Raw genomic sequence first — 93,544 nt, 5'->3', positions numbered from 1 at the left:
GGGGGGAGTTTTGGGGGGGGGGGGTGGGTGGGGGGGGGGAGCCCCCCGCACCCTTTTGGGGGGTTTTTTGTGGTTTTGGCCGGAGAACGGCCCCCAAGTGGGGACCCTCCGCGGGGCCCCGCCGTCGTTGATCCGCGCCAGCACTTCGCCCGTCGTCCTGCTCCACGCCACCACGACCGCCTCGCCCGGCACCCGGGCCCAGCGGGTCAGCAGCAGCCAGCGCACGTGGTAGCGGCGGGCGACGGCGGTGCGTTCGGCGAGGGTCGAGTCCGGAGCCAGGTAGGCGCGGACCGCAGAGAGCCGCCGCTGCCGTTCCCGCTCGTCGAGGGCGGGGTCGGGCCAGGCGGGCGCCGCGAGGTTCGGGCCGTACCCGGCGATGGAGTGGACCGCGTGGTACCCGTCGGTGATGACGACCTCGCCCGGCCCGATGTGCCGCGCCGCCCACTCGTACGTGGGCCAGCGCGGCGGCTGGTCGAAGCCGACCGGGTCGAGCGAGCGCGGTACGACCGCCCCGGCCTGGACGGTGAGGAAGCCGACGCAGGCTCCGACGGCCGCCACCACTCCGAGCGCGCGCCGCCAGGCCGGCCACGGGCGCGGCGCGGCCAGCTCCACCGCCGTCGCGAACTGGAGCGGCACCAGCGTCAGCCCCAGGATCCTGCCGTACGTGTAGTGCCCGCTGACCCAGCCGTACGCCACCGCCAAGTACTCCAGCGTGAACATCAGCACCAGCGGGTCGCGCCACCAGGCGCCGTACCGGCGCGCTGCCCGCCGGGCCCGCACCCACAGTGCCGGCAACCCGATCAGCGCCAGCCAGAAGTGCCTGGGCATCCCCTCGTAGAGCCGCTGGTGCATGGCGTCCACGCTGGTGTCGCCGGTCAGTGCGAAGACGTCGAAGTACGGCCAGCAGACGGCCACCAGCAGGGCGCTCCCGCCCGCCAGCGCCCACCTGCCCACGACCGCCCCCCGCCATCCGCGCTGCCACCCCGCGACGACGGCCAGCGCGCCGAGCGCGGCCGCGATGGAGGTGATGGGATGAACGAGCAGGATCAGTCCGTACAGGGCGCCGAGGCCCGCGTATCCGGAGAAGCTCCGCAGACCGCTCGGGCCGACGTAGCGCACGGGGCCGCCGAGTCCGGCGGCCCGCGTCCCGGTCAGCGCCCAGGCCCAGAAGGTCAGACCGATGGCGAACGTCGACGGATAGCCGAGGTTCCCGGTCATCGACATCAGCCCGAGATAGCCGCTCCACCAGGCCCGTTCGGTGCCCCAGAGCAGCGCCATCGCGAGCAGGGCGAGTACGGGTGCCCAGGGGCGGCGGGGTGCCAGGACCCGCACGAAGCGACCGATCCCCGTCAGCAGCACCAGCAGGTTCAGCGGTGCGGAGAGCCGGACGACCTCCCAGCCCGGGAGACCGGTCAGCCGTGCGAAGGCGCCCTGGGTGACGGCGTACGGCGAGTAGTACGGACTGCCCGCGCCCGGCAGGTCCGCCATCGGGTGGAGCGGGTGGAGAAGATTCGCCTTGAGCCGCTCGACGACCGCCGCGTGCTGGCCGAAGTCGCAGCACATCGGGACGCGCCAGTACGCGAGCGACATCACCAGCCAGAAGAGACCGCCGAAGAGCTGATAGGGCGTCGGACGCCAGGCCGCGCCGCCGCGCAGCGCCGTCGCACCGCGCGCCGCCCGCCGGACGAGGAGGTCGGCGCTCACCGGACGCGGGCGGGGCAGGGCGGAAAGGACTGAGCGGTTCGGGGCATTTGCCGTATATTCCCGTCGGGGTCAACGGCCTAGCGGTTGTTCACCTCATCGGGGGACGGCTGTACGGCTGCCTCGGCAAGGGCGGCAGGGCCCTCAGCGCGTGATGGTGGCGTCCTTGCGCAGCGGGCCCGGGACCGTCGTCCCCGTGGCGTCGGTCCGGGGGCGTACGAACTGCTCCAGCAGCAGGGGCAGCCCCAGCACCGGCAGCAGCCACGCCAGCACGATCAGGCGGTCGCCGTAGATGTTGATGTCGGGGTGCCCGGCCTGGTTGAGGATGCCGGTGAACGCGGCCGCGAGCAGGAAGCAGCCGAAGCCCAGACGCTGCCGGAGCACGCCCCACGCACCCGCGGCCAGCGCGGTCACGAACAGCGGCTCCCACAGCTGACGGCGCAGCCACTCCACCCAGAAGTTGACCTCCAGGTGGAGGAACTCCGGCCACAGCCGGGTGCGGTCGGGCCGGCCGAAGTGGTCGGTGAGCAGATCCTGCAGGCTCTCGGACTCGGAGGGGTAGTGCAGCGCCTTCGCCAGCAGGACCGTGGCCACGGCGGCGCCGCCGGCGACCGCCGCGACCGCCCGCAGGGGGCGGTCGAGCCCCTCCCACGAACGCCTGACCAGCCGTGAGGCGGGTCCGAGCGCCCGCCAGGGACCCGTGGCCGCCTCCGTCGGCAGAACCGGTGCCCGGCGCCGTACCGCGATCAGCGCGCACGCACCCGCCAGGCACAGCCCGAGGAACAGCGCCTGCGAGTGCTTCACCGTGAAGAGCAGGAACAGGGAGCCGCCGACCAGCGCGGCACCGGCGCCCGCCCCGGCACGCTCGCGGTCCTCCAGTGCCAACGCGCATCCCCAGAGCGCCGCCAGCGTCAGCGTCATCAGCAGGCCCTCGGTCATGGGGCGCATGGCGGTCGCGCCGCACGGCAGGACGTAGAACAGGACCTGCCCGGTCAGGGCCACCACGGTGGGGGCACGCAGCGTGCGCAGGACGAGGAAGGCGAGTACACCTCCGGCGACCGTGATGACGACGCCCGACATCCACAGGCCCCACTTCACGCCGAGCACCGTGATGAACGGCACCAGCAGCGCCGGGTACCCGGGGCGCACCTCGAAGATCCGCATGAAGCGGGCGGGCATGAACGGCACGGTGCGGCCGGACGTCTGCCCGGCCCGCATCCGCCGGTCCACCTGCCACCACTGGTCGCGCCGGCACTGCTCGGTGACCCGCCGGGTGGGGCTCGGGGCGTGGAAGCGGACCACGTCGACGCTCTGGTTGCGGCGCGCGATGGACGCCTTGCCTGCGCACACGTAGTTGATGGTCGTCGCGGCCGCCGTCTGCTTGCTGTCACCGCGCAGGCTCAGCGCGTACGAGAGGTAGTTCTTGGTGTCGGGGGTGTCCCGGCCGGTGGTGTTGGCGAGCTGGAGCACCGCGAAGACGGCCGCGAGCAGGACCACCCAGGTCCGGGGCCGCATCCACAGCGCCGGCCGGCCACCGCCGGCCGCCCCGCCACACCACCACGCCCGCAGCGCGCCCCACCCGCCGTCCCGGGCCCGGAGCGCGGACCACTCGCCGTACCGCGCCCGGAGCGCGGACCAGCCTCCGGCAGTCGCCCGGCGCGCGGACCGCTCTTCGGGGACAGCCCCCTCGCGGGGCCTCACGACGACACGCGGACGTCGTGGCCCGCGGGCGCGGGCACCCGGACCGGGACCGGGGTGTCCCGCTCGCCCAGCATCAGCGTGCGGACCACCCGCTCCGCCGCCCGGCCGTCGTCGAACTCGCAGAACCGCGCCCGGAACCCGGCCCGCAGCTGCGCCGACTCCGTGTCCCGCCAGGCCCCGGACGCGAACAGCCACGCCAACTCCCGGTAGCAGGACGCCACATGGCCGGGGGCGTCGGCCGTGATGTCGAAGTAGGCGCCCCGGCTCGCCGCGTACGCACCCCAGTCGTCGGCGTGGATCACGATCGGCCGGTCGAGGTTGGCGTAGTCGAACATCAGGGCCGAGTAGTCGGTGACCAGCGCGTCGGAGGCGAGCATCAGCTCCTCGACGTGCGGCTCGTCCGTCGCGTCGACCAGGACCCCGCGCCGGTGCAGCTCGGCGAGGCCGAGACCGCGCGCCGGCCCGTCCGCGAGCGACGGATGCAGCCGTACGACGAGGGTGTGGCCCTCGCCCAGATCGTCGGCGAAACGGGCCAGATCGATGCGGTCGACATGGCCGCCCCTGATGTAGTCGCGGCGCGTCGGCGCGTACAGCACCACCGTGTGGCCGTCCGGGATGCCCAGCCGCGCGCGGACCGCGGCGCCGGCGTCGGGGGTCGCCCGCACGAGGACGTCATTGCGCGGGCTGCCGGTGCGCAGCGAGGTGAAGTGGCAGGGGTAGGCCCGGTCCCAGACCAGCTCCGAGTGGCGGTTGGCGACCAGGCTGTAGTCCCAGCGGTCGGCGCGGCGCAGCATCTGCGGCACGTCGAAGCCGTGCCGGGCGCCGGGTTTGTCGAGCAGGTCGGCCGCCATGTGCTTGAGCGGGGTGCCCTGGTGGGTGTGGACGTGGACGCTGCCGGGGCGCTTGACCAGGGTGCCGGGCCAGTTGACGTTGTTGACGAAGTACGTGGCCCGGGCGGTGATCTGCCGGTAGCGCAGCGAGTCGGGCGTGACGTGCTCGATGCCGGGCGGCAGCAGGGGCACCTGGTCCTCCCGCACCACCCACACCGCGCGGATGTGCGGGGCGAGTTCGCGGGCCGCCCGGTGCACGGCCGCCGGATCGCCGAGCACCCCGCGGTGCGAGAACGCCGAGTAGACCGCCAGGTCCGGGTCCAGCGGCCGGTGTTCCTGCACGGCGGACCAGCCGCCCCTGATCCGTTCGGTGGCCGCCGCGCGCACCCGCTGCCCGCGCTCGTCGAGCGCCCTGCCGATCCGGGCGGCGTGCTGCCGGACCACGTAGCGGGCGTAACCGCCCTGCAGGACCCGGAGTTCGGCGGGCACGGGCCCGCTGCCGTGCGTGCGGAACAGGGCGGCCGTACGCCGGAAGAACTCGCCCTTGTCCGACTCGGGCAGCCGGTCCGGCTTGGCGAGGATGTCCAGACAGTGCTCGCCCATCTTGCGGTGCAGATAGGGGCGCCAGTCCGACAGCTCCGGGTGGGCGTCGACGAACGCGAAGACCCGCTCGTACTGCTCGTGGACGTCGAAGTGCTTGCGGCTGGTCGTGGACAGGATGTTGCCCTGGCGGCGCTGCCGGTAGGCGAGGCAGATCCGGTCGAGGGTGGCGATCCGCCCGGCGCTGAGCAGCACCGGGAACGTCCAGGGCGTGTCCTCGTAGTAGCCGGGCGGGAACGCGAAGCCGTGCCGCTCGACGAAGTCACGGCGGTAGACCTTGTTCCACACCACCATCAACAGCTCAAGGATTTCCGGGTGTTGGGCAGCCGTGAAGGTGCCGTCACCCGCCTCGGCCAGCACATGCGCGAGGACGTTCCTGCGGGTGCCGCCCCACCAGTACGTGCGCGCGTAGTCGAAGACCAGCACGTCCGGGTCGGCGGTCTCGTCGAGCCGGTCGGCCATCGCGCGCAGGGCGCCGGGCGTGAGCGTGTCGTCGCTGTCGAGGAAGAGCAGGAAGTCCCCGGAGGCGTGCGGCATCCCGGCGTTCCGGGCCCGTCCGAGCCCCACGTTCTGCGGGAGGTGCAGCACCTTCACCCGCGGGTCACGGGCCGCGTACTCGTCGAGGATCGCCCCGCAGCCGTCCGGCGAGCAGTCGTCGACGGCGATCACCTCGAGATCCGGATACGACTGCTCCAGGACCGAGTCGAGGCACTCGCGCAGAAAGCCCTGCACCTTGAAGACGGGGACGATGACGCTGAAGCGGGGCACGTCAGCTCCTTACGACGAGGGTGGACGCGGCGGGGGCCGGAACGCGCTCGGCCAGGGGCAGCACCGGCGGAATCGCCTCCGGCGGCTCGCCCAACAGCACTCTGCGGACGACCCGTTCGGCGGCCCGCCCGTCGTCGAACTGGCAGAACCGCTCCCGGAACCGGGCCCGCAGCGCCGCCGAGTCGGGGCCCGCGTAGGAGCCGTCGCGGAAGACCCGCGCCAGCTCGTCGGGGGTGCGGGCCACCGGGCCCGGCGGGGCCTCCATCAGGTCGAAGTAGCTGCCGCGCGTCTCCTGGTAGACGTCCCAGTCGTCGGCGTACACGACGATCGGGCGGTCGAGGTTGGCGTAGTCGAACATGATCGACGAGTAGTCGGTGATCAGCGCGTCGGCGGCCAGGCAGACGTCCTCGGAGGAGCGGTGCCGCGTCACGTCGATGATCCGGCCGCCGCCGCTCCTGGCCGCGCCCTCGTCGTAGAAGTAGTGGGCCCGCAGCAGGACGACGAAGTCCTCGCCGGCGGCCTCGCAGAACGCCTCCAGATCGAGCCGCGCGTCGAAGCCGGTGCTGTAGTCGCGGTGCGTCGGCGCGTACAGCAGGGCCTTGACGCCGTCGGGGACGCCGAGGGAGCGCCGGACGCGGGCCACGTCGTCGGCGGTCGCCGTGTAGTAGACGTCGTTGCGCGGGTAGCCGTACTCGAGGGCCTCGTACGCGCCCGGGAAGGCCCGTTCCCACATCTGGGTGGAGTGCCGGTTGGCCGAGAGGTTGTAGTCCCAGCGGTCCACGCGGGTCAGCAGCTTGGCGAAGCTGCCGGTCGCCGCGGCCACCACCGGATACGTCGACTGGTCGACGCCCATCTTCTTCAGCGGGGTGCCGTGCTGCGTCTGCACATGCACGCTCCCGGGGCGCTTGACGACCGCGTCCGCGAAATTGGCGTTGTTGATCAGGTACTTGGCGCGGGCCAGCACCTCCCAGGAGCGGTGGCTGCCCAGCACCGCGTAGTCCAGGCCCGGCGGCAGCTCGGGCACCGCCTCCGGCTCGACCAGGAACACCGAGCGGATGTGCGGGGCGAGTTCGCCGGCCTTGGCGTGGATCGCGGCCGGGTTGCAGGCGTAGCCGCGCCCCCAGTAGGCGCAGTACACCGCGAGGTTCTCGTCCAGCGCGCGCCGCAGATTCGCCGCGTACAGCGCACGGGTGCGCAGCATTCGCGGCCGTGGCACCCGCACGGCCGCCTTCGCCGCGGCCCGGTTGGCGCCGCGCAGCGCCCGGAACGCGCTGTACGCGCCGGCCGCCAGCAGCCGGTGCTGCACGCCGAGACTGCCGGGCGGGGGCCGGTAGCCGGCCGGGCGGTGCCGGCGGTAGAGCGCGCCCGCCCGGCGGAAGAAGGTCCGCCGCCGCCGCGCGGGCAGCCGCTCGGGGTGCGCCGCCGTCTTCAGCACCACGGTGAACAGCTGGCCGAACAGCGGCCTGACCCGCTCGGCGGGCAGCCCCTGTTCAACGGCCCGGATGAGCACCAGCTCCACTTGGTCGAGGAGATCGAGCTGATGCTCACCCGGCGCGTTGAGCCGGCTGCCCTGCCGGCGCAGCAGGTGCCGTACGACGACCGTCCGCAGCACGGCCACCCGCCGGGCGGTGAGGGTGACCAGGCCGCCCCAGCCGACGTCCGTGAAGTGCCGCGGGGGGAAGGCGAGCCGGTGCTCGGCGAGGAAGTCACGGCGGTAGGCCGCGCTCCACGCGGGCAGCGCGACACCGGTGAGCCGGGGCGCCTGCTCGGGGGTGAAGACGCCCCCGGGCGTCCCGAGCAGCGGGGGCGTGCTCGTCTCCACGTCCCACCAGTGGACCCGCTCGTGCTCGAAGTACAGGACGTCCACGTCCTCCCCGAGCTCCTGGAGCCGGGCGTCCAGGGCTCCCAGCGCGCCCGGAGTCAGCACGTCGTCGCCGTCCAGGAAGAGCAGATACGCACCGGTGGCCGCCCCCGCCCCCGTGTTGCGCGCCTCGCCGAGACCGGCGGACGACGGGGACTGGACCGGGGCGACCCGGCTGTCCCGCTCGGCGTACGCGGCGGCGACGGTACCCGCCGGTGAGTCCGGCGCGTCGCAGACGGGGATCAGCTCGAAGTCGCCGAAGGACTGGCCGAGGACCGAATCCAGCGCCTGGGACAGGCGTCCGGCGACCGCATGGGTGGGGACGACGATGCTGAAGCGGGGCATTCTGCTCTTTCTCTCGGGAGACGTCGGGCCGGCGGTTCAGCGCCCGGGGCGCCCGGCCGGCCTCCAGGTGACGGGCCGGGTGGGCGTGGGCCGCGACGAACCGGCGGGCATGGGTCCTCCGGTTCAGAGGCTGTCGGGGGCCGGGACGGGGACCGCCGTGCCGGGCGGCGGCACGGACGCGAGGGGTGGCGCCGGGCGGCCGGCCGCGGCCGAGGGCACCGGGTGGCGTGCGGCGAGCGGTGTCACCGGCGGCAGCCCGGCGCTCTCGCCCAGGACGGCGTGGCGGACGACGCGCTCGGCGGCGCGGCCGTCGTCGTACGGGCAGAAGCGTTCGCGGAACGCGGCCCGCAGCTGTGCCGAGCGCGAGCCGCGCCAGTGGCCGGTCGCGAAGATGTCGATCAGCTCGTCCTCGCTGCGCGCGATCGCGCCCGGCGGGAACGAACGCAGGTCGAAGTAGGTGCCGCGCGCCGCCTCGTACGCCTCCCAGTCGTCCGCGTGGATCACGATCGGCCGGTCGAGGTTGGCGTAGTCGAACATCAGGGACGAGTAGTCGGTGACCAGCGCGTCCGAGGCCAGACAGAGGGACTCGACGCTCGGATGACCGGACACGTCGATCAGCCGGCCGCCCGAGGCCTGCGCGAGCGGGGCGCTGTACGAGGGGTGGGCGCGGGTCAACAGCACGAACCGCGGGCCGAGTTGGCGCAGCACGCGCTCCAGGTCGAGGGGGTGGCGCTGACTGTGCCGGTAGTCGCGGTACGTCGGCGCGTACAGGACGGCGACCGCCTGCTCGGGGATGCCGAGGGACGCGCGCAGCCGGGCCACGTCCGCCGAAGTCGCCTGCTGGAACACGTCGTTGCGCGGCTGGCCGTACTCCAGAGTCGTGTATCCGGAGGGGAAGACGCGCTCCCAGACGAGGGTGGAGTGGCGGTTGGCGGACAGGCAGTAGTCCCAGGTGTCGACCGAGCGCAGCAGCCGGACGAAGTCCGTGCCGCGAGCGGCCGCCGGTCGGTCCTGGAGATCGAGGCCCATGCGCTTGAGCGGAGTGCCGTGCTGGGTCTGGATCAGCGTCTGGCCGCGCCGCTTGACCAGGCGGTGCTCGAAGTCGGTGTTGCCGACCAGATATCTGGAGCGGGCCAGCGCGGTCCAGTACGCGGCCGACCCCGGCCGTACGCGCCGGGTCGCCGCCGGGACGGTGTGGTGGTGCTCGGGATGCGCGACCCAGGTGGTGCGCAGCTGCGGGGCCAGGGTGCGGAACGCGGACTCCAGGGCGCCCGGGTTGCAGCCGTAACCGCTGCCGCGGTGGCTGGAGAAGACGGCACGGTCGGCGAGCGGCAGCCGGAGCTGGACGCGGTAGTGCAGCCGGAGCGCCGCGCCCCGCGTCCGGTCCAGGGCGGCGGTCGCGAGCCGCGCGCCCCGTCGCCGCAGCCGGGACGCCAGGGAGAGCAGGCGGTACGTACGGTGACTGCCGAGCCGGACGAGCGCGTGCCGGAACCGCAGGCCGGCCCGGACCGGGGCACCCGGGGTGCGGTAACGGGCGTAGTGGGACCGGGCCTTGCGCAGGAACTCGGGGCGGGAACCGCGCGGCAGACGGCCGCGCCGGGTGAACACCGTGGCCAGGTGGTCGACCATGCGGCGGAACAGGACCGGCCGCCACCGCGCCAGCTCCGGGTGCGCGTCGAGATACCCGAAGACCCGGTCGTACTGCTCGAAGACGTCGAAGTGCTTACGGCTGGTCGTGCCGAGGATGCTGCCCCGGCGCCGCTGGCGGTAGTGGACGCAGACCCGGTCGAGGGTGGCGATCGTCTCGGCGGACATCAGCACCGGATACGTCCAGGGCGTGTCCTCGTAGTAGCCGGGCGGGAAGGTGAAGCCCGCGCGTTCGACGAACTCCCGGCGGTACGCCTTGTTCCAGACGACCATCAGCACGTTGAGCAGGCCGGGGCGGTCGTCGAGGCGGAAGGGCGCCGGGCCCTGCTCGGTCAGCCGGGCCGCCTGCTGGTTGCGGACGGCCTCGCCCGACCAGTACGTGCGGGCGTAGTCGTAGACCAGGACGTCCGGTTCGGCGGTCTCCTTCAGCCGGTCGGCGATCGACCGCAGCGCGTCCGGGGTGAGGCTGTCGTCACCGTCCAGGAAGATCAGATAGTCGCCGCTCGCGCACTCCAGGCCGGCGTTTCGGGCGCGTCCCAGGCCCACGTTCTCGGGCAGGTGCACCGCACGGACGCGGGTGTCGCGCGCCGCGAACTCGTCGATGACCGCGCCACATGCGTCGGGAGAGCAGTCGTCGACCGCGATCAGTTCGAGGTCCGGGCAGGACTGTTCCAGCACCGATTCCAGGCACTCGTGCAGGTACGCCTGAACCTTGTACGCGGGGACGATGACACTGAACCTGGGCAAGGGACATCCATGGGTCGGCGCGGGCATACTGCCCGGGAACGGCCGAAGGGGTGACCTGGTTACGCCAGATGCGGCATCCGGGGGACGCCGGGTGCACGAGGACCATCGGCCCCGTCACGACACCGAGGGGCGAGCCGGTGCCGGCCCGCCCCTCAAGTGCCCTCGCGTACGCGCTACTTCACCGCGCCCGCCATCACACCCGACACGAACTGCCGCTGGAACGCGAAGAACACGGCCATCGGGATCACCATCGAGATGAAGGCGCCAGGAGCCAGCACGTCGATGTTGTTGCCGAACTGGCGTACCTGGGTCTGCAGCGCGACCGTGATCGGCTGGCTGCCCGAATTGGAGAACACCAGCGCGACCAGCATGTCGTTCCACACCCACAGGAACTGGAAGATCCCCAGTGAGGCGATCGCCGGGCCGCCGAGCGGCATCACGACCCGTACGAACAGGCGCAGTTCACCCGCGCCGTCCAGCCGGGCCGCCTCCAGCAGCTCCCGCGGGATCTCCGCGAAGAAGTTCCGCAGCAGGAACACCGCGAAGGGCAGGCCGAAGCCCACGTGGAAGAGGATCACCCCGAAAATCGTCCCGAACAGGCCGAGCTTGCCGAAGAGCTCGGCGATCGGGATCAGCGCCACCTGCACGGGCACGACCAGCAGGCTGACCACGCCCAGGAACCACCAGTCGCGGCCGGGGAACTCCATCCAGGCGAAGGCGTAGCCCGCGAGCGAGCCGATCACCACCACCAGGACCGTCGCCGGCACCGTGATCAGCACCGTGTTCACCAGCGAGCCGGTGATGTCGCTGTTCTCCAGGAGCTTCTGGTAGCTGTCCACCGTCAGCTGTGACGGCTCGCTGAGGACGTTCCACCAGCCGTTCGCGCTCATGTCCTCGGGCTTGCGCAGCGATGACAGCAGCAGACCGAGGGTCGGCACCAGCCAGAACAGGCCGACCAGGACGAGGAAGAGGCGCAGAATGCCGCCGCCGACCCGGCCCGCCAGGCGGGAACCCAGCGACTGCTTCGGCTTCACCACCGTGAGGGGCGCCGCCTTCGTAAGGCGCCCGGCGTCTGTCGTCATCGCCGTACCTCCCGCCGCAGTCGACGCACGTTGCTGTGCCTTCCCGGGGGACGACCCCCGGACCCCCGGCCGAAAGTCGGGCGTTTCGTCATCGCCGTACCTCCCGCCGCAGTCGACGCACGTTGAACAGCATCACCGGGATGACCAGGAGCAGCAGGAACACGGCGATCGCGCTCGCGACGCCCGGCTGGTCCTCCGCGAAGCCCTTGCGGTACAGCTCCAGGGCCAGCACGTTCGCGTCGTCCTGGGACGAGCCCGGCGGGATGATGAAGACCAGGTCGAAGACCTTCAGCACGTTGATCATCAGCGTGACGGCGACGACCGCGAGGACCGGCGCCAGCAGCGGCACCGTGACCCTGCGGAACACCTGCCACTCGCTGGCGCCGTCCACCCGGGCCGCTTCCATGAGTTCACGCGGCACACTCGCGAGCCCCGCCGCGATGAGCACCATCGCGAAGCCCGCCCACATCCAGACGTACGAGCCGATCACGGCCGGGGTGACCAGGGACGGGCCCAGCCAGTTCACACCGTTGTACGGCTCGCGGAAGTTGCCCGCCGGCAGCCTGAGCCGGGCGCCGTCCGCCTTGTCGGACAGCGTGAAGGTGCCGTCGTCGCGGACCTTCGTGGAGTCCACGACCTTGCCGTCCTTGACGGCCTCGACCTTCATGCCCGCGTAGCCGACCTCCGAGCCGTCGACGCCGTTGAGCTTGCCGACGCCCTTGCCGCGGGTGAAGTCCTGCCAGGCCGTGCCGGTGACCTTGCCCGGCTCGGACGTGGCCGCCACGGCCTTCTTCGCATTGCCGGGCAGCTGGTCGGGGGCGACACCGACGAGCGGGAGCGTGACGGGTTCGCCCGCACGCACCGTCTGCTTGGTGAGGAAACCGCCGTTGTCGGCTTGCAGCGGCGACTCCCGCCCGGGGTGCGCCTTCGGGAACGCGGACGACTCGGCAAAGGTGTCGTGCACCCCCACCCAGACCGCGTTGGCGACCCCCTTCTCCGGGTCCTGGTCGTACACCAGCCGGAAGATGATGCCCGCCGCGAGCATCGAGATCGCCATCGGCATGAAGATGACCAGCTTGAACGCGGTGCCCCAGCGGATCCGTTCGGTGAGCACCGCGAAGACCAGACCCAGTGCCGTCGAGATCGTCGGCGCGAACACCACCCAGATCACGTTGTTCTTCAAGGCGGTGCGGATGCCGTCGTCCGTGAACAGGGCCTTGTAGTTGTCGACTCCGGCGAATCCGTCACCGGTCTGGTTGAAGAAGCTGCGGATCAGCGAGTACCCGATCGGGTAGACCACGAGCGCGCCGAGCAGCACCAGGGCGGGCAGCAGAAACAGCACTGCCACGGTCCTGCGGGTGCCGGTCACGCTCTTGCGAGTGCGCCCCGCGGGAGGAGTCGGGGTGACTCCTCCCGCCGTTGCCGACGTCATCGCCGGATCAGCCCTTGTACGCCTTGGCGGCGTCCGACTCCAGTTGCGCCTGCGTACCCGCGACGTCCTTCGGGTTCTTCAGGAAGTCCTGGAGCGCCTTCCACTCGCCCTTCCCCGGTGTCCCGCCGAAGGCCTGCGGGGCCTGGTCCGACATGTCGAAACGGAAGTCGTCGCCGGCGGAGATCAGCGCCTGCGCCATCTTGCGCTGCACCGCGTTCGGGTACGCCGCCGAGTCGACGTTCTTGTTCGGGGAGAGATAACCGCCCAGTTTGGCCTGGATGGTCGCCGCGTCGGGCGAGGCGAGGAACGTCGCCAGTGCCTGCGCCGCCTTCGAGTCCTTCAGGATGACGGCCGCGTCGCCGCCGCTGACGACGGGTGCCTGGTCGCCGACCGCCGGGAACGGGAACACCTTCGCGTCCGTGCCCACCTTGGCCTTCGTCTCCGTGATGTTGACCTGCGCGAAGTCGCCCTCGAAGACCATGCCCGCCTTCGGCTGGTCGCCGCCCGTGAACGTCTGCGTCACCGACGCCGGGAACTCCGTCTGCAGTGCGCCGTCCGCGCCGCCGGCGATGTAGTCCTTCTTGCCCCACAGCTGGGCCAGCGTGGTCAGCGCGTCCTTCACGGACGGGTCCGTCCACTTGATCTTGTGCTGGGCGAGCTGGTCGTACTTCTCCGGGCCCGCCTGGGAGAGGTAGATGTTCTCGAACCAGTCGGTGAGGGTCCAGCCGTCCGCGCCGCCGACGGAGACGGGCGTCACGCCCGAGTCGTAGATCGTCTGGGCGGTGCTGAGGAGGTCCTTCCAGGTCTTGGGCTCGCTCGCGCCCGCGTTCTCGAAGACCTTCGTGTTGTACCAGATCAGGGACTTGTTGGCGGCCTTGTAGTAGACGCCGTACTGCTTGCCGTCGATCTTGCCGAGGTCCTGCCAGCCCTGGGAGTAGTTCTTCGTCAGCTGCTCCTGGGCCGCCGTCCCGACGGGCTTGGCCCACTTCTTGTCGACAGCCTGCTTGATGGCGCCGACCTGGGGGAGCATCGCGATGTCCGGCGGCTCACCGCCCGCGATCTTCGATCCCAGGAAGTTGATGATCGGGTCCTGGGCCGGTACGAAGGTGACCTTGGCGCCGGTGCGCTTCTCGAACTCGGTGAGCACTTTCTTGAAGTTGGCCTGTTCGGGGCCGGTCCATACGGCGGCGACCTCCAGGCTCTCGCCGTTCAGCTTCGGGAGCGTGACGGTTGTGCCGCCGCTCTCCTTGTCCTTGCCGCCGTTGGTGTCCTTGCCGTCGCCGCCGCATGCGGTGAGGGCGAGCGCGAGGGTGCCGGCGGTGAGCGCCGCGGCTACGGCTCGTGCGGGTCCTGTCGACCTGCCTGTACGCAGGGTGCCGCTTGCACGGAGGGTGCCGCTTGCACGGAGGGTGCTGCCGGTGCGAGTTCTGCCGGTCCTGCGAGTGCTGCGAGTGCGCATCTGTGCCCCGTTCTTCGTTCCTCGTCGAACGTCCGAGCGGTGTCCCGTGCGGTCTGGTCTACGCCCGGGTGCTTGGGGGCGGCAAGAGCGCCTGCGGTGTCAAGTGAGCGATCGTGACCGCGTCGTGACGTGCGGGTGCCGGCGTGGGCGCCTTTCGCTGGCGGGGGCGCCTTGTTCGGGGTTCGCTTTGGGGCGGTGCGGGGTTCGCCTTGGGGCGGTGGGTGGTTCGCCGTCCGGTGGTGGGTGGGTCGGGGCCGTGCCGCTACATCCGCCCGTCGCCCTACCGGCTGTGCTGTTTTCTGGGGGTGCTCTGTCGTCCACCCTGACGCATGACGACGGGCATTTGATGTACCGGCACGGCCCCTTCGGTGCGTCGGCGACTGCGGGTGCGTGGGGGTTGCGGGCCCTTGGCGGGCCGCCGTCTTGCGTTGCGGCGACCGTGCCCGCTGCGGGGGCAGCGGCGCCTGCGAGCGGCGGCCAAGCGTCATCGCTGCGGGGCAGCGGGCGCCCCGCGGGCGGCGGAGCCGCGTTAGCTGCGGGCATGCGTGCCGCGCGGGTGATGGGGGTCCCTCGCTCGAGCGGAGCCGAGAGTGGGGGAGGGCGGGCGCAGCGGCAGCCCGTAGGCGCCGGGCTCGCCGACCCGCCCCTACGCCGGCACCGGCGGTGGGTGCCCGTGGAGGTGGGGGAGTGGGCTCCCTCGGGGGTCGGGGTTACAGGAGGGATGGGGTTTTCGTGGCGGAGACCGAGCGGGCCGCTCGGTCGAGGGCGCTGGCGAGAAGGGCCAGGTCGGTCGGGCCGTTGCCGAGCTCGCGGACGGGACGACGGGTCGGCGGATCCCCCATGCGCTGCCACTCAAGAGGAACGACGGTGGGCCGCTGCGTAGCGGTACGGGGGATGCGCCCCGTGACCCGGCCGCCCTGGAAGGGCGTGACACGGCCCTCGGAGTCGGTCAACCGCCCCCGCCCCGGCGCCGGTTCGTCCGGCCCCGGCGTCACCGCGTCCAATGTCACCCGCAGCGCAGCCGAGCGAGCCAGCTCCGTCTCCGCCGCGCGCCCGGCCACGGTGGCCGCCGCCACCAGGTGCACCCCGAGCCGCTCACCCTCCCGGGCCACGGCCTCCAAGGCCCGTACGACCGAACCCGCGGAAGGCCGCCCCGGCGACCCCAACGCGGGTGCCAGCAACGCGTCCAGGTCGTCGACCACCACCACGAGCCGGGCCAGCGGCGGCCCCGCCTCCGCACGCTCCCGGGTCGCCGCGGGGCGCAGCCGGAGCGTCGAGCTGGTGGGAGCGTCGAGATCCCCGGTGGGGGACGAGCCGGTTGCCGCGCGCGGGGCGACCATCCGGCCGGACACCTCACGGGTGGTGTGCCACTCGGCGAAGTCCAGCCGGCCGAGCAGCTCGGCCCGCCGCTTCAGCTCGGCGCTCAACGACTGGGCGAACTCCCGCATCCGTACCGGCTCGTTGGCGGTGAGGTATGTCGTGACGTGCGGCAGGTCCGTACAGGCACCGAGGCCGTCGGCCGGGCCGCCGCCCTTGTCTCCGGTGTGGTCCCGCCCGTCTATGAGGACGATCCCGAGCCGGTCGGGGCGCTCCGCCGCGGCGAGCGAGGCGGCGAGCGACCGCAGCAGCTCCGTACGACCGCTGCCCGACGGACCCTCGACCAGCAGATGCGGGCCCTCCGCGGCGAGGTCCACGCAGACCGGACCGCGCGGTCCCGCACCGAGCACCGCCCGGGCCCGCCCGCCCAGGGTCTCCGCGTCGTCGGCCGCGTCGGCCCAACGCGCCATCAGTGACGCCGGGGTGGCCCGGGCGAGCCCCAACTCGTCCAGCAGCCGGGCCGATTGGGGCAGCGGAGCGGACACGCGCGTGTGCCGGTCCCCGGTGCCGTCCGTGCGCAACGGTGCCAGCGCCCGCGCGAACCGTTCGGCCCACGCCGTCGACACCGCGTCCACCGCGGCGACCGTCCCGTGTCCCACGGGGCCGCCGGCCGGCCTCTGCGGGGATTCGCCCCGGTCGTCGGGGCCGTCGGGCACTGCGGTTCCCTGGGGAGAGGCGACCGTGCCGACCTCCGGGGATCCGCTGCGCGGGGCCGGCACTGTGCCGAAGGTGTCCGCCGGGCCGGCGGGCTCGGACGGGTCCCGGGCCACCCGCAGCAGCCGCAGGGCCGTGGCCACGTCACCGCTGAGCAGCGCGACCGCCCCGCACTCCCGGAAACCGGGCGCGACCTCGCACGCCGCCTCGTAGGTCTCCGTCACCGGTGACGCGGGTGAGGCCGCCGCCGTCTCGGCGAGGCTCACCACGTGGATCCCGGCCGCCGCGCCCTCGCGGGCCAGCCGCACCACCGCGTCGCGCACCCCGGCACCGCCGGGATCGCCGTCCACCACGAGGACGGTGTACGGCCCCGGAGAGTTCTCGTCGGCCGGGTCGTCGTCCCGCGCCCACGAGGGCCGCCGGGCGCCACCGCGGACGCTGTCGGCGGGGGACGCCGAACGGGCGGGTGATCCCGAGCGCGCCGCCTCCGTCAGGTGGTCCTCCAGACGGCGCAGGAGTTCGTCCGCGCGCGCCGTGGCCTGGTCGCGGTCGTAGGCGAGGAGGAGGCGGCAGTCCTGGCCGTGGGTGGGGCGGACATGGGGGAGCCAGCCGAGCCAGGACCACTCGGCCGTGCGCTCCTCCACCGAACGCGCGCGGTCCGTGCTGATCAGGACGATTTCCAGGGTGTCGGGGGAGTGCAGGGCGGCGAGCTGCGCGACGACCGCGCGGGCCAGTCCCGTCAGCCGGGACCGGGGGCCGGCCAGGCCCAGCGCGCCGACCTCCCGCAGTCCGGTCGTCACCGGCACCGCGGGCAGCAGGCCCGAACCGTCGGGCGCCGGCCGGTCGGCCGTCCCGAGCCGGACGGTGAGCGCCTCCGGGTGGCCCGGCCCGCGCTCCCACAGCCGCGGGCCCGGTCCGAGCGCCGTGAGGAGCAGCGTCGCGGCGTCCGGCCAGGTCTCCGGCTGCTGCGCCTGCGTGGTCGAAGGACGTGCCGCGGCGGACTCCCGCTGCTCGTACGCCTCCTGCCCGGTCCCCTCCGACTCGCCGCGGCTCCCGGCCAGCCGGCGCGCCCAGGCCGTGAACCCGCCGCGCCTGCGCACCCCCGGTGGCACATCGGTGCCGCGCGTGGGTGTGCCCTTACGGGTGCCCGTCCCCGGATCCGCACCGGGAACGCTCGGGGTGTCGGTTGCCAGTCCTTCGCCTTCCGGCGCGCGGCGGACGGCATCGGGCCCGCCCGGGGACGCACTGTGCTCGGGTACGGCCGGTCGGTCCGCCCCGGAGGTGTCGGTCCGCCTGCTCTCGATGCCGGGCGCGCGGCCCTGCTCCGGGACGACGGCCGGCGTCGCGGACGGGGCGCCGGGGGCGTGGTCCTGTGCGCCGGGCAGGCCCCCGGCGGCCCCCCAGCCCGCCGATCCGTAGCCGTGATGCGTGTCTCCGCCGGAGACGGGCGGAAAGCCCTGATCACCGGTGCTCGGCCCGGCGGGGGTCCCCATGGCCGGGATCTCGGCGGTGCCGCCCACGCGCGCGTGGGGCACGGCCGCCGTCCTGGCCCCCGGGGAGCCCGAGGGGGCCGGCGCTCCGCGAGGTGATGCCGTACTCCCCGACGACTCCGAGGCCCTGGGGGCGGCGGGGGTGTCCGCGGCGGCCGCCGGGCCGCCCTCGCCGGTCACTCGTACATGTCCTTCGCCGTCGGGCGCCGTCGGCACGGCCTGCACGCCCACGGGCGGGGCCAGCCGCAGGGCGGACTCACCCACTCGCAGCAGCGCCCCGGGAGCGAACCGGACCGGGCGGTCGCTCACGCGGGTGCCGTCCAGTGTCGTGCCGTTCGTCGAGCCGAGGTCGGCCACCGCGACGCGGCCGTCGGGCTCCACCGTCACCGCGCAGTGCAGCCGGGAGACGTCGGGGTCGTCCAGCGGGACGTCCGCGTCGGCGGAGCGGCCGATGTGGACCCGGCCGCCGTGCAGCAGATGGACACCGCCCGCGTCCGGGCCCGCGATCACCTGGAGCTGGGCGGTGACGTCCGCCTCGTCCGGGCCGGGCTCCGCGGGGGCGCCCAGGGACAGCACGGCGCCGTCCGTCAGGGGAGGCTCGCCCAGGGTGCAGCGCTGGGCGTCGAGCCGCTCGGAATCCGCGTACAGCACCACGGGTCCGTCGCCGCCGGCGACCGCCGAGGCCAGTCCGGACGCCACCGCGGCCAGCGCCGTACCGGCGGGCGCGGTGACCAGCACATCGCAGGCGGCGGCGCGCCCCCGCGGCTCCGAGAGCGGGCCCAGCGGGTCTACGACGGTCAGCCGGATCTGCATCGCCGTCAGGGGTCCCTTCCGCGCGGGCGCCCGGGACGTGGACGAGGCTGCGCTGCGGTCCCCACCGCAGACTCCCCCACCGCACACGGGCACGTCGGCCAGTACTGGGGGCATCCTCGCACCTGCCACTGACAACACGCCCGGCCCCTACCCTCAAGTGATCTTGATTGGTCGGCTCTGCCCCCAAAAGTGCCTGACCAGTGGCCGACCGGTGTCCGCTTGAGATCGGTCACGTCCACCGTTCGGCAACCAACGGTCGACAGCGAGCGTCTTTTCATCGAACACGTACGGCAGCGCGTACGTAGTGGCCCATGAGAAGCGGCGAGGCCAGCACGGGGAGCTCAGGAGGACGACAGCCGGTCCCGCGTTCCTCGGCACTACAGTGGGTCGGAAACACCCGTAGCGGTGGACAGTGGTCGACGGACCAGGCGAGCAATCAGCAGGGAGCGCATGACGTGCGGCCGGTAGGGAGCAAGTACCTCCTTGAGGAGCCGCTGGGACGCGGCGCCACAGGCACCGTCTGGCGCGCCCGCCAGCGGGAGACCGCGGGGGCGGAGGCCGCCGTGGCGGGCCAGCCCGGCGAGACCGTGGCGATCAAGGTCCTCAAGGAAGAGCTCGCGAGCGACGCGGACATCGTGATGCGGTTCCTGCGGGAGCGGTCCGTGCTGCTGCGCCTGACCCACCCGAACATCGTCCGGGTGCGCGACCTCGTCGTCGAGGGCGAACTGCTGGCGCTGGTCATGGACCTCGTCGACGGCCCGGACCTGCACCGCTACCTCCGGGAGAACGGGCCCTTCTCGCCCGTCGCCGCAGCCCTGCTCACCGCTCAGGTCGCCGACGCGCTCGCCGCCAGTCACGCCGACGGCGTCGTGCACCGCGACCTGAAGCCCGCGAACGTCCTGCTCAAGCAGGACGGCGGCCAGATGCACCCGATGCTGACGGACTTCGGCATCGCCCGGCTCGCCGATTCCCCGGGCCTCACGCGCACGCACGAGTTCGTCGGCACGCCCGCGTACGTCGCCCCCGAGTCCGCGGAGGGGCGCCCGCAGACGTCCGCCGTCGACATCTACGGCGCCGGAATCCTGCTGTACGAACTGATCACCGGGCGCCCGCCGTTCGCCGGCGGATCGGCCCTGGAGGTGCTGCACCAGCACCTGAGCGCCGAGCCGCGCCGTCCCTCGACGGTCCCGGACCCGCTGTGGACCGTCATCGAGCGCTGCCTGCGCAAGAACCCGGACGAACGGCCCAGCGCGGAGAACCTCGCGCGCGGGCTGCGTACGGTCGCCGCGGGCGTCGGCGTGCACGCGAACGCCGCGCAGATCGCCGCCGCCGAGGGTGTCGCCGCGCTGCTCGTGCCGGACCCGACCCCGGCGACGGTGCCGGGCATGGCCGGCGCGGCCGACCCCACGCAGGTGCTGCCGCACGGCGCGGGCGGGTACGACCCGAACGCCGCCACCAGTTATCTGCCGGGGATCTCGGGCGACGCCGACCCCACCTCCGTACTCCCGCACCGCGGCGCGGCCGATCCGACCGCCGTCATGCCGCCGGTGCCGAGCGGGCAGCCCGGCCAGGCGGAGGACCCGCACCCCTGGCAGAACCAGCTGCGTGCGGCCCGCGACCGCAACGAACAGACGCAGGTCCAGTCGTATGTCGACCCGAACGAGGACCCGCTGCGCCGCCGCCCGCAGCGGCAGGTCGCCCGGCCGCAGCAGCGCCCGCAGCAGCAGCGGCCGCAGGGGCAGCAGCCCGGTTACGGCTATCCGCAGCAGCAGCCCCAGCAGTACGCGCCGCAGCACCAGCAGCCGCAGCGGTACGCCCCCCAGCCCCAGCAGCAGCCCCAGCGCTACGCCCCCGCGCCGCAGCAGCCGCAGCAGCCCGCCCGGCAGGCGCGTGAGCCGCGGCAGCGCAGCGCCAACCCGATGAAGATCCCCGGGCTCGGATGCCTTAAGGGATGCCTGTTCACGATCGTCATCCTGTTCGTGGCGGCGTGGCTGGTCTGGGAGTTGAGTCCCCTTCAGGACTGGATCGGGTCCACCAAGAGTTTCTGGGGGCAGCTCAACAGCTGGTACCACACCGTGAGCGGGTGGATCGGGGACCTGAACGGGAAGTCCGGCCAGTAGTAGCCGCACGACTCTGGGGATTTGTCGACACCTGACGGGTGATTTCCGTCTCCGCGGTGAAGGTTGGCTCCTGTGGCGCGTAGTTTTAGCGACAACACGCGTCTGTAGGAGCAGTCTTGGCACGGAAGATCGGCAGCCGGTACACCGCGCACCAGATCCTGGGGCGGGGCAGCGCCGGCACGGTGTGGCTGGGCGAGGGGCCGGAAGGGCCCGTCGCCATCAAGCTGCTGCGCGAGGACCTCGCGTCCGACCAGGAGCTCGTGGGGCGCTTCGTCCAGGAGCGCACCGCGCTGCTCGGGCTCGACGACCCGCACGTGGTCTCGGTGCGCGATCTCGTCGTGGACGGCAACGACCTCGCGCTCGTCATGGACCTCGTCCGCGGTACCGACCTGCGGACCCGGCTCGACCGGGAGCGGCGGCTGGCACCCGAGGCCGCGGCCGCCATCGTCGCGGATGTCGCCGACGGACTCGCGGCCGCGCACGCCGCGGGCGTCGTCCACCGGGACGTGAAGCCGGAGAACGTGCTGCTGGACATGCAGGGCCCGCTCGGGCCGGGCGGCGCGCACCCCGCGCTGCTCACCGACTTCGGCGTGGCCAAGCTCATCGACTCACCGCGGCGGACCCGGGCCACGAAGATCATCGGCACGCCGGACTACCTCGCTCCCGAGATCATCGAGGGCCTCCCGCCGCGGGCCGCCGTCGACATCTACGCGCTGGCGACGGTCCTCTACGAGCTGCTGGCCGGGTTCACGCCGTTCGGCGGCGGCCACCCGGGCGCGGTGCTGCGCCGGCACGTCACCGAGACCGTGGTCCCCCTGCCCGGCATCCCGGACGAGCTGTGGCAGCTGCTCGTGCAGTGCCTGGCCAAGGCGCCCGCGTCCCGGCTGCGCGCGTCCGAGCTCGGCGCCCGGCTGCGGGAACAGCTGCCTCTGCTCGCCGGAATGCCCCCGCTGGACGTCGACGAGCCGGACTCGGAGGCCGCGGAGGACGCGTACGAGGAGACGGCGGAGCCGGTCGCCCCGCGGGAGCGGGTGCGGCGCGGCGCGGTGCCGCTGGTGCCGGGGGCGGCGCCCGACTCGAACCGGGACACCCACACGTCGATGCGGGTGCCCGGGCCGGACGAGCTGGCCGGGGGTGCGCGCGGGACGGCGCGGGCGCCGCGGGCCGCGGGGGCGCCGCGTCCCGGCTCCGCCCGGCACCGCGCCTCCGCTCGGCGGCGGCGTATCACTCTGGGTGTGGCGGGGACGATTCTCGCCGCCGCGGTGGGGGTCGGGACGTGGATCGCCACGTCGGGCGACGGCGCCGGGGCGACGCCCCAGGACCCGAAGCACTCCGCGCCCGCCTCCCCGTGACCGGGCCCCCGGGGGCCGGGAACCGGCCCCCGGGGCCTCCGAGGGCGAGCGCGCAGGCGCGATGAGCGGGCCCGGGGACGAGGGGCGAGTGCCGGTTGCCGTAGCCGTTACGCTGGAGGCGTGGCAGTCGTCGATGTATCCGAAGAGCTCAAGTCCCTCTCCTCGACCATGGAGTCGATCGAGGCCGTCCTCGACCTCGACAAGCTGAGGGCAGATGTCGCCGTGCTCGAGGAGCAGGCGGCCGCGCCGTCCCTGTGGGACGACCCGGACGAGGCGCAGAAGATCACCAGCAAGCTGAGCCACCTCCAGGCGGAGGTCAGGAAGGCCGAGGCGCTGCGCGGGCGGATCGACGACCTGAGCGTGCTCTTCGAGATGGCCGAGGAGGAGGACGACCCGGACACCCGCGCCGAGGCGGAGACCGAGCTCGTCGCCGTCAAGAAGGCGCTGGACGAGATGGAGGTCCGGACCCTGCTCTCCGGTGAGTACGACTCCCGCGAGGCCGTCGTCACCATCCGCGCCGAGGCCGGCGGCGTCGACGCCTCCGACTTCGCCGAGAAGCTGCAGCGCATGTATCTGCGCTGGGCGGAGCGGCACGGATACAAGACGGAGCTCTACGAGACCTCGTACGCGGAAGAGGCGGGCATCAAGTCCACCACCTTCGCCGTCCACGTCCCGTACGCGTACGGGACGCTCTCCGTCGAGCAGGGGACGCACCGGCTGGTGCGCATCTCGCCCTTCGACAACCAGGGTCGCCGCCAGACCTCCTTCGCCGGCGTCGAGATCCTGCCCGTCGTCGAGCAGACCGACCACATCGAGATCGACGAGTCCGAGCTCCGGGTGGACGTCTACCGCTCCTCCGGGCCCGGCGGTCAGGGCGTCAACACGACCGACTCCGCGGTCCGGCTGACCCACCTGGCGACCGGCATCGTCGTCTCCTGTCAGAACGAGCGGTCGCAGATCCAGAACAAGGCCTCGGCCATGAACGTTCTGCAGGCCAAGCTCCTGGAGCGGCGCCGCCGGGAGGAGCAGGCCAAGATGGACGCCCTCAAGGGCGACGGCGGCAACTCCTGGGGAAACCAGATGCGTTCGTACGTCCTGCACCCGTACCAGATGGTCAAGGACCTGCGGACCGAGTACGAAGTCGGTAACCCGGAGGCCGTGTTCGGCGGCGAGATCGACGGATTCCTCGAGGCCGGAATTCGCTGGCGCAAGCAGCAGGAGAAGTAAAAGGCGCGCACTGACAGCGTTTTGTCGACAAGGCAACTGCCGCTCTTCGGACGGCAGTTGCCTTTTGTGTGTGGGTTGTCTGGGTTTTACGTCACAGTCACATGTCCGCACGGCAGGCAAATGACATTGATCCGGACATCGCGTACGCAACGACCTTGACGTTGCTTTGAAAACTGGGGAGGGTGGCGCGTGGCATGCGTATATCCGGGGCGCATGTGAACCGGGGGACTTGAGCAAGTCTCCTGTGACGCCGTGGCCCCGGGCGCTGCTCCATTGACGATGAGCTACTGGGGGTAGCAGACAGATGACCAAGAAGACGCGGATCCGCGTGGCGCGGATAGCCGCCGGCGCAGTGATCGCAGCCGGTGCTTCGCTCACGGCCGCGGGTGCCGCTTCGGCTCTCGACGTCGGCGTGAACGTGGGCGGTCTGAGCGTCGGCGCGAGCGCCGACGATAACGGCGTGGACGTCGGTATCGGTGTGGACGGGCCGTCGGACGAGCCGACGCCGTCCGACACCGGTCTCCCGACGGACCTGCCCTCCGACCCGCCGACCTCGACCGAGCCGTCGGACCCGCCGGAGCCCACCGACGAGCCCACCGAGCCGACCGAGGACCCGACCACCCCCGAGCCGACCCACGGTTCCGGCAACGGTGGCGGCACGGGCGGCAACGACACCGACCCCGACGGCGGCTCCAAGCCCGTCGAGCAGGGTCAGGGTTCCTCCTCGCTGACCGACACCGGCTCGGACACCTCGTCCGACACCTCGGCCCAGGGCACCAGCGACGGCGAACTCGCCGAGACCGGTGCGGGCCAGACCACGTTCCTGCTGATCGGCGCCGCGACGATGATCGCCGGCGGTATCGGCTTCCGGATGCTGCCGCGCCTCATGGGCGGCCGTGGCGGTGCCGTCGCCTGACGGTTCCATCGATGACGTACGCGTGACATACGCACGAGAAGGGCCCGGAGCATCCGCTCCGGGCCCTTCTCGTATGCCTGCTCTTATTGCCTGGGAAACCGCTTCCGCATATCCCGGGGAAACCGCCCTCGATTGCCGGGGAAACCGCTCCGCCCCCTGGAGGCCCGTCCGGCGGCCCTGTGCGGCCGCCCAGTGGCGTCTCGTGTGCCGGCGGACCTCCTCGGAGGCCCCCGGCCGATCCGGCTGTCAGCGGGTCATCAGCGCCACTGCCGCGATCAGGACCGCGAGCAGTGCGATCAGCGCCATCGGGTTCATTCCCGAGAAGGGGCTCTCCTGCTGGAGCCGCTCCCGGTTCGCGCGGCAGACGCGGCAGCGGCCCTCGCTCACGGGGGCCGCGCAGTTCGCGCACACCAGTCGGTCGTACGTCATGCGCTCGCCCTCCTTGCGCCTTCTCTCCGCGTGTACAACGCCGCGGGGAACGCGACCGTTCCCCTTCCACTGTGCCAGGTTCCACGGATTTCGGCGCGGCTCGCCTTATCCTGCCCGGTCCTGACGCGATCGAGGCGTGAAGTTGCCCGTCAATGCCCCTTCAGATCCGTGACAAAACGTGCAAGCCTCGCGCAACCCCGTACGCCGACTGCGCCGGCACACCCGGTTCGCGTATGGTCACGCTCACCTACCCCCGGCGACCCGTGGTGCATCCGTGATCCGATTCGACAACGTCTCCAAGCTCTACCCCAAGCAGACCCGCCCCGCTCTCAGGGATGTCTCCCTGGAGGTCGAGCGCGGCGAGTTCGTGTTCCTGGTGGGGTCCTCGGGCTCCGGAAAGTCCACCTTCCTGCGGCTTGTGCTCCGCGAGGAGCGGGCCAGCCACGGTCAGGTGCACGTGCTGGGCAAGGACCTCGCCCGCCTCTCCAACTTCAAGGTGCCGCACATGCGCCGCCAGCTGGGGACCGTGTTCCAGGACTTCCGGCTCCTGCCGAACAAGACGGTCGGCGAGAACGTCGCCTTCGCCCAGGAGGTCATCGGCAAGTCCCGCGGTGAGATCCGCAAGTCCGTGCCCCAGGTGCTCGACCTCGTCGGGCTCGGCGGCAAGGAGGACCGGATGCCGGGCGAGCTGTCCGGTGGTGAGCAGCAGCGCGTGGCGATCGCGCGGGCCTTCGTCAACCGGCCCAAGCTGCTCATCGCGGACGAGCCGACCGGAAACCTCGACCCGCAGACCTCCGTCGGCATCATGAAGCTGCTCGACCGCATCAACCGGACGGGCACCACCGTGGTGATGGCGACGCACGACCAGAACATCGTGGACCAGATGCGCAAGCGCGTCATCGAGCTGGAGCAGGGCCGTCTCGTCCGCGACCAGGCGCGCGGCGTCTACGGCTACCAGCACTGAAGATCCACGGAAAGGCTTGAGCAGACGCCATGCGCGCCCAGTTCGTTCTGTCGGAGATCGGTGTCGGTCTCCGTCGCAATCTGACGATGACCTTCGCGGTCGTCGTCTCTGTCGCCCTCTCGCTCGCCCTGTTCGGCGGTTCGCTCCTGATGAGCGACCAGGTGAGCACGATGAAGGGCTACTGGTACGACAAGGTCAACGTCTCGATCTTCCTCTGCAACAAGAGCGACGCCGAGTCCGACCCCAACTGCGCCAAGGGGGCCGTGACCGCCGAGCAGAAGGACCAGATCAAGAGCGACCTCGGCAAGATGTCCGTCGTCGACAAGATCGCGTACGAGTCGGCCGACCAGGCGTACAAGCACTACAAGGAGCAGTTCGGCGACTCCCCGCTGGCCAGCTCGCTGACGCCGGACCAGATGCAGGAGTCGTACCGCATCAAGCTGAAGGACCCGGAGAAGTACCAGGTCATCGCGACCGCCTTCGACGGCCGGGACGGTGTGCAGTCCGTGCAGGACCAGAAGGGCATCCTGGACAACCTCTTCGGGCTGCTCAACGGCATGAACTGGGCGGCGCGCGCGGTGATGGCGATGATGCTGGTCGTCGCCCTGATGCTGATCGTCAACACGGTGCGCGTCTCGGCCTTCAGCCGGCGCCGTGAGACCGGGATCATGCGGCTCGTGGGCGCCTCCGGCTTCTACATCCAGGCGCCGTTCATCATGGAGGCCGCGGTCGCCGGGCTCATCGGCGGCGGTGTGGCGTGCGGCTTCCTGGTGGTCGCCCGCTACTTCATCATCGACCACGGTCTGGCGCTGTCCGAGAAGCTGAATCTCATCAACTTCATCGGCTGGGACGCCGTTCTCACCAAGCTGCCGCTCATCCTCGCGACGAGTCTGCTGATGCCCGCGTTGGCCGCGTTCTTCGCGTTGCGCAAGTACCTGAAGGTGTGACACACGCCAATGGGGCCGTACTGCCAACCGGCGGTACGGCCCCCTGCGTTGTCCTAGACTCACCGGCATGTCAGGCCGTGACCTGTTCTGTCAGCCCCGCCGCATCGGCCGCGGGGCCGCCCTGACATTGGTCTTCGCCGGCGTCCTCGCCGCCGGTGCCGCGGCCGGCACCCTCCCCGAGCCCGGCCGGAAAGGCCCGCCCACCTCGTCGCGGTCGACCCCGGTGGGCCACCACTCGGAGGTCACCGAGGCGGCCGCCGAGGCCATGGCCGACGGCAAGTCCCCCATGGAGGCCGCCGAGCGCGCCGTCAGCCGCAGCGGCGACCGCTGGGGCGCGGTGTACTCCCAGGGCGAGTACGAGGAGTTCGAAGAGGCCCTCGACGGCCAGTACACCGGCGTGGGGCTGTGGGCCCGGCGCGAGCGCGACGGCAGCATCGAGGTCAGCCGGGTCCAGGCGGGGTCCCCCGCGGCCGCCGCCGGGATCCGCAAGGGTGACCGGCTGCGCAGCGTGGACGGCCGGAGCGTCGACGGCAGGCCGGTCACCGAGGTCGTCGCGCTGCTGCGGGGCGACGCGGAGGACGCGGTCGCCGGTACGGAGGTCTCGCTCGGTCTGGAGCGGTCCACGCGCGCGTGGACCGAGAAACTGCGCCGGGCCCGGCTCTCCACGGACCCCGTGACCGTGCACAAGCTCGCGGGCCGCGTCACCGTGATCAAGGTCGCCTCCTTCACCAAGGGGTCCGGCGACCGCGTACGCCAGGCGGTCGCCGAGGCGCCCCGGGGCGCCGGCATCGTCCTCGATCTGCGCGGCAACTCCGGGGGACTGGTCGCCGAGGCCGTCACCGCCGCCTCCGCCTTCCTGGACGGCGGTCTCGTCGCCACGTACGACGTGAACGGGGTGCAGAAGGCCCTGCACGCCGATTCCGGCGGCGACACCGTGAGGCCGCTGGTCGCGCTTGTCGACGGCGGCACAATGAGCGCGGCCGAGCTGCTCACGGGCGCGCTCCAGGACCGCGGCCGCGCCGTCGTCGTGGGCTCCAGGACCTTCGGCAAGGGCTCGGTCCAGATGCCGAGCCGCCTGCCCGGCGGGTCCGTCGCCGAGCTGACCGTCGGGCACTACCGCACCCCCTCGGGCCGCAGCGTCGACGGGCGGGGCATCACTCCCGACCTGGAGGCGGACGACGAGGCCGTGCAGCGGGCGGAGACCGTACTGAGCGGGCTCGGCGACCCTTCGTAGCCGCCGGGGCCGCGGCCCCCGAAATCGGGTTCCCCTGCGACCCCCCTGTAGTGCGAAAATGGCCAGCACTATGGCCAAGGGAATGTACGTACCGAAAGAGTCCCAGCAGAAGCAGGGCAGTCAGGGAGCCTCCTCCGGCAAGAAGGACGGCAAGCGCAAGATCGTCGCGCAGAACAAGAAGGCGCGGCACGACTACGCGATCATCGACACCTACGAGGCCGGGCTCGTGCTCACCGGCACCGAGGTGAAGTCGCTGCGCCAGGGGCGCGCCTCGCTGACGGACGGCTTCGTCCAGATCGACGGGAACGAGGCGTGGCTGCACAACGCCCACATCCCCGAGTACAGCCAGGGCACCTGGACCAACCACACGGTGCGCCGCAAGCGCAAGCTGCTGCTGCACCGCGAGGAGATCGACAAGCTGGAGTCGAAGTCCCAGGAGACGGGTCACACGATCGTGCCCCTCGCCCTGTACTTCAAGGACGGCCGCGCGAAGGCCGAGATCGCGCTGGCGCGAGGCAAGAAGGAGTACGACAAGCGGCAGACGCTGCGGGAGAAGCAGGACCGGCGCGAGTCGGACCGGGCGATCGCGGCGGTCAAGCGCAAGGAGCGCGGCGCGTAGCGGGGCCGCCGCCGGGAATACGCTGGCACCGTCGTACGTTGGTCACGTACGATGGCAACTGCACCCCACAGCGGGTGTGTGGATCGAGAGATCCGGCCGGGTCGTGAGATCCGGATTTGAAAAAACAACATGGGGATGATCGGTTTCGACAGCGGCTGTCGAAGCAGGGGAAGCGAGCCGAGGAAGCGGCAATGATCTCGTTAACCATATGTCGCAACCAATAATCGCCAATTCCAAGAGCGATTCCCAGTCCTTCGCCCTCGCTGCCTAATAACAGCGACTGAAGGACCCTAAAAGGGTGTCAGCCCGGGGGTGTTCCCGACCCGGATCCTGGCATAATCTAGGGAACTAAACCGCCGAGCCCGGTCACGGGGTTCGGTGGGAAATCAAACAGTGACTGGGCCCGTCGGAGACTTGTTCGCGAGATCACCGGGGCCGAGAAAATCACAGCGAACTGCGCTCGGAGAAGCCCTGATTCTGCACCGTTGGACGCGGGTTCGATTCCCGCCATCTCCACAATTCCCATGTGAGACGAAGGCCCGGTGGTCATGACGACCACCGGGCCTTCGTCGTGCTCGGGGCTGTCGTCGCGCTCAGAGCCTTCGTCGTACTCAGCGCCTTCACCGGACGACGTCTGCCGCCGGCACACACGAGGGGTGCGCGTTGTGGTGTCCCACTCCATATCGGGAGGGCGTACGCGCTTCTACGGTCCCTCCCCATGACCGAGACCAGAGCCGCAGTACGCCTTCTTCTACCGGTGGCCCTTCTGGCCGCCCTTCTCTCCGTCTTTCTGCCGCCGGGAAAGGCCTCAGCGGCCTCCCTCCAGGAAGTCACCGGCTTCGGGAGCAATCCCGGAGCGCTGAAGATGTTCCGCTATCTGCCCGCCGGGCTCCCCGCCGGACGGCCCGTCGTCGTGGCATTGCACGGGTGCACGCAGAACGCGGCCGGGTACGGAACCGGCAGTGGCTGGACAGAGCTCGCCGACCGCTGGGGCTTCTCCGTCGTGCTGCCGCAGCAGCAGACGGCCAACAACGCCTCGTCCTGCTTCGACTGGTTCCAGAGCGGTGACATCGAGCGGGGCGGGGGCGAGGCGGCCTCGGTCGCGCAGATGGTGGACCGGCAGCTCGCCGACGTCTCCGGAGACGCCTCACGCGTGTACGTCACCGGGCTCTCCGCCGGGGGCGGCATGACGGCCGTGCTGATGGCGGCGTACCCCGAGAAGTTCGCGGCCGGCGGGGTCGTCGCGGGGCTGCCGTACGGGTGTGCGCAGGCCGCCGGGTCGCCGTACGTCTGCATGTACGTGGGCGCCACCCAGACCCCGCGGCAGTGGGGCGACCGGGTGCGCGCCGCGCGTCCCGGGTACACCGGGCCCTGGCCGACGCTGACCGTGTTCCAGGGCTCGGCCGACACCACGGTGAAGCCCGTCAACATGACCGACCTGATGAAGCAGTGGACCGACGTCCACGGCGCCGACCAGACGGTGGACGCCGCTGACACCGGCGCCGGCTATCCGCACCAGGTCTTCCGGGACGGCGGCGGCCGGGCGGTCGTCGAGACGTACGGCATCACGGGGATGGGGCACGGGCAGCCCGTCGATCCGGGGAGCGGGACCGGGCAGTGCGGCACGGCGGGGGCGTACATCCTGGATGTGAACCTGTGCGCCGCCTACCGGCTCGGGCATGCGTGGGGGCTCGGCTGAGGCGGTGAACGGCGGTGGCGGGGAGAGGCACCCTGTCGGGGAGCCGGGTCTTCGGGGATGCTGCTGTGGCATGAAGAGACCCGTGAGCACATCCGCGAAACGTGTCAATTCCCGTCGCCGTGCCTGGAGTTGGGTGGCCGCGCTGGTCCTGGCGGCGGCCACTCTCAGCTGGAGCGCACCGGCCGGCGCGGAGTCGGACCGCAGCGGGCTGCCGGAGGCCATCGACACCGTGCTGGGGGACAGCCGCATGGCCGGCGGGACCGCGAGCGTGGTCGTCGCCGACGCCCGGAGCGGCGAAGTGCTGTACGCGCACGAGCCCACCACCCGTCTGATGCCCGCCTCCAACACCAAACTGGCGACCTCGGCCGCCGCGATGGAACTCCTCGGCCCCGACCACCGGTTCACCACGGACGTCCTCGCGACCGGTCGCCGCCATGGATCCGTACTGGACGGAGACCTCTATCTGCGGGGGACCGGCGACCCCACCCTGCTCGCCGCCGACTACGACCGACTCGCCGCCGCACTCGCGGAGTCGGGCGTCCGGCGGGTCGGCGGGCGGCTGGTCGCCGACGACACCCGGTTCGACAGCCGGCGGCTCGGACGGTCGTGGGCCGCCGACGACGAGTCCTCGTACTACGAGGCGCAGATCAGCGCGCTCAGCGTGGCGCCGGACACGGACTACGACACCGGGACCGTGATCGTGCAGGTGGCGCCGGGTGCGAAGGCGGGGGACGAGCCGGTCGCGACCGTCACACCGCGGACGGACTATGTCGACGTCGACGTACGCGCCACCACTGTGGCCGCGGGCGGCGCGAACGATCTCACCGTCGAGCGGGAGCACGGCACCAACACCGTCGTCGTGAGCGGGACGGTGCCCGTGGGCGGGACCGCCGCCAAGGAATGGGTGACCGTCTGGGAGCCCACCGGGTACGCCGCCGCCGTCTTCCGGGACGCCCTGGCCGCGCACGGGGTGAAAGTCGTCGGCTCGACCCGGCTCGGGCGGGCGACTCCGCAGGGGGCGCGGCGGCTCGCCACCCATGAGTCCATGCGGCTGAGTGACCTCCTCGTCCCGTTCATGAAGCTGTCCAACAACATGCACGCCGAGATCCTGACCAAGGCCATGGGCTACCAGGCCGTGGGCAAGGGCACTTGGAGCGCCGGGCTCGACGCCGTCAGCGGCTATCTGAAGAGTGTGGGCGTCGACCCGGGGACGATACGGCAGGTCGACGGGTCCGGGCTGTCCCGGATGGACAACTTCCCGGCCGGGCAGCTCGCCGAGCTGCTGCTCGCGGTACGGGCCGAGCCCTGGTACGCGGACTGGTACCGGTCCCTGCCCGTGGCGTGCGACCCCGACCGGTTCGTGGGCGGGACACTGCGCTCCCGGATGTGCGGGACGCCCGCGGCCCTCAACGCGCGGGGCAAGACCGGGTCGTTGACGGGGGCCTCGGCGCTCTCCGGGTACGTCACCGACGCCGGGGGGCGCGAGCTGGTCTACAGCGTCGTCCTCAACAACTTCCTCGTCTCCTCCGTGAAGCCGCTGGAGGACGCCATCGTGGTGACGCTCGCCGGCTCGACCGCGAAGGCGGCGGTGGCCGTGACACCGAAGTCTCCGCGCGGATCCGAGACGAACGGCGACCTGGAGTGCGCGTGGCGCAAACCGGCGCAGTGCTGAGGGGTGCGGGACGCGGGCCGCGTAGGGGTCGGTGGCCGCGTGGGGCTCTGGGACCCGGGGGACTGCGCCCCGGGCCCCTTCAGCCGCTCGGGGAGCCGGGTTTCTGCACCGGCTCCGGGGCTCGCGCCCCTTCAGCCGCTTGAGGCCGGGGGAGCCCGCCTCGGGTCCCTTCACCCGCAACGGCGCCGTCCTGCCCGTACTGCGCCCGCCGCCGAGGCCAGTAGCGCGAGCGCCGCCGCGGAGACCGGTACGAGGTAGCCCGCCGGCGCCGACAGGTGCTCCACCACCCAGCCGCCGCCGGCCGAACCGCAGGCGATCCCGCCGAGGAGGCCGGTGACCGACAGGGTCATCCCCTCGTTCAACCTCCCCTCGGGGGTGCGCTGTTGGACGAGGGTCATGCCGGTGACCATCGTCGGGGCGGTGGCCATGCCGGCGACGAGCAGGGCGCCCGCGAGGATCAGGAGGGAACCCGTCAGGGTGGCCGCCAGGAGGGGCAGCGTCAGCAGGGCCGTCAGGGCGGCGACGCACCACGGGAACCGCCGTTCCGCGGGGCCGGCCGGCTTCAGGGCCCCGTACAGCAGCCCCGCCGCGCAGGAGCCGGCCGCCTGCAGGGCGAGGACCGACCCCGCCGCGGACCGGTGCCCCAGCGCGTCCGCGAACGCGATGGTGACGACCTCCATCGCGCCGAACACCGCGCCGACGGCGAGGAACACCACGAGCAGCGGGGCCATGCCGGGTGCGCGGAGCGGCGACACGGTCCGCGCCCCCGCACGCGTCCGCACGGGCGGTTCGGTCGAGCGCTGGGCGGCGAAGACCAGGACGCCGGTCAGCAGCAGGACGACTCCGGTCAGCGTGCCCGCCTCGGGGAAGAACGCCGAGCACAGGAAGGCCGCCAGCACCGGGCCGAGCATGAAGCACAGCTCGTCCGCGGCCTGTTCGAAGGAGTTCGCGGTGTGCAGGGCCTTGGCGTCGCCCTTGAGGAGGTGGGCCCAGCGGGCGCGTGACATGCCGCCGGTGTTGGGCGTCGTGGCGGTGGCGGCGTACGCGGCGAAGAGGGTCCAGTCGGGGGCGCCGAGCCGTACGCAGAGCAGCAGCGCGAGCGAGCCGAGCGCGGCGATCAGCGTGGCCGGTACGGCGATGCGTGCCTGGCCGTAGCGGTCGACGAGCCGGGCGGTCCACGGGCCGACCACGGCGGTCGCCGCGAGACCGGCCGCCGTGACTCCACCGGCGAGCGCGTACGAACCCCGCGACCCCGCGATCATGATCACTGCGCTGACGCTGAACATGCCCATGGGCAGCCGTGCGACGAGATTCCCCGCGGTGAAGGCGCGGGCGCCGGGGATGGTGAAGAGGTGCCGGTACGGATTCCCCGTGGTGAGGGCGCCGGGGACGGTGAAGAGGCGCCGGTACGGATTGCGTTCGGCGCCTTTCCGAGCCGGGTCCGGGACGTGTGCCCGCCGCATGCGGGCCTGCCCGGCGGACCGGACCCTGCGGCGAGGTCCGAAGTCGGCGGCCACCAGGCTGTCCCCGGTGACGGTGAAGCGGACCGAGGGGGCTTCCTCGGAGGACGGTTGCGGCATGGATCAACCGTCTCCCGCCCGGGGAGCAGGGGTCCAACACCGAACGCGATGGCGATTGACGCACCTCGGTTGTAAGTTCGCCGGATGCTCGCCGACCCCCGACTGCTGCGCGCCTTCCTCGCCGTCGCCGAAGAACTGCACTTCACCCGCGCCGCGGCCCGGCTGTACGTCGCCCAGCAGGCGCTCAGCCGGGACATCCGCAGGCTGGAACGCGAACTGGGTGCGGAGCTGTTCACGCGGACGACCCGGCAGGTCGCGCTGACGGCCGACGGCGCCCGCCTGCTGCCGTACGCGCGCCGGGTTCTGGAGGCGCAGGACGCGCTGCTGGCCGCCTTCGGTCGGGGTGATCGCGGGGCACCGGCGCGGACCCGGCCGGAACGACCCCTGCTCGTCGACGTCAACTCCCCCGGGGCTCGTCTCCGGCCGCATCCTCGACCACGCGCGCCGACTCGCCCCCGACAGCGAGCTGATGGCCCGCTTCGAGAGCGGACTGACGGGCGCCGCACAGGAGATGATCGCCGGTCGCCTGGACGTGTCGTTCGGCCGGTTCGGTGGACTCGACCCGGCGCTGCGGGCACGGCTGGAGCAACAGCCCGTGCGCTACGAGCCGATGGCCGTCGTGCTGCCGCAGGACCACCGCCTCGCCGCGCTGGACGAGGTGCCGCTGGCCGCGCTCGCCGGCGAGACCGTGTACGCCGGCGCCGGCAACCCCCGCACCCTGGAGTGGACCGACCTCGCCCAGCGCCTGTTCGAAGGGCGGGGGATCGAACTCGCGCCCCCCGCGCCGGTGGCCATCGGACCGGAGGAGTTCCGGCGGGTGATGGCGAAGGAGGCCACGCCCGTCCTCGCCGTGGTGGACTTTCCGGCCATGCCGGACACCGTGCTACGCCCTCTGGTCGACCCCGTCCCGCTCTCTCCGGTGTCGCTGGTGTGGCGGAAAGGGCTGACGCACGCCGGGCTCGACGCGCTGCGCGAGGCCGCGGCCCGGCTCGCGTCGACGGAAGAGTGGCTGCAACGGCCCGCGGACGGATGGATTCCCGCCACCGATGCACTCATCATGATGAGTCTTTTCTGACTTATCGCAACGGCGTCGGTGCGCTGCGCTACATTGCGTGACCCGGGTGCAGTGTGACAAGGGGGGCGCCGGATCGGGTGGGGGCCCGGTCCGACCGACAAGTACCGACAAGTACGAGTGCCCGGGGTCGTGACGCGCACCTCGAATCTGTCCCTGGGGGATATGCGTGCGCGTGAAGAACTGGCGAAAAGAAGCCCAACCCGATCACCGTGGTGCCGATCCGGAAGCCGGCCACGCGGTCGGCCTGTCGAGTCGGGCCGAAACGGTGGAACCCGCCTCCGCGGCGGCACGGATATCGATGCCCGAGCCGGTCAACTGGCCGGAAGCCGCCTGGACTTCCTCGTGGCCCGAGGCCCGCGAGGCCCCCGGCCCCGACCGGGAGACCGGCAGCGACACGGGCGTTGGGCGCCCGGTCGACACCGGCGGCGACACCGGCACCGGCCGTCGAATCGGCATCGGCACCGGTACCGGTCGTCGAATCGGCATCGGCACCCACCGGCCCGCCTGGGAGCAGCCCGGTGAACCGGGCCATACGCACGACCCGAACGAGGTCACGGTGCAACTCGACGGCGCCGGGCGTGAGGTGAGCAGGCCCGCCGGCGCCGCCCCGGCCGGCCCGGAGCGCTCCGACGGACCCGTGTTCGTCGACGAGTCGGGCCGCCGCAGCCGCAGATACCGCCGCCTCGGCGTGATCGTCGGCATCGCCTGCGCGGTGTACGCGGTGGTCATCGTCGCCACGCTTCTGTCGGGCAACTCCAGCGCGCCCTGGCTGCCGGTGCCCGGTCAGCAGAAGGATCGCCCGGCCGGCAAGGTCGAGACGTCGCCGCTGCCCGCCGATCCGGCCCGCCCGCCGGCCCTCGGCAGCTTGCCGGGGTGGGTGAGTCCCGCCCCGCGCGGCACCACGCCCAGGCCACCGGGCGCCGATGAGGCGCCCCATCCCTCGGGCAGCGCCAAGGCCCCGGACACGTCCGCGGACCCCAAGCCCCCGGCCGGCACCGGCAGGCCGAAGCCGAGCACCGGCACCAAGGACCCGGGCCCGGACCCCGAGCCGTCCGTCCCCGCCTCCGAACCGCCGGGCCCGGGCCCCTCGGCCGGTGGCGGCGGCCCCTCGGCCGAGCCGTCGTCGCAGCCCCCGCCCGCCGAAGCCCCCGGCTCCGGCCCCGGCACCACCACGGTGGCCGCCCCCGACTCCGGCCCCACCGCGACGGCCGGCCCCAGCTCCTCGTACTCGGAGAACACCCTCTGATGGCAACCCGCACCAGCCGTCACGGCGGCGCCCCGCGCGCCCGCCGTCGCCGGCTGTCCATGCGTTTCCTGCTGCCGTCGCTCGTCCTCGCCGCCCTGATGGCGATGCTGATGCTGCGCGGCTTCGTGCACAGCGAGATCCTCGCCGACCACCGGGTCCGGCCGGAGGCGGCCACCGACAAGGTGCCGGAGAAGATCCTTTCGGGCGGCCCGATCATCGACACCCGCGGTGGCCGGGAGACCAGCCTCGACCTCCCGGACCACCGGCTCGTCCTCACCTTCGACGACGGCCCGGACCCCAAGTGGACGCCGAAGGTGCTCGACGTCCTCAAGAGGCACCACGCGCACGCCGTCTTCTTCGTCACCGGCACCATGGCCTCGCGCTACCCGGAGCTCGTCCGCCGCATGGTCCGTGAGGGCCACGAGATCGGCCTGCACACCTTCAACCACCCCGATCTGTCCTACCAGTCCAAGCGGCGCATCGACTGGGAGCTCTCGCAGAACCAGCTGGCGCTCGAGGGCGCAGCCGGCATCCGTACGTCGCTGTTCCGGCCCCCGTACTCGTCCTTCGCGGACGCCATGGACGACAGGTCCTGGCCGGTGACCCAGTACATCGGCAGCCGGGGCTACCTCACGGTCGTCAACAACCGGGACAGCGAGGACTGGCAGAAGCCGGGCGTCGACGAGATCATCCGGCGGGCGACCCCGCGGGGCGGCAGGGGTGCCGTCGTCCTGATGCACGACTCCGGCGGCGACCGGCACCAGACCGTCCAGGCGCTGGACCGCTATCTGCCCCTTCTCCAGCACCGCGGCTACGACTTCGAGAACCTCACCGAGGCCCTCGACGCGCCCAGCGCGCACACCCGGGTGACCGGCCTCGACCGGTGGAAGGGCCGGGCCTGGGTCTTCGCGGTGCGGGCCTCCGAGGAGACCACGGGCGTGCTGGTGGTGTGCCTGGCGGTGATCGGGGTGCTCGTCCTCGTCCGCTTCGGGCTGATGTTCGTCCTCTCCTGGGCGCACGCGCGCCGGGTGCGCCGCCGCGACTTCCGCTGGGGGCCGACGCCGGTCACCGAGCCGGCGACGGTGCTGGTCCCCGCGTACAACGAGGCCAAGTGCATCGAGAGCACCGTCCGTTCACTGATGGCGAGTGAGCACCCCATCGAGATCATCGTCATCGACGACGGTTCGAGCGACGGCACGGCCCTCATCGTGGAGGGCCTGCGACTGCCCGGCGTACGGGTCGTGCGCCAGCACAACGCGGGCAAGCCGGCCGCCCTCAACCGCGGTCTGGCAAACGCCCGGCACGACCTCGTCGTGATGATGGACGGCGACACGGTCTTCGAGCCGGCCACCGTCCGCGAACTGGTCCAGCCCTTCGCCGACCCCGGCGTCGGCGCGGTCGCGGGCAACGCCAAGGTCGGCAACCGCGACTCGATGATCGGCGCCTGGCAGCACATCGAGTACGTGATGGGCTTCAACCTCGACCGTCGGATGTACGACATCCTGCGCTGCATGCCCACCATCCCGGGCGCGGTGGGTGCCTTCCGCCGCTCGGCGCTGGAACGCGTCGGCGGCATGAGCGACGACACGCTCGCCGAGGACACCGACATCACGATGGCCCTGCACCGCGACGGCTGGCGTGTGGTGTACGCGGAGAAGGCGCGCGCCTGGACCGAGGCCCCGGAGACGGTCCAGCAGTTGTGGTCGCAGCGCTACCGCTGGTCGTACGGCACGATGCAGGCGATCTGGAAGCACCGCCGTGCGCTCGTCGAACGGGGACCGTCGGGCCGCTTCGGGCGGGTGGGCCTGCCGCTGGTGTCGCTCTTCATGGTGGTGGCGCCGCTGCTGGCCCCGCTGATCGACGTCTTCCTGCTCTACGGCGTCGTCTTCGGCCCGACCGGGAGGACGGTGCTCGCCTGGCTGGGTGTCCTCGCCGTCCAGGCCGTGTGCGCCGCGTACGCCTTCCGGCTGGACCGCGAGCGCATGACGCACCTCGTCTCGCTGCCCCTCCAGCAGATTCTCTACCGGCAGTTGATGTACGTGGTCCTGCTCCAGTCCTGGATCACCGCGCTCACCGGCGGCCGGCTGCGCTGGCAGAAATTGCGGCGCACCGGCGTGGTGGAGGCGCCGGTCCCGATGCCGCGCCAGCGCATCGGAAGCGGAAATGATCGGAGGCCGGTCGGATGACCCAGCACTTCACGTCGGGTGCCACGCCCCCTGCGGGCGTACCCGCCGCATCGCCCGGGGCCGCACCCGGCACACCCCCGGTGGGCGCGCCCGCCGTCGTCCCGCCGCAGGCCTCCGCCGCGGCCGGGAAGGCCCCCGGCCGCGACCGCTATCTGGATCTGCTGCGCTCCGTCGCGCTGGTGCGCGTGGTCGTCTACCACCTCTTCGGCTGGGCCTGGCTGACGGTCCTGTTCCCGTCGATGGGCGTGATGTTCGCGCTGGCGGGCTCCCTGATGGCGCGGTCGCTGAACCGTCCCGCCCTGAGCGTGATCCGGGGCCGCGTCCGGCGGCTCCTGCCACCGCTGTGGGTGTTCAGCGCGGTGGTCCTCACGCTGCTGTTCGCCGGCGGCTGGAATCCGGCGAAGGACCCCGACCAGGGCGGTACCTGGGGCATCGTCGAGCTGGTCAACTACGTCATCCCGATCGGCGCCCCGCCCTACCCCTGGCACATCGGGGACGCGGCGGGCCTCCTGGAGGACACCTGGGCGGACCAGGCGGTGGGCCCGCTCTGGTACCTGCGGGCGTACCTCTGGTTCGTGCTGGCGTCGCCGCTGCTGCTGTGGGCGTTCCGCCGTATGCCGTGGGCGACGCTGCTGGCCCCGCTCGCCCTGACGGCGGTGGTCGGCACGGGCCTGGTCACCATCCCCGGCGAAACGGGCAACGCCGTCATGGACTTCGCGGTCTTCGGCAGCTGCTGGGTCCTCGGCTTCGCCCATCACGAGGGCGTGCTCCAGAAGATCCCGCGCTACGCGGCCGTCTCCGGCGGCGCCCTGCTGATGGCCTTCGGGCTGTGGTGGGCCTCGGGCCATCTGGGCCCCGACGGCTGGGATCTGAACGACATCCCGCCGGCCCAGGCGACGTGGTCGCTCGGGTTCGTCGTGATCCTGCTCCAGTACGCCCCGTCCTGGCAGCGGTTGCCCGGCCGGCTGGCCCGCTGGGACAAACTCGTCACGCTCTCCAACAACCGCGCCGTCACGATCTACCTCTGGCACAACCTGCTGATCATGGCCACGGTCCCGATCATCGATCTGGCGTACAACCTTCCGTTCCTCCAGAGCGAGGGGGCCACGGCGGCGCTGGACTCGACGTACACGCTCTGGATGTTCGTGCTCGTGTGGCCGCTCATCGCGGTCGCGCTCGTCGCCTTCGGCTGGGTCGAGGACGTCGCGGCGAAGCGGCGCCCGCGGCTGTGGCCGACCGGCGCGAAACCCGGGAAGTCCCGGCACCGGACCTGACCCGGGGCGGGCGGCGGCGCGAACTCACCGCCGCCGTCCGCGCCACGTGAGAGCAACGTTCCCTTCCGGTCACCCACAGGCACAGGCCGGAAACGCACCCTCCCTACCTTCGGGTTCAACGTCAGTAGGACACCTGAGCACCGGAGAACCGTGGAGGCGTCATGACAGCCCCGAGTACAGCCCCCGCCGTGAGCGGGGGAGGCCGCTGGATCGACGAGTGGGACCCCGAGGACGAGACCTTCTGGAAGACGACGGGCGAGAAGATCGCCCGGCGGAATCTGCTCTTCTCCGTGCTGTCCGAGCACATCGGGTTCTCGATCTGGACCCTGTGGTCGGTGATGGTGCTCTTCATGGGTCCCGAGTACGGGCTGACCCCGGCCGACAAGTTCCTGCTCACCTCCGTGGTGACGCTCGTCGGCGCGGTCGTCCGGGTGCCGTACACCTTCGCGGTGGCGGTCTTCGGCGGCCGGAACTGGACGATCGTCTCGGCGAGCCTGCTGCTCGTCCCGACGATCGCCGCGTTCGTCGTGATGGAGCCGGGGACCTCGTTCTCGACGTTCCTGCTCGTCGGTCTGCTCGCCGGCATCGGCGGCGGCAACTTCGCCTCCAGCATGACCAACATCAACGCGTTCTTCCCGCTGCGGCAGAAGGGATGGGCGCTCGGGCTCAACGCCGGGGGCGGCAACATCGGGGTGCCCGTCATCCAGCTGGTGGCGCTCGCGGTCATCGGGGCGAGCGGGGGGCCGCGGGTGCTGCTCGGCATCTACATCCCGCTCATCGTCGTCGCCGCCGTCCTGGCCGCCGTCTTCATGGACAACATCTCGTCCGTGAAGAACGACACCGGCGCCGCCAAGGACGCCGCGAGGGACGGGCACACCTGGATCATGTCGTTCCTCTACGTCGGGACGTTCGGGTCGTTCATCGGATACAGCTTCGCGTTCGGCCAGGTGCTGCAGAACCAGTTCGGGCGCACCCCGCTGGAGGCGGCGTACGTCACCTTCATCGGTCCGCTGCTCGGCTCGCTGATCCGGCCCGTGGGCGGCCGGCTCGCCGACCGGTACGGCGGGGCGCGGATCACGCTGTGGAACTTCGTCGCCATGGCGGCGGCGACCGGCGTCATCGTCCTCGCCTCGACGCAGAAGTCGCTGCCGCTGTTCACCGTCGCCTTCATCGCGCTGTTCGTGCTCAGCGGGCTCGGCAACGGGTCGACGTACAAGATGATTCCCGGCATCTTCCAGACCAAGGCGGTGGCCAAGGGGCTGAGCGGTGAGGCGGCCGCCGCGTACGGGCGGCGGTTGTCCGGGGCGTCCATGGGGCTCATCGGGGCCGTGGGAGCGCTCGGCGGCGTCGGCATCAACCTCGCCTTCCGGCAGTCCTTCCTCTCCTACGGCTCCGGCACCGGCGCCTTCGTCTCCTTCCTCGCCTTCTACGCCCTCTGCTTCCTGGTCACCTGGGCCGTATACCTTCGTCGCCCGGCCGGGTCCGAGGAGCCGGCCACCGCCGCCTCGGCGGCGAAGCCGCAGCTCAGCTACGCCGAGGTGTGACGTAACACGGGTGACACGTGACTGATCCGGGCCTGTCACGGGGCGTTGACAGGCTCGGTTCGGCCGTGACCGCACGACGACTCGAGCGCAGACGAGAGCCGGGACGAAAGCCATGTACGACGGAGAACAGCGACCAGACCACGGCCCCCTCGCGGGCTTCACCGTGGGCGTGACGGCCGCACGTCGGGCCGACGAGCTCGGGGTCCTGCTCCAGCGGCGCGGCGCCTGCGTGGTGCATGCGCCCGCCCTGCGCATCGTGCCGCTCGCCGACGACAGCGAACTGCTCAGCGCCACCAAGGAACTGATCGACCAGGCGCCGGACGTGGTGGTGGCCACGACCGCCATCGGCTTCCGCGGCTGGATCGAGGCGGCCGACGGCTGGGGCCTCGGCGAGGACCTGCTCGCCCGGCTGCGCGGGGTGGAACTGCTCGCGCGCGGCCCCAAGGTCAAGGGCGCCGTCCGGGCCCAGGGGCTGACCGAGGAGTGGTCGCCGTCCTCCGAGTCCATGGCCGAGGTGCTCGACCGGCTGCTGGAGGAGGGCGTCGAGGGGCGCCGGATCGCCATCCAGCTGCACGGTGAGCCGCTGCCCGGGTTCGTGGAGTCGCTGCGGGCCGCGGGGGGCGAGGTCGTGCCCGTGCCGGTGTACCGGTGGATGCCGCCGGAGGACATCGGGCCCGTCGACCGGCTGCTCGACGCGACCGTCACCCGCGGCCTGGACGCGCTCACCTTCACCAGCGCGCCCGCCGCCGCGTCCCTGCTCTCCCGGGCCGAGGAACGGGGGCTGCTCCCCGAACTCCTGGCCGCCCTGCACCACGACGTGCTGCCCGCCTGCGTCGGCCCGGTCACCGCGCTGCCGTTGCAGGCCCAGGGCATCGACACGGTCCAGCCCGAGCGTTTCCGGCTCGGCCCGCTCGTCCAGCTGCTGTGCCAGGAACTGCCCGGCCGGGCCCGCGTCCTGCCCATCGCGGGCCACCGGGTGGAGATCCGCGGTCATGCCGTACTGGTCGACGACGCGCTGCGGCCGGTGCCGCCGGCCGGGATGTCGCTGCTGCGGGCCCTGTCGCGGCGGCCCGGCTGGGTGGTGGCCCGGGCCGAACTGCTGCGGGCGCTGCCCGGCGCGGGCCGTGACGAACACGCGGTGGAGACGGCGATGGCCCGGCTGCGTACGGCACTGGGCGCACCCAAGCTCATCCAGACCGTGGTCAAACGCGGTTACCGGCTCGCGCTCGACCCGGCGGCCGACGCCAAGTACGCGGACGCCTGACGCCGGTTGAGCCGCCCGTACAGGACGAGAGCCCTGGCCAGACAGCCGAGCGCGATCGTGCACAGCAGCGCCCGTACGACGTTCCAGGTGACCCACGGGTCCTCGAACCGGTCCCGTACGGCGGCCGGATCGGCGATCCTCGCCGGGGCGCCGGCGTCGGCGAGCTCGTTGTTGAGCGGGATGTTCACGGCGACGGTGAAGACGAAGGCGAGTACGTAGGCGAGCAGCGCCGCCCACACCCACCGGCGCAGTCCGCCCGAGCCGCGCAACTGCCAGGCGGAGACCGCCGTGAGGACGAGGGCGCCCATGAAGCTCAGGAAGAACACCGGGTTCTGGATCACGTCGTTGATGTTCTGCATGACCTCGATGAAGACGCGGTCGTCGCTGCGGGCCAGCGACGGCATGACGGCGCAGGCGAATATGTAGAAGACCCCGGCAATCAGGCCCATGGCGACCGTGGCCGCACCCAGTACACCTCCGGCGGTGGTCCGCCGCCCTGTGCTGTTGTCTGTCATGCGGATCAGTCAACCGGCCGGGCGCGGCGCGGGACATGGTCCAGGCGCGCGGCCGCATAAGCGGACGTCCAGCGACGTCCGGCGCGGGGGTTCCCGCCAGGGGCGGGGAGAGGCACTGTAGGGGTTACAGACCCCGCACCGACCCCTCACGGCTCAACCCAAGGCGTAACCAAGGCGGTGACAGGCGCATGGCATCGGGCACGGCCACGGCCTCGTACGAGATGCGGTTCGACTCCGGGCGGATCTGCCTGGACCTCGCGGCGACCACCCATCCCGAGGAACGGCTCTGCTCGGCCGAGCGGCTACGGGCCTGGGTCGCCGGATCGGGCCTGGTGCCCGTCGGGACACCCCTGGCGGGGGTCGACGGAACCTGGCTGCTCGCCTTCCACGAACTGCGCGGTCACATCGCGCGGTTGGTGGCCGGGGAGCTGGACGGGCGGCCCGCCGACGCGGCGCTCGCCCGGGTGAACGCCCTCGCGGTGCACGCGCCGCCCGCGCCGCGCGCCGTACGCACGGACGACGGGATGTTGCTGTGCCGGCTGCACGGGCCGTTGCTCTGTGCCGATCTGCTCGCCGCGGTCGCCCGGGACACCGTGGAACTCCTCACGGACCCCGTTGTCCGGGCCGGCTTGCGGCGTTGTGAAGGGGACAACTGTGCGATCGTTTACCTGGACACGTCACGGGGGCGGCGCCGAAGGTGGTGCTCCAGTGAGGTGTGCGGCAATCGGGAGCGGGTGGCCCGGCACCGCCGCCGCGCAGCGCTCGCCCGAGCGTGAACTTCACCCACGTCACATACGGACCAAGAAATATGTGCGACCGCTTTGAACACACCCACGCCGAAAGCCGTATCCCGTGGTGAGCGACCGACTGGGGGACCCCGGTCGAATCGGGGACACCGGAGGTAGGCGTGCGCAAGGATTCCGCCGTGGCTGATGAACGCCCGCCAAGGGCACGACATCGCGCGTCACAGCCCTCGGAACCTGACGAGGAGCTGATGCGTGCGCTGTATCGCGAACACGCCGGACCTCTGCTCGCCTACGTGCTGCGACTGGTCGCGGGTGATCGGCAGCGGGCCGAGGACGTCGTGCAGGAAACACTCATCCGTGCCTGGAAGAACGCCGGTCAGCTCAATCGTGCGACCGGTTCGGTACGCCCCTGGCTGGTGACGGTCGCCCGGCGCATCGTCATCGACGGCCACCGCAGCCGGCAGGCCCGGCCGCAGGAGGTCGACCCGTCGCCGCTGGAGGTCATCCCCGCGGAGGACGAGATCGACAAGGCGTTGTGGCTGATGACACTGTCGGACGCGCTGGACGACCTGACCCCTGCTCACAGGGAGGTCCTGGTCGAAACGTACTTCAAAGGGCGTACGGTCAATGAGGCCGCTGAAACGCTCGGCATCCCCAGCGGCACGGTGCGCTCAAGGGTGTTCTACGCACTGAGGTCGATGAAGCTTGCGCTGGAGGAGCGGGGGGTGACGGCATGAGTATTTACGGGGGTTTCGGAACGGGTAGTCCTGGTTCCATGCAGGGATCACAGGGCCCTAACGAACACGAGACCGTCGGCGCCTACGCCCTCGGCATTCTCGACAACGCCGAGGCGACCGCCTTCGAGGCCCACCTCGCCACGTGCGAATGGTGCGCCCAGCAGCTCGACGAACTCGCCGGGATGGAACCGATGCTGGCCGCGCTCGCGGACCTGCCCGGTTCCCAGGGCAGTCCGGCCATCGGCGAGTCCCTGGCCGCCAAGCCGAGCCCACGGCTCGCGGACCGGCTGGTCGACGAGGTCTCCGAGCGGCGGGCCGTGAAGCGCCGGCGCGGGATGTACCTGGTGGCGGCCGCGGCCGCGCTGATCATCGGCGGCCCGTTGACGGTGCTGGCGGTCAGTGGTGGCAGCGACGGGGGCAAGGATGCCGTGGCGCACCCGACCAGCCCCGCCAAGGCCGCCTTCGAGGACATGCACGACCGGGTCCAGGCGACGGACCCGACCACCAAGGTCAACGCCGTGGTCGCCGTCGAGAAGAAGGACTGGGGCACCCACGCGGTCCTCCAGCTCAAGAACGTCACGGGTCCGCTGAAGTGCTCGCTGATCGCCGTCGGCAAGAACGGCGAACGGGAGACGGTGACGTCCTGGGCGGTCCCGAAGTGGGGTTACGGCGTCGCCAACGCCAAGACCGAAGAGGCGAAGAACCCGCTCTATGTGCACGGCGGCGCGGCCTTCACCCCGAACGAGATCGACCACTTCGAGGTCATGACCTTCGACGGCAAGCGGCTCGTAGAAGTGGACGCGTGAGCGAACCGATAGCGCGCGCGTAGCTTAAGGGCCCCCCTTCGCGTACGGTTGACGGCTGCCCAGCACGTCAGAAGGGGGCCCGGTGGCCGCTCAGGCTCAGCAGCAAACCGCGCTTGGCTCGGTCCATGAATCCGTACGGCACGACGCCGCCAAGGACGACTCCGTACGGGACCGGGAAATCAGCGTCGAACAGGAGCACCTGGACCGGGTGTACCACCGTCTCGAGGAGAAGATCCACGAGGCGGAATTCCTGATGAACGACGCCGCCAAGCGCGGTCAGGTCGGGACACCGGGGGCGCTCGCGGAGCGCGACGCCCAGGTGTTCCGGGCGGGAATTCACCTCAACCGCCTCAACAACGAGTTCGAGGACTTCCTCTTCGGCCGTATCGACCTGCTTCTCGGGAAGGACGGCGAGAAGGGTCCGGACGGCGCGTACACAGCGGTGGAGGCGGCCGAGGGGGCCGTCCGCGAGGACAACACGGCCGACATCGCGGAAACACTTCACATCGGCCGTATCGGCGTCCTGGACGCCGACTACGCGCCGCTGGTCATCGACTGGAGGGCGCCCGCGGCGGCACCGTTCTACCGTTCGACCCCGGTCGACCCGGGCCGGGTGGTCCGCCGCCGGGTCATCCGCTCCAAGGGCCGCAAGGTGCTCGGCGTCGAGGACGACCTGATGCGCCCGGAGCTCCGGGCGACGCTGAACGGCGGCGAGCTCCCGGTGATCGGCGACGGCGCCCTCATGGCGGCCCTCGGTCAGGCCCGCAGCCACACCATGCGCGACATCGTGGCGTCGATCCAGGCGGAGCAGGACCTGGTGATCCGGGCCCCCGCCGCCTCGGTGACGTACGTCGAGGGCGGCCCCGGCACCGGCAAGACGGCGGTCGCCCTGCACCGGGCCGCCTATCTGCTCTACCAGGACCGCCGCCGCTACTCGGGCGGCATCCTCATCGTCTCGCCGACCCCGCTGCTGGTGGCCTACACCGAAGGCGTCCTGCCGTCCCTCGGCGAGGAGGGCCAGGTCGCGATCCGCGCCATCGGCTCCCTGGTCGACGGGGCGGAGGCGACGCTGTACGACTCCCCTGCGGTCGCCCGCGCCAAGGGCTCGTACCGGATGCTCAAGGTGCTGCGGAAGGCGGCACACGGGGCTCTGGAGGCACCAACAGGCTCCGCCAGCTCCGCCAGGGAGGGTTACGGCCGGGAGGGTTCCAACCGGTCCTCCGACGGGGCGGAGCAGCTCGCCTTCGGGGAGGAGACCGACCGGCCGCAGCCGCCGGCCGGTCCGCCCACCCGGCTGCGGGTCGTCGCCTTCGGGCGCCGGATCGAGCTGGAGGGCGGCGAGCTGGACCGGATCCGGCACAACGCGCTCAGCGGGACCGCGCCCGTCAACCTGCTCCGGCCCCGGGCGCGCAAGCTGCTCCTGGACGCCCTGTGGGCCCGCTCGGGGGCGGGGGCGCGGCACACGGACCCCGGGCTCTCCGCCGAGCTGCGGTCGTCGTTCGACGAGGACGTCACGTCGGAGGACAGCTTCATCGAGTTCCTGGACGCCTGGTGGCCGGAGCTGACCCCGCGGGCCGTGCTGGCCGCCATGGCCGACGAGAGGCGGCTCGGCCGGTGGGCGCGCCGGATCCTGAACCCGGGTGAGGTCCGCCGGGTGGCTCGCTCGCTCAAGCGGGACGGGCTCTCCGTGCACGACGTGGCGATGCTCGACGAGCTGACCGCCCTCCTCGGCAGCCCCGCCCGGCCCCGCCGCAAGCGCGACCTCGACCCGCTCGACCAGCTCACCGGCCTCGAAGAGCTCATGCCGGGGCGCGAGGAGACCCAGCGCGAGCGGGCCGAGCGCCTCGCCCAGGAGCGCACCGAGTACGCGCACGTCATCGTCGACGAGGCGCAGGACCTCACGCCGATGCAGTGGCGCATGGTGGGCCGCCGGGGCAGGCACGCCACCTGGACGGTGGTCGGCGATCCGGCCCAGTCCTCGTGGTCCGAGCCCGACGAGGCCGCGGAGGCCCGGGACGAGGCCCTGGGGTCCCGTCCCCGGCGCCGTTTCACCCTGACGGTGAACTACCGCAACCCGGCCGAGATCGCCGAGCTGGCCGCCAAGGTCCTCGCCCTCGCCATGCCGGGGTCCCAGTCCCCGTCCGCCGTCCGCTCCACGGGCGTCGAGCCGCGCTTCGCGGCCGTACGGGACTCGCTCGCCCGGACCGTCCGGGAAGAGGCCGCCCGGCTGCTCGACCGGGTGGACGGCACGGTGGGTGTCGTCGTCGCCATGAACCGGCGGGACGAGGCGGCCCGCTGGCTGGCCGGTCTCGGCGACCGCGTGGTGGCGCTCGGCAGCCTGGAGGCCAAGGGCCTGGAGTACGACGCCACGGTCGTCGTGTCGCCGGCGGAGATCGCCGACGAGTCGCCCGCGGGCCTGCGTGTCCTGTACGTCGCCCTGACCCGCGCGACCCAGCAGCTCACGGTCGTCTCGGCGGACCGGGACGAGCCGGACGGGAACGGGGTGCCGGACCTGCTGCGGGACTGAGACGGCCCGCAGGGGGCGGCGGAACGCCCCGGAGCAGCAGAGAGGCCCACGCCATCAGGCGTGGGCCTCTCTCACGTTCACGACACCGACCCGCCATGCTCGCCTCGCGGCAAGTGGTCGCTCGTAGCGACGAAGGTTGGGCCCGGGGGCTTGGATCGGGCCGGTGTCACGTCCAAGGTAACAAAGGATCCCCGCAAGGCAATTCCCGTCCCGAAAGTTCATTTCCGCGGCGCGGCCCCACCCGGGGCCGGGGCTTCCACCGACCGGCCACTTCTCGTATGGTGGAAGTTGTTTTCCGAAAGTCTCCCGGTCGCTGTGACCAATACGTTCGCAACCCGGGGCGACTACCACGTACTCCGCGGTAGGTGCGACGATCGGATGACGCCGCCGGGGCGATTCCGCTCCCGCGGCGTACGCAGCGAACACGGTGAAAGCAGAGGAAGTCGGCCATGGCAACGGCGCCCAGCGTCTCCTACTCGATTACGGTCCGGCTGGAGGTGCCCGCGAGCGGGACCGCGGTCTCCCAGATCACCACGGCCGTGGAATCCCTCGGCGGCTCGGTGACCGGCCTCGACGTGACCGCGTCCGGACACGAGAAGCTCCGGATCGACGTCACCATCGCGGCCAGCTCGACCGGCCACGCCGACGAGATCGTCGAGAAGCTCCGCGGCATCGAGGGCGTCACGCTCGGCAAGGTCTCCGACCGTACGTTCCTGATGCACCTCGGCGGCAAGATCGAGATGCAGTCCAAGCACCCGATCCGCAACCGCGACGACCTCTCGATGATCTACACCCCGGGCGTGGCCCGGGTGTGCATGGCGATCGCCGAGAACCCCGAGGACGCCCGCCGCCTCACCATCAAGCGCAACTCCGTTGCGGTCGTGACGGACGGCTCGGCCGTGCTGGGCCTCGGCAACATCGGCCCGAAGGCCGCCCTGCCGGTCATGGAGGGCAAGGCCGCCCTCTTCAAGCGCTTCGCCGGCATCGACGCCTGGCCGCTGTGCCTGGACACCCAGGACACCGACGCCATCGTCGAGATCGTCAAGGCCATCGCCCCCGGCTTCGCGGGCATCAACCTGGAGGACATCTCCGCGCCGCGCTGCTTCGAGATCGAGGCCCGGCTGCGCGAGGCCCTCGACATCCCGGTCTTCCACGACGACCAGCACGGCACCGCGATCGTCGTGCTCGCCGCCCTGACCAACGCGCTGCGCGTGACGAACAAGGCCATCGGCGACATCCGGGTGGTCATGTCCGGCGCCGGCGCGGCCGGTACGGCCATCCTCAAGCTGCTGCTGGCCGCGGGCGTCAAGAACGCCGTCGTCGCCGACATCCACGGCGTCGTGCAGGGGGACCGCAAGGACCTGGTGGACACCGACGCCGACTCGCCGCTGCGCTGGATCGCCGAGAACACCAACCCCGAGAACCTCACGGGCACCCTCAAGGAGGCCGTGCGCGGCGCCGACGTCTTCATCGGCGTCTCGGCCCCGAACGTGCTGGACGGCGCGGACGTGGCCGCCATGGCCGACGGCGCCATCGTGTTCGCGCTCGCGAACCCGGACCCCGAGGTCGACCCGGCAATCGCCCGCCAGACCGCGGCAGTTGTCGCCACGGGCCGCTCCGACTTCCCCAACCAGATCAACAACGTGCTGGTCTTCCCGGGCGTCTTCCGCGGCCTCCTGGACGCCCAGTCGCGCACCGTCAACACGGAGATGATGCTGGCCGCCGCGACCGCCCTGGCGGACGTGGTGACGCAGGACGAGCTCAACCCGAACTACATCATCCCGAGCGTCTTCAACGACAAGGTCGCGGGCGCCGTCGCCGGCGCCGTACGGGACGCCGCGAAGGCCGCCGGGGTGACCGAGAGCAACACGACCGCGTGAGAATGGCCCTGACGGGTACTGGGACGGTCTGAACAGCCGGCCGCGACGGACGCGAAACTGCCGGAGCGGTCGGCTGTGACGGTTGCCACGACCGTCTGGGCACCGGCGCGTCGCGTGCCGCGGCGCCCATGGCCGCCCTCTATGGTGGCGGCCAGGCTCAGGCCTTCCCAGGCCCTGCGATCCGCTGCCGGGAGCGGACGGAGCGTCACCACACCGAGGCAGTGGCGCTTTTCGTGTGACTCCCAAGGGTGTTCGTGTGACTCCCAGGGGTGCCGGATTGGCTTTCCCGCCGCAGGTGGGGGCAGGATGCGTCTTCGGGCGCGAGGGTCTGGCTTCGGACCCGGGTCCGGGGACCGACCGAGGACCCTGGCAGCATCGGCTTCGCCGCATCCAACGTGCGGCTTCGCCGCGTGGCACGCCTCAACGGCAAGAAGAACACGGGAGTAACAACATGAACCGCAGTGAGCTGGTGGCCGCGCTGGCCGACCGCGCCGAGGTGACCCGCAAGGACGCCGACGCCGTTCTGGCCGCGTTCGCCGAGACCGTCGGCGAGATCGTCGCCAAGGGCGACGAGAAGGTCACCATCCCCGGCTTCCTGACCTTCGAGCGCACCCACCGTGCCGCTCGCACCGCGCGCAACCCGCAGACCGGCGACCCCATCCAGATCCCCGCCGGTTACAGCGTGAAGGTGTCCGCGGGCAGCAAGCTCAAGGAAGCCGCCAAGGGCAAGTAAGGCCTACGCCGCCCGCGTCTCGGGAGGCGCACGGCAGAGCAGTACGCCAATGGGGCGGCCCCCTTCACCAGGGGCCGCCCCATCGTCGTACGCGCGGTACGGAGCCCGGGTGGTCCCGGAGTCCCGTACGTGAGCCGTCTAGCCGAGTGCCTTGCCCGGCAGCTCGACCTTCGCGCCGAGCTCCACGAGCTTCTCCATGAAGTTCTCGTAGCCGCGGTTGATCAGGTCGATGCCGTGGACGCGGGAGGTCCCCTGGGCCGCGAGGGCGGCGATCAGGTACGAGAAGCCGCCGCGCAGGTCGGGGATGACCAGGTCGGCACCCTGGAGCCTGGTGGGGCCCGAAACGACGGCCGAGTGCAGGAAGTTGCGCTGGCCGAAGCGGCAGACCGAACCGCCGAGGCACTCGCGGTAGAGCTGGATGTGCGCACCCATCTGGTTGAGCGCGGAGGTGAAGCCGAGGCGGGACTCGTACACCGTCTCATGGATGATCGACAGGCCCGTGGCCTGCGTCAGCGCCACGACCAGCGGCTGCTGCCAGTCGGTCTGGAAACCGGGGTGGACGTCCGTCTCCAGCGCGATCGACTTCAGCTGGCTGCCCGGGTGCCAGAAACGGATGCCCTCGTCGTCGATCTCGAAGGCGCCGCCGACCTTGCGGTAGGTGTTCAGGAACGTCATCATCGAGCGCTGCTGGGCGCCGCGGACGTAGATGTTGCCCTCGGTCGCCAGCGCCGCGGACGCCCACGAGGCGGCCTCCAGACGGTCCGGCAGGGCCGCGTGGGTGTAACCGCCGAGCGAGTCGACACCGGTGATCCGGATCGTCCGGTCGGTGTCCATGGCGATGATCGCGCCCATCTTCTGCAGTACGCAGATGAGGTCCTCGATCTCGGGCTCCACGGCGGCGTTGGCGAGTTCGGTGACACCCTCCGCCAGCACGGCGGTCAGCAGCACCTGCTCGGTCGCGCCCACGGACGGGTACGGCAGCTGGATCTTCGTGCCGCGCAGCCGCTGCGGGGCCTCCAGGTACTGCCCGTCCGCGCGCTTCTCGATCTTCGCGCCGAACTGCCGCAGCACCTCGAAGTGGAAGTCGATCGGCCGGCCACCGATGTCGCAGCCACCGAGACCGGGGATGAACGCGTGCCCCAGCCGGTGCAGCAGCGGGCCGCAGAAGAGGATCGGGATGCGCGACGAACCCGCGTGGGCATCGATGTCAGCGACGTTCGCGCTCTCGACGTGCGACGGGTCCATCACCAGCTCGCCCGGTTCCTCGCCCGGACGGACCGTCACGCCGTGCAGCTGGAGCAGTCCGCGCACGACCCGCACGTCACGGATGTCCGGGACGTTGCGCAGCCGGCTCGGAGCGCTGCCCAGCAGCGCCGCGACCATTGCCTTCGGTACGAGGTTCTTCGCACCGCGGACACGGATCTCGCCCTCGAGCGGGGTTCCGCCGTGGACAAGCAGTACGTCATCAGAGCCGTTGACGGTCATGAATCTCGCGTTCCGGTGAGGGGGGCAGGGCCGAAGACGTAAGCGTAATGGCCGTCCACCCCCCTTAAGTAAGCCCAAGGACCTCCCAGGTACGTCATAGCTTTGCCACAACACGAACCGTTCCTAATCGGGCACACGGGGTCACCGGTCCCGCCATGCGCCGGGCCCGCTTCTCTGCGCCCTGAGCTGCATTCACTCGCGTACCGGCATTGGCTCCCCAGACGAAGGGAAGATGCGGGATCATGTCTGGCATGACCGAGGTGTCCTCGCTCACAGGGCGACTGCTCGTGGCCACGCCCGCCCTGGCGGACCCCAACTTCGACCGTGCGGTGGTGCTGCTCCTCGACCACGACGAGGAGGGCTCCCTGGGTGTCGTCCTCAACCGGCCCACACCGGTGGACGTCAGCGACATCCTCGAAGCCTGGGCGGACTTGGCCGGCGAGCCGGGTGTCGTCTTCCAGGGCGGTCCGGTCTCGCTCGACTCGGCGCTGGGCGTCGCGGTCATCCCCGGGGACGCGGCGGGGGAGCAAGCGCCGCTGGGCTGGCGCCGGGTGCACGGCGCCATCGGACTCGTCGATCTGGAGGCCCCGCCCGAACTGCTCGCGGCCGCCCTCGGCTCCCTGCGGATCTTCGCCGGATACGCGGGCTGGGGCCCGGGCCAGCTGGAGGACGAACTCGTCGAGGGCGCCTGGTACGTCGTGGAGTCCGAGCCCGGCGACGTCTCGTCCCCGTCGCCGGAACGCCTGTGGCGCGAGGTCCTGCGCCGCCAGCGCAACGAGCTGGCGATGGTGGCGACGTATCCCGACGACCCTTCGCTCAACTGATGGGCGTGCGCTTCAGTACCCTTGGCGTCATGAGCACTCTTGAGCCTGAGACCCAGCCCCAGCGAGGTACTGGGACGGGGACCCTCGTAGAGCCGGCACCGCAGACGTCGCACGGCGACGGTGACCACGAGCGCTTCGCCCACTACGTCCAGAAGGACAAGATCATGGCGAGCGCCCTCGACGGCACGCCCGTCGTGGCCCTCTGCGGCAAGGTGTGGGTCCCGGGACGCGACCCGAAGAAGTACCCCGTGTGCCCCATGTGCAAGGAGATCTACGAGTCCATGGGCGCCGGCGGCGACAAGGACAACGGCAAGGGCGGCGGCGACAAGAAGTAACGCCTCGCGTCCGGGGGCCGGACGCGGCATGCCGCACGGACGAGCACGACCGCGGTGCCCGATGGAGGGCGCCGCGGTCTTTGTCGTACCCGGGAGCGGCGTCGGGCCGCTCCGCCGTTGCACGGAGTGCGTTCCCGGGTCACGGAGTGGTTGAGACCTCTTGTGGGCATGTTCATGTACTCCATAGCCTCCGGTGTGTTGTGCAGGGCAAAACCGCCGTTGCGCATGTTGCAACGCACCCCCACCGGAGGATGCTCGATGAAGCTCTCTGTCCGAATGGCCGCGTCCCTGGCCGCCCTTGTGGCCGCCGGTCTGACCGCCACCGCCTGCGCCCCCCAGACGTCCGACAACTCCTCCTCGGGCAAGGACGACAAGAGCGGCACCCTGCGCGTCTGGCTCTTCCAGGAGGTCAACAACGCGCCGAAGAAGAAGGTCGTCGACGCGGCCGTGGCCGACTTCGAGAAGGCTCACAACGGCGCCCAGGTGAAGGTCGAGTACATACCCGTCGAGACCCGGGCCCAGCGCATCAAGGCCGCCTTCAACGACCCCAAGAGCGCGCCCGACGTCATCGAGTACGGCAACACCGACACGGCCGGATACGTGAAGGACGGCGGACTCGCCGACGTCACCAAGGAGTTCACCGCCTGGACGGAGGCCAAGGACACCGACCCGACCGCCAGACAGTCCGTGACGGTCGACGGAAAGATCTACGGCGCCCCCTTCTTCGTCGGCGTGCGCGCCCTGTACTACCGCACGGACGTCTTCAAGGAGCTCAACCTCGAAGTGCCCAGAACGCAGGGTGAGCTGATCGACACCGCGCACGCCATCCGGGCGGCCAAGCCCGACCTGTACGGGCTCGCGGTCGGCGGCGCGTACACGTACGGCGCGATGCCCTTCATCTGGGCGAACGGCGGTGAACTCGCCCAGGGCAAGGGCGGCTCGTACGCCTCCGCCATCGACAGCGCCGACGCCCAGAAGGGCATCAAGACCTACACCTCGCTCTTCGGCGACACCAACTGTCCCGCCGCCAAGTGCGCGGGCATGGGCGGCAACGACACGGTCACCGCGTTCGCCTCGGGCAAGGCGGGCATGGCCATCGGCGGCGACTTCAGCCACGCGGCGATCGAGGCGGGCAAGGTCAAGGGCAAGTACGCCGTCGTACCGCTGCCGGGTCTGAAGGCGGGCGAGATCGCCCCGGCCTTCGCGGGCGGCAACAATGTCGGCGTGCTGAAGAGCACCTCGCACCACACGCTCGCTGTCGACCTGATGAAGCAGGTGGCGTCGAAGGAGACCCAGGGCGAACTCTTCGACGCCATGGGTTTCCTGCCGACATACACCGATGTGCGGGGCGACGTGGCCAAGAAGGAGCCGTTCGTCGAGCCCTTCGTGAAGACGCTCGCCGCGGGCGCCAAGTTCGTCCCCGCCTCGCCCGCCTGGGCGCAGATCGACGCGTCGCTCGTCCTGCCGACGATGTTCCAGGAGGTCGTCAGCGGCAAGAAGGACGTGCCGGCGGCCTCGAAGGACGCGGCGAAGAAGATGAACGACGCGTTCAGCTCCGTGGGCTGAGCGGATGGCAGCGCACGACACGCTCACCGAACGGGCCGGGGCGGCCGGGGACACGGTCGCCAAGGCCACGGCGGGTGCACGCCCGTCCCGGCGCGGACGCGGCGGCTGGACCCCCTGGCTCTATCTCGCCCCCGCCCTGGTCGTCCTCGGCGGCCTGCTCGTCTACCCCATCTACCAGCTCGGCCTGATCTCGTTCCTGGAGTACACCCAGGCGCAGGTCAGCGGCGGCGAGCCGACCACCTTCGAGGGCTTCGGCAACTACGCGGCGCTCTTCGGCGACGACCAGTTCTGGCAGGTGCTCCTCGCCACCGTGGTGTTCGCGGCCGCGTGCGTCGTGTCGACACTCGCGGTCGGCTGCGCGCTGGCCGTCCTGCTCACCCGTGTCCGCGCGCTGCCGCGACTGGCGCTGATGCTGGCGGGGCTCGGCGCCTGGGCGACGCCGGCCGTCACCGGCTCCACGGTCTGGCTGCTCCTCTTCGACCCCGACTTCGGCCCGGTCAACCGGGTCCTCGGGCTCGGCGACCACTCCTGGACGTACGGGCGCGTCAGCGCCTTCGCCCTCGTCCTCCTCGAAGTGGTCTGGTGCTCCTTCCCGTTCGTGATGGTGACGGTGTACGCGGGCATCAGGGCCGTACCGGGTGAGGTGCTCGAAGCGGCGTCCCTGGACGGCGCCTCGCAGTGGCGGATCTGGCGCTCGGTGCTGGCGCCGATGCTCCGGCCGATCCTGGTGGTCGTCACCATCCAGTCGGTCATCTGGGACTTCAAGGTCTTCACGCAGATCTACGTGATGACCAACGGAGGCGGAATCGCCGGGCAGAACCTCGTACTGAACGTGTACGCGTACCAGAAGGCGTTCGCGTCGTCGCAGTACAGCCTCGGCTCGGCGATCGGCGTGGTGATGCTGCTCATGCTGATGGCGGTCACGCTCGTGTACTTGCGTCTGCTGCGGCGGCAGGGGGAGGAACTGTGACACTCGTGCCCGCATTCGTACGGCGTCCGCGGCGGCCGTGGCGGCTGGCCGCGGAGGCCTCCGCGCTGCTGATCGCCGTGGTCGTGGCCTTTCCCCTGTACTGGATGGTGCTGAGCGCCTTCAAGCCGGCGGGGGAGATCGAGTCCAGCGAGCCGCGGCCCTGGACGCTCTCGCCGTCGCTGGATTCCTTCCGGCGCGTGTTCGGACAGCAGGAATTCGGCCGCTACTTCGTCAACAGCCTGGTGGTGGCCTGCTCGGTGGTCGTCGTCTCGGCGCTTGTCGCGTTTCTCGCGGCGACGGCGGTGACACGATTCCGCTTCCGTTTCCGGACCACCCTGCTGATCATGTTCCTCATCGCGCAGATGGTGCCGGTGGAAGCGCTGACGATCCCCCTCTTCTTCCTGATGCGGGACTTCGGCCAGCTCAACACGCTGGGCTCGCTGATCCTGCCGCACATCGCCTTCTCGCTGCCGTTCGCGATCTGGATGCTGCGGGGTTTCGTGAAGGCCGTCCCGGACGCGCTGGAAGAGGCCGCGTACATCGACGGGGCGAGCCGGGCGCGATTCCTCTGGCAGATTCTTTTCCCGCTCGTCTTCCCGGGGCTGGTGGCGACGAGCGTCTTTTCGTTCATCTCCGCCTGGAACGACTTCCTGTTCGCCAAGTCCTTCATCATCAGCGACACCTCGCAGTCCACCCTGCCGATGGCACTGCTCGTCTTCTACAAGCCCGACGAGCCGGACTGGGGCGGTGTGATGGCGGCCTCTACGGTGATGACGATTCCGGTGCTGATCTTTTTCGTACTCGTACAGCGACGACTGGTCTCCGGACTGGGCGGCGCGGTCAAGGACTGACGTGACTGATGTGATTCCGGCGCCGCGTGCCGTCGAGGGCCCGCTGCGCCGCGGTGTGTCCCTGGACGCGGACACCACGCTGTGGGCCGCGCCCGGCACGGGCACCGTGGAACGCTGGCTGCGCTCCACCCTCGGCGCCGCGCTCGGCCTGTCGCTGCCGCCCGGGCCGCAGGAGGGCGCCAACTCCGTACGGCTGCGGCTGGACGACTCGCTGGAACGGGAGGCGTACCGGCTCGACGTGGTCACCGGCGGGGGCATCGAGATCACCGGCGGCAGCGCGGCCGGCGTGTTCTGGGGCGCCCAGACCCTGCGTCAGCTCCTCGGCCCCGATGCCTTCCGGCGCGCCCCGCTCCGGCCGGGCAGCACGTACGGCATCGCGCAGCAGACCATCGAGGACGCGCCCCGCTTCCCCTGGCGCGGTCTGATGCTCGACGTCTCCCGGCACTTCATGCCCAAGGACGGCGTCCTGCGCTATCTCGACCTCCTGGCCGCGCACAAACTCAACGTCTTCCACTTCCATCTCACCGACGACCAGGGATGGCGCGTCGAGATCGAGCGGTATCCGAAACTGACGGAGGCCGGATCCTGGCGGGCGCGGACAAAATCCGGCCATCGCGCCTCGCCGCTGTGGGAGGAGAAGCCGCACGGGGGCTTCTACACGCAGGACGACATCCGCGAGATCGTCGCGTACGCGGCCGAGCGGCATATCTCGGTCGTCCCCGAAATCGACATCCCGGGCCACTCGCAGGCCGCCATCGCCGCGTATCCGGAACTGGGCAACACCGACGTCATCGACACGACCTCCCTGTCCGTCTGGGACAACTGGGGCGTATCCAAGAACGTACTCGCCCCCACTGACAACACCCTGCGGTTCTACGAGGGGGTGTTCGAGGAACTCCTCGGTCTGTTCCCGGCGGACGCGGCGCCGTTCTCGGAGTTCTTCCACATCGGTGGCGACGAGTGCGCCAAGGACCAGTGGCGGCAGTCGCCCACCGCGCAGGCCCGCATCAAGGAACTGGGGCTCGCGGACGAGGACGAGTTGCAGTCCTGGTTCATCCGGCACTTCGACAACTGGCTCTCCGCGCGCGGACGTCGGCTGATCGGCTGGGACGAGATCCTGGAGGGCGGCCTCGCGGAAGGGGCGGCCGTGTCCTCGTGGCGCGGCTACCAGGGCGGTATCACGGCCGCCCGCGCGGGCCACGACGTCGTCATGTGCCCCGAGCAGCAGGTGTACCTGGACCACCGTCAGGACGGCGGCGCGGACGAGCCGGTGCCCATCGGCTACGTACGCACCCTGGAGGATGTCTACCGCTTCGAGCCCGTACCGCCGGAGTTGTCGCCCGAGGAGGCGCGGCATGTGCTGGGCACCCAGGCCAACGTGTGGACCGAGGTGATGGAGGACCACGCGCGCGTCGACTATCAGACGTTCCCCCGGCTTGCCGCCTTCGCCGAGGTCGCCTGGAGTGCCCTGCCCGCCCCGGCCGAGCGGGACTTCGCGGACTTCGAGCGCCGGATGACCGCCCACTACAGGCGACTTGACGCCCTGGGGGTGGCCTACCGCCCGCCCACGGGCCCGCATCCGTGGCAGCGGCGGCCCGGGGTGCTCGGACGCCCGATCGAGGGGGCGCCCCCGAACGTGTGAGGGGAGTGGTGAGCGGCGTGTCCCGGGGGCCCCACCCTGGGACGGTGGTCCCACAAGACGAAAAGCGGCGCAAGGGTCACCGAAGAGTGCCAATCGGCGCGGACCGGTGATGCCGTGCGAAAACGGACCATCTCCCTGGTGAGAGGGGCGAATGCCTCCTAGCGGACCCCCGCGTCGGGGGCCGGGGAAGATGTGCCAGAGTTGCCACGTCCGCCCTGTCAGCACGTACCGTACGCGCAACACAGGTGGGACCAGGTGGGGCAGCGGGAAGGGGCAGCCGGTTTGACCACGCACACACCGCAGGCGGCGCAGGCCGTCACGCTGCCCGGCTCGCTGGACGAGGCGGTCGCGGCGCTCGCCGCCACGCCTGCCGCCGTTCCGGTCGCGGGCGGCACCGATCTCATGGCCGCGGTCAACTCCGGGCAGCTCAGGCCCGCCGCACTCGTCGGCCTCGGCCGGATCAGCGAGATCCGCGGCTGGCAGTACCAGGACGGCCACGCCCTGCTCGGCGCCGGCCTCACCCACGCGCGCATGGGGCGCCCCGACTTCGCGGCCCTCATCCCGGCGCTCGCCGCCGCCGCCCGTGCCGCGGGCCCGCCGCAGATCCGCAACGCGGGCACCCTGGGCGGCAACATCGCCTCGGCCGCCCCCACCGGGGACGCGCTGCCCGTGCTCGCCGCCCTGGAGGCCACGTTGATCATCGCGGGGCCGGGCGGAGCCCGCCGCGAGATCCCCGTGTCCCACCTGCTCGCGGGCGTGGAGATGCTCCGCGGCGGCGAACTCATCGGCTACGTGCGCGTGCCGCTGCTGCACGCCCCTCAGGTCTTCGTGAAGGCGACGGGACGCACCGGGCCGGGGCGCGCGATCGCGTCCGTGGCGCTCGTCCTCGACCCCGCCCGGCGCGGAGTGCGGTGCGCCGTCGGTGCCATAGCGCCGATGCCGCTGCGGCCTCTGGACGCCGAGCAGTGGGTCGCCTCGCTGATCGACTGGGACAACAACCGCGCCCTGGTGCCCGAGGCGCTGGGCGCCTTCGGGGACTACGTCGCCGCGGCCTGCATCCCCGACCCCCTGCCGGCCGAGGACGGTTCCGTACAACAGCTTCCGCCGGCCGTACTGCACCTGCGGCGCACCGTCGCCGCGCTGGCCCGACGAGCACTGGGGAGGGCACTGTCGTGACCGACGACCAGCACGGAGAGGGCGCCCCCCGCGGCGGCACCCACGGAGCCTGGGAGCGGCTGCCGCAAGGGGACTACGACGACGGCGCCACGGCTTTCGTCAAGCTCCCCGAAGGGGGCATCGACGCCCTCCTGGCGGACCGGGACAGCCCGCTCGCGGCGCCCGGCCACGGCTATGTGCCCCCGCAGATAACGGTCGCGCCCGCCTCCTCCGCGGGCACCGACCCGGCGGCCACCGGCAGCTGGGCCGTGCCGGCCGAGGGCGTCCAGTGGCCGGACCCGAACGGGGCGGCCGGGGAAGCGGCCCCCGACGGTTTCGGGTACCAGCAGGGAGCCACCGGGCAGTGGACCTTCGCGGACGCGGACGGATCGCACGCCTCCGGGGGGTCGCACGCGCCCGGCGGCGCCTACGGGCAGGGTGCCTCCGGTCATGACGTCACCGGACAGTGGTCGATTCCGGTGGCCAACGGTGATCTTCCGGACGAATCGGGCGAGTTCACCACTTCGGCACTGGTCGAGCAGTGGGGCGGCACCCCTCCGGCCACCCTCCCCGGAGGCGCGGCCGCGCCCTGGGCGACGGAGACCATCGGGCAGCCCTGGTCAGCCGGGCCGGAGCGGCACCCCGACGCGCCTTCGGACGGGCACGCCGGTGCGCCCGCGGGGCTGCCCGGCCGGCTGCCCAACGGCGCGGGCGGCGGACGGGCCACAGGGCCGTCTGACGGCGCGTACGCGGACGCGACGGCGCAAGCGGCCCAGGAGGCCTCCGAGCGCGTCCACGGGGCCGCTGAGGCCGCTGAGGCGGCCGGCGCGGAGCCCGACGGGTACGGCCCCGGAGCGGACGATCACGACGGATACGACTCCGGAACGGACGAGCCCGACGCGTACGACGCAACGGACGAGGCCGACGGATACGACTCCGGAACGGACGAGCCTGCCGACGACGGTGACGAAGCCGGTCAGGCCGCCGAACCCGACGCGGCCGCGGCCGAGTTCCCCGAGGACACCCCGGAGGACGAGAACGCCGCGCACCCGGCCGCCGCGCACAACGAACACCCCATGGCGTCGTACGTCCTGCGGGTGAACGGCGCCGACCGCCCGGTCACCGACGCCTGGATCGGCGAATCGCTGCTCTACGTCCTGCGCGAGCGACTCGGTCTCGCCGGCGCCAAGGACGGCTGCTCGCAGGGCGAGTGCGGCGCGTGCAACGTGCAGGTCGACGGGCGGCTCGTGGCGTCCTGCCTGGTGCCCGCCGTCACCGCCGCCGGCAGCGAGGTGCGCACCGTCGAGGGCCTGGCCACCGAGGGACAGCCCTCGGACGTGCAGCGGGCGCTCGCCAAGTGCGGCGCGGTCCAGTGCGGTTTCTGCGTACCGGGCATGGCCATGACCGTGCACGACCTGCTGGAGGGCAACCCCGCGCCGACCGAGCTGGAGACCCGCCAGGCACTGTGCGGCAACCTCTGCCGCTGCTCGGGCTACCGCGGCGTCCTGAACGCCGTACGCGAGGTCGTCGCCGAACGCGAGGCGCACCACGCGGCCGCAGACCCGGCGGCCGACGGCGACGAGGCACGTATTCCCCACCAGGCGGGCCCGGGCGCCGGTGGCGTCAACCCCTCCGCGTTCGATTCCCCAGGTCCGCACGACCAGCCGTACGGCCAGGACGGAGGCCAGGCGTGAACAACGAAGCCGCCACCGCGACCACCCAGGTGGCCGCACCCGCCCCCGAACCGCTCCCGCACGGCCTGGGCGTGTCCCTGCCGTCCGCGGAGGCCCGCGCCAAGACGGAGGGCACCTTCCCCTACGCCGCGGACCTGTGGGCCGAGGGCCTGCTGTGGGCCGCCGTGCTCAGGTCGCCCCACCCGCACGCGCGCATCGTGTCCATCGACACCACCCACGCGCGCGAGATGCCCGGCGTCCACGCCGTCGTCACCCACGAGGACGTGCCGGGCGCCGCGCTGCACGGCCGCGGCAAGCCCGACCGCCCGGTGTTCGCCTCCGAGGTCGTACGCCACCACGGGGAGCCCATCGCGGCCGTCGCCGCCGATCACCCGGACACCGCGCGCATGGCCGCCGCCGCCGTCATCGTCGAGTACGACGTCCTCGAACCGGTGACCGACCCGGAGCAGGCCTTCGAGGCCGAGCCGCTCCACCCCGACGGCAACCTGATCCGCCACATCCCGCTGCGCCACGGCGACCCCGACGCGGCCGCCGAGGTCGTCGTCGAGGGCCTGTACCGCATCGGCCGCCAGGATCCGGCCCCCATCGGCGCCGAGGCCGGCCTCGCCGTGCCCCGCCCCGACGGCGGAGTCGAGCTCTACGTGGCGTCCACCGACCCGCACACCGACCGCGACACGGCCGCCGCCTGCTACGGACTTGAGCCCGAGCGCGTGAAGGTCGTCGTCACCGGTGTCCCCGGCGCCACCGCGGACCGCGAGGACCAGGGCATCCAACTCCCGCTCGGACTGCTGGCGCTGAAGACCGGCTGCCCGGTGAAACTCACCGCCACGCGCGAGGAGTCCTTCCTGGGCCATGCCCACCGGCACCCCACGCTGCTGCGCTACCGCCACCACGCGGACACCGACGGCAGGCTGGTGAAGGTCGAGGCGCAGATCCTGCTGGACGCGGGAGCCTACGCCGACACGTCCTCCGAAGCGCTCGCCGCCGCCGTCTCCTTCGCCTGCGGCCCGTACGTGGTCCCCAACGCCTTCATCGAGGGCTGGGCCGTACGCACCAACAACCCGCCCTCCGGCCATGTGCGCGGCGAGGGTGCCATGCAGGTGTGCGCCGCCTACGAGGCGCAGATGGACAAGCTCGCCAAGAAGCTCGGCGTCGACCCGGCGGAGCTGCGGCTGCGCAACGTGATGTCCACCGGCGACATCCTGCCGACCGGACAGACGGTGACGTGCCCGGCTCCGGTCGCCGAACTCCTCCAGGCGGTACGGGACTTCCCGCTGCCCGCCCTCCCCAAGGACACCCCCGAGGACGAGTGGCTGCTCCCGGGCGGCCCCGAGGGCGCGGGCGAGCCCGGCGCCGTGCGCCGTGGTGTCGGCTACGGCCTCGGCATGGTCCACATGCTCGGCGCCGAGGGCGCGGACGAGGTCTCGACGGCCACGGTCAAGGTCCACGACGGCGTCGCCACCGTGCTGTGCGCGGCCGTGGAGACCGGCCAGGGCTTTGCCACGCTGGCCCGGCAGATCGTCCAGGAGACGCTCGGCATCGACGAGGTGCTCGTGGCGCCGGTCGACACGGACCAGCCCCCGGCGGGCGCGAGCTGCCGCGGCCGGCACACATGGGTGTCCGGCGGCGCGGTCGAACGGGCCGCCAAGATGGTGCGTACGCAGCTGTTGCAGCCCCTGGCGCACAAGTTCGGCATGTCCACGGAGCTGCTCCAGATCACCGACGGCAAGATCACCTCGTACGACGGTGTGCTCTCGACGACCGTCACCGAGGCGATGGACGGCAAGGAACTGTGGGCCACCGCCCAGTGCCGCCCGCACCCGACCGAGCCGCTGGACGCCGCGGGCCAGGGCGACGCCTTCGTGGGCCTCGCGTTCTGCGCGATCCGCGCGGTGGTGGACGTCGACATCGAGCTGGGCTCGGTCAGAGTCGTGGAACTCGCACTGGCCCAGGACGTGGGCCGGGTGCTCAACCCCGCCCAGCTGGCGGCCCGGATCGAGGCGGGCGTCACCCAGGGCGTCGGCGCGGCGCTCACCGAGAACCTGCGCACCGCGCGGGGCCTGGTCCGCCACCCCGACCTCACCGGCTACGCCCTGCCGACCGCCCTCGACACACCCGACATCCGCATCGTCAAGCTCGTCGAGGAGCGCGACGTCGTCGCTCCCTTCGGCGCGAAGGCGGTCAGCGCGGTGCCGGTCGTGACGTCCCCGGCGGCCATCGCCTCGGCCGTCCGCGCGGCGACCGGCCGCCCGGTCAACCGACTGCCGATCCGCCCGCAGGCGGCGGTGGTGACGGCCCCGTGAGCACGGACGCCACGCGCGAGCCGGCCGAACCCGACTCCGCCGCGCGGGAGTCCGCTGTGCGGGAGTCCGCTCCGGAGGAGCCCCGTTACGAGCCCGCGCCGAGCGTCGGCAGGCTGATGCTGGTCCTGCTGGTGTTCGTCGTGGCCGCGGTGGTGGTCGTGGCGGGCGGCGTGTACTTCACCTGAGCCGGCGGTGCGCTTCTCATGGACGGTGTGGTCCTCATCACCGGTGTCATGGCCGCCGGGAAATCGACGGTCGCTCAGGCGCTCGCGGAGCGGCTGCCCAGGGCCGCGCACGTACGCGGTGACGTGTTCCGGCGGATGATCGTGTCCGGACGGGCCGACTACGCGCCCGGGAGCGGCGCAGGGGACGCCGGTTCCGGAGCCGAGGACCGACTCCGGCTGCGGTACGGCCTGTCGGCGGCCACCGCGGACGCGTACGCACAAGCCGGCTACACGGCCGTCGTGCAGGACGTGGTGCTCGGCGAGAACCTGAGGACGTACGTCGGACTGGTGCGCACGCGGCCCCTGTACGTCGTTGTCCTGGCCCCGCGTGCCGACGCCGTCGCGGCGCGCGAGGCGGCGCGGGCGAAGACCGGTTACGGGGCGTGGACGGTCGAGGAGCTCGACCACGAACTGCGCTCGGCGACCCCGCGTATCGGGCTGTGGCTGGACAGTTCCGAACTGGACGTGGCCCGGACGGTGGACGCGATTCTGGCGGGCCGCGAGCAGGCCCGGGTGGCGTGAGATCCGGTGTTCCCGCGGTGTGCGGGGGCCGTACCTGTGCGTTTCCGGTGTTGTCAGTGGTGCGGCGTATGGTTCTGCTCAATGGGGAACCGCCGCTGGGCAGTGGGGTGTTCCTCCTTCCGGGGGGAAGCACGAATGCGTTCATATGCGCGGGGGAGCCATGAGCACGACTGACACCGATGTCGGTGGCACGATCACACTGACCGACGACGAACTGGACCCGTACGTCACGCACGCGGAGACGCGACACCGCCTGACCGGACCCGGACTGCCGTGCGGGGGCTCGCTGTTGGGGTTCGGCGTGCTGCGGGATGCCGCGCCGCGCCGGGTGGCGGACCTGGTGGACGCCATCGACAAGCTCGCCGAGGAGCTCCGGGACCAGCTGGTCATAGGGACCCTCCGGACGTACGACAGGGACCTGGAGTCGATCGTCCTGGACGGGACGACGGGCGAGATCCGCACCACGCGCCTGGACCGCGTCCCCGGCCTCACGGGCCTCGCTCCGCTGGCTCCCTCGCTGGAGGCGCTGCTGCGGTTCGCGGCGGCCACGGAGGAACTGGCGGCGGCGCGCGGGGAGTTCGCCTCGCTCGGCGGGCGCTTCGGGCCGAAGGCCGTCACGGAGGCGTCCGAGAGGCTCTCCGCCGTCTTCGAGAAGGGCACCGAAGGCGCCGTCCCGCCGTACTGGCGGATGGCCGCGGTGATCCGCCCGCTCGCCCGGATCGCGGGCCCCGGGACGGGCCTGCTCCTCGACCTGCCGCCGCGTCTGCTGGAGGAGGAGTTCGGCTCCGGCGAGATCATGCGCTTCGAGGAGGTCGACTTCCCGGCGTCGCTGACGCACGAGCCGAGTCGCCGCTTCCTCCGTGAAACGGGACTCCCGGAGGACGGTTTCATGTTCCAGCTCGACACCGAGGTGCCACTGCCGACCCTCGCCGAGTACTACGCCGACGAGCGCCCCGGTGACTTCACCGACGACGACCTCCCGGACGACGCGCGCCGGCTGATACGCCTCGGACACCTCATGGAGGACACCAGCCTGGTGGTCGACGGCGGCACGGGCACGGTCCTCGCCTGGAGCGAGCCCGACTTCACCCTGCGCCCGCTCAACGCCGACCTCTCCACCCTGGCGTTCACCGTCTGGCTCCTCCACCGCGAGAAGTCGCTCGACGCCACCCATGACCTCACGGCCGCCTACGGTCAACTGGCCGCCACCATGACCCAGACCCTCGCCACGGTCGACCCCCTCGCCTGCGACCCGGCCCCGGCCTTCCCCACCGACGACGGCCGCCGCCACTGGCCGGAGACCTTCGCGGATCAGGCGGGCGGGGTGCTGTACGCGTAGCGGGGGCTGCAGCCCACCAGGAGAGGTACTCGTCGGAGGTGTGTCATGCAGTACGCCGGAGCGGCCGTCTCGCTGGTGGCCCTTACGCTCAGCGTTTTCTCACTGCTGGAACGCAGGAGACTCGACAAACGAGACCTCCTGCTGAAGCTGCATGAAATCTTGATCTCACCCGAACTCCAAGCGGGTAGGCGTCTGCTCTTCAATCTCGACCGACCGGTGTCCGAGCTCAGCGAAGCCGAGTACGCGAGCGCGAACAGGGCGCTCGCCACCCTGGATGTCGCCGGTTATTACTGCGCCAAAAAATACGTCAGGGAAAATGACTTTCTCGAATTGTGGGATACGGCCTTGAGCAAGCTGCAAGTGAAGGCTGCGCCGTTCCTCGACCACCGCGACGCCGAGAGGGCAGACGGCACCCAGGTGTGGTCCCACTATCGGCAGCTCGCCGCACGGGCTACGTCTCGCGTCAACGCCAACTGAAGCGGACGGCTTGCGGACTCGGAGAGGCACGGGCAAGAGCGGCAAAAGGTACATCATTGAGGTGCCGAGTGCTGTTGAGGTTCAGGCCTTGCTCTCCATCTGGTGGGGCCAACTGAGGCGGACTGAGTCAACTGAGGCGGGAACTGAGACGGACGGGCAAAGGGCGGCACCCCTGAAGGGGTGCCGCCCTTTGTTTTGCCTGGTCAGGCGTTGGAGGCCGTGGCGGGAATCGAACCCACGTAACTCGCTTTGCAGGCGAGTCCCTAAACCACTCGGGCACACGGCCGGGCCGGGAGCGATGTGCTGTTCCGGACTCGGTGTACCGACCGTAGGCGGACGGGGCGCGGGGCTCAAGAGGGGCGCGGGTCGTGCAACGGGACTGCCATACGGTGTTCATGAAGGGCGTCGTACGAAGGGCGTTGTACGGCCCGGGACGCGTCGTGTGACCCAGGAATGCGTCGGCCGACCAGAACGCGTCCCTATGGGCCGGCGGCGGGGGCGTACGACCAAGGTCGCAGGTGATCACGGACTTCTGACAGGGGTCAAACAGGGCTACGCCTCTTACTCTGGCGTGCATGAGCACCCTGGACCCGAGTGACGACGGCGTCACCGTCACCCCGACCGTGCATCCGGAGGCCGCTGAATCGACCGTCCCGCCGGAGGCCGCCGAGGCGACCGGGAAGGACGGGACCGGCGGCGGAGTGCTGAGCCGTGATCACCGGGCCCTGAGCATCGGCATCGTCTCCGTCGTGCTGCTGATCGCCTTCGAGGCGACGGCGGTCAGCACGGCCATGCCGGTCGCGGCCCGCGAGCTCCACGGTGTCGCCCTCTACGCCTTCGCCTTCTCGGGGTACTTCACGACGAGCCTCTTCGGGATGGTGCTCGCCGGCCAGTGGTCCGACCGGGCCGGCCCGCTGGGCCCGCTGGCCACCGGGATCGGTGCCTTCGCGGCGGGCCTGCTGCTGGCCGGTACGGCCGGAGCCATGTGGATGTTCGTCCTCGGCCGTGCGGTGCAGGGGCTCGGCGGCGGTCTGGTGATCGTCGCGCTCTACGTGGTCGTGGGCCGCGCCTACCCGCAGCGGTTGCGGCCGGCCATCATGGCGGCGTTCGCGGCGGGCTGGGTGGTCCCGTCCGTGGTCGGACCGCTCGCCGCGGGCGCGGTGACCGAACACCTCGGCTGGCGCTGGGTGTTCATCGGGATACCCGTCCTGGTCGTCTTCCCGCTGGCGCTCGCCCTGCCGCAGATACGGCGCCGGGCGGCCGGCCCGGCCGACGGCACCGTCCCCGCTCCCTTCGACCGTCGACGTATCCGGCTGGCGCTCGCCATTTCGCTCGGCGCGGGGCTCCTCCAGTACGCAGCCCAGGACCTGCGTCCGCTCGCGCTTCTCCCGGGCGCCGTGGGAGCCGCCCTGCTGGTGCCGGCCGTCCTCGGCCTCCTGCCGCCGGGCACCCACCGGGCGGCCCGCGGGCTGCCGTCCGTCGTGTTGTTGCGCGGCGTCGCCGCGGGCTCGTTCATTGCCGCCGAATCCTTCGTACCGCTGATGCTCGTCACCCAGCGGGGGCTGTCGCCGACGCTCGCCGGGTTCTCGCTGGCGGCCGGCGGCGGGACCTGGGCGCTGGGCTCCCTCGTGCAGTCCCGGCCGCGCGTGGAGCCGTACCGGGAACGGCTGATGTTCCTAGGGATGCTGCTCGTGGCGGCCGCCATCGCCACCGCTCCCAGCGTGCTGATCTCCTCCGTGCCGGTGTGGACCGTCGCCGTCGCCTGGGGGTTCGGCTGCTTCGGAATGGGGCTGGTGACCGCCTCCACCAGCGTGCTGCTGCTCCAGCTCTCCGCGCCCAAGGACGCCGGCGCCAACTCCGCCGCTCTCCAGATCTCCGACGGTCTCTCGAACGTCCTCCTCCTTGCCGCGGGCGGCGCCGCCTTCGCCGCGCTGGGCGGCGGGGCGGTCTCCCACACCGCCACCGACTCCACGGGCTCCCACCCGGCGGCCTTCGCGGCCGTCTTCCTGCCGATGGCCGGGGTGGCGCTGGTGGGTGCCTGGGTGACCACGCGGGTTCGGGAGCGGTGATCCGAAAAGAGAGCGGTGCTCACGGTCGAGAACGGCGCTCCCGACAGACATCCGCGCCCCGACGGTGAGCGCGGGCTGTGACCTGAGTCCCATCCACGGGTGACCCCGCGTCGTCCGCCCGTTGACACGTCCGGGGCGCCGGTAGGGTGGCCCGGTTGTCATACGTAGCCGAGCCGCCCGCCCGTCTCCCATCGCCGCCCACCCGAGGCGTTGCGTGCGGCCCTTGATTCGACCACCCACGGAGACCGTGACTACCACCGCCGCCAGTGCCTCCTCCTCGCACCACCTCTCACCCGCCTTCCCCGGCCGGGCCCCCTGGGGTACCGCCAACAAGCTGCGCGCCTGGCAGCAGAGGGCGATGGAGAGGTACCTCCAGGAGCAGCCGCGCGATTTCCTGGCCGTCGCCACACCCGGCGCCGGCAAGACGACCTTCGCGCTGACGCTCGCGTCCTGGCTGTTGCACCACCACGTCGTGCAACAGGTGACCGTGGTCGCGCCGACCGAGCATCTGAAGAAGCAGTGGGCGGAGGCGGCCGCGCGGATAGGGATCAAGCTCGACCCCGAGTACAGCGCGGGCCCGCTCGGCAAGGACTACCAGGGCATCGCCGTGACGTATGCCGGTGTCGGCGTGCGGCCCATGCTGCACCGCAACCGCGTGGAGCAGCGCAAGACCCTGGTCATCCTCGACGAGATCCATCACGCCGGTGACTCCAAGTCCTGGGGCGAGGCCTGCCTGGAGGCGTTCGAGCCCGCCACCCGCCGGCTCGCGCTCACCGGTACGCCGTTCCGTTCCGACACCAACCCCATCCCCTTCGTGGCGTACGAAGAGGGGAACGACGGGATCCGGCGGTCCGCGGCCGACTACACGTACGGCTACGGCAGCGCGCTGGGCGACGGGGTCGTGCGGCCCGTCATCTTCCTCTCCTACAGCGGCAACATGCGGTGGCGTACGAAGGCGGGCGACGAGATCGCCGCGCGGCTCGGCGAGCCGATGACCAAGGACGCCATCTCGCAGGCCTGGCGCACCGCACTCGACGCGCGCGGTGAGTGGATGCCGAGCGTGCTGCGCGCCGCCGACCAGCGGCTGACCGAGGTCCGCAAGGCGATCCCGGACGCGGGCGCCCTGGTCATCGCCTCCGACCAGGACTCGGCGCGCGCGTACGCCAAACTCATCCGCGAGATCACCGGTACGAAGGCGACGCTGGTGCTGTCCGACGACACGGGCGCGTCCAACCGGATCGACGAGTTCAGCGAGAGCAACGACCGGTGGATGGTCGCCGTCCGCATGGTGTCCGAGGGCGTCGACGTGCCCCGGCTCGCCGTCGGGGTGTACGCGACCACCATCTCCACGCCCCTCTTCTTCGCGCAGGCCGTGGGCCGTTTCGTACGGTCCCGGCGCCGCGGCGAGACCGCCTCCGTCTTTCTGCCGACCGTCCCCGACCTCCTCACCTTCGCCAACGAGATGGAGGTCGAGCGCGATCACGTCCTCGACAAGCCCAAGAAGGACGGCGAGGAGGACCCGTACGCCGAGGAGGACAAGCTTCTCGAGGAGGCCGAGAAGCAGCAGGACGAGGACACCGGCGACGACATGCTGCCCTTCGAGGCGCTGGAGTCCGACGCCGTCTTCGACCGGGTGCTCTACGACGGCGCCGAGTTCGGGATGCAGGCCCATCCGGGCAGCGAGGAGGAGCAGGACTACCTCGGCATCCCCGGACTCCTCGAACCCGATCAGGTCCAGCTCCTGCTGCAGAAGCGGCAGGCCCGGCAGATCGCGCACAGCCGCAAGAAGCCGGACGACGAGGCCGACCTCCTCGAACTCCCCGCCGAGCGGCGGCCGGTCGTCTCCCACAAGGAGATGCTCGAACTGCGCAAGCAGCTCAACACCATGGTCGGCGCGTACGTCCACCAGACCGGCAAGCCGCACGGCGTGATCCACACCGAGCTGCGGCGCGTGTGCGGCGGCCCGCCGAGTGCGGAGGCCACGGCGGGGCAGTTGCGGCAGCGGATCGCCAAGGTGCAGGAGTGGGCCACGCGGATGAAGTGACTCCGCGGGCTCCGGTGGCTCCACGGACCCGGCGCCCCCGGACCCCGGTGACTCCGCGCCCCCGTGGCTCCACGGACTCGGGGTGACCCCGATGACCCCGGTGAGACCGGTGACCCCGGTGGCCCCGGGGCGTGCGCCGCGCTCCCGGGGGCGTGCAGTTCAGTGATGCGCCTGGGGCACGCGCTGTGTGCAGGAGTGGTGCACACCGAGTGATGCGCCCCCCACGTACTGGGGCAAACAGAGCCACCGCGCCCCGGCACGTGACCGGATTCTGGACGGAGCCTTCCGCTGAGCGGACCGGCTCGCTACTGTCCCGCTACGCACACGCCCCGTGGCAGCGCCGCCGCGGAGCGCAGCCGTGAAGCGACTCCGCCCGGGACAACCCGGGTCGCTTGCCGACCGGCGGCCTCTGTAGCGCGTCGCCGACGGGACCGGTGACGCAACCGCCGCGCAGGGACCGCCGACCCTCACCACGAAGGAGTGGGCGTCGTGACCGCGGAGACTTCCCAGACGCTCGACCGGGGACTGCGCGTCCTCAAGTTGCTCGCCGACACGGATCACGGGCTGACCGTCACCGAGCTCTCGAACAAGCTCGGGGTGAACCGGACCGTTGTGTACCGGTTGCTGGCCACGCTGGAGCAGCACGCACTCGTACGCCGTGATCTGGGCGGCCGTGCCAGGGTCGGGCTGGGAGTACTGCGCCTGGGCCGCCAGGTGCACCCGCTCGTGCGCGAAGCCGCGTTGCCCGCGTTGCGCTCGCTCGCCGAGGACATAGGGGCGACCGCTCACCTCACGCTCGTCGACGGGACCGAGGCGCTCGCCGTGGCCGTCGTCGAGCCGACCTGGACCGACTATCACGTGGCGTACCGCGCCGGGTTCCGTCACCCGCTGGACCGCGGTGCCGCGGGCCGTGCGATCCTCGCCGCCCGCCAGGCCGTGGTCGAACCCGGGTACACGCTCACGCACGGGGAGCTGGAGGCGGGGGCGAGTGGAGCCGCGGCCCCGCTCATCGGCGTGACCGGGGTCGAGGGCAGCGTCGGTGTCGTCATGCTCACGGACTCCGTACCGGAGAGAGTGGGACCGCGGGTGGTGGACGCGGCCCGAGAGGTCGCCGAAGCCCTGCGCTGACCCACCCCGAGTCGCCACGCACACCCCGGCTCCCGTATGCGCGCCCCTGCCCCGAGCCTCCACCCATGGGCCCGGCTCCCGTACGCGCGCCCCCCGCCCCGAGCGCCCACCCACGCCCCAGCTCCCGCATGCGCCCCCACCCCGAGCCCCCACTCACGCCCCCGCGCCCCGAGCCCCAGCCGGTACGTGTCGTCACGTTAGATTGATCCCGTGCTCTCTCGCCTCACGCGTTCCCAAGCCGTCGTCGTCTGTGCCGTACCTTTCGTGGCACTGCTCGCCACGGCGGTGTTCGCGCCGCTGCCGTTCTCCCTGGCGCAGCCCGGCCTGACGGCGAACGTCCTCGGCGAGAACAAGGGCGACCCGGTGATCACGATCACGGGTGCGGCCACGCGCGCGACGGACGGCCAGCTCCGTATGACGACGATCGAGGCCACGGGTCCGGACGCGCACGTCGGTCTCGGCGAGGTCGTGGACAGCTGGTTCCGTACGGACCGGGCGGTGATGCCGCGCGACTCCGTCTACCCGAGCGGCGACAGCGTCAAGGAGATCGAGGAGCACAACGCCGAGCAGATGAAGGAGTCCCAGGACACCGCCGCCCAGGCCGCGCTGTCCTACCTCCACAAGAAGGACGTGAAGGTCACGCTCAAGCTGGCCGACGTCGGCGGACCGAGCGCCGGGCTCCTCTTCTCGCTCGGCATCGTCGACAAACTGGACGGCGACGGCAGCGGCGGCGACCTCACGGGCGGTCGCACCATCGCGGGTACGGGGACGATCGACCCCGACGGCAAGGTGGGCGCGGTCGGTGGAGTGGCCCTCAAGACCCAGGCCGCCCGGCGGGACGGCGCCACCGTCTTCCTCGTCCCGAAGGCGGAGTGCTCGGACGCCAAGTCGGAGCTTCCCAAGGGGTTGCGCCTGATCCCGGTGACCACCCTGAAGGGCGCGGTCGACGCGCTGGTGGCCCTGGAGAAGGACAAGGGCTCCGTCCCGAGCTGCTGAGCCGGGCGCCCCGACCGCCCGGCACGGTCACGCCGAACCCGGGCGCCCCGGCCGACCGGCACGGTCACGCCGAACCCGGGCACCCCGGCCGACCGGCACGGCCACGCTCAACCCCCCGTCACGAATCCCTCCTGCTTCATCCAGTCCAGCGCCACCTGGTGGGGATCCTCGCCGTCCACATCGACCTTGGCGTTCAGGGTCTGGGCCACGGAGTTGTTCAGCTTCTTGGTGATCGGGTCGAGGACCGTGGCGATCGCCGGATGCTTGCGCAGGGCCTTGCTGTTGATCTCGGGGGCGACGTTGTAGTTGGGGAAGAACTTCCTGTCGTCCGCCATCACCGCCAGGTGCATCGACCTGATGCGCCCGTCGGTGGTGAACACCTCGCCGTAGGTGCAACTGCCCTTGGCCACCTGGGTGTAGATGATCCCGGTGTCCATCTGCGTGACGTTCCCGGCGGGGACGCGCATGCCGTACGCCTTCTCCATGCCCGGCAGTCCGTCGGCGCGGTTGGCGAACTCGCTCTCCACACACAGCGTGACGGCCTTGGGGTCCGACTTGGCGAGCGCGGCGACGTCGGAGAGCGTCCTCGTGCGGTACTTCTTGAAGTTGGCGTCGTTCATGGCGAGCGCGTACGTGTTGTTGAGGGCGGACGGCGCCAGCCAGGTCAGGCCGTTCTTCGCGTCCGCGTCGCGTACCGCCTGCCACTGCTGCTGCGGGTTGGCGATGGGAGTGCCGTTGCCGAGATACGTGATCCAGGCGGTGCCCGTGTACTCGTACATGGCGTCCGCGTCCCCGCTCTTGACGGCCTCGCGGGCGCCGATGGAGCCCTGGATGCCGGTCCGGTCGAGGACGTCCGCGCCGGCCGCCTCGAAGGCGATGCCCATGATCGCGCCGAGGACCAGCTGCTCGGTGAACTCCTTCGAGGTGACGGTGAGATGGGCTCCCTTGAGCGGCTCGCCCCGGCCGATCGAACCCGGTCCGACGTCGTCGACCATGGGGGAACCGCTGGTCAGCCCGCAGCCGGATGCCAGCACCAGCGCCCCGGCCAGTACCCCGGCCCGCTTCGAACGCCGTACCCCGCTCGCTGCCACCGCTCCGCCCCGCCTCATGACCCCACCTCCAGCCCCCGTGGCCGCAGCAGCAGTTCGGCCAGCGAGGCGAGCCAGTCCACGAGCAGGGCGAGCGCGACCGTGAGGATCGAGCCGAGGACCAGGACCGGCATGCGCTGGGTGGTGATCCCGGTGGTGATCAGGACGCCGAGCCCGCCTCCACCGCCGAAGGTGGCGAGCGTCGCCGTACCGACGTTCAGCACGAGGGCCGTCCGCACGCCCGCGAGGATCAGCGGTACGGCCAGCGGGAGTTCGATGCGGGACAGGACGCCCAGGGAGGACATGCCGATGCCGCGGGCGGCCTCCAGCAGGGTGGGGTCGTTGGCCTTCAGGCCCGCGATCGTGTTGGAGAGGACCGGCAGGACCGCGTAGATGATGATGCCGATGAGGGCCGCCTTCTGGCCGGTGCCGAGCCAGATCACGAGCAGCGCCAGCAGGCCGATCGCCGGGGTGGCCTGCCCCATGTTGGCGAAGGTCATCGCCACCGGGGTCGCCCTGCGGAAGGCCTTGCGGGTCAGCAGGATGCCCAGCGGAATGGCGATGATCAGCACGAAGAACGTGGAGATGACGGTCAGTTGGACGTGCTGGCGCAGCGCCTTCCCCACCTGGCCGTTCGACAGCGCGTTCTCGGAGATCGAGTCGAGGTCGGCCTGCCGGAACCAGAGCCAGGTGGCGAGCAGTACGAGCACCAGGACCGTGGGCAGAAAGGTCAGCTTCTGCCAGGTGATCCGCCGCCGGGTGGCGGCCGGTGCCGGCGGCCCCCCGCCCTCGCCCGCCCCGGGATCTTCGCGTTCGCGATCGCCGTTGCCGTCACCGTCGTCGTGGAAGGCGAGTCCCTTGACCTCGTGCTCGCCCTCGGGGCGGTGCCTCGCCGGGGGAGTGGTCATGCCTGCGCCTCCCCGTCCTCGGCGCCCTCCTGCGCGAGGTGGGTCTGCTGGGCGCGTGCCTCCTCCAGTTCGTGCTGGTGTTCCATCGCGTCGAGCCGGTCGGCTTCGAGGAGTTCCTGCACGGAGTTCATCAGCGTCTCCATGTCGACGACTCCGATGTACTCGCCGCGCCGTCCGGTGACCGCGACCCGCCCCGTGTTGTCCGTGAGGACGGCTTCGAGGGCGTCCCGCAGAGTGGCGTCCCGGGTCACGGTGTCGTGCACCAGCGTGCCGGCCCGCGCCAGGGAGCCCCGCGCCCGCATCAGGTCGCCACGGCGCAGCCATTTGTAGGGGCGGCCCCGCTTGTCGAGCAGCAGGATCTCGTTCGTGCCGCTCGCCCGGAGCCGGTTGAAGATGTCCTGGAGCGGGTCGTCGACGGTGACCGTCGGATAGTCGGTGATCGCGACGTCCCGTACGCGCGAGAGGTTGAGCCGCTTCAGGGCGGCGCCCGCGCCGACGAAGCCGGAGACGAAGTCGTCGGCCGGGTTGGTGAGGATCGCCTCCGGGGTGTCGAACTGGGCGATGTGCGAGCGCTCCCGCAGGACGGCGATCCGGTCGCCCAGCTTGATGGCCTCGTCGAAGTCGTGCGTGACGAAGACGATTGTCTTGTGCAGCTCGTGCTGGAGGCGGATCAGCTCGTCCTGGAGATGGTCGCGGGTGATCGGGTCGACCGCGCCGAACGGCTCGTCCATCAGCAGGACGGGTGGATCGGCCGCCAACGCCCTTGCCACGCCCACACGTTGCTGCTGGCCGCCGGAGAGCTGACGCGGATACCGGCCGTGGAACTCGCCCGGGTCGAGGCCGACCAGGTCCAGCATCTCCTCGACCCGCGCCCTGATCCGCGTCCGCGGCCAGCCGACCATCTTCGGGACCAGGGCGATGTTCTGGGCGACCGTCATGTGCGGGAAGAGCCCGGAGGACTGGATCGCGTATCCGATCTTGCGGCGCAGTTTCACCGGGTCCATGTCGGTGACGTCCTCGCCGCCGATGCGGATGCGGCCGCCGGTCGGCTCGATCAGCCGGTTGATCATTTTCAGCGTCGTGGACTTCCCGCACCCCGAAGGGCCGACGAGGACGACGAGCTCGCCCGCCTTGATCTCCATGTTGACGGCGTCCACCGCGGGTTCCCGGCTGCCCGGGTAGCGCTTGCTGAGGTTCTCCAGCTCGATGGTGGCGCCGGTGGTGGACGCCTCGGCCGGTGGGGGAGCGGCGTCGGTGGCGGGCGCGGCGGGCTCAGGCACGGATCCCCCTCGGGATGGTCAGCCGTCCGACGACGACGTACGCGGCATCGAAGAGCAGCGCCAGGATGATGATCCCGAGCGTGCCGGCGAGCACCTGGTTGAGTGCGTTCTTGCTGCCCAGGGAGCTGATGCCACGAAAGATCTCGTTGCCGAGGCCCGGTCCCGAGGCGTATGCCGCGACGGCCGCGATGCCCATCAGCATCTGCGTGGAGACCCGGATGCCGGTGAGGATCGGCGGCCAGGCGATGGGCAGTTCCACCTTGAGCAGCCGGGTCAGGCGCGACATGCCGATGCCCTTCGCCGCGTCCACCAGCGACGGGTCGACCCCGCGCAGTCCCACGATCGAGTTGCGCACGATGGGCAGCAGCCCGTAGAGGGTCAGGGCGGTCACCGTGGGCGGGACACCGAGGCCCACGATCGGGATCAGCAGACCGATCATGGCGAGCGACGGAATGGTCAGGATGGTGGAGGTGGCGGTGGTGGCGAGGTTGCCCGCCCAGTCGCTGCGGTAGGCGACGACGCCGATCACCACGCCGATCAGGGTCGCCACGACCATGCACTGGAAGACCGCGCTGGCGTGTTGATACGCGTCCGTGAGCAGTTGCTGGTGGCGGCTGTTCAGGTACTCCCAGAAGTTCACGGACCCTCACCTCACGACGGTGTGCGCCCGGACTCGGCCCCGCGTCGACGGGCCGTCCGCGCAGAGCCGCGTCAGGAATCTCCCGACGCCTGCTCCACCAGCGGGATGATCCGCAGCGGAACGGGGTTCTCCATGACGATCGCCGTGGAGGCCCGGACGATGCCATCAAAACCGACAACCCGGTCGATCACCCGCTGGAGATCGGCGTTCGAGCGGGCAACGAGCCGGCACAGCATGTCCCCGGTGCCGGTCGTGGTGTGCAGCTCCAGTACCTCGGGGACGGTCGCCAAATGCGCCCGTACGTCGGCGCCTTGTCCCTGCCGGATCTGCAGGGTCGCGAACGCCGTCACCGGGTAGCCCAGCGCGGCGGGGTCGACCTGCGGGCCGAATCCCCGGATGACTCCATTCGACTGAAGCCGGTCGAGCCGGGCCTGCACCGTGCCGCGGGCCACTCCCAGCCGCCGCGACATCTCCAGGACCCCGATCCGCGGCTCCCGCGCCAGCAGCACGATGAGCCCGCCGTCCAGATGATCGATCGCCATGCGAGCCTCCGGGACCTCTCCGAGGTGGTCATCCTGTACAGAACGCCCGGTCGTCCGGGCCTCCCATTGGGCATATTGCCCTGTGATTACGCCAACTATTGCGCACCTTGCGGAACACGGCGACGCTTTCGACATGACTCAGACCACCCACCACACCCCCAGCACCGCGCGCGAGGCCGACCCCTTCCCGGTCAAGGGCATGGACGCGGTCGTCTTCGCCGTCGGCAACGCCAAGCAGGCCGCGCACTACTACTCCACCGCCTTCGGCATGCAGCTCGTCGCGTACTCCGGTCCGGAGAACGGCAGCCGCGAGACAGCGTCGTACGTCCTGACCAACGGTTCGGCACGCTTCGTCTTCACCTCCGTCATCAAGGCCGCCACCACCTGGGGCCACTTCCTCGCCGAGCACGTCGCCGAGCACGGTGACGGCGTGGTCGACCTCGCCATCGAGGTCCCGGACGCCCGAGCCGCCCACGCGTACGCCGTCGAGCACGGCGCCACCTCGGTCGCCGAGCCGTACGAGGTCAAGGACGAGCACGGCACGGTCGTCCTCGCCGCGATCGCCACCTACGGCAAGACCCGCCACACGCTGGTCGACCGCTCCGGATACGACGGCCCCTACCTGCCGGGCTACGCGGCCGCCGCCCCGATGGTCGCGCCGCCAGCCCGCCGCACGTTCCAGGCCGTCGACCACTGCGTCGGCAACGTCGAACTCGGCCGGATGAACGAGTGGGTCGGGTTCTACAACAAGGTCATGGGCTTCACGAACATGAAGGAGTTCGTGGGCGACGACATCGCGACCGAGTACTCGGCGCTGATGTCGAAGGTCGTCGCCGACGGGACGCTGAAGGTCAAGTTCCCGATCAACGAGCCCGCCATCGCCAAGAAGAAGTCCCAGATCGACGAGTACCTGGAGTTCTACGGGGGCGCCGGCGTCCAGCACATCGCGCTGAACACGAACGACATCGTCGAGACGGTACGCACCATGCGCGCCGGGGGAGTCCAGTTCCTGGACACGCCCGACTCGTACTACGACACCCTCGGCGAGTGGGCCGGCGACACCCGCGTCCCGGTCGACACCCTGCGCGAGCTGAAGATCCTCGTCGACCGCGACGAGGACGGCTACCTGCTGCAGATCTTCACCAAGCCGGTCCAGGACCGTCCGACCGTCTTCTTCGAGATGATCGAACGCCATGGCTCGATGGGCTTCGGCAAGGGCAACTTCAAGGCCCTCTTCGAGGCGATCGAGCGGGAGCAGGAGAAGCGCGGCAACCTCTAGGACGTCGCCCGGGCGCCCAGGACGTCAGCGAGTCACCCAGGGCGCCGGAACGTAAGAGTGTCAGCGAGTCACCCAGGGCGCCGGAACGGCCGGAACGTAAGAGCGTCAGCGCGTCGACGAGCGCCGCGGAGCGGGCGCCGACGGGGAACGGGGCGGCCGGGGCGCGGCCGGCGCCGCCGTCGGCTCCGGCGCGGACCCCGCGGACCCCGCCGACTCCTGCGGCGCCTCCTCGGGCAGTCCCTCCGCGGGGGGCTCGCCCAGGCCCGCCAGGGCCTCCTTGGCCGCCGGGACGAGGAGCGGGGAGAAGAACGGGTTGATACGGAGCGCCTCCGCGAGATGGCGGCGAGCCGGCCCGAACCACTCCAGATCGCGTTCGATCTCTCCGCGGTGGTAGGCGTACAACGCGCTGCGCACCCCGCCCCCGTGCTCCTTGTCCATGGCCCTCGTCGCGAACTTCACCGCTTCCTGGTTCTCCCCGGCCCGGTGCAGCGCCCAGCCCAGCGCGTCCGCGACGGCGATGCCGGGCCGCCGCTTCCACTCCTCGCGCAGCCGTCGTACGGCCGACTCCGCGTCCCCGTGGTCGGCCTCGAAGAGCCCGAGCACCAGCTCGTCGTGCACACCGTCCGCCTCCTCCTGCTGCACCCGCGTCCGCAGCAGGTCGTACTGGACCTGGGCGGCCCCGGCGAGCCCCAGCGACTCGTACAACTCGCCCAGCTCCAGGGCGTACTGCGGCGACGGCTGCTTGGTGAGCGCGGTCTGGTACGCCCGCAGCGCCTCCGAGGTACGGCCCAGCGCGGCCAGCGCCCGGCCCTGCCCGGCGAGGGCGGAGTGCTCGTCGGGGTCGGTGACCAGCGCGGCCGCGTACTGGCGCAGCGCGTCCTCCGGCTCGCCGCGCTCCCAGGCGAAATCGCCCGCCCGGGACAGCCAGGCGGCCTGCTCGGCGGGTGTCGTGGCGCCCGCGGCCGCGTCGGCGAGAGCCGCCGTCGCGTCCTCGCGCCAGCCGCGGTCCCAGTACACCTGGGCGGCCCGCGCCATGACCGTCGGCCCGGACCGCAGTTCGACGAGCTTGTCGAGCGTCCTGCGGGTGGCCTTGTAGTCGCCCAGCGCGTCGTACGCCTCGATCAGCTGCGGATACGCCGTCCACCGCTTCGGCGCCCGGGCCACCGCCGTCTCGCCCCACTTCTTCGCCGCCGGGAAGTCACCGCGCGCGTTGGCCAGCGCGGCCAGGCCGTTCAGTGCGTCCACGTTGTTCTTCGGGCCGGCCTCCAGCGAGGTGCGCAGCGCCTTCTCGGCCCTCGGGTAGTACGCGGGCGTGGCCGTCCGCCGCCCCTGTTCGACGTACGCGGCACCGAGCACCGCCCACGCCTGCCCGTCGCCCGGATGGGCCCGCAGATGCGCCTCGTGATCACCGATGAGCGCCGCCAGATCGGGCAGCGCCACGGGCACCCCGGCACCGACCGCCGTCACCGCACGGGCCACCGGACCCGGTGCGGGCGGCGCCGTCCGGTGCCGGTCAGGAGGCAGCAGCACCAGCACCCCGCCGAGCACCACACAGCCACCGACCGCGCCGATCAGCGCGCGCTTGAGGACGGGGGAGCGGCGCGGGCCGGCCAGAGACAGCTGTCGCGGTTGGATCTCCATGCCGCTCACTGTGCGTCAATACGAAGACCACATCCCGGCACGCGAAGGGTGCGGTAGACGGGGTTCACACCGATGGCCCCGGGTGCGAGGCTGTGATCATGAGCCGTATCGAAGCCCCGCGCGACGACGTCACGGGGAACCTCGTCGACCTTCTGCTGGCGGGCCTGCCGGGCGAGGCCGTCCTCACCGACCCGGACGTCACGGCCTCCTACGCGAACGACAGGGCGAGCTTCTGCGAGGCCGGCACACCGGCCGTCGTCGTCCTGCCGCGCACCGTCGAACAGGTCCAGCACGTCATGCGCACCGCGACCGCGCTGCGCCTCCCGGTCGTCCCCCAGGGCGCCCGCACCGGTCTGTCGGGCGCCGCCAACGCCTCCGACGGCTGCATCGTGCTGTCCCTGGTGAAGATGGACCGGATCATCGAGATCAACCCGGTCGACCGCATCGCCGTCGTCGAGCCCGGCGTCATCAACGCCACGCTCTCCCGCGCGGTCAACGAGCACGGCCTCTCCTATCCGCCGGACCCCTCCAGCTGGGAGATGTGCACCATCGGCGGCAACATCGGCACGGCCTCCGGCGGCCTGTGCTGTGTGAAGTACGGGGTGACGGCCGAGTACGTCCTCGGCCTGGACGTCGTCCTCGCCGACGGACGCCTGATGAGCACCGGCCGCCGCACGGCGAAGGGCGTCGCCGGGTACGACCTCACCCGCCTCTTCGTGGGCTCCGAGGGCTCCCTCGGCATCGTCGTACGCGCGGTGCTGGCCCTGAAGCCGCAGCCGCCCCAGCAGCTCGTGCTGGCCGCCGAGTTCGCCTCGGCGAGCGCCGCCTGCGACGCCGTGTGCCGGATCATGGAGGGCGGGCACGTCCCGTCCCTGCTGGAGCTGATGGACCGTACGACGGTGAAGGCGGTCAACTCCCTTGCCCGGATGGGCCTCCCGGAGACCACCGAGGCGCTGCTGCTGGCCGCCTTCGACACCCACGACCCGGCGGCCGACCTCGCCGCGGTGGGCGCCCTGTGCGAGGCCGCGGGCGCCACCCAGGTGGTGCCGGCCGAGGACGCGGCGGAGTCCGAACTCCTGCTCCAGGCACGGCGGTTGTCGCTCACGGCGCTCGAAGCCGTCAAGGGCACGACGATGATCGACGACGTCTGCGTGCCGCGCTCCCGGCTCGGCGACATGCTGGCGGGCATCGAGAACATCGCCGAGAAGTACGCCCTCACCATCGGCGTCTGCGCGCACGCCGGCGACGGCAACACCCATCCCACCGTCTGCTTCGACGCGGACGACCCGGACGAGTCCCGGCGTGCCCGCGAGTCCTTCGACGAGATCATGGCCCTCGGGCTGGAGCTCGGCGGCACCATCACCGGCGAGCACGGCGTGGGCGTCCTGAAGAAGGAGTGGCTGGCGCGCGAGATCGGCGCGGTGGGGGTGGAGATCCAGCGCGGCATCAAGGCCGCGTTCGACCCGCTGGGCATCCTGAACCCGGGGAAGGTCCTGTAGGGACCACGGACGGCGGGAGCGGCGGATCACTCCCCGTCCTTCGACTCGTCCGACGGCCACGGGTCGCACAGCCACAGCTCGTCGTGACAGCCCGGTGTCGGCGCGAGCAGCTCGGCGAGGCCGTCGTCGATACCGAGCTGCTCGGCCTCAGAGCCCGGGGGCACCGCCCGCAGGGTGCGCTCCAGCCAGGCGGACACCTGCGCGGCGGGCGCTTCGAGCAGCGCGTCGCCGTCGGGTGAACTCAGCGCCATCAGAACGACGCTGCGGCCCGCGACCTTCGTCGGCCACACCCGCACATCGCCGTGCCCGCACGCCCGGAACACCCCCTCGACCAGCAGCTCGCGGGCGAAGGTCCAGTTGACGGGATGGTCGGAGCCGATGTGGAAGGTGATGTGGACGGCGTACGGATCATCGGTGCGGTAACTCAGCAGGGCCGGCACCGGGATGCTCCGCTCCGGCGACAGGACGAGTTTGAGCTCCAGCTCGCGTTCCACCACGGTATGCATGTCGGGCACTTCCTCTCCAGGCACGGGGCCCTGAGGGCGGGCCCGTACGAGTGGAGAGCGCGAAAGGCCGGAATCATTACGCGGGTCCGGAGAGGTTTTTTCCGCTCGGCCTCCGCTCGGCCTCCGCTCGGCCTCCGCTCGGCTTCTGCTCGGCCTCCGCTCGGCCTCCGCCGGCCGCATCGAGGCAATCCGCCTGCGCCGCCCGGCTCCGCCCGTTGTGCACACCGGCCGGCCCGGGGGCGCGCGAGGTGGCGGATCCTTGCCCGAAAGGGGTGGGTACAGCGGGAGCGCCAGTGACGCGCGCGCCGGTCTGATAGATGTGGAGCCCCCAAAAAACCCCCGAGCAGATACGGGACGACGGACATGAGCGCCCCAACCCCGGCCCCCGGTGACGACAGGCCCCGCGAAGGGTATTACCCGGATCCCTCCATTCCTGGATATGTCCGGTACTGGAACGGCGCCGCCTGGGTGCCGGGCACGAGCCGCCCGGCGCCGAGCGACGGTGTGCCCCTCGCGCCGCCGCCCGGTGGGCGCCCGGCGTCCGTGCCCGCGCCGAGCCCGGCTCCGGCGGAGGAGACGGGCCCGCACTTCTTCGACGAGGACCCCGGGCTCGCCGCGGAGCCGCAGCGGGTGAGCCCGGCCGACGCCCAGCACGGCAGCCGGCCCGAGCCGGCGTCCGCCTGGGGCGCCGACCGCTCCCGGCAGACGGGCTTCGGCGGCGAACAGGACCGCCGGGTCTCCTGGGGCGCGGCCCAGGGCGCCGACCCGCGCGTCCCGCACGCGGCGGAACCGGGCGACGCGGTCGTCCAGCCCGACGGCAGGTCCGCCCGTACGGACGGCACGGCGACGATTCCCCCGGCCGAATCCGACCGGCGGTCCCCGCAGCCTCCGGCCTCGGGCGGCACGGTGGTCTTCCGCCGCCCCACGGCCGGTTCGGGGAACGCGCGCACGCCGTCCGCCGCCGGTGCCACGGCCGAGAACACTCCCGGCCTCCCCGGCACCCGCGAACCCCTCGCCGCCGAGGGCAACACGGCCTTCCGTGCGCCGTCCCCGCGCACGGAGCAGCAGGGCGGGGCGCAGAGCGGGGGCACGGGAGCGGCCGCCGCGACCCCGGCGCCGGCCGGTCCTCGGGCGACACCCGCCCCCGTTCCCCAGCAGACCCCTGCCCCGGTCCCGCAGACGCCGCCGACGGCCGCCCAGCAGGCCGGCGGGCCGATGAGTCCCGGTGCCGGCGGCGGTCAGCCGTCCTGGGCGCAGCAGGTGCACCGCCTCGCGGGGGCCGGCGACGAGGGGCAGCCCGTCGCGCCCTGGAAGCCGCCCGTCGACGACGTGTTCCAGGCGGCCGCGCGGGCCCAGGCGGCGGTCAGGCCGGCGGCGCTCGGCAAGCGGCTGGCCGCGCGGCTGGTGGACACCGTCGTCCTGGCCGGTGCCACCGCCGTGGCCGCGGTGCCGCTGGGCACCAGGGCGATCGACCACATCAACGAGAAGATCGACGCGGCGAAGCTGTCCGGCGAGACCGTCACCGTCTGGCTGCTGGACGGCACGACCACCGCGTACGCGGGCGTCATCCTGGCCGTCCTGCTCGTCTTCGGCGTCCTCTACGAGGCGCTGCCCACCGCCAAGTGGGGCCGCACACTGGGCAAGAGGCTCTGCGGTATCCAGGTGCGCGACATCGAGGGCGCCGAGCCGCCGACCTTCGGCCGGGCGCTGCGCCGCTGGCTCGTCTACAGCATCCCGGGCGTCCTCGCCATCGGCGTGATCGGCGTCCTGTGGTGCCTGTTCGACCGGCCGTGGCGCCAGTGCTGGCACGACAAGGCGGCCCACACCTTCGTGGCCGCCTGAGAAGGGATCGCGCCGGTCCGGCGGGTAGCCCGGACGGACCCGTGCCGGATGCGGAGCCGGGGTGTTCGCGGTCGACTCGGCCCATGAGCACCGAACCGCCGCCCCCCGGCTCCGGTCAGTCCCCGGACGACGACCCGTTCAAGAAGCAGCCCCCGCCCGCCGAGGGCGGCGGCTCTCCGTACGACGCCCCGCCGCCGTTCGGCGACCAGCCCGGCGGCCGGCCTCCCGGCGGTGACCCGTACGGGAGCGGTGGTGGCCCGTACGGAGGCGGCGGTGACCCCTACGGCGGGGGAGGCGACCCGTACGGCGGTGGTGGTCCCGGTGGCGGTCCCTACGGCGGCAACGACCCTCTCGCCGGCATGGCCCCGCTCGCCGACAGCGGCAAGCGGGTGCTCGCGCGAATCATCGACATGATCATCGTCGGAGTCGTCGTCTGGCTGCTGACCTGGGGTTTCGGGTTCGGCCAGTACACCGTGGACTCGGACAAGCTGGAGTTCGGCAAGTCCTTCGGACAGGAACTCCTCGCCGCGGTCCTCTACATCGCGTACGACACCTTCATGACCAGCAGGACGGGCCAGACGCTGGGCAAGAAGCTGTTCCATCTGCGCGTGGCCAACCTCGACAACGGCGCGACGCCCTCCGTGCAGACCTCGCTGGTGCGGGCGTGTGTGCTGTGGATCCCGTTCGCCTTCTGCTGCGCCTGCATCTGGACCGCGATCGCGGGCGGCTGGAGCTTCTTCGACAAGCCCTACAAGCAGGGCCTTCACGACAAGCCGGCCAAAACAGTGGTCGTCAGCACCGGTTGAGCACGGCGACGGTCAGCGCCCCTTGAGCCGGCGCTGACCAGCACCCCTTGAGGCAGCGCTGACCAGCACTCCTTGAGGCAGGACGTCCGCACCGGCCCTACGGCGAGCCGGTGCGACACAGGCCGGCGGATCCGTGCTTCACGGGCCCGCCGGTTGGCGTACGTGCTCGGCGGAACCGACGGAGGCCGTCGCCCGCTGCACCGGCACCCGCTCCGTCACCACGGGCTCCGTCAACACGGGCTCCGCCACGGCGGGCGGCGCGGTCTTCGGCAGTGGAACGGTCATGGCCACGAGCAGCCCGAGGACGAGCGCGCAGAGCGCGATCACCGCGATGGCCAGGCCCGAACTCGTCTGTGACAGCAGCAGCATGGCGAGTGTGGAGAAGATCACGGTGCAGGAGCCGTAGACGAGCTGTGCGGCGGTCGGACGAGGCGTTGCGGTCATCAGACGTGGCCTGGCAGTCGGACGAGGCATGGCAATCGTGTCCTCGGGTGGGTCTCCCCCCGGGTGCCTCTCGCGACGGGGGAGGTGCGGATGAAGAAAGGGGGGTGAGACAACGGTGTCGACTTGGCATTCCGTCGACATTCCGACGCTCCGCCAATCGACTCTATTCCGCTGCATGCCCGACCGGAACGAGTAGTAAGCGTGACCTTACCCACGGTGCCGGTGCACAGGGGGCGCACGGAGTCATGCAGTCCACCAACTGGACAGGGTGGCGCGCCCGTTGCGGACCGTTGGACCGTCCGTATAGCGAACGATCGCTTCGCATAGTGCACTTGGCCTGTTCAAGTCAAGATCTGTCTTTTCTTTCATAACTCCGGTCGAATGTCGTCACTTGAATCGCGTATACGGCGCGCGGACCCCCGAATACCAGGACTCCCTCCTCTTCCGCGTGCACGGGCGCGGGGGAGGAACATCAAGTGACCAGCAGACCCTGGACGTTCAGAGCAGCCGCGGTGGGCGTCGCCCTCGCGGCGGCAACCGCCACGTTCTCGACGTTCGCCGTGGCCCAGGCCGATGACGCATCGTCGTCGGCGAGCGTGGACCGCCACGATCCGCAGCCGGCCAGGAGCAGCGTCGAACACGACCTCGACGGCCCGCTGAGCAAGACGCAGGACGCACAGCGCCAGGAGGCCCTGAACCGGGTCATATCCGGCGACGCCAAGGTCAAGGACCGCAACGGCTCCCAGGTCGTACAGCTCAACAAGAGCAAGTACGTGGAGCTCGGCCGCGAGAAGACCGACCAGATCTTCACGATCCTGGTCGAGTTCGGTGACCAGGTCGACAGCAAGTACGGCGGCGCCGCCGGCCCGCAGCACAACAAGATCGCGGCGCCGGACCGCAAGAAGGACAACAGCACGGCCTGGCAGGCGGACTACAACCAGAAGCACTTCCAGGACCTCTACTTCGGCACCGGCAAGAAGACCGAGTCGCTGAAGAAGTACTACGAGAAGCAGTCCTCGGGCCGCTACTCGGTGGACGGCGAGGTCACGGACTGGGTCAAGGTCCCCTACAACGAGGCCCGCTACGGCTCCAACGCCTGCGGTCAGACCAACTGCTCCAGCGTCTGGAGCGTGGTGAGCGACGGCGTCACCGCCTGGGCCGCCCAGCAGAAGGCGGCCGGCAAGTCCGACGCCGGCATCAAGGCGGACCTCGCCCAGTACGACCAGTGGGACCGCTACGACTTCGACGGCGACGGCAACTTCAACGAGCCCGACGGCTACATCGACCACTTCCAGATCGTGCACGCCGGTGAGGACGAGTCCGCGGGCGGCGGCGCCCAGGGCGAGGACGCGATCTGGGCCCACCGCTGGTACGCGTTCGGCACCGACGCGGGCGCCACGGGCCCCACGGGCAACAAGCTGGGCGGCACGCAGATCGGCGACACGGGCATCTGGGTCGGCGACTACACCATCCAGCCGGAGAACGGCGGACTCGGCGTCTTCGCCCACGAGTACGGCCACGACCTGGGCCTGCCGGACGAGTACGACACCTCCGGCGGCGGCGAGAACGGCACCGGCTTCTGGACGCTGATGTCGGCCGGCTCCTGGCTCGGCACCGGCAAGGAGGCCATCGGTGACCTCCCCGGCGACATGAACGCCTGGGACAAGCTGCAGCTGGGCTGGCTCAACTACGACAAGGCGAAGGCCGCGAAGAAGTCGCAGCACAAGCTGGGCGTGGCCGAGTACAACACCAAGAACAAGCAGGCGCTGGTGGTTTCGCTGCCCGACAAGGCGGTCACCACCGAGGTCGTCGCCCCGGCTCAGGGCGCCACCCAGTGGTGGAGCGGCAGCGGCAACAGCCTCAAGAACACGCTGACGCGTTCGGTCGACCTCGCCGGCAAGTCGAAGGCCACCCTCACCCTCGACGGCTGGTGGGACACCGAGGACGGCTTCGACTACCTCTACACCGAGGCCTCCACCGACGGCGGCGCCAACTGGACCGCCCTGGACGGCACGGCCGACGGCACCGCCCTCCCGCGCGACGCCAGCAACCAGCCCGCCCTGAGCGGCAGTTCGGGCACGTACAAGAAGCTGTCCTTCCCGCTCGACGCCTACGCGGGCAAGAAGGTCGACGTGCGCTTCCGCTACTCCACCGACAGTGGTGTGGCGGGGCAGGGCTTCGCGGCCGACGAGATCTCCGTGACGGCCGACGGCTCGCCGCTGTTCTCCGACAACGCGGAGAGCGCGGACGCCGCGTGGACCGCCACCGGCTTCTCCCGTATCGGCGCCTCCTTCACCAAGGACTACGCGCAGTACTACATCGCGGAGAACCGCCAGTACGTGTCGTACGACAAGACCCTCAAGGTCGGCCCGTACAACTTCGGCTTCTCGACGACGCGTCCGGACTGGGTCGAGCACTACCCGTACCAGAACGGTCTGTTGATCTGGAAGTGGGACACCTCGCAGACGGACGACAACACCAGCGCCCACCCCGGCGCGGGTCTGATCCTGCCGGTCGACGCGCACTCCAAGGCGTTGAAGTGGGCCGACGGCACGCTGCTGCGCAACAAGATGCAGACCTTCGACTCCACCTTCAGCACCTACGCGACCGACGCGTTCACGCTCCACAACGCGGACGTCAAGCTGAAGGTCAAGTCCAAGAAGGGCGTCTCGGTCTTCGACGACCGCAAGGGCTCGTACTACGACCCGGCGAACCCGTTCGGCAGTGTCAAGGTCACTGACACCAACACCAAGATCAAGATCGTGAAGGAGCCGAAGGATGGCTCGACGATCACGGTCCAGGTGGGCCGCTCGACGAAGTAGCTGACGTTTTCGCAGGTCAGAACGTAATCGGCCGCGACCCCCTGGCGGGTCGCGGCCGATCGTGTTTAGGTGCCTCCTGTGGTTCTCTTATTGACACCGGTTCTCACGGGGGTGTGACTGCATGGCCGCAGGAGGTTTCTGCAAGCTGCCCAACGGCAGCGTGGTGGTGGCGCTGAATCTGCCCAGCCCGTCGGGCCCGGGCGGCGGCAGCGTGCGCTTCCTGGTGCTCGCCCAGAATCGTGCCCGGGCCCTGACCAGGCTGCGCAATCTGGGGATGCGGGCGGTCTACCTGCGCGGCAACGCGGAGCCACCGACCCCGGACGAGATCACCGCGGTCCTGCACCATCCCGACGGCCTGATATGGCGCACGGCTCCTGACAACGGTGTCCGCGGCCCGGAACTGGCCCAGGAGCTCTGGCACCCGATCCGGGCCCTGCTCAGGCGCCCGGCGGCACCCCAGGGCCTCTGAGGGCGCCCACGCCCTGCTTCCGGAGGCGGCCAGTCGGTGCGGCGGCGCGAGGGTGGCGGGCGGCTCAGACGACCGGCTTGCCGGACAGGTCCACGCCCGCCTCCCGCAGCTCCTCCAGGGCCCGGTCCGTGGTCTCCTCGCCGACCCCGGCGGTCAGGTCGAGCAGCACCTGCGTACGGAAGCCCGCCCGCACGGCGTCCAGTGCGGTGGCCCGTACGCAGTGATCGGTCGCGATGCCCACGATGTCGACCTCGTCGATCTGGCGGGCCTTCAGCCAGTCCCCGAGCGGGACGCCGTTCTCGTCGGCGCCCTCGAAGCCGCTGTACGCGGCAGCGTAGGCACCCTTGTCGAAGACGGCGTCGATGGCGCCGGAGGCGACGGCCGGGGCGAAGTTCGGGTGGAAGCCCACGCCCTCGGTGCCGGCCACGCAGTGCGCGGGCCAGGAGTGGACGTAGTCGGGGTTGTCGGCGAAGTGACCGCCGGGGGCGATGTGGAGGTCACGGGTGGCGACGACATGGCGGTAGCCGGCGGGCGCCTGGCCGATCAGCTCGGTGATCGCGGCGGCCACGTCGGCACCCCCGGCCACCGCGAGGCTGCCACCCTCGCAGAAGTCGTTCTGCACATCTACGACGATCAAGGCGCGGCGCATGGTCGGTGTCCTTCGGCTCGGCAGGAGGTCGGTGAGGTGCGGCCCGGCCGTTGAAACACCGAGCCTAGAGACTTCAAGTGCCCTCCGGGAGGGGGCAGGCGGCTTCCGCGCGATGCTCGGGCACGCTGCCGTTGCATTCCCGCTCACCGGTCGTTCATGCGTGCCGCCGCGGCCGGGACGCCCGGGGCGCCGGCCGGACGGCGCCCCAGGGATCCCGCGTCAGACGTACTGCGTCGGGATGACCGGCTCCCCGCGGGAGAGCTGCGTCGCCGACAGCGGGAGGTTCGCGCGGGCCGCCGTGTGCCGCTCACGAACCGCGTCCAGCGGCTCCCGGGCGACGACCTGACCGCCCTTGACCAGCTCGACCAGCAGCTGGCGGTCGGCGAGCTCGGCCGGCACCGGGCCCGTGCCGATCACCTCGGCCTCGGCGACCCCCTGCTCGTCCAGCTGCCGCGCGGCCCACTTGCGGCCGCCGATGGACGTCTTGCCGCCGGACGACTTCTTGGCCACCGGCTCCAGCGGAGCCTTCGGGTCCGCCGACGCGGCGCGGGCGACCAGCTTGTAGACCATCGAGCACGTCGGGTGGCCGGATCCCGTCACCAGCTGGGTGCCGACGCCGTACGCGTCCACCGGCGACGCCGCCAGCGAGGCGATGGCGTACTCGTCCAGGTCGGAGGTGACGATGATCTTCGTGCCGGTCGCGCCCAGCTCGTCCAGCTGCTGGCGCACCCGGTGCGCGACCAGCAGCAGGTCACCGGAGTCGATGCGCACGGCGCCGAGCTCGGGTCCCGCGACCTCGACCGCCGTACGGACGGCCTCGGCCACGTCGTACGTGTCCACCAGCAGCGTCGTGCCCCGGCCGAGCGAGCTCACCTGGGCCTGGAAGGCGTCCCGCTCCCGGTCGTGCAGCAGCGTGAAGGCGTGGGCGCTGGTGCCGACGGTGGGAATGCCGTACCGGAAACCCGCGGCCAGGTCGGAGGTGGTCGTGAAGCCGCCGACGTACGCGGCCCGCGCGGCGGCCACCGCGGCCAGCTCGTGGGTGCGCCGGGCGCCCATCTCGATCAGCGGCCGCTCGCGCGCCGCGGAGGACATCCGGGACGCGGCCGCCGCGATCGCCGAGTCGTGGTTGAGGATCGACAGGATCACGGTCTCCAGGAGCACGCACTCCGCGAAGGACCCCTCGACCCGCAGGATCGGCGAGCCCGGGAAGTACACCTCGCCCTCGGGATAGCCCCAGATGTCCCCGGTGAACCGGTACGTGGCCAGCCACTCCAGGGTCGCCTCGTCCACGATCCCGTTCTCGCGCAGAAAGCCGAGCACTCCCGCGTCGAAGCGGAAGTTCTCGACGGCGTCGAGGACCCGCCCGGTCCCGGCCACGACCCCGTAGCGCCGGCCCTCGGGCAGCCGCCGGGTGAAGACCTCGAAGACCGAGCGCCGCTCGGCGGTTCCGCCCGCCAGGGCGGCCTGCAACATCGTCAGCTCGTACTGGTCCGTGAAGAGCGCCGTCGAGGGAACGTCCACCGGCAGCCCAAGGTCCGCTGTGTTCATGGCAAGGGATCGTACTCCCATCTCGTCACTCTGACGATTTGTGGGTCCGTTTATGCGGGGGCCCCTCTCTGGTGGCAGCATGGGGCGTGTGACGGCTCCCGCACCCCTAGAGATCGAAAAGACCGAGTCGGCGGAGGAGGTGTTCGCCGTACCCGAGCCGGACGTCCCCTGGGTGACGATCGTCCACAACGACCCGGTCAACCTCATGAGCTACGTGACGTATGTCTTCCAGACGTACTTCGGCTACTCCAAGGACAAGGCCAACAAGCTCATGCTCGACGTCCACCACAAGGGCCGGGCCGTGGTCTCCAGCGGGACGCGCGAGGAGATGGAGCGCGACGTGCAGGCCATGCACGGCTACGGTCTGTGGGCCACCCTTCAGCAGGACCGGAAGTAACCGAACCGGCAGCACGGCAGGACCGGACAGAGGCCGACCGCAGCGTGCAGTACTGGAAGTAGCGACCCAACCTGATGCCAGGACACTTCGAACCGCTCCCCGGCGGCGGCGCGGCCGTCGCGCTCGACGAGGTCGAGATCTCCATCATCCGCTCCCTCGCCGTCCAGCTCCTGGAGCTCATCGGTCCCGGACCGGGCGAGAACACCGCGGAGGACCCGCTCGCCGAGCTGTTCGCCGAGGGGCCCAGCGAACCGCCCTCCGACCCCGTACTGCACCGCCTCTTCCCGGACGCCTACAGCGGACCCGACGTCGAGGCGAACTCGCGCGAGCAGGCCGACGAGCAGCGCGCCCACTCCGCCGAGTTCCGCCGCTTCACCGAGAACGACCTGCGCGCTGGCAAGCGCGACAACGCCCTCGCGGTGATCCGCTCGCTGGACGCGCTGACGCCCGGGGGTGACGGCGGCGCGGTCCTCAAGCTCTCCGCCGAGCAGTCCGAGCAGTGGCTGCGCTCCCTCAACGACCTGCGCCTGGCGATCGGCTCGCGGCTCGACCTCGTCGACGAGCAGGACACCGACCTCCTCTACCGCCTCCCGGACGAGGACCCCCGCAAGCCGATGGTGATGGCGTACCTCTGGCTGGGCGGCCTCCAGGAGACCCTGGTCGAAACTCTTATGCCCTGATCTATCAGGACAAATACCCTCTGGCGTTCGCTCAACGGACGCTCAAATCCGGATAACGATCCCGTCACCACAGCCGCGTCCTATGGGGCGCGGCTCGTCTTTTGTCCGGTTCTTCCTGTGGTGTGTGCCACGAACTCCTGCGCCGATGACTGTTGCGGGCGTGATAAATCTTCACGACCGCCCGACGGGACACCACCCATGTCCTGCCGGGTGCGCCACCGAGCCGGCGGATCGCCGGCCAGGCACAGCTCCATCACATCCGGGGGGATCGGGACCCGATCCGAGGCCACGCAGACGGCTCGGAACGGCATGGAGAAAGGCGCACCAACATGACCTCATCGCAGGTCGACAAGCAGTACGACGGCAGTGAGGCCGTGCAGGCCGCGGCGACGGACGACGGCGAGGGATATCAGCGCGGGCTGGGCGCCCGGCAGATCCAGATGATCGCCATCGGCGGTGCCATCGGCACCGGCCTCTTCCTCGGCGCGGGCAAGGGCATCTCGAAGGCCGGACCCAGTCTGATCCTGGCCTACGCCATCGCGGGCGTGGTCATCTTCTTCATCATGCGGGCGCTCGGCGAGCTCCTCATGTACCGCCCCGTGTCCGGCTCCTTCTCGGAGTACGCACGCGAGTTCATCGGCCCCTTCGCGGGCTTCGTGACCGGCTGGACCTACTGGCTGTTCTGGGTGGTCACCGGCATCACCGAGGTCACCGCCGCCGCCACCTACATGACGTACTGGTGGGACATCCCGCAATGGGTCTCGGCCCTGGTCTTCACGGTCATCCTGTACGCCGTGAACCTCATCTCCGTGAAGCTCTTCGGTGAGCTGGAGTTCTGGTTCTCCATGGTCAAGGTCACCGCCATCGTCGGCATGATCCTGATCTGCGCCGGCATCCTCACCCTCGGCTTCTCCGACGCGGGCGACACCGCCTCGGTCAGCCACCTGTGGAGCGACGGCGGCTTCTTCCCGCACGGCGTCGGCAACACCCTGATGACCCTGCAGATGGTCATGTTCGCCTTCCTCGCCGTCGAACTGGTCGGCGTGACGGCCGGTGAGTCCAAGGACCCGAAGACGGTCCTGCCGAAGGCCATCAACACCGTCCCGTGGCGCATCGCCGTCTTCTACGTCGGCGCCCTGATCATGATCCTCTCGGTCGTGCCGTGGACGAACTTCCGGCCCGGTGTCAGCCCCTTCGTGGAAGCCTTCGAGAAGATGGGCCTCGCCGCCGGCGCCGGCATCGTCAACTTCGTGGTGCTCACCGCCGCCCTGTCCTCCTGCAACTCCGGCATGTACTCCACCGGCCGCATGCTGCGCGACCTCGCGCTCAACGGCCAGGGCCCGAAGTTCTTCACCAAGCTCACCCGGAGCGGCACCCCGCTCGTCGGCACCACGGTCTCGGCCGCGCTGATGATGGTCGGCGTCTGGATCAACTACCAGTGGCCCGGCGACGCCTTCAACTACGTCGTCTCCTTCGCCACCATCTCCGGCATGTGGGCCTGGATCGTCATCCTCGTCTGCCAGATCCGCTACCGCCTCAAGGCCGACCGCGGCGAACTGCCCCAGTCCACCTTCAGGGCCCCCGGCGGCATCTGGGCCAGCATCCTCTCGCTCGCCTTCATCGGCATGGTGATCGTGATGATGGGCATCGACAAGGACGCCCGCATCTCGCTCTACTGCGCGCCCCTGTGGGCCCTCGTCCTGGGCGTCTCCTACCTGGTGCTCAGGAGCCGCAACCCGCAGGGTTCCGCGTTCGTCAAGCGCTGAGACCCGCCCGCTCCGTCCGGCATACGGGCCGCCGCGTACCACCCCTCGGTACGCGGCGGCCCTTCTGCTTATCCTGACCGACATGCTGACCATCACCCAGGCCCTCGTCGACCAGATCGTCGCGCACGCGCGCCAGGACCACCCCGACGAGGCGTGCGGCGTCGTCGCCGGCCCGGTGGGCTCGGGCCGCCCCGAGCGCTTCATCCCGATGCTCAACGCCGCCCGCTCACCCACGTTCTACGAGTTCGACTCGGGCGACCTGCTCAAGCTCTACCGCGAGATGGACGACCGGGACGAGGAACCGGTCGTCATCTACCACTCGCACACGGCGACGGAGGCCTACCCCTCCCGCACCGACATCTCGTACGCCAACGAGCCCGGCGCCCACTACGTGCTGGTCTCCACCGCCGACGCGGACGACGCGGGCCCCTTCCAGTTCCGCTCGTACCGGATTGTCGAGGGCGAGGTGACGGAGGAGGAGGTCAGGGTCGTGGGAGACCACTGATCCCGCATTCCGGTCAGAATTCGTCCACTATCCGAGATCACACTCCGGGACCCGGACCGGGAATCGATACGATGAGCCCATGGTTTCCCACGACGTGAGCGAGAAGACGCCGGGCATGCTGCTCGTGGCGCGGCTGCACGTCGACCTGTGCAGGCTCAGCAGCGCCCTCTGTCCGCGCTGACCCCTGCCGCCGTACGGCCGTGGAGCCGACGGAGGCACCCGCCGCTCGAAGCGCGGGGAGTCCCACCATGTACCGCTCCGCACCCCGCACCGCCGCGCGTCCACCGAACCGACTTTCCTCCCGACAGGAGCCCGCAACCATGGCCATCGAGGTCCGCATCCCCACCATCCTCCGCACATACACCGACGGCCAGAAGGCCGTCGAGGGCGGCGGGGAGACCATCGCCGAGCTCTTCGCCGACCTCGAAACCCGTCACGCGGGCATCCAGGCACGCATCGTCGACGAGGCAGCCGGCGGCGGGCTGCGCCGCTTCGTCAACGTGTACCTCAATGACGAGGACGTCCGCTTCCTCGACGGCATCAACACCAAGCTGGCCGACGGCGACAACGTCACGATCCTGCCGGCCGTGGCCGGCGGCATGGCCTGATCGGGATGCGGTACGACTCTCCGCTGGCCGCGGTGGGCAACACCCCTCTGGTGCGCCTGCCGCGGCTCTCGCCGTCCGAGGACGTGCGCATCTGGGCCAAGCTCGAGGACCGCAACCCGACCGGCTCGGTCAAGGACCGTCCCGCACTGCACATGGTCGAACAGGCGGAGAAGGACGGCCGGTTGACGCCCGGCTGCACCAT

74 protein-coding genes, 1 tRNA gene, 1 other RNA gene and 1 pseudogene (1 of these 77 running past the window's edge) are annotated in these 93,544 nt (G+C 71.3%); 53 read left to right on the top strand and 24 right to left on the bottom strand.

Annotated elements, in window-relative coordinates:
• From ACFWM2_RS27395 to ACFWM2_RS27355, 9 genes are all read right to left on the bottom strand, one after another.
• On the bottom strand, nucleotides 1-1,704 hold a 1,704-nt coding region (locus tag ACFWM2_RS27395; protein WP_383285254.1), incomplete at its 3' end, for a hypothetical protein.
• Nucleotides 1,705-1,845: 141 nt separating this feature from the next.
• A complete protein-coding gene (locus tag ACFWM2_RS27390; RefSeq protein WP_383285370.1) occupies nucleotides 1,846-3,216 on the bottom strand; it encodes a hypothetical protein in 1,371 nt (456 codons plus the stop codon).
• A 182-nt stretch (nucleotides 3,217-3,398) separates the two neighbouring features.
• Nucleotides 3,399-5,600, bottom strand: coding sequence for a CDP-glycerol glycerophosphotransferase family protein (locus ACFWM2_RS27385; RefSeq protein WP_383285251.1), 2,202 nt, complete (start codon nucleotides 5,598-5,600; stop codon nucleotides 3,399-3,401).
• Nucleotide 5,601: 1 nt separating this feature from the next.
• Complete coding sequence (locus ACFWM2_RS27380) at nucleotides 5,602-7,806, bottom strand: CDP-glycerol glycerophosphotransferase family protein (protein WP_383285248.1); 2,205 nt, start codon at nucleotides 7,804-7,806, stop codon at nucleotides 5,602-5,604.
• Nucleotides 7,807-7,929: 123 nt separating this feature from the next.
• Nucleotides 7,930-10,200 carry a CDP-glycerol glycerophosphotransferase family protein gene (locus tag ACFWM2_RS27375; protein ID WP_383285245.1) on the bottom strand — a complete coding sequence of 757 codons (2,271 nt, stop codon included), beginning with the start codon at nucleotides 10,198-10,200 and terminating at the stop codon, nucleotides 7,930-7,932.
• Between the two features lie 173 nt (nucleotides 10,201-10,373).
• The gene (locus ACFWM2_RS27370) at nucleotides 10,374-11,282 is read right to left on the bottom strand and encodes a carbohydrate ABC transporter permease (protein ID WP_383285242.1); all 909 of its coding nucleotides are present in this window, start codon (nucleotides 11,280-11,282) and stop codon (nucleotides 10,374-10,376) included.
• A gap of 88 nt (nucleotides 11,283-11,370) precedes the next feature.
• Nucleotides 11,371-12,714, bottom strand: a complete 1,344-nt coding sequence (locus ACFWM2_RS27365; protein ID WP_383285239.1) for a carbohydrate ABC transporter permease — start codon at nucleotides 12,712-12,714, stop codon at nucleotides 11,371-11,373.
• Nucleotides 12,715-12,721: 7 nt separating this feature from the next.
• Entirely contained in the window at nucleotides 12,722-14,173 is a 1,452-nt protein-coding gene (locus tag ACFWM2_RS27360) for an ABC transporter substrate-binding protein (RefSeq protein WP_383285236.1), read from the bottom strand.
• Between the two features lie 710 nt (nucleotides 14,174-14,883).
• Entirely contained in the window at nucleotides 14,884-18,507 is a 3,624-nt protein-coding gene (locus tag ACFWM2_RS27355; RefSeq protein WP_383285367.1) for an FHA domain-containing protein, read from the bottom strand.
• A gap of 455 nt (nucleotides 18,508-18,962) precedes the next feature.
• On the opposite strand from ACFWM2_RS27355, the gene ACFWM2_RS27350 reads away from it, so the two are divergent.
• The 4 genes from ACFWM2_RS27350 to ACFWM2_RS27335 all read left to right on the top strand — a co-directional run bounded on the left by ACFWM2_RS27350 (nucleotide 18,963) and on the right by ACFWM2_RS27335 (nucleotide 24,122).
• A complete protein-coding gene (locus ACFWM2_RS27350; protein ID WP_383285233.1) occupies nucleotides 18,963-20,627 on the top strand; it encodes a serine/threonine-protein kinase in 1,665 nt (554 codons plus the stop codon).
• Between the two features lie 116 nt (nucleotides 20,628-20,743).
• Nucleotides 20,744-21,979, top strand: coding sequence for a serine/threonine-protein kinase (locus ACFWM2_RS27345; protein ID WP_383285230.1), 1,236 nt, complete (start codon nucleotides 20,744-20,746; stop codon nucleotides 21,977-21,979).
• Nucleotides 21,980-22,099: 120 nt separating this feature from the next.
• Nucleotides 22,100-23,206, top strand: coding sequence for a peptide chain release factor 2 (gene prfB / locus ACFWM2_RS27340; protein ID WP_383285227.1), 1,107 nt, complete (start codon nucleotides 22,100-22,102; stop codon nucleotides 23,204-23,206).
• A gap of 304 nt (nucleotides 23,207-23,510) precedes the next feature.
• Entirely contained in the window at nucleotides 23,511-24,122 is a 612-nt protein-coding gene (locus ACFWM2_RS27335; RefSeq protein ID WP_383285224.1) for a hypothetical protein, read from the top strand.
• 246 nt (nucleotides 24,123-24,368) lie between these two features.
• On the opposite strand, the gene ACFWM2_RS27330 is transcribed toward ACFWM2_RS27335, so the two are convergent.
• Nucleotides 24,369-24,551, bottom strand: coding sequence for a hypothetical protein (locus tag ACFWM2_RS27330; protein ID WP_383285221.1), 183 nt, complete (start codon nucleotides 24,549-24,551; stop codon nucleotides 24,369-24,371).
• 274 nt (nucleotides 24,552-24,825) lie between these two features.
• Between ACFWM2_RS27330 and ftsE the strand changes: the two genes are divergently transcribed.
• From ftsE to dacB, 7 genes are all read left to right on the top strand, one after another.
• A complete protein-coding gene (gene ftsE, locus ACFWM2_RS27325) occupies nucleotides 24,826-25,515 on the top strand; it encodes a cell division ATP-binding protein FtsE (RefSeq protein ID WP_383285218.1) in 690 nt (229 codons plus the stop codon).
• A gap of 29 nt (nucleotides 25,516-25,544) precedes the next feature.
• A complete protein-coding gene (ftsX, locus tag ACFWM2_RS27320) occupies nucleotides 25,545-26,462 on the top strand; it encodes a permease-like cell division protein FtsX (RefSeq protein WP_383285215.1) in 918 nt (305 codons plus the stop codon).
• Between the two features lie 67 nt (nucleotides 26,463-26,529).
• Nucleotides 26,530-27,696 carry a S41 family peptidase gene (locus ACFWM2_RS27315; protein WP_383285212.1) on the top strand — a complete coding sequence of 389 codons (1,167 nt, stop codon included), beginning with the start codon at nucleotides 26,530-26,532 and terminating at the stop codon, nucleotides 27,694-27,696.
• Nucleotides 27,697-27,778: 82 nt separating this feature from the next.
• A complete protein-coding gene (gene smpB, locus ACFWM2_RS27310) occupies nucleotides 27,779-28,315 on the top strand; it encodes an SsrA-binding protein SmpB (protein WP_383285209.1) in 537 nt (178 codons plus the stop codon).
• Between the two features lie 131 nt (nucleotides 28,316-28,446).
• Nucleotides 28,447-28,834, top strand: a transfer-messenger RNA (tmRNA) gene (gene ssrA, locus ACFWM2_RS27305).
• Nucleotides 28,835-29,033: 199 nt separating this feature from the next.
• Nucleotides 29,034-30,014 (top strand): alpha/beta hydrolase family esterase, encoded by a 981-nt coding sequence (locus ACFWM2_RS27300; RefSeq protein WP_383285205.1) that lies wholly within the window; start codon nucleotides 29,034-29,036, stop codon nucleotides 30,012-30,014.
• Nucleotides 30,015-30,084: 70 nt separating this feature from the next.
• On the top strand, nucleotides 30,085-31,686 hold the full coding sequence (gene dacB, locus ACFWM2_RS27295) for a D-alanyl-D-alanine carboxypeptidase/D-alanyl-D-alanine-endopeptidase (RefSeq protein WP_383285202.1): 1,602 nt from the start codon (nucleotides 30,085-30,087) through the stop codon (nucleotides 31,684-31,686).
• Nucleotides 31,687-31,856: 170 nt separating this feature from the next.
• Here the strand turns inward: dacB and ACFWM2_RS27290 are convergent, their stop codons facing one another.
• On the bottom strand, nucleotides 31,857-33,266 hold the full coding sequence (locus ACFWM2_RS27290; protein ID WP_383285199.1) for an MFS transporter: 1,410 nt from the start codon (nucleotides 33,264-33,266) through the stop codon (nucleotides 31,857-31,859).
• A gap of 84 nt (nucleotides 33,267-33,350) precedes the next feature.
• Here ACFWM2_RS27290 and ACFWM2_RS27285 point away from each other — a divergent pair.
• The 6 genes and pseudogenes from ACFWM2_RS27285 to ACFWM2_RS27260 all read left to right on the top strand — a co-directional run bounded on the left by ACFWM2_RS27285 (nucleotide 33,351) and on the right by ACFWM2_RS27260 (nucleotide 41,855).
• Nucleotides 33,351-34,341 (top strand): annotated as a pseudogene (locus ACFWM2_RS27285) (LysR family transcriptional regulator).
• Between the two features lie 298 nt (nucleotides 34,342-34,639).
• Nucleotides 34,640-35,587, top strand: coding sequence for a hypothetical protein (locus tag ACFWM2_RS27280; RefSeq protein WP_383285196.1), 948 nt, complete (start codon nucleotides 34,640-34,642; stop codon nucleotides 35,585-35,587).
• On the top strand, nucleotides 35,587-37,773 hold the full coding sequence (locus tag ACFWM2_RS27275; RefSeq protein WP_383285193.1) for a glycosyltransferase: 2,187 nt from the start codon (nucleotides 35,587-35,589) through the stop codon (nucleotides 37,771-37,773). Before ACFWM2_RS27280 ends, ACFWM2_RS27275 begins: the two co-directional genes overlap by 1 nt.
• Nucleotides 37,770-39,047, top strand: coding sequence for an acyltransferase (locus ACFWM2_RS27270; RefSeq protein WP_383285190.1), 1,278 nt, complete (start codon nucleotides 37,770-37,772; stop codon nucleotides 39,045-39,047). Before ACFWM2_RS27275 ends, ACFWM2_RS27270 begins: the two co-directional genes overlap by 4 nt.
• 161 nt (nucleotides 39,048-39,208) lie before the next feature.
• A complete protein-coding gene (locus ACFWM2_RS27265) occupies nucleotides 39,209-40,591 on the top strand; it encodes an MFS transporter (RefSeq protein ID WP_383285187.1) in 1,383 nt (460 codons plus the stop codon).
• Nucleotides 40,592-40,703: 112 nt separating this feature from the next.
• Nucleotides 40,704-41,855 carry a uroporphyrinogen-III synthase gene (locus ACFWM2_RS27260; RefSeq protein ID WP_383285184.1) on the top strand — a complete coding sequence of 384 codons (1,152 nt, stop codon included), beginning with the start codon at nucleotides 40,704-40,706 and terminating at the stop codon, nucleotides 41,853-41,855.
• On the opposite strand, the gene ACFWM2_RS27255 is transcribed toward ACFWM2_RS27260, so the two are convergent.
• Nucleotides 41,804-42,370 carry a DUF1772 domain-containing protein gene (locus ACFWM2_RS27255; RefSeq protein ID WP_383285180.1) on the bottom strand — a complete coding sequence of 189 codons (567 nt, stop codon included), beginning with the start codon at nucleotides 42,368-42,370 and terminating at the stop codon, nucleotides 41,804-41,806. The two genes, ACFWM2_RS27260 and ACFWM2_RS27255, sit on opposite strands and share 52 nt — an antisense overlap.
• Nucleotides 42,371-42,558: 188 nt before the next feature.
• Between ACFWM2_RS27255 and ACFWM2_RS27250 the strand changes: the two genes are divergently transcribed.
• The 6 genes from ACFWM2_RS27250 (at nucleotide 42,559) to ACFWM2_RS27225 (ending at nucleotide 49,799) form a co-directional block, all read left to right on the top strand.
• Nucleotides 42,559-43,146 carry a CGNR zinc finger domain-containing protein gene (locus tag ACFWM2_RS27250; RefSeq protein WP_383285177.1) on the top strand — a complete coding sequence of 196 codons (588 nt, stop codon included), beginning with the start codon at nucleotides 42,559-42,561 and terminating at the stop codon, nucleotides 43,144-43,146.
• Between the two features lie 131 nt (nucleotides 43,147-43,277).
• Complete coding sequence (locus ACFWM2_RS27245; protein ID WP_121402637.1) at nucleotides 43,278-43,853, top strand: sigma-70 family RNA polymerase sigma factor; 576 nt, start codon at nucleotides 43,278-43,280, stop codon at nucleotides 43,851-43,853.
• 38 nt (nucleotides 43,854-43,891) lie between these two features.
• Entirely contained in the window at nucleotides 43,892-44,659 is a 768-nt protein-coding gene (locus tag ACFWM2_RS27240; protein WP_383285172.1) for an anti-sigma factor family protein, read from the top strand.
• Nucleotides 44,660-44,741: 82 nt separating this feature from the next.
• Entirely contained in the window at nucleotides 44,742-47,186 is a 2,445-nt protein-coding gene (locus ACFWM2_RS27235; protein ID WP_383285169.1) for a HelD family protein, read from the top strand.
• A gap of 449 nt (nucleotides 47,187-47,635) precedes the next feature.
• Nucleotides 47,636-49,066, top strand: coding sequence for an NAD-dependent malic enzyme (locus tag ACFWM2_RS27230; RefSeq protein WP_383285166.1), 1,431 nt, complete (start codon nucleotides 47,636-47,638; stop codon nucleotides 49,064-49,066).
• Nucleotides 49,067-49,517: 451 nt separating this feature from the next.
• The gene (locus ACFWM2_RS27225; protein WP_007382399.1) at nucleotides 49,518-49,799 is read left to right on the top strand and encodes an HU family DNA-binding protein; all 282 of its coding nucleotides are present in this window, start codon (nucleotides 49,518-49,520) and stop codon (nucleotides 49,797-49,799) included.
• 138 nt (nucleotides 49,800-49,937) lie between these two features.
• Here the strand turns inward: ACFWM2_RS27225 and murA are convergent, their stop codons facing one another.
• Entirely contained in the window at nucleotides 49,938-51,284 is a 1,347-nt protein-coding gene (gene murA, locus ACFWM2_RS27220) for a UDP-N-acetylglucosamine 1-carboxyvinyltransferase (RefSeq protein WP_383285162.1), read from the bottom strand.
• A gap of 251 nt (nucleotides 51,285-51,535) precedes the next feature.
• Here murA and ACFWM2_RS27215 point away from each other — a divergent pair, with 251 nt between their 5' ends.
• From ACFWM2_RS27215 to ACFWM2_RS27155, 13 genes are all read left to right on the top strand, one after another.
• Nucleotides 51,536-52,108, top strand: coding sequence for a YqgE/AlgH family protein (locus ACFWM2_RS27215; protein ID WP_383285159.1), 573 nt, complete (start codon nucleotides 51,536-51,538; stop codon nucleotides 52,106-52,108).
• 29 nt (nucleotides 52,109-52,137) lie between these two features.
• Nucleotides 52,138-52,443, top strand: a complete 306-nt coding sequence (locus ACFWM2_RS27210) for a DUF3039 domain-containing protein (RefSeq protein ID WP_383285156.1) — start codon at nucleotides 52,138-52,140, stop codon at nucleotides 52,441-52,443.
• A gap of 258 nt (nucleotides 52,444-52,701) precedes the next feature.
• Complete coding sequence (locus tag ACFWM2_RS27205) at nucleotides 52,702-54,009, top strand: extracellular solute-binding protein (protein ID WP_383285153.1); 1,308 nt, start codon at nucleotides 52,702-52,704, stop codon at nucleotides 54,007-54,009.
• Between the two features lie 4 nt (nucleotides 54,010-54,013).
• The gene (locus ACFWM2_RS27200; RefSeq protein ID WP_383285150.1) at nucleotides 54,014-54,979 is read left to right on the top strand and encodes a carbohydrate ABC transporter permease; all 966 of its coding nucleotides are present in this window, start codon (nucleotides 54,014-54,016) and stop codon (nucleotides 54,977-54,979) included.
• 5 nt (nucleotides 54,980-54,984) lie between these two features.
• Nucleotides 54,985-55,830, top strand: coding sequence for a carbohydrate ABC transporter permease (locus ACFWM2_RS27195; protein WP_383285147.1), 846 nt, complete (start codon nucleotides 54,985-54,987; stop codon nucleotides 55,828-55,830).
• Between the two features lies 1 nt (nucleotide 55,831).
• Nucleotides 55,832-57,472: a beta-N-acetylhexosaminidase gene (locus tag ACFWM2_RS27190; protein WP_383285144.1), complete on the top strand. Its 1,641-nt coding sequence runs from the start codon at nucleotides 55,832-55,834 to the stop codon at nucleotides 57,470-57,472.
• Between the two features lie 282 nt (nucleotides 57,473-57,754).
• The gene (locus ACFWM2_RS27185; RefSeq protein ID WP_383285141.1) at nucleotides 57,755-58,648 is read left to right on the top strand and encodes an FAD binding domain-containing protein; all 894 of its coding nucleotides are present in this window, start codon (nucleotides 57,755-57,757) and stop codon (nucleotides 58,646-58,648) included.
• Nucleotides 58,645-60,321 carry a 2Fe-2S iron-sulfur cluster-binding protein gene (locus tag ACFWM2_RS27180; RefSeq protein WP_383285138.1) on the top strand — a complete coding sequence of 559 codons (1,677 nt, stop codon included), beginning with the start codon at nucleotides 58,645-58,647 and terminating at the stop codon, nucleotides 60,319-60,321. The genes ACFWM2_RS27185 and ACFWM2_RS27180 overlap by 4 nt, the downstream gene beginning before the upstream one ends.
• On the top strand, nucleotides 60,318-62,624 hold the full coding sequence (locus tag ACFWM2_RS27175; protein WP_383285135.1) for a xanthine dehydrogenase family protein molybdopterin-binding subunit: 2,307 nt from the start codon (nucleotides 60,318-60,320) through the stop codon (nucleotides 62,622-62,624). Before ACFWM2_RS27180 ends, ACFWM2_RS27175 begins: the two co-directional genes overlap by 4 nt.
• On the top strand, nucleotides 62,621-62,809 hold the full coding sequence (locus ACFWM2_RS27170; RefSeq protein WP_383285132.1) for a hypothetical protein: 189 nt from the start codon (nucleotides 62,621-62,623) through the stop codon (nucleotides 62,807-62,809). Before ACFWM2_RS27175 ends, ACFWM2_RS27170 begins: the two co-directional genes overlap by 4 nt.
• Nucleotides 62,810-62,827: 18 nt before the next feature.
• On the top strand, nucleotides 62,828-63,370 hold the full coding sequence (locus ACFWM2_RS27165; protein ID WP_383285129.1) for an AAA family ATPase: 543 nt from the start codon (nucleotides 62,828-62,830) through the stop codon (nucleotides 63,368-63,370).
• 160 nt (nucleotides 63,371-63,530) lie between these two features.
• Nucleotides 63,531-64,709: an SUKH-4 family immunity protein gene (locus ACFWM2_RS27160; protein WP_383285126.1), complete on the top strand. Its 1,179-nt coding sequence runs from the start codon at nucleotides 63,531-63,533 to the stop codon at nucleotides 64,707-64,709.
• A gap of 45 nt (nucleotides 64,710-64,754) precedes the next feature.
• Entirely contained in the window at nucleotides 64,755-65,186 is a 432-nt protein-coding gene (locus ACFWM2_RS27155) for a hypothetical protein (RefSeq protein ID WP_383285123.1), read from the top strand.
• A gap of 211 nt (nucleotides 65,187-65,397) precedes the next feature.
• On the opposite strand, the gene ACFWM2_RS27150 is transcribed toward ACFWM2_RS27155, so the two are convergent.
• Nucleotides 65,398-65,472, bottom strand: a tRNA-Cys gene (locus ACFWM2_RS27150).
• A gap of 289 nt (nucleotides 65,473-65,761) precedes the next feature.
• Between ACFWM2_RS27150 and ACFWM2_RS27145 the strand changes: the two genes are divergently transcribed.
• The 4 genes from ACFWM2_RS27145 to ACFWM2_RS27130 all read left to right on the top strand — a co-directional run bounded on the left by ACFWM2_RS27145 (nucleotide 65,762) and on the right by ACFWM2_RS27130 (nucleotide 71,423).
• Nucleotides 65,762-67,255 carry an MFS transporter gene (locus ACFWM2_RS27145; protein WP_383285120.1) on the top strand — a complete coding sequence of 498 codons (1,494 nt, stop codon included), beginning with the start codon at nucleotides 65,762-65,764 and terminating at the stop codon, nucleotides 67,253-67,255.
• A gap of 247 nt (nucleotides 67,256-67,502) precedes the next feature.
• The gene (locus ACFWM2_RS27140) at nucleotides 67,503-69,299 is read left to right on the top strand and encodes a DEAD/DEAH box helicase (protein ID WP_383285117.1); all 1,797 of its coding nucleotides are present in this window, start codon (nucleotides 67,503-67,505) and stop codon (nucleotides 69,297-69,299) included.
• 489 nt (nucleotides 69,300-69,788) lie between these two features.
• Nucleotides 69,789-70,427, top strand: coding sequence for an IclR family transcriptional regulator (locus ACFWM2_RS27135; RefSeq protein WP_383285114.1), 639 nt, complete (start codon nucleotides 69,789-69,791; stop codon nucleotides 70,425-70,427).
• Nucleotides 70,428-70,637: 210 nt separating this feature from the next.
• A complete protein-coding gene (locus ACFWM2_RS27130) occupies nucleotides 70,638-71,423 on the top strand; it encodes a S16 family serine protease (protein ID WP_383285111.1) in 786 nt (261 codons plus the stop codon).
• A 107-nt stretch (nucleotides 71,424-71,530) separates the two neighbouring features.
• On the opposite strand, the gene ACFWM2_RS27125 is transcribed toward ACFWM2_RS27130, so the two are convergent.
• The 5 genes from ACFWM2_RS27125 to ACFWM2_RS27105 all read right to left on the bottom strand — a co-directional run bounded on the left by ACFWM2_RS27125 (nucleotide 71,531) and on the right by ACFWM2_RS27105 (nucleotide 75,881).
• Nucleotides 71,531-72,532, bottom strand: a complete 1,002-nt coding sequence (locus ACFWM2_RS27125) for a glycine betaine ABC transporter substrate-binding protein (protein WP_383285108.1) — start codon at nucleotides 72,530-72,532, stop codon at nucleotides 71,531-71,533.
• Entirely contained in the window at nucleotides 72,529-73,419 is an 891-nt protein-coding gene (locus tag ACFWM2_RS27120; RefSeq protein ID WP_383285105.1) for an ABC transporter permease, read from the bottom strand. The genes ACFWM2_RS27125 and ACFWM2_RS27120 overlap by 4 nt, the downstream gene beginning before the upstream one ends.
• Nucleotides 73,416-74,699 carry a betaine/proline/choline family ABC transporter ATP-binding protein gene (locus tag ACFWM2_RS27115; protein WP_383285102.1) on the bottom strand — a complete coding sequence of 428 codons (1,284 nt, stop codon included), beginning with the start codon at nucleotides 74,697-74,699 and terminating at the stop codon, nucleotides 73,416-73,418. Before ACFWM2_RS27115 ends, ACFWM2_RS27120 begins: the two co-directional genes overlap by 4 nt.
• Complete coding sequence (locus tag ACFWM2_RS27110) at nucleotides 74,692-75,339, bottom strand: ABC transporter permease (RefSeq protein ID WP_383285100.1); 648 nt, start codon at nucleotides 75,337-75,339, stop codon at nucleotides 74,692-74,694. Before ACFWM2_RS27110 ends, ACFWM2_RS27115 begins: the two co-directional genes overlap by 8 nt.
• A gap of 71 nt (nucleotides 75,340-75,410) precedes the next feature.
• Entirely contained in the window at nucleotides 75,411-75,881 is a 471-nt protein-coding gene (locus ACFWM2_RS27105) for an Lrp/AsnC family transcriptional regulator (RefSeq protein ID WP_383285097.1), read from the bottom strand.
• A 133-nt stretch (nucleotides 75,882-76,014) separates the two neighbouring features.
• Between ACFWM2_RS27105 and hppD the strand changes: the two genes are divergently transcribed.
• On the top strand, nucleotides 76,015-77,160 hold the full coding sequence (gene hppD / locus ACFWM2_RS27100) for a 4-hydroxyphenylpyruvate dioxygenase (protein ID WP_383285094.1): 1,146 nt from the start codon (nucleotides 76,015-76,017) through the stop codon (nucleotides 77,158-77,160).
• 105 nt (nucleotides 77,161-77,265) lie between these two features.
• Here the strand turns inward: hppD and ACFWM2_RS27095 are convergent, their stop codons facing one another.
• Nucleotides 77,266-78,801, bottom strand: a complete 1,536-nt coding sequence (locus ACFWM2_RS27095) for a tetratricopeptide repeat protein (protein WP_383285091.1) — start codon at nucleotides 78,799-78,801, stop codon at nucleotides 77,266-77,268.
• Nucleotides 78,802-78,893: 92 nt separating this feature from the next.
• On the opposite strand from ACFWM2_RS27095, the gene ACFWM2_RS27090 reads away from it, so the two are divergent.
• A complete protein-coding gene (locus tag ACFWM2_RS27090; protein ID WP_383285088.1) occupies nucleotides 78,894-80,300 on the top strand; it encodes an FAD-binding oxidoreductase in 1,407 nt (468 codons plus the stop codon).
• A gap of 26 nt (nucleotides 80,301-80,326) precedes the next feature.
• Here the strand turns inward: ACFWM2_RS27090 and ACFWM2_RS27085 are convergent, their stop codons facing one another.
• Complete coding sequence (locus tag ACFWM2_RS27085) at nucleotides 80,327-80,806, bottom strand: SsgA family sporulation/cell division regulator (RefSeq protein WP_383285085.1); 480 nt, start codon at nucleotides 80,804-80,806, stop codon at nucleotides 80,327-80,329.
• Nucleotides 80,807-81,169: 363 nt separating this feature from the next.
• Between ACFWM2_RS27085 and ACFWM2_RS27080 the strand changes: the two genes are divergently transcribed.
• Together ACFWM2_RS27080 and ACFWM2_RS27075 are read left to right on the top strand one after the other, a co-directional pair.
• Nucleotides 81,170-82,648, top strand: coding sequence for an RDD family protein (locus ACFWM2_RS27080; RefSeq protein ID WP_383285081.1), 1,479 nt, complete (start codon nucleotides 81,170-81,172; stop codon nucleotides 82,646-82,648).
• 83 nt (nucleotides 82,649-82,731) lie between these two features.
• Nucleotides 82,732-83,454 (top strand): RDD family protein, encoded by a 723-nt coding sequence (locus ACFWM2_RS27075; protein WP_383285078.1) that lies wholly within the window; start codon nucleotides 82,732-82,734, stop codon nucleotides 83,452-83,454.
• 138 nt (nucleotides 83,455-83,592) lie between these two features.
• Here ACFWM2_RS27075 and ACFWM2_RS27070 read toward each other — a convergent pair whose 3' ends face one another.
• Nucleotides 83,593-83,898: a hypothetical protein gene (locus ACFWM2_RS27070; protein WP_383285075.1), complete on the bottom strand. Its 306-nt coding sequence runs from the start codon at nucleotides 83,896-83,898 to the stop codon at nucleotides 83,593-83,595.
• Nucleotides 83,899-84,374: 476 nt separating this feature from the next.
• Here ACFWM2_RS27070 and ACFWM2_RS27065 point away from each other — a divergent pair, with 476 nt between their 5' ends.
• Together ACFWM2_RS27065 and ACFWM2_RS27060 are read left to right on the top strand one after the other, a co-directional pair.
• Nucleotides 84,375-86,720: an immune inhibitor A domain-containing protein gene (locus ACFWM2_RS27065; protein ID WP_383285072.1), complete on the top strand. Its 2,346-nt coding sequence runs from the start codon at nucleotides 84,375-84,377 to the stop codon at nucleotides 86,718-86,720.
• A gap of 121 nt (nucleotides 86,721-86,841) precedes the next feature.
• Nucleotides 86,842-87,189 carry a hypothetical protein gene (locus ACFWM2_RS27060; protein WP_383285069.1) on the top strand — a complete coding sequence of 116 codons (348 nt, stop codon included), beginning with the start codon at nucleotides 86,842-86,844 and terminating at the stop codon, nucleotides 87,187-87,189.
• Between the two features lie 64 nt (nucleotides 87,190-87,253).
• Here the strand turns inward: ACFWM2_RS27060 and ACFWM2_RS27055 are convergent, their stop codons facing one another.
• Nucleotides 87,254-87,838, bottom strand: a complete 585-nt coding sequence (locus ACFWM2_RS27055) for an isochorismatase family protein (RefSeq protein ID WP_383285066.1) — start codon at nucleotides 87,836-87,838, stop codon at nucleotides 87,254-87,256.
• Nucleotides 87,839-88,057: 219 nt separating this feature from the next.
• The gene (locus tag ACFWM2_RS27050) at nucleotides 88,058-89,386 is read right to left on the bottom strand and encodes a nicotinate phosphoribosyltransferase (RefSeq protein ID WP_383285063.1); all 1,329 of its coding nucleotides are present in this window, start codon (nucleotides 89,384-89,386) and stop codon (nucleotides 88,058-88,060) included.
• Between the two features lie 79 nt (nucleotides 89,387-89,465).
• Here ACFWM2_RS27050 and clpS point away from each other — a divergent pair, with 79 nt between their 5' ends.
• The 7 genes from clpS to ACFWM2_RS27015 form a co-directional block, all read left to right on the top strand.
• Nucleotides 89,466-89,783, top strand: a complete 318-nt coding sequence (gene clpS / locus ACFWM2_RS27045; RefSeq protein ID WP_383285061.1) for an ATP-dependent Clp protease adapter ClpS — start codon at nucleotides 89,466-89,468, stop codon at nucleotides 89,781-89,783.
• A 74-nt stretch (nucleotides 89,784-89,857) separates the two neighbouring features.
• Nucleotides 89,858-90,463 carry a DUF2017 domain-containing protein gene (locus ACFWM2_RS27040; protein WP_383285058.1) on the top strand — a complete coding sequence of 202 codons (606 nt, stop codon included), beginning with the start codon at nucleotides 89,858-89,860 and terminating at the stop codon, nucleotides 90,461-90,463.
• Between the two features lie 329 nt (nucleotides 90,464-90,792).
• Nucleotides 90,793-92,229, top strand: a complete 1,437-nt coding sequence (locus ACFWM2_RS27035; protein ID WP_383285054.1) for an amino acid permease — start codon at nucleotides 90,793-90,795, stop codon at nucleotides 92,227-92,229.
• A gap of 82 nt (nucleotides 92,230-92,311) precedes the next feature.
• On the top strand, nucleotides 92,312-92,734 hold the full coding sequence (locus ACFWM2_RS27030) for a Mov34/MPN/PAD-1 family protein (protein ID WP_383285051.1): 423 nt from the start codon (nucleotides 92,312-92,314) through the stop codon (nucleotides 92,732-92,734).
• Between the two features lie 79 nt (nucleotides 92,735-92,813).
• Nucleotides 92,814-92,915: a putative leader peptide gene (locus ACFWM2_RS27025; RefSeq protein WP_383285048.1), complete on the top strand. Its 102-nt coding sequence runs from the start codon at nucleotides 92,814-92,816 to the stop codon at nucleotides 92,913-92,915.
• Nucleotides 92,916-93,054: 139 nt separating this feature from the next.
• On the top strand, nucleotides 93,055-93,342 hold the full coding sequence (locus ACFWM2_RS27020) for a MoaD/ThiS family protein (RefSeq protein WP_383285045.1): 288 nt from the start codon (nucleotides 93,055-93,057) through the stop codon (nucleotides 93,340-93,342).
• A 5-nt stretch (nucleotides 93,343-93,347) separates the two neighbouring features.
• Nucleotides 93,348-93,544, top strand: partial view of a PLP-dependent cysteine synthase family protein gene (locus tag ACFWM2_RS27015; RefSeq protein WP_383285042.1) — the 5' portion only. It continues 754 nt past the right edge of the window; only the first 197 of its 951 coding nucleotides appear in the window; the start codon lies at nucleotides 93,348-93,350; the stop codon falls past the right edge of the window.

Source organism: Streptomyces sp. NPDC058371 (assembly GCF_042723265.1).
Classification (GTDB): domain Bacteria; phylum Actinomycetota; class Actinomycetes; order Streptomycetales; family Streptomycetaceae; genus Streptomyces.
The sequence above is the reverse complement of the archived record's forward strand: the minus strand, read 5'-3'. Positions and strand labels throughout refer to the sequence as shown.

Coding starts and splice junctions, on each gene's coding strand:
- ACFWM2_RS27390 (WP_383285370.1), bottom strand. CDS start 3,216: ATGCGGCCCCGGACCTGGGTGGTCCTGCTCGCGGCCGTCTTCGCGGTG.
- ACFWM2_RS27380 (WP_383285248.1), bottom strand. CDS start 7,806: ATGCCCCGCTTCAGCATCGTCGTCCCCACCCATGCGGTCGCCGGACGC.
- ACFWM2_RS27370 (WP_383285242.1), bottom strand. CDS start 11,282: ATGACGACAGACGCCGGGCGCCTTACGAAGGCGGCGCCCCTCACGGTG.
- ACFWM2_RS27365 (WP_383285239.1), bottom strand. CDS start 12,714: ATGACGTCGGCAACGGCGGGAGGAGTCACCCCGACTCCTCCCGCGGGG.
- ACFWM2_RS27360 (WP_383285236.1), bottom strand. CDS start 14,173: ATGCGCACTCGCAGCACTCGCAGGACCGGCAGAACTCGCACCGGCAGC.
- ACFWM2_RS27355 (WP_383285367.1), bottom strand. CDS start 18,507: ATGCAGATCCGGCTGACCGTCGTAGACCCGCTGGGCCCGCTCTCGGAG.
- ACFWM2_RS27335 (WP_383285224.1), top strand. CDS start 23,511: ATGACCAAGAAGACGCGGATCCGCGTGGCGCGGATAGCCGCCGGCGCA.
- ACFWM2_RS27330 (WP_383285221.1), bottom strand. CDS start 24,551: ATGACGTACGACCGACTGGTGTGCGCGAACTGCGCGGCCCCCGTGAGC.
- ftsX (WP_383285215.1), top strand. CDS start 25,545: ATGCGCGCCCAGTTCGTTCTGTCGGAGATCGGTGTCGGTCTCCGTCGC.
- ACFWM2_RS27315 (WP_383285212.1), top strand. CDS start 26,530: ATGTCAGGCCGTGACCTGTTCTGTCAGCCCCGCCGCATCGGCCGCGGG.
- smpB (WP_383285209.1), top strand. CDS start 27,779: ATGTACGTACCGAAAGAGTCCCAGCAGAAGCAGGGCAGTCAGGGAGCC.
- ACFWM2_RS27300 (WP_383285205.1), top strand. CDS start 29,034: ATGACCGAGACCAGAGCCGCAGTACGCCTTCTTCTACCGGTGGCCCTT.
- dacB (WP_383285202.1), top strand. CDS start 30,085: ATGAAGAGACCCGTGAGCACATCCGCGAAACGTGTCAATTCCCGTCGC.
- ACFWM2_RS27290 (WP_383285199.1), bottom strand. CDS start 33,266: ATGCCGCAACCGTCCTCCGAGGAAGCCCCCTCGGTCCGCTTCACCGTC.
- ACFWM2_RS27280 (WP_383285196.1), top strand. CDS start 34,640: ATGCCCGAGCCGGTCAACTGGCCGGAAGCCGCCTGGACTTCCTCGTGG.
- ACFWM2_RS27275 (WP_383285193.1), top strand. CDS start 35,587: ATGGCAACCCGCACCAGCCGTCACGGCGGCGCCCCGCGCGCCCGCCGT.
- ACFWM2_RS27270 (WP_383285190.1), top strand. CDS start 37,770: ATGACCCAGCACTTCACGTCGGGTGCCACGCCCCCTGCGGGCGTACCC.
- ACFWM2_RS27265 (WP_383285187.1), top strand. CDS start 39,209: ATGACAGCCCCGAGTACAGCCCCCGCCGTGAGCGGGGGAGGCCGCTGG.
- ACFWM2_RS27260 (WP_383285184.1), top strand. CDS start 40,704: ATGTACGACGGAGAACAGCGACCAGACCACGGCCCCCTCGCGGGCTTC.
- ACFWM2_RS27255 (WP_383285180.1), bottom strand. CDS start 42,370: ATGACAGACAACAGCACAGGGCGGCGGACCACCGCCGGAGGTGTACTG.
- ACFWM2_RS27250 (WP_383285177.1), top strand. CDS start 42,559: ATGGCATCGGGCACGGCCACGGCCTCGTACGAGATGCGGTTCGACTCC.
- ACFWM2_RS27240 (WP_383285172.1), top strand. CDS start 43,892: ATGCAGGGATCACAGGGCCCTAACGAACACGAGACCGTCGGCGCCTAC.
- ACFWM2_RS27230 (WP_383285166.1), top strand. CDS start 47,636: ATGGCAACGGCGCCCAGCGTCTCCTACTCGATTACGGTCCGGCTGGAG.
- ACFWM2_RS27225 (WP_007382399.1), top strand. CDS start 49,518: ATGAACCGCAGTGAGCTGGTGGCCGCGCTGGCCGACCGCGCCGAGGTG.
- murA (WP_383285162.1), bottom strand. CDS start 51,284: ATGACCGTCAACGGCTCTGATGACGTACTGCTTGTCCACGGCGGAACC.
- ACFWM2_RS27215 (WP_383285159.1), top strand. CDS start 51,536: ATGACCGAGGTGTCCTCGCTCACAGGGCGACTGCTCGTGGCCACGCCC.
- ACFWM2_RS27210 (WP_383285156.1), top strand. CDS start 52,138: ATGAGCACTCTTGAGCCTGAGACCCAGCCCCAGCGAGGTACTGGGACG.
- ACFWM2_RS27205 (WP_383285153.1), top strand. CDS start 52,702: ATGAAGCTCTCTGTCCGAATGGCCGCGTCCCTGGCCGCCCTTGTGGCC.
- ACFWM2_RS27200 (WP_383285150.1), top strand. CDS start 54,014: ATGGCAGCGCACGACACGCTCACCGAACGGGCCGGGGCGGCCGGGGAC.
- ACFWM2_RS27165 (WP_383285129.1), top strand. CDS start 62,828: ATGGACGGTGTGGTCCTCATCACCGGTGTCATGGCCGCCGGGAAATCG.
- ACFWM2_RS27160 (WP_383285126.1), top strand. CDS start 63,531: ATGAGCACGACTGACACCGATGTCGGTGGCACGATCACACTGACCGAC.
- ACFWM2_RS27155 (WP_383285123.1), top strand. CDS start 64,755: ATGCAGTACGCCGGAGCGGCCGTCTCGCTGGTGGCCCTTACGCTCAGC.
- ACFWM2_RS27145 (WP_383285120.1), top strand. CDS start 65,762: ATGAGCACCCTGGACCCGAGTGACGACGGCGTCACCGTCACCCCGACC.
- ACFWM2_RS27125 (WP_383285108.1), bottom strand. CDS start 72,532: ATGAGGCGGGGCGGAGCGGTGGCAGCGAGCGGGGTACGGCGTTCGAAG.
- ACFWM2_RS27120 (WP_383285105.1), bottom strand. CDS start 73,419: ATGACCACTCCCCCGGCGAGGCACCGCCCCGAGGGCGAGCACGAGGTC.
- ACFWM2_RS27105 (WP_383285097.1), bottom strand. CDS start 75,881: ATGGCGATCGATCATCTGGACGGCGGGCTCATCGTGCTGCTGGCGCGG.
- hppD (WP_383285094.1), top strand. CDS start 76,015: ATGACTCAGACCACCCACCACACCCCCAGCACCGCGCGCGAGGCCGAC.
- ACFWM2_RS27095 (WP_383285091.1), bottom strand. CDS start 78,801: ATGGAGATCCAACCGCGACAGCTGTCTCTGGCCGGCCCGCGCCGCTCC.
- ACFWM2_RS27085 (WP_383285085.1), bottom strand. CDS start 80,806: ATGCATACCGTGGTGGAACGCGAGCTGGAGCTCAAACTCGTCCTGTCG.
- ACFWM2_RS27080 (WP_383285081.1), top strand. CDS start 81,170: ATGAGCGCCCCAACCCCGGCCCCCGGTGACGACAGGCCCCGCGAAGGG.
- ACFWM2_RS27075 (WP_383285078.1), top strand. CDS start 82,732: ATGAGCACCGAACCGCCGCCCCCCGGCTCCGGTCAGTCCCCGGACGAC.
- ACFWM2_RS27070 (WP_383285075.1), bottom strand. CDS start 83,898: ATGACCGCAACGCCTCGTCCGACCGCCGCACAGCTCGTCTACGGCTCC.
- ACFWM2_RS27060 (WP_383285069.1), top strand. CDS start 86,842: ATGGCCGCAGGAGGTTTCTGCAAGCTGCCCAACGGCAGCGTGGTGGTG.
- ACFWM2_RS27055 (WP_383285066.1), bottom strand. CDS start 87,838: ATGCGCCGCGCCTTGATCGTCGTAGATGTGCAGAACGACTTCTGCGAG.
- ACFWM2_RS27050 (WP_383285063.1), bottom strand. CDS start 89,386: ATGAACACAGCGGACCTTGGGCTGCCGGTGGACGTTCCCTCGACGGCG.
- clpS (WP_383285061.1), top strand. CDS start 89,466: ATGGGGCGTGTGACGGCTCCCGCACCCCTAGAGATCGAAAAGACCGAG.
- ACFWM2_RS27040 (WP_383285058.1), top strand. CDS start 89,858: ATGCCAGGACACTTCGAACCGCTCCCCGGCGGCGGCGCGGCCGTCGCG.
- ACFWM2_RS27035 (WP_383285054.1), top strand. CDS start 90,793: ATGACCTCATCGCAGGTCGACAAGCAGTACGACGGCAGTGAGGCCGTG.
- ACFWM2_RS27030 (WP_383285051.1), top strand. CDS start 92,312: ATGCTGACCATCACCCAGGCCCTCGTCGACCAGATCGTCGCGCACGCG.
- ACFWM2_RS27025 (WP_383285048.1), top strand. CDS start 92,814: ATGGTTTCCCACGACGTGAGCGAGAAGACGCCGGGCATGCTGCTCGTG.
- ACFWM2_RS27020 (WP_383285045.1), top strand. CDS start 93,055: ATGGCCATCGAGGTCCGCATCCCCACCATCCTCCGCACATACACCGAC.